We start from the raw sequence: 115,343 nt of genomic DNA on the forward strand, positions 1-115,343 counted from the left end.
TGGTCCGATAAGCAGGAGCACCCTCCCCTGCAGTTCTTTGTCAATCACCCGATGAAGTCGATCAAGGAAAAAGTGGTAGACCTGGTGCATGTAGAACACCTGCCTAGTGAGAATTGGGAGAAAAAATACAATATTGAACTGCCCAGGATGGAGGATCTGTATGAGAATGATGTACGCAGTTCATTCGCCTACTTCAAATTGAAACTGCTGAAACGTTACCTGCAGGAGAACCTGGATCAGCTGAAAAGCTGTGCCGATCCTGCCGAGGCGGAGAAACTGGTGCGTACCAATATACTCCTGAAACAGCAGGAAAAGGAGCTGATGAATATTGTGATTGTTCGATAGACGATCATATCAGCACACTATCATTATTCTGCTCTGGATAGCACCATCTCCCTTTGGCAAAACAATAAGAGTGTGCTATTTAATTATAAATTTTCGCTTATTCATTACAAGAGTGCGCACATATCGGATTGTGAATAGTAAGTTTGTACTCTAAAAAAGCTATTTACATGCCTAAATTGCGCAATCTTCTTTTCTATACCCTTACGATTGTACTATTTTCTGTATTAATATATTTCATCATTAATCAGGGTCATGCCCTGGAGCAGAAAGAGCTGAACAAAATCTCGGGCAGTTCCGATACCCTGGGTCAGATATGGGATACCACTAAGCATAATCTTACCCATCCTTTAGCGACATTACTCTTACAGATTATTACCATTATCCTGGCAGCCCGCTTCTTCGGGATGCTGTTCAAAAAGATGAACCAGCCATCTGTGATTGGTGAGATTATCGCCGGTGTTATGTTAGGCCCCTCCTTCCTGGGGCATTACTTTCCCGGCATGTTTGAAGTGATCTTCCCAGCCAGTTCATTGGGTAACCTGCAGTTTCTGAGTCAGATCGGACTTATCCTGTTTATGTTCGTGATCGGTATGGAACTGGATCTGAATGTAATTAAATCCAAGGCCAAAGATGCTATTGTGATCAGCCATGCCAGCATTATATTCCCCTTTTTCCTCGGCATGCTGCTGGCCTTATTTCTCTATAACGAATTTGCCCCGCAGGGTATCGGCTTCGTGTCCTTTGCTTTATTTGCCGGTATCTCTATGAGTATTACCGCCTTTCCCGTACTGGCAAGGATTGTACAGGAACGGGGATTGTCCAAGACACGGTTGGGCACCATAGCCATTACCTGTGCAGCGGCCGATGATATTACCGCCTGGTGTATACTGGCTGCCGTAATTGCTATTGTAAAAGCCGGATCGGCCATGAGTGCCCTGGCCACCATTTTTGCAGCACTACTGTATGTGATATTGATGCTGAAAGTGGTACAGCCTTTGCTGGCCCGTATCGGCAAGAAATATGCACATAAAGAAGCCCTGAGCAGACCGGTGGTCGCTATATTCTTCATTACCCTGCTCATCTCTTCTTACACTACAGAGGTGATTGGTATCCATGCATTGTTCGGTGCTTTTATGGCGGGGGTGATCATGCCTTCCAACATCAGCTTCCGCAATGTATTTATTGAAAAGGTAGAGGATGTATCGGTAGTGATCCTGCTGCCCCTGTTTTTTGTATTTACCGGTCTCAGAACAGAGATCGGGTTGCTGAACGATGTCCCTTTATGGGGTATCTGCGGCCTCATCATTCTGGTGGCTGTAGTGGGCAAATTTGTAGGTAGTGCATTGGCGGCCAGATTTGTGGGCCAGTCCTGGAAAGACAGTCTGTCTATAGGGGCACTCATGAATACCCGTGGCCTCATGGAGCTGATCGTGCTCAATATCGGTTATGATCTGGGTGTATTATCTAAAGAGATTTTTGCCATGCTGGTCCTCATGGCACTGGCTACTACCTTTATGACCGGACCGGCACTGGACCTGATCAATAAAATATGGCGCCGCAGTCCGGGCGAACAAACGGAGCATTCCAACAACGGCAGATATAAAGTACTGGTTTCCTTTAACCACAGTGATACCGGAAGGGCTTTACTGCGACTGGCCAATGCCTTTACCCGCAAATCTTCTGGCAATAGTGTGGTGACCTGTATGCACCTCTCCCCTAGCAATGACATTAATGCCTATAACCAGGCAGAGTATGAGAAGGAGGTATTTATGCCCATATATGATGCTTCGGATTCGCTGGCCATGAAGGTCAAAACGGTGTTCAAACCAGTACAGAATATAGAAGAAGAAATTATTAAAACCGCCAATTCGGGCACCCATGACCTGCTGCTATTAGGCACCGGCACCTCTATTTTTGACGGCACTTTGCTGGGCCGCATTCTGGGAGTTACCTCTCAGATCATTAATCCAGAGCGCCTGTACAATACCCTGACCGGCAAGGAAAAGCTGTTCGGACAGGCGGTACTGGGCGAGCGTATGAAGACCCTGGTACGCAGTTGCAACATTCCGGTAGGTATCCTCATCAACCGGGAGGAGACGGTGAGTACAGAAAGAATACTGATTCCTTTCTTTTCGATCAGCGATAGCTTCCTGCTCATCTATGCGCAGAAACTGATCCAGAATAATAAATCTGTTGTGGTGATTGTAGATATACTGGGTACCATAGCCCAGAATCCGGAGCTGAAAGAATCGATCCGGATGATAGAGCAGGTGGCTCCGAATCATATTGCACTCTACGGGGGGCAGACGGTTACCGAGGAGCAACGTAATCATAATGATATGATGATGATCTCTATCGAGAGCCTTAAACGTGCCGTGACAACGCACAGCACATGGCTATCTTCCCTGCCCTCTATTTTAGTAATGAAACCGTAATCATATTTGTTAAGGCTTAAAAATGATGATGCATCCCGGCCGTTCGGTCAGGGCTAGCACACGCTAGGGTGCCTGCTCCATTCATGAGATTGGCTAAGGTGTTCCATTCCAAGTTGAATGCAAGGATCCAAAAGCTAGATTGGCCTGATCATCAGTACAATAGGTGCTATAACAACCTAAATCGATCTACTCTTTTGTCTGATCTTTGGGCAGAAAACCTGCTTCAACGCGCAATAAAGGTCAATATCATTTAGCTTTTTAATTGCCTGATGCACCTGTTTTCTGAATGCGCGCAGCTTTTATACAAATGAGATTAAGCAAAAAGCTGGAAGCCCGGAGCTTTTTGTTGCTCGCGCGCAGCTATTGTATACCCTCGATTATCCTTTGTGGTGGCTTCATGCAGCTTTTGTCCGGGTGGAATTAAGCTTTTTTATGAATTCATTGAGGTTTCGGGTACCCGGGGGTACCTCAGAGGTGGGGTGTAAGGCACGCTTCGGGAGCGCGCGCCAGCCAATGCAAGCAGCAAATATTTTTTACTGTTCGATTAACGTCTCTTCCACTACCGGAGCAACCGGTACACGGGCGTATTTGCGGGCATAAGCCATAGCAATCATCAATCCGATAAAAGTCATCCCGAAACCAACCAGTGCCGGATAGTTATAAGGCAGACCAAACTCCAGCGGAATGCCTCCCAGGAAAGCGCCCAGTGCATTGGCTACATTAAAGGCAGCCTGCATAAAGGCCGCGGCCATCATTTCGGCATGGGGTGCTGCACGCATCATCATAATATTGACCGGAGAGGCAATAGACATAGATAATCCACCACAGATAAAGGTCAGTGCCAGAGACACGGGCTGACTGGCAGAAAAGAAGAATACGCCAACCAGCGCAATCATCATGGAGCAAAGTAAGACGATACTCACCTTTGCAGCGCCCATGCGGTCGGTCAGGTAACCGCCAGCCAGGTTGCCGACTACCATGCCGCCGCCGGCCAGTGTCATGATATAAGCCATATTGTTTTTAGACACTCCGGCTATATCGGTCATAAGCGGGGTAATATAACTCAACCAGCTGAACAGTCCTCCGAAACCGATGGCGGTGATGAGCAGTACATACCAGCTTTGTTTGTTTTTCAGGAATTTAAGTTCGTCACGGAAGTGGGCACCGTCTTTGTGCTCCATCACCGGCAACCAGAGGTACAGAGATAATAAAGCCAGCAAACCGATCAGGGCTACGATGGCAAAGTACCAGCGCCAGTGATAGGTATGTCCGATATAGGTAACCAGGGGCACCATAGCAAGATTGGCCACCGTAAGTCCGGTGAACATGAGGGCAATATACCGGGCTTCCTTCCCTGCCCCTCCCAGCCTGGAGGCGACAACGGTACCCACTCCGAAGAAGGCACCATGTGGCAGACCGGACAGGAAACGCACAAAAAGCATGGACCAGTAGCCGGGCATGAGCGCAGATAATGCATTAAATATCGTAAAAAGGATCATGAGGGCAATAAGTACTTTCCTGGGCGGGAACTTTACGGCGTAACCGATGAGTAAGGGCGCCCCTATTACTACGCCTAAGGCATAGGCCGAGATGAGGTGTCCTGTTTCGGGAATGCTCACCTGTAATGATTTTGCCATATCCGGCAGTAAACCCATAATGGTAAATTCTGTAGTGCCGATGCCTAAACCACCGATGGCCAGTGGCAATATTCGCTTATCTATCATTGATCCGTTGTTTCTTGAGGGAGTGGTGAGGGAAGCGCAAATTTCCTTAAAACAACCGGGTTCTGCTATTGAATTTATTTATACAGGATTTCTGAATTATTTTTTCACAAAATATTAAGATACAGATAGTTGTAACAAATAAATTCTATTACATTTGTCTGCACTTAAAAACACTCTTTTATTTATGCGCAAAACTGTACTTCGTTCCTTTATCTTACAATCATCGCGTTATTTCAAAACCTTTTTACTAGCTGCGGTCACCCTGGGCACTATAAACAGCTATGCTGGTACACCTGTATCCGGCACTACTAACTTCAACAGTTTATACACCAATGCCTTTGTAGACCTTACGGGTATTCATCCGGCAGGCAGCACAGGTTTATCGGCATTAAATGTTGCAGGATACGATTTTACGGTATTTTCCAGCAATAATGCTTCCGATGCCGGTATAGGTATTGAACCATATACGGGACAGACGGCAATAGTGTATGGCTATACACAAAGTGGCGGTACTGTCATTACTGCTTTAGAAGTCAAATCGAACGGATTACCTCTTTTTGACCTGAACACTATTGATATATCTATTGACGGCGCCCCTTCTAATGGTATTGCTAGTGTTACCCTTACCGGTTATCGTAATAATGTTGCCGTTAGTGGAGCGACCATGACCACTTCTTTATCTACAGCCAGCAATGGAGATCCTTTGACCACCTATAATGTATCCAGCAATAATGCGTTCAAGGGAATAGACAAAATCAGAATCACGGCTACGGGTATCACCGTGGGTGCCATAGGGGTGGATAATATCAATGCGACCAACTTCGCAGCTCCGCTTCCACTGGTTATGACTTCTTTCTCCGGCCGTCAGGTAGGCACCCAGGTACAGTTAGACTGGCTTACGACTGATGAGTCTGGTATGAAAATATTCAACGTACAACGTTCTGTAGATGGCAAACGCTTCAGTACAATCGGTAGCTTACCGGCTGGCAAAGCGGGCGCGCACCAGTTTATGGATGAGGCCATTAATGGTAAGATCTATTATCGTCTCGAAACCATTGGTGATGATAACAGTACAATATATTCTAAAGTGATCTCTGTACAGGTACAAACCGGAGCGCAGATCAGCATTGCTCCTAACCCGGTACTGAATAAGGCTACGGTATACAGCCTGCCTCAGGGTACAGTACACTACCAGCTGGTTGATGCTGCAGGTCGTTGTGTGCTGCAGGGCCATAAAATGGTGAGCGCTGCGGGACAGCTCTCTCTTGACCTGAGCGGACAAGCTAGTGGTAGCTATCATCTGCTGATCAGTGGTGATGCTGTAGCTCCGCAATCATTGAACCTGGTGAAACCATAGTTATATATATTAGCTCAAATACGAATAGGCCGGATTTATTAGGCCATTTTTGAGCGATCTATTCTATACTGAGTACTTCGTCATATCGACCGAAGCATCAGCCTAGTGGAGATATCTCCTGATCGCTTGAGAAATAGAGGAGATTTCTCGACGCCGCTACGCTGTGCTCGAAATGACGGGAATAAAAAGCTACGCTAGTACACGGTCTGAAATGCGTACAACATTGTCGCTTTGAGCTTTCCTCTCCTGCTTCGTCATATCGACCGGAGTGCAAAGAAGCGGAGATATCTCATTTTAGTTTACATATAATAAGGCCGGATACGTGGTATCCGGCCTTATTATATGTAAACTAAAGATCAATTGAAAGAAATTATCTCCATAATAAACCCTCAGCATAATAGATGCTGAGGGTTTATTGTATGTTTAATTTTGAAAAAATTGTCTACTTCAATTTATCCAGCAGGTAGAGATAAGGCTTGTGGAGGTGGTGTATAAATATCTGGCTCTGATCGGTATTGGGGAATTTTTCGAAATACGCCGCATCCGGATATAACACGATAAGATTGCCGGTACGCACATAGTGATTGCTGTGATAGTATGCTGGCTGCTTGTACTCTTTCAGGGTTTTGGTAACTATACCTCCGGCCTTTTTGCCCAGGAAGCGTTCATAGATGCGCTGTGACCTACGGGTCGGACGGTCAAGCTTGCCGAACATATACCCCATAACGGTACGCTGTAGAAATGGTTGCTTGCGTATGATCTTGCGGGCGTTCTTAAAAGGATTGATGGTATTAAAGTCGTTCAGCGCTTGTATAGACATAGGTGTTTCCGGCACCCAGTCAGCAGCATTGACCACATTATAAGCCCATCCCATTTGTGTATGTGCTTCGTAATCATAGGCAAAATAAAGGTTACCTGGCTTAGGCCCCGCACTGCAATAAGTTTTGATGCGTAAGTCCTTAGGCAATTTACCATTATCCTGCAGGCGGTACAGGTAGGCATTCAGCAGATAGGCTATGGCACCACCTTGACTATGCCCAATGATGATCACATTTTTGATACCGGCTTTGTATACCGAATCGAGTTTAGGCATAATATCGCGGCTCAGGTAGCCGGTACTCAGGAGCCAGCCTACATGAACTGCAGCTTTAGGATCGGCAGAAAGGTCATAATCGAACCTGAAGGAATTATCGAGCTGCAGGCTACCTTTTGCAGGAACCATAGCAGCATAAAAGTTGTTCAACCAGCTTTCTGATTTCTCTGTGGTGCCCCGCAGACTGATCACGGCCTGGTCGCCAGTATTGCTGATCCAGAAATCCCAAAGATTTTCCAAACCCATTGTACCAGATCGGTATAGCATCTTATAATCGGGATCGGGAAAGTCCTTGTAGTAATCCGGACTACCGGCTCCGGTACGGGCAGAGATGTACATCATCTGGCGGTACTCATCGCGGTCAAAACCGGGTTTTAAAGATTGGGCGCTAAGGGTTTGTGTGCACCATGTACACAGCATCAGCAGGAGAAAGGTAAGAGATCTGTTCATTACACAGGTATTTAGAGGAGTTAAATACGATTGCCAGCTCTACCCTTCCTTCACCATACCAATACACACTAAAAACTGACAAACAGTAATTTATTAGCTTTATATAAAGTCATTCTAATTAAAAATCATATTCCGATTCGATACGTTCCTTTAGTCTGGAAACCAGCTCGTATGTAGCGGGGCAACGGTGTACATTCTGTATAAATGTCTCGTTATAATCATCAAACGGGCGCTTGTCATGATGCGGAAACTCTGCACAGTCGATCGGGCGCACTGCATATATACTGCACTTGTTATCTACCAGGAAGACGCAGGGAAATACTTTATTGATGGTACTGCCGGTTTCTTCTTCTACCTCCAGGTATTGCTCGAAGAAGGCCTCAGGTGTTATACCCAGGTGCGCCGCAATGCGGGCAGTGTCCTCTTCTGTAAAGATCGGGGTCATGGTCTTGCAGCAATTGGCACAGGCCATACAGTCTGTATGTGCCCACATCTTACGATCTTCTTCCTCCACGATCTCGCTGAGATCGGGAGGAACAATTTCGTCAAACTTCTGCAGGAAGGCTGTAAGCTTCTTACGGTCTTTCTCCGCAGCTTTAAGTATTTTCGCTACATCCATTGAGGATCAATTAATAGTAAGAAGAATTCAGGTTTATATTTTGCTTCTCAGCCGCTTCGATACGGGCATAATCAGACAGGATAATCGGCTTGCCCGGCTTCACGCATACATTGTGTTCAAAGTGTACGGAAGGCTTGTTATCGCGGGTTACGATCGTCCAGCCATCTTCCAGTGTTTCTACGTGGCGGGTGCCCAGGTTGATCATCGGTTCGATAGCCAGTACCATATTCTCGACCAGGCGCTTACCGCTGCCTCTGCGGCCATAGTTAGGCACCTGAGGATCTTCGTGCATCTGACGACCCACACCGTGACCTACCAGTTCTCTTACCACTCCGTAACCATGTTTGCCATGTGTATGATTTTCAATAGCAAAAGCGATATCACCGGTTCTGTTGTTTACCACTGCCTGGTTGATACCCAGGAACAGGGATTCTTTGGTAATACGCACCAGGTCCAGCACTTCTTTAGGCACCTCACCCATAATAAAGGTATAGGCATGATCTCCATGAAAACCGTTCTTATAGAAACCACAGTCGATAGAAACGATATCACCTTCTTTCAGTTCATATTTGCCTGGAAAACCATGTACTACCTGCTCATTTACAGAAATACACAGGGAGTAAGGGTAACCATGATACCCTTTAAAGGATGGCTTGCCGCCATTATCTTTAATGAATTCAAAAGCAAATTCGTCGATAGATAATGTAGTCATACCTGGCTTTAAGATCTTGGCTACCTCTGTAAGTGTATTGCTTACCATAAGACAGCTTTCTCTTTGAATTTCAACTTCTTCGTTAGTTTTATATAAACTCATTTATAGTTCTTTTTATGCTTCAATTAAAATGTTTCCGGTCATCTCTTCCGGAATAGGAATACCCATGTATTGCAGTATGGTAGGAGCAATATCGCCCAGCTTACCGTTCTGCAGGCTACCCTTGTAGTCATTTGAAATAAGGAACAGGGGCACCGGGTTTAAGGTATGAGCCGTATTCGGCGAACCGTCTTCGTTCACCAGGTAATCAGAATTGCCGTGATCTGCCGTCAGGAATACTGCATAGCCATTTTCCAGGGCTTTAGGTACGATTTCCGACACACACTGATCTACGGTTTCTGCGGCCTTAATAGCGGCTTCCCATACTCCGGTATGGCCAACCATATCGGCATTGGCAAAGTTAAGGCAAATGAAATCAGCACTTTGTACCTCAATTTCCGGGATAATGGCGTCTTTTAACTCATAAGCGCTCATTTCCGGCTTCAGGTCATAGGTAGGCACATCTTTAGGCGAAGCCTTCATAATGCGCGACTCTCCGTCAAACGGCACCTCACGCCCTCCGGAGAAGAAGAATGTTACATGCGGATATTTTTCAGTTTCAGCTATTCTAATTTGCTTTTTACCAGTATTTTGCAATACTTCACCTAATGTATTTTTGAGATCGTCTTTGTAAAAGATTACCGATACATTTCTAAACGTAGCATCGTACTCGGTAGCCGTAACCAGGTGCAGATTAAGCGGATGCATATTATACTCCTGGTATGCCTGCTGGGTCAGTACCTCTACAATCTCGCGGCAACGGTCGGTACGGAAATTGAAACAGATCACGATATCGTCATCCTGTATCATCCCTATTGGTTGCTCCTGCTCATCCCACTGTACCAGCGGCATCATAAACTCATCAGTCACCTGCTCTTCATAGGCAGATGTTATACTGCGCACAAAATCATTGGTCGGCGTACCGGCTCCTTTAGTCAACAAGTCATAAGCCTTTGATATTCTTTCCCAACGCTTATCTCTGTCCATGGCATAATAACGACCGATTACGGTTGCAATACGACCACGGGTACCGGTCAGGGCATTGTCCAGTTCCTGAATAAATCCGGCTCCGCTTTTAGGATCGGTATCGCGGCCATCGGTAAATGCATGTACGTAATACTGAGGCACTCCCGCATCCTCTGCATAGCTGCATAAAGCCTTCAGGTGATCGATATGTGAATGCACCCCTCCGTTGCTCACCAGTCCGACAAAGTGTACTTTAGTTCCTTTCACCTTAGCCAGATCAAATGCAGCAACCAGTACCGGGTTCTGGCGCAGGCTACCATCTTTAATGGCCACATTGACCCGTTGTAACTCTTGGTAAACAATGCGTCCGGCACCCAGGTTCAGGTGTCCGACCTCAGAGTTCCCCATCTGTCCATTAGGCAAGCCTACCACTTCGCCGCAGGTAATGATTTCACTATTGGGATATTGATGATATAAATTATCTGTGTAAGGTGTGTGGGCAGCACGGATGGCATCGGAAGCCGGCACCAGTCCTTTTCCCCATCCATCCATAATGATCAGCATGGCTTTTTTACTCATAGAATGCAAAGTTATCATTATGCTGCTAATATTAAAAATATGTAGTCACTTTTATATGATTTTACCGGGCGTGGTATCAACCTGGTCTATATAAATAACAATGCGACCCATAAAGGCCGCAATGTATCGTTGTTGTATTGAAAGGAATTAAGATTCAGTTTTTTTATCTTTAATGCCACAGCCGATGGCCACCGTCTTGGTCGTTTCTACCGGCTTACCGGCCAGCAGTGCATCGACAGCAGCTTCTGCATAGCGGTGTTTCACCTGATCGGCATGCTCGTAGTTATCATCAATGGCACCGATATATTTTACGATGTTCTGGTTATTTTCTTTCTGCAGGATAAATACATGCGGTGTTTTATTGGCTCCGAATGCAGGGTATACCGTCTGTCCTTCATCGATGAGGTACGGGAACGTATATCCTTTGGCCTTAGCCAGCTTCTGCATCTCTTCATAGCTGTCTTTAGGCTCAATTGCAGGATCATTAGGACTGATGGCAATAACCGGGTAGCCTTTATCTGCATAGCGCTTGTTCAGGTCTATAATACGTTGCTCGTAAGCCTTTGCATAAGGACAGTGATTACAGGTAAAGATTACAATGAACCCTTTGGCATCTTTGTAATCAGCCAGGGCCACCTGCTTACCGTCAACATTCTTCAGGGAGAAGTCAGCTGCTGCATCACCTATAGCATAACCTTTTGCCGCAGGGGCTGCAGGTGTCGAAGGAGTGGTATCTTTTGCAACGGTAGCGGCTTCTGCCGTTGTAGCATCAGAATTACCGGCACAGGATGCCATTGATAATACAGCAGCACCGCAAAGGAGCATCAGTTTATTCATGTATTTATGTTTTGAGGGGTTAATGTACATATGATTGCAGCAATTGGGTCAGGCCCTTTTCATCCAGTGAACCTTCATGAAATGCTCTTTTCTCTCCTTTCTCATACACAAAAGTTGCCGGAATGGCACCGGACCAGGTAGCCTCAAATTTAGGAATCCATTCATTCATGCGGGTATTATCATCCAGCAGGTAATGCTGTGCATTGATATTTCTTTCTTTCAGGAAGGGCACTACTTTATCCTGCAGTATATCGGACTGATCAAGCGATACCATAATCAGGCGGAAAGGTTTATGCTCTTTAGCCATACGGTCGCTGAACGATTTAAAATGCGGCAGCTCCTTAACGCAAGGACCACACCAGGTAGCCCAGAAGTTGACTACATATACTGTATCATTGTCCTGTTGCAGCCGACTTTGTAATTGTTCATATTTGATCACGGTTACCTCAGGGTTTTCTGCGGCGGGCAATGGCTTTGCCGGTGCCTCAGATTCCGAAGGCCCCTTTTGAGGGTTTTCAGAGTCATTTACACTATTACAGGAGGCTGCTATAAAAATGCTGCACAATGCAGCCCAGCCTAAAACAGATTTTTTCATGAATAACTTGATTTAATCCTTCTTTAAAAGTATTACAATATCGGCAGAACCTTAAATCTGCCCCTGTTTTATAACATAACTTTACAAATACATAGTTTGTACATATCCCTCAGTATATGGTTACAGGCTTTTCGTAATATCATCAACGACCAGTTTTTCATATTGCGGAGCACCCCCAACTGCCCTACAACAGTAAGACAGCAAGTGTAATGAGCCTCATCTCAGATTGGTATTTAAGTAAGCTAAAATTATATACTGAGTATCCGCTTAAAGGAAATAAAGTTTAGCATTATGATTTAAGTATCCTATATATCTTTTGCTACCTTTTGCCTTGATGCAAAAGGTACCGCCAAAAAATCAAGGCTGTATAAATCCCTGGCTAAAAATCAATGTGTCGGTCGGTCGCAAACCAGACTCACTTCGTTCAGACAGTGGTTTCCGACTTTATCGACCGAGCCAATGATTTTATTAACGCCGGATTTATAAGGCCATTCTAAGCGATCTGTATTTGTACAGATCGCTTATTGTTTTCATCACAGCGATAGCTATTTTGGAGTGGAGCTGCGATCGTTGAGCAGCGAACGGATCACACGTTAAGCTCAGACGATCAATGCACGCAACGGTACAAAATGGCGGTGCCCCGCAATCGCCTTGATGAAAACAAAGGCATTTTTGGTCCTTTTGTTGCCAGACAAAAGGACGAAGAAAATAGTGACTACATACGGATAGTCAGTAATTATATTATGTTTTTAATTACCGAATCAGACCGGATTATTTAATATCTCCACCCATACCCTATTCTTAAAAATTATAAAAACATTTTGCGCAACCAAACAATTGCACTTATATTTGCAAATGAACGGTTGCATATAAAAAACCAGGACATGATATGAGAAGAGATGTATTTCAGGCAATTGCCGACCCGACCCGAAGAGCCATTATAGCATTGATTGCTTTACAGGCAATGACTCCCAATGCAATTGCGGAACATTTTCATACTTCGAGACAAGCTGTCTCCAAGCACATTAAAATACTGACGGAATGTGAACTGCTCACGCAGCAGCAATCCGGAAGAGAGATTTACTATCACTTTAATCCTCATAAAATGAAAGAAGTAGCCGACTTTGTTGAGCCGTACCGCAAGATGTGGGAAAGCCGCTTCGATCAGCTAGACCAATTATTAAACCAATTAACCTAAAGTACTATGCAAAACATTCAAATCAAAAAAGATCTGGCCGCAAAAACCATCCAGATCACGAGAGACTTCAATGCGCCACTGAACAAAGTATGGCGTGCATTTACCGAAAAGGAATTGCTGGACCAATGGTGGGGACCGCAACCCTGGAAAGCCGAGACCAAGCATATGGACTTCACTGAAGGGGGCTACTGGCTGTATGCCATGGTAGGACCTAATGACGAAAAACACTGGTCCCGTGCCGATTTCGTGACCATAGATCCGATGAAAAGCTTCAAAGGCAAAGATGGTTTCTGTGACGAAAACGGAACAATGAATCCGGAAATGCCACTTACGGACTGGACTAATGTATTTACAGAAACTGCAGAAGGTACGAGAGTGACCAATACACTGCAATTCCAGGACGTAAAAGACCTGCAAACGCTGGTGGATATGGGCTTCGAACAAGGCTACAGCATGGGCCTGAACCAGCTGGAAGCATTGCTGGACAGTCTGTAAGCACAAATTCCCTAAAAACAAATAAACCCGGCGCCATACGCCGGGTTTATTTTATATCAATACCTTATTAATTACAGGATTGTTTCTTTTACTGCTTTCAGGATGTCCAGTGTTTCTTCCTCACTGCTGCCTTCTGCATAGATACGCAGCAATGGCTCTGTACCGGATGCACGCAGCATTACCCAACCACCATTCTCCAGGTGGTATTTCACGCCGTCGATCTTCTCTACATGCGTAGCGGCATATTTGCCAAAACCACTATTGTACACATCATTACCAGCATTGTTGATGATGGTTTCTTTCAGTTCATTAGGCAGGGTCAGATCATCTCTCTGGTATACAAATGGTCCTACCACATCATACACTTCCTGTATCAGCTCTTTCAGCGATTTGCCGGTAGCCACCATAAACTCCAGTAATACCAGTCCGTCGTAGATACCATCTCTTTCCGGGATATGGCCTTTTACTGCAATACCACCACTCTCTTCACCGCCAACAAGCACATCTTCTGTTACGATTTTTTCACTGATGTATTTAAAGCCGATCGGGGTCACCTCTACTTCCAGACCATACTGCTCGCACATGCGCTTAACACGGTCAGTCACAGAGAAGGCGATAATTACCTTACCGGTCATCTTTTTATACTTAGCCAGGTAGTGTACCAGTAACAACAGGATATGATGTGCATCTACAAAGTTTCCGTCTTCGTCATACAGACCAATGCGATCTGCATCACCATCTGTAACCAGGCCCAGCTTCAGCTCCGATGTGTTTTTCATCATCGCCGCCAGTTCTTTGGTATTTTTATATAATGGCTCCGGAGCCGTTCCGTTAAATGTAGGATTATGCTCACAGTGCAGTAATACAGCAGATGGCATCAGTTTTCTGACTACGTTCTGTCCGGCACCATACATTGCATCATAAGCCAGTTTGAATGCCGAATTGTTCAGCTGTGCAAAGTCAAATTTGGTGTGCAGGTAATCCAGGTACATTTGCTCCAGGTCTATGAACTCCAGCAAGCCTTTCTGCTCATAGTGCTCCATACTCTCTTCCGGAACAGTGTACTGATCCGGGATCAGGGCCTCAACCTCGGCGATATCGCCAGGATTGGTCGGTCCGCCATGAGCACCTTTTAATTTATACCCGTTATAGGCAGGCGGGTTATGAGATGCAGTGATTACAACACCCTGGTCTGCTTTCTTGGCCAATACGCCATAGGAAACCATAGGGGTACTTACAAACCCTTTGGCAGCATATACCTTAATCCCATTGTCGCAGAGTACGCGGGTAACGGTATCTACAAACAATGCTCCCCCGAAACGGCAATCGTGTCCGATAACAACAGATGGCTTTTGGGTTTTGGTATATAACCAGTCAGCCAGACCCTTAGAGACTCTGGCAACATTCTGTACGGTAAAATCTTTTGCGATAATGGCACGCCATCCATCGGTACCGAATTTAATTTTTTCCATTATGGAGTATAATATTTTTGGAGTATAATAATAGGTTATGCTTTGTCGGGAAATAATACGTCCTGCATGGTGAATACCCCCTGACGGCCTTTCAGAAATTCTGCAGCCAGTACAGAGCCCAGGGCAAATCCATCGCGGGTATGTGCCGTATGCTTGATCTCGATATCGTCAATCTCGGAGTGGTAGGTCACTACATGGGTACCCGGCACTTCCGGCTCACGATAAGCTTTGATCGCCAGTTCTGCAGGATTGTTTTCTCTTTCTTTAGCCCATGTATCTTTACGGGACAGTTGCTGTATGATCTGCTCTGCGATGGTAATGGCTGTACCGCTTGGTGCGTCCAGCTTTTGCAGATGATGGGTTTCTTCTACCAGTACATTATAGGCATCCTGCTTGTCCATCAGTTGCGCCAGGTATTTATTTACTGCAAAGAAAATGTTTACCCCCAGGCTAAAGTTCGATGATTGGATCATGGCGGTATTATATTCCGCACACAAGGTTTCTGCCTTCGGCACATCTTCATTCCATCCGGTGGTACCGCAAACAACCGGTACACCTGCCTTCAGGCATTTGGATACATTCTCCAGCGCAGCTTCCGGCTGGGTAAATTCAATGGCTACATCAGCTTGTTTGATTGCTTCTGCAGTAAAGGTTTCACTATTTTCTCTTCCTATTTTCAGGACAATTTCATGGCCACGGCTCAGGGCAATCCTTTCAATGGTTTTTCCCATTTTACCGTATCCAATCAATGCAATTTTCATATGGTTACTTTATTAAAAATTTAGGCCAGAACAGTTTTTGAATGCCTGGGGAGTAATGTATAAAATCGGGGGTATGCATCAGCTCCAGGCCGCCATACACAAAATGTGAACGGAATTTTTCCAGTTTTATATCCTGAAAATTCCATTCCTTGTGATGCACACTGTATTCGTACAGGTTATTCTGTTTTTCGTAGAAGTATCTGAAGCGGTTAGACAACCAGGACTCCAGGGCAGATTCTTTGATCTCTGCACCCAGCTTATATTTCAATCCGAGTTTGAATCCGGTCAGGTCATTTTTGGCAAAGAATTTATGCTCTTCATCATTACGTTCTCTCACGATCTCCGTCTCGCCCGGTTTCAGCTTGAACAGTCTTTTGTACAGGTTTTTTGTAAATGATTTTTCAAGCTCCTGGTTAAAGATGTACAGGCCCGGCTTTCCGTTATGGATCACATAAGTCTGCATGATTACCTGGTCGAAACTAAAGCCTTGTTTGATGACGGTAAAGAAGCGGTTCATGAAATTTTCTACACTGGCCACACAAATAGTCACCCAGGCACCACCCTCAAAAGTATCGATAGACAGCTCTTTAGGCAAAATACGCTTTACTGTACTGGCATCAACTTTCCAATGCAGCATCAGCACATCACTCCATTCACTCAGTACAATCCAGTCCTGATTAGGCATTGGGAAAGGACGATGTGCAGTAGATTTTAAAATTTCTTCAGGTTTAAATACTTCCATTACGCTTGGTCGAACAATAATTCACGGTTTTCGGGTACGAAACTATCTAACGAAAAGGTTCTTCGCAAAATAACATAAAAACTTTAACAATCCCTTTAGGGCTTCATACCTACGTGCAGCAAGTTAACAAATAATCTCATTGCGCCAACATTTCCCGCTGGTAATTGGCGAAAAAAGGCCAGGCCGGTATATACGAACCATCCTTTACCATATGGTGCATACAGGATCGCACTGTTGAGCGGCTGCTCGCCAGGGTCTTGCATAGATAATACAGGCACATAAGCCTTATCCCATTTAGAAGGGTAATAGATACCGCGCTCCTGCACCCAGTTATCGAAATCTTTGCTGGTGATTACATTGGGATATTGCAGCAGCGGATCGGCAGGGTTAATAAAGGTAACAGTCGCTTTCTCATCCGTAATACGGTCACGGGACAGGCTCAGTGGCAAAGGACTGAATTCGGGCAATTCCAGTCCCATGCTGGTATTGTACTGCATCACTACCCTGCCGCCCTGGGCTACATACTGCCAGAGACCAGGCATGTAGCGCGCCAGGTCTTTACGCACATTGGCGACCCTTACGCCGCAAACGATCACATCATACTTGGCCAGACCGGCAGGATGACTCAGATCAGCATCGCTCAGCATACTCACCTCAAACCCGCTCAGGGAGAGGGCTTCAGCAACCTTATCTCCGGCACCGGCTATATAACCGATCTTCTGTACTTTCGGAGCAACCCAGTTTTTCTGCACCAGCACCGATTGCGCCGGTTCAAAATACTGTAAGGCAGGAATGTGTTCATACTGTATCAGGTGCAGCGTTTTGTCATATTGCTGATTACCGGACTCCAGTACATATCTTAGTACCGGACCTTGCTTCAGTGCTGCTGCCGGAATGGTAATATCGATAACAGAACGGCTGTCTTTAGCCAAAGCAGACAATGCTTTGCGGGCCACGATATCTTTATCCTGATATACCAGTAATGTGGCCTGATCTATTGGCTGGCGTACTGTAATGCGTACCGAGGTCTGCAGATCTTTTTGCGGTTCGGCCACCAGCATAGGTTGCAGTGGTTCAATGTCCGCCACAGGCATTACCCGTACCGGCTCTATTACATCGCCGCGGGTCGGGTTCAGCTGTTTGTATGAAATCGGCACCGGAAGCGTAAATGCCTCTGCACCTATATTGATCTGTAAGGACAATACAAAGTCCGGTATATTCAAGGCTTCGTTTTTATACGGAGCCGGATAGATGTATTTATGTTCTTTCTGCTCCTGCTGCATCCAGAAAGGCTCTGTAAGCGGTACCTGCGCGGTAACCGGGAAGGCGAATGACAAGGTACGTACACTGTCATTACCGATAGCTGTAGCAGCCGGTATGCAATTGTTCCGATCTCTGTAGTATACAGCAGCAAGTTGCACACCATTCATACGGGAAGTAATGTTGAGCGTAACCGGCAGGCTATCCCCATTACTCACGGTTGGCTTTGCCGCTAGGGCCTCGGCTTGTATACCCGCACAGTGCAGGATAATTCGGTCCAGTTCTTCCAGTTTAGTTTTGCTCCAGAAGGCATTTTTAATATTCAGTGCCACGATCTGCTTGCGGATCTTCACTAAGGCTTCCACACTTTTTTCGGGATGGGTAAAATCAAAACGATTGACAACCGCAGCAATCTGCTTTCCGATCTGCGGCGCACCTACTCTATTCCATGAAGTGTCTACCCCATCGTAAAGCGACTTGCTCATGGGTGCACCACCCAGTACTTCAAAATTTTCATTGGCAATACCATAGGTCTGCGGAGTGCCCGCTCCCTGGCTCTTATGCTCTGAGCGGCTGCGTCCGGCCAGTTCTCCGTAACTCTCGCCCAGTAAAGGATCATACTGGTTGATCGGCAGCAGGAATTGCCCTTCGCGAATCGTATTGCTGGTCCCAAATTTGAATGCATTAAACAATAATCGTTTGGGCTTCCAGATATTGGGATCAGTACTGGCCTGCAGTTCTTCAAAAGCCAGTTTAGCCGCTATTGCAGAAGCAGTATGTTGTCCGTGCCCGCCCTCGCCTGTTGTAGGAAAGCGACAGATCAGCACATCGGGACGATACTGTTGTATCGCTTGTTTTACAGAATTCACCACTTCTGTCTTGTTCCAGAAAGAGAAGGTCTCATCCGGCGACTTGCTGAAACCGAAATCGACAAACTGGGTAAAGAGCTGACCGGCTCCGTCCAGTTGGCGGGCCCGCATCATTTCATTGGTACGGATCAGTCCCAGTGCAGCACCCTGTTCATTGCCCAGTATATTCTGTCCTCCGTCTCCACGGGTAAGTGACAGATAAATGGTATTGATATGATCGTGGTGTACCAGGTAGGTGATCAGCCGGGTATTCTCATCATCCGGATGCGCTGCGATGTACATTACGGTACCCAGTCGCTGTAACTGTTGCAGTTCCTGGAAGATAGCCGATGAGGGCTGCGGGCGAAACTGCTGCGCGGTAGCATACCGGCTGCATAATATCGAAAGTAGTAGTAATAAACGTTTCATGTCTAATAAACAATGCAGATGCTATTGCAGCAAAGCCTTTTTCTTACGGGCCAGCTCAGTACCATCACTGCTTGTATTCAGTTTTATATAATTATCCAGATTTTTATCCAGCTCTTTTAATAATTGATTGATGCCCTCTTTATTCGCACCTTCGTTCAGGTTTTGAATCTTACGGAGGAATGCCAGTCCGCGGGTATAGGTCTCCAGATCTCTGCTCTGTAACAGATAGGTGCCAAAATGGGTGATGAGTGTACTGCGCACCCCATCATAATTGTGTACGATCTTTTCCTGCAGGTAAGGATAATCTTCCGATCTACCCTCCTTCGCCAGCACCATGTAGGATACATAGAGTAGCTGATCTCTCGGATCACTTGCTTTCAGGCTTACCGCATGATCATAGGCCAGCTTATGATTCTGGGCATATAGTGCCATCAGGGCGCTGCCAGCTACAATATAAGAAGGACTAGCTATGGCCTGTTCGTACATGGCTGTATACTTTGTATCATATACCTTGGTCAGCAGATAAAAAGCCGCTGCCCTTACTTTATTAGAAGGATCATTTTCTGCCAGTGCAGCTACCATTGCTGTAAAAGCAGCAGCATCTGCTTTAGTACTGAGGTCTATATCCTTTAATGCATATAAACGCACTTGTGATATGGTATCTGCTAATGCATCTTTTAAAATTGTATTTCTTTGGGTTGCATCCGGATTATTGTTCAGAAAATCGGTCAGGGCATTGCGTTTGCTTATATAGCTGGGCGATTTTTGCAGGATCGTTATGACATCAGTGGCGGAAGGTTTTAGCACCTTGATCTCACCCGGTAACCAGTGCATAGCATCCGGTACAAATACCGGTGCTTTACCATTTACATACGAATAGGTAAATACCTGCTCTCTTTCAGTTACCATCCAGTCAATGGTCTTGGTACCCATGTCGCTGATCAGCTGTGCTTTTAAGGGCATGTGGTATAACCCAATGCTGTCGCTCTGCTTCTGCTTAACCACAACGTTCATCTGCTGTGCAACATTATCATACAGGTATTGGAGTTCCAGTTTAGGATGCCCGGCACGGAAATACCATTCATCAAAAAACCATTTCCAGTCCTTACCACTTACCTTTTCAAAAGCCAGTCGCAGATCGGTAGCCTCAGCAGTACTTAATTTATGTTGTGTCAGGTACTCTTTCAGTCCGGCAAAGAAAGCCTCATCGCCCAACAGGTTACGCAGGTAATGCAGGGTACGGCCGCCTTTGTTGTACGATACGCGATCAAACATTTCTCCGGCCGACTGGTAATGATAGCGCACAAGTGAAGGATCATTTTTAGCAGCCTGTGACAGATAGCGATTCATGGCATTCTGCCATATCTCTTCGGCACGGTTAGGTCCGTATTTATACTCCGTCCACAGGTATTCGCTGTAGTCGGCAAAAGATTCATTTACGGTCAGCTGTCCCCAGGATTCGCAGGTCACATAATCTCCAAACCATTGGTGAAACAGCTCATGCGCTACGATGAAATCGTTTGGTGCATCGGCCAGCTCACGGTCATTCTTCAGGTTAAAGGAACCGAATAGACTGGCGGTTACATTTTCCATCGCACCGGATACATAGTTGTATCCCACCACCTGGCTGTACTTATCCCAGGGATAAGGCACACCCAGCTTGTCCGAAAAGAATTGCATCATTTCCGGGGTATGGTTAAATATATTGCGGGCATAAGGCCCATAGGCCTTAGGCACATAATAGGCCACCTCTTTACCTTTCCAGGTATCTTTCTGTACTGCAAAATCGCCTACGGCCATCATAGCCAGGTATGGCGCAAAAGGTATATCCTGCACCCAGCGATCGGCACGCATACCATTGGCCTCTTTTATAGATGTTTTCAACAGACCATTACTCAAGGTGACCAGTGTATCGGGCACATGCATGGTCAGGTCCAAAGTGGTTTTAAAGTTTGGACTATCGAAAGTCGGGAACCATTTGCTATTGGCCTGGGTCTCGCCCTGGGTCCAGATCTGCATTGGTTTTTGCGGCTCTTCCAGTCGGGTATTGATAAAGAATAGTCCTTTATCGCTGCGAATCGCATCGGTACCACCCTCTTTTACCGTATAAGGACGGGCCGTATATTTAATATGAATATTCAGTAAGTCTTCTTTTTTTACCGTTTGCTTCAGCTTAATATGCAGGCGTTCATTATCGTAATGATAGGAATCGAGTAAGGAAACCGGCATGGTTTCTACCGCATCGATCTGCATACCCACCGCATCCAGAACAATGGAGTCGGAATTATAGAAATAAGGATGCATCTGCAACACAGCATGTCCGCTGGCCGTACGTTGTGCAAAGTCAAAGGTCAGGTCCAGTTTGGTATGCTTCAACTCCCATTCTTTGGTACGACTGGGCTGATACGGCGGCGGTGTTACCGCTTTAGCCGTTTTCTGCGGTGCTGCGACTGTCGCGGGTTTGTTTTTAGATACCGCGCAGGAGGCGGAACATATAAGGATACCCGATAGACAAATAAAGGGCTTTAATAATGTATAATTTGCCAATGAAAACATTTTAGAAACAAACAAAAATATACTTTTGTATGCTAAAACCAATACAAAATGTTGCTCCGGCATAAAGCCCTTTTTCGGACTTGTTTATTACTGCTGCTCTACAGCTTATTTGCTGCCGCCTGTACACGACATGAGCGACAGGTGCGCCGCGGCATGTATTACTGGAAGACCAATGTGACCTTATCTCAGGAGGAGCAAGCGTTCCTGAAGCAATACCATTGTGAGGAGTTGTATGTCCGTTTTTTTGATGTAGATCTGGACCCGAATACCGGCCGTATTGTACCGGTTGCTCCCGCCCGGATTGACCTTACAGACTCTGCGCTGAACATTGTACCCGTTGTTTTCATTACCCCTGCGGCTATTGCACAGCTGGAGCAAAATACTATTGCGGTACTGGCACAAAACATTACGGGTTTACTGCAACGAAAATGTACAGAAGCAGGTATCGTTCCCAAAGAGATACAGATCGACTGTGACTGGACGGCTAGTACTAAAGAGGCGTACTTCAATTTACTGCATCACCTGAAACGGGAAGCCTTTTTTACAGGAAAGCAGTTAAGTGTAACCATCAGACTGCACCAGGTCAAGTATATTGTCAAAAGCGGCATACCTCCGGCAGACAAGGGTTTACTGATGTGCTACAACATGGGTAAACTCCGGAATATAAAAGAAGAGAACTCGATCCTGAATGTTGCAACGGCACAACAATACCTCGATAACCTGGAACACTACCCGCTGCCGCTTGATGTGGCCCTGCCCGTTTTCCACTGGAGTGTATTATTTGAAAAGGAACAGTACAAAGGCATACTCCGGGATATAGACTTAGACCGCCTGCAAGACAGGCAACTGTTTCAACCACAGACGTCTCATACCTTTACCGTGGTGAAAGATACTTTCTGGAACGGGTTCGAACTAAAAAAAGGACAATGGATCAGATATGAAAACAGTCCGGCAGAAGACGTGCAAAAACTTGCTACTTTTGTAGCCGAACATATACCTAATGATTCTTTAAAGGTATTACTATACCACCTCGATCAGCAAAACCTCAAAAATTATACTCCTGATGAACTGGAAAAAATATTTACTCGCTTTTAGCAGCATTGCCGCACTGGTGGCCTCAGAGCAGATCATTCATGCCTGTGCAGACTTCGACAACTACGATACCTACCCTTCTTTTTTTGGAAATAAGGGAACACAGACACCGGCATATACACCTTTCTTTTATGTGTCTGCTGATCTGTACTACAATGATTATAATGATGAACATAATCCCGGCCCGGAGCAGGTCAACAAGATGCTGCTGTTGCAGGAGTGGCAGGAGTATACCCGGAAGGAAAGCTCTGTAAAAGATATTGAGACCATCCTGTACAATACCAGTATTGATGCGATACAGGCACTGGACCGCAAAGTTCCGGATTCGCTTGCTGCCAATACTTTTGCACAATGGCTCAACAAGGCAAAGAACAAACCGGCACTGCAATACCTGAATTATGCCAAAACCTGCGAGATCAATGCAACGGCAATCATCTCTGACTGGGATACTACCAGAGCGAAGCCTGTGGCCAGTAATATGATGCTGATGGAAGAAGGCATAGGCCTGAGGAAAAAGACGAAAGACGACTTCCTGAAGATGAAATACAACTTCCAGATCCTGCGTATGGCTTTTTATGATCAGCAATATGATAAAGTATTGTCTTTATACGAAGAACTGCTGGGCAGCAGCGCGGACAATAGCGTAGCCTATGCGCGTTGTATCGGTTTTAAAGCCGGTGCTTATTATAAGAAAAAGGAAAAAGCCAAAGCCGGATATTATTACAGTAAAATGTTTGCCAGCAGTGATGCTTATAAGAGCGAAGCTATGGTCTCTTATGAGTGGAGCCGCAGTACTTATGATCCGGACAAAGGTGAAAGAACAGAAGACTTCACCGATGCGATATATAAGTTATGCCAGAATGATAAAGAACGCGCTGTCGTTACGGTTATGAATGCCCTGCGTAATGTGGGTGATGCACTACAGGACATCGAAAAGGCCTATCAGCTCGACCCTACAGTGGCCGGACTGGATGTGTTGCTGAACCGCGAAATCAATAAGGTGGAAGAAAACTACTTTTCTTCTATTGTATATAGTCAGAACAAACTGCCAAATACGTCTTACTGGTATTATGATATCCGCAATTATAATTACAATTACGGCGAGCAAACCCAGGCACAAAAAGACTCGGTTACCCGTACTTATACCACCTACCTTTCTTCCCTGAACCGATTTGCGGAAAAGATGGTGGCTGATAGAAAGAACGGCACTCCTGCATTCTGGCACCTTTCTTCTGCCTACATCTCTTATATGATGCAGGATAAAGCGAAGATGAATGCGGCTCTGGCAGCGGCTAAAGCCTCTGGCATGCAGCCCCGCGAGCAAGGATTGTATAATGTGATCGAAATCCTGGCTGTGCTCAAAAATGCACAGAGCCTGACACCTGCTGTTGAAGCGCAATTATTGCCTAAGCTACAGGCACTGAATACGCTGGCGATCAAAGATCATGATGCGGATAAAACATTCCGCAATATGATGCAGCACCTGATTGCAGGCCAATACCTGCAACAAAAAGATACGATCAAAGCGGTGTATGCAATGGCACATGCCAGCAGTTATGACAGTGCACGCAATACCTTCTATACCGATGAGAGCTTTAAAGACATACAAGGCAGCGTGCTGGATGCAATGTCTATACCTCAGCTGAACAATGTACAGGCTTTCGCGGCCAACACGCAGAAATCGGCCTTTGATCAGTGGCTGGTCAAAGGGACTTATTACACTCCGGAAAACCTCAAAGAACTGGAAGGTACCAAGTACATCCGCGAATATAAATTCAAAGAGGCCGCTAAAATATTCGCACAGATCAACCCGAGTAAAAAATTCCCGAGTCCGTTCATGCCGCAGATCAATGATATTGTCGAGGCAGATGAAACAGAGATTAATAAGGGGTATAATAAACTGAGCTTTAGCAAGCGCATGGCGGAACTACAGGAAATTATTGCCAAAAATCCGAATGATGCAGGTGCGCTATACGGTTATGCAGTAGCCTTGTACAATATTTCTTATTACGGTAAGTCCTCTAATATGGTGGATTATACCCGAGACTATACCAATGAAATGGCTTACTACATAACGGACTACTGGAAACAGCTCAGCCGGCCATTCCAGGAGTATTACGGGGTCTATACCGCAGAGCAGTATTTCAATAAGGCGGCGGCTGTGGCTACCGATCCTGAAGTAAAGGCCAAAGCGATATGGGGTGCAGCTAAATGTTGGCAGAAAAGATGTCCGATAGTGCCTGAGAACCGCTATGGCGATGATAACGGTTACTTCCAGAATGCATTGAAGAATCCTCATTTCCAGAAACTGCAAAGCGGCTATAACCAAACCAAATACATGCAAACCGTATATAATACCTGCGATTATTACGGATCATACATCCGCAGAAACAGATAAACAGACATGCGCTTTAAATATTTTATTGTCTTTACAATTGTAGTGATCGGACACCTGGTTGCTGGCATCTATTTCAATCATTATTCTGCCTGGTGGATTGCACTGGCACTATTGGTATTCCTGGGTATTACGGTACTGGCCTGTATAAAAATACAGTGGAACTTTTTTATCACTTCTGTAAACCGTGTACCCCTGACCATACAGCAGTTCAGCTCGGGCATTAAACCGGTAGCCCTTACTTTTGATGATGGTCCGCATGAATGTACCCCAGCGATACTGGATATCCTGAAGCAGGAGCAGGTACCGGCTACCTTCTTCGTAATCGGAAAAAATATCGCGGGTAAGGAAGCATTACTGCAGCGCATGGCTTCGGAAGGTCACCTGATCGGCAATCATTCCTTCAGCCATAGTGTGCATTTTGACTGGCAATCTACCCGGCAGATGAAGGCCGATATACAGCAGTGCAGCGATGCCATAACTGCTGTAACGGGAACAGCACCAACTATCTTTCGTCCTCCATTTGGTGTTACCAATCCTAATCTGGCACGGGCTATACAGGGCCTGAACCTGGTGAGTGTGGGCTGGACTATACGCAGCATGGATACGGTAGCTAAAGATGCTGATGCACTACTGCAAAAAATACTGAAACAGGTCAAGAGCAACAGTACTGTATTATTGCATGATCGTTGTCCGATTACGGTACAGATATTGCCGGAACTGATCCGCAACCTCAAGGAACGGGGATATACGTTCACCTTCCCGGTACGTATGGAGTCTGTTGCTGTACTATAGGTTATTTCCAGGAGCAAACATCCGAAAGTATCTTACCCTCAGGTTATCGAAGGGTATTATTAAAGCATTCAGAAATTCCTCACCTTAAATACTTTAGTATTGAGTATGAGACCATAAGAAATAATTGATATTTCCCTTATAAAAAAGACTGCCTACTAATATCTTAATTATAACTATTTCAAAACCATACAAAAGTTAGTTTAAGTACATTTTTTAAATTAACGAGCACTAATATATTTGTCCTATTGTAAATCACTAAAACAATAGTACAATGAAAAAAAACTTATTAATTGCAACAGTAATCTCAGTAGGATTAACATCAACTACTTTCTTAGCTTGCACCAAAGAGTCAGGAAATGACAAGAATCCACTTATTAAAAATGATTATTCGACCGCACAAAGGATGGTCAATAATGGTATAAGCGTAGAAAATGGAATCATGATTTTCTCAAAAATTGAAGATGTAAAAACCCAAATTGATGAGTTGGCCAATTTATCAGGAGAAGAACTGGATGCCTATAATAAGGCGCAATCAGATTTCACGAGTTTATATCGACAATATCAAATTATGGATGAGGCAGCAGACAAGGACCTCGCTATATCTGCCGACAGTGCTATTGCAACAAAACAAATAACTGATATACCGGATGATTTGTTGGCAAGCATAGTAAATAAAGATGGAATTGTAGTAGTTGGAGACTCTGTGTATCAGTTCCTTGCAGACCAGTACAGAACTACTGCTAAAACCAACTTAAATGATGATGGTTCTGTTGACTGGAGCAATGGAATACATGTGTATGCAATGAATTCTAACTATGGTGATCAAAACTGGGCTTCATTTAATCCAGAATCTAGGTTTTTATATGAAGACAACAATAACAACACATGGCCTAAATCTAATAACAAACGTGTAAGGGCCCTTCACACAACATGGTGCTCATACTATGGTTTTTATTCCAGTATAGGAGCTAAGGTAAAAATGGAAAGACATGGTACATTTGGCTGGATTAATATACCTCATGATGTGGCTACATTTAATGACTTACATGCCTATTTCCGCTCATGGGAATTCACATATTATGTTCCTTACACCCGTAGTTATATTAATCATACTACATATAACCAGAATGTACATCAGAAAACACTATATTATTTCTGGGGAGTTCCGATGGCTATTAGTGGTCCTATACAACATAAGGTAAATGAGTTTGTCTCTAAAGTTACCATTACATTTAAGGGTGCTACTAAGGCCGATACCTGGATACATTAATTTAAATAAAACTACTCATTAATTGAAATCGGAGGCAGCATTAAAAATGCTGCCTCCGATTTCAAATCTTTAAAAAAATGCGCACAATATCAATTTTCGCTTTCCTTGCGCTGTCATTTACTGCAACGGCAAAAGATCAGAAACCAGAAAAAGCTCACCTACCCAAAAAAAGAGTAGAATTTGGATTGAAGTTTGACGTGACTAAAAGGCACAGCAATGAATACTTCAATAATGATACAACAAATTATGGTCATTTTGTACCAGATCCAGCATACGCCTTCAAGGATAACTTTCAGGCAATTAATTTTAATCTGAAGTATTATTATCCTAAATACTTTATTGTTTTATATGAATTCAGGTGGAGAATAGATGGCTTTAAGGGTTTAATAAATATACCAGATTCCAGAGGTTTAAGTCATTATGGATTATTAGGGTATAGATCAACTATTGCAAATCTTGATTTGAATATTAGTCTTATGAGACGATTTAAGTTAAAGTCATTTGAATTTAGACCTAAGGCAGGATTTCATCTATTCTGTCCAAATCTGATTTCGAATTCAGGTGTAGATTCCAACATTTATCAGAACTTCGGAGAGACTGAGTATAATATTAATTACCAGGGATCAATTTTAAAGTTTGGTTATAATATAGGATCAGAATTATGTTATAAATTGTCCCGTACTATTCATTTTAATCTTACAGCAACATATTACAGTCCATTTAATAATACTTATGGTTGGCATCGTGGGGAGCGGGTAGCAGGCTCACAATATCCATGGCATAAATGGAGAATAAAGAATGATGGATTTTATATAGGTTTAGGAGTAAGTATTGATCTAAGGAAAAATGAACGTAATTATTAAATAATCAGTGGCTAACATGGCCATTCTGGTGGGTCTCGCGTTGGACGCAATTTATGGATCTGGTATAGGCGCTATTGTAGGACTTGCAACAATAAAATGATGAAAAAATATCTACCCTATATAATTTTCTTTATTGTGTTTTTTCTTTTATTTAAACTGATAAATAAAATCCCGCAAATTCATACCACAATAAGTAATATCACAATTTTAATTATAGATGCACTCATCGTTGGTATCATGTACCTGAAAGATAAATTGATAAAAAGACATAAAAATTAAAATTATTACGGCCCCGGAATTCCGGGGCCGTAATAATTTTATAAACGATGGCTTATACTTAGTAAGTATAAGTACCGAATTCTCCTTCGATGATCAGTTCATTTTTAGGAGCGGCTTCTACTCTACCGCTGATCTGTGCATCGATTTTGAAATCCTGCGCAATCTGGATCAGTTCGTTGGCAGTAGCCTCATCTGTAAAGATCTCCAGGCGCTGACCCATGTTGAACACCTGGTACATTTCTCTCCAGTCTGTACCGGCTGCTTTCTGAATCATACGGAAGATCGGCGGTGCGGAGATCAGGTTATTCTTCACTACGCGCAGGCCCTGTGGCATGTAGTGCATACATTTAGTTTGTCCGCCACCGCTGCAGTGAATGATACCATTGATTTTATCAAAGTGTTTATCCAATATTTTCAGCAGTAAAGGAGCATATGTCCTGGTTGGAGATAAGATCATCTTTCCCGCATCCAGAGGCGTTTCTGTCTTATCGGTCAGGTGGTAGATCCCGTTATATAATACCTCTTTAGGCAGGTTAGGGTCTACACTTTCCGGGTATTTGGTTGCATAGTCATGGTGTAATAATTCATGACGGGCACTGGTCAGTCCGTTAGAACCGATACCACTGTTATATTCTGTTTCATAGATCGCCTGTCCGAAAGACGCAAAAGATACGATCACATTACCCGGTACGATATTATCCGTAGTAATGATCTTACGGCGAGGCATACGGCAAGCCATAGTACCATCTACGATGATGGTGCGCACAACGTCTCCTACATCAGCAGTCTCACCACCCATAAAGTGTACGTCGATACCGTATTCGCCCAGGGTATTAAAGAAAGACTGGCTTCCGTTAATTACTTCAGCGATTACCTCGCCCGGTACCAGGTGCTTGTTTCTGCCAATCGTAGAAGAGTAAGTATAAGGACCTACAGCACCTACACACAGCATATCATCCGTATTCATCACAATAGAATCGATCGCGATTCCCTTCCACACACTCAGGTCTCCGGTTTCTTTCCAGTACATATAAGCCAGGATAGATTTGGTACCGGCTCCATCTGCATGCATGATATTGCAAAATTCAGGATCATTACCCCAGAAATCAGGGTAAATTTTACAGAATGCTTTTGGGAATAAACCTTTGTCCAGGTCAGCTACGGCTTTGTGCACCTCTTCTTTCTGGGCAGAAACGCCGCGCAGGGCATAACGATCTTGTGGATTCATATTTGACTATCGAATAATGTGCAAAGGTAATTGATTTCTCGCAATGTTACTACTGCCTAAAGGCTTGTAACTCATTTTAAATATTCCTATATTTGCCCGTCAAAAATTAATAGTCTCTTATTAATGCTGTTTAACTCCTTTGCCTTTGCTATCTTCCTGCCTATAGTCTTTATACTATACTGGTTTGTGTTCAATAAGAAACTAAGGACGCAGAATATCCTGTTGTTGGTTGCCAGTTATTTTTTCTATGCCTGCTGGGACTGGCGCTTCCTCTTCCTGCTCCTGTTCTCTACCGCACTGGATTATTTTTCCGGCCTGAAGATCGAAAAGGCAGCAAGACCTGCTACCCGAAAATTCTGGTTATGGCTGAGCATCGGCATCAACCTGGGCTTCCTGGGTATTTTTAAATACTACAATTTCTTTGCGGAGAACATGTCGGCCCTTTTGAGCCAGTTCGGGTTGAAAAGCCATCCGGCACTGATACAGGTAATCCTGCCGGTAGGTATCTCATTTTACACCTTCCATGGCCTGTCATACATCATTGATATATACCAGCGCCGCATTGATGCGGAAAAAAGTTTTGTAGACTACAGTGTTTTTGTAAGCTTTTTCCCCTTGCTTGTAGCTGGCCCGATTGAGCGCGCAACGCACCTCCTACCCCAGATTAAACGTAAACGCAGCTTTGATTACGCTACTGCAGTAGACGGCTGCCGTCAGATTTTATGGGGTTTGTTCAAAAAAGTAGTGATTGCCGATAACTGTGCCGAACTGGCGAATGAAATGTTCAACTACCCGGGAGCACATAATGGCTCGGCCTTGTGGTTGGGTGCCCTGTTTTTCACCTTCCAGATCTATGGTGACTTTTCCGGCTATTCGGACATTGCTTTAGGTACAGCCAAGCTGTTTGGTATAGACCTGCTGCGTAATTTTGCCTATCCGTATTTCTCCCGCGATATAGCAGAATTCTGGCGCAGATGGCACATTTCTCTTTCCTCCTGGTTCCGGGACTATGTGTACATCCCTCTTGGAGGCAGCAAGGTACCGGCATGGAAGCGTATCCGCAATACCTTTATCATTTTCCTACTCAGTGGTTTCTGGCATGGTGCCCAATGGACTTTTATAGCCTGGGGAGCCATCAATGCCATCTATTTTCTGCCTTTACTGCTGACTAAACGTAATCGCAGTAATATAGAAATTGTAGCGGCAGACAAGGCGCTGCCCAGCCTGAGAGAGCTATGGTCTATAGGCATTACCTTTATCCTTACCATGATTGCCTGGGTTTTCTTCCGGGCCGAAAGTATTGGTAGTGCATTGAAGTACCTGAAAGGAATGTTCTCTTCAACGGTATTTCAGAAACCGGACATTGATGGTATGGGCAGAGCCTGGATTGCTCTGGGACTGATTGCGATTATGTTCCTGATCGAATGGCAGGGCCGCAGAGATCCCTTTCCGCTCCGTAATATCAGACAGCGGTCTTATGCATTCCAGTATGCTGTGTATATCCTTTTTATCCTGGCGATATTCCTCTGGGCCGGAACACCGCAACAATTTATTTATTTCCAATTCTAAGAAATGAAGAAGTTTCTCCGCAACATATTATGGTTACTCCTTCCGCTGGCCCTGCTGGCCTGGCCTGCAGACCGATGGCTTAGTAGCCGGTTGAAGCACTCCTTTGGGATGGCGCAGGGAGAATTCTCGGTATGGGAGGATATCTATTCTGCCAAAATGCAGAATGAAGTAGCGGTGTACGGCTCATCCCGCGCCTGGTGCCATTATGACCCGGAAATACTGAAAGACAGCCTGAATGCGGAGACCTATAATCTGGGTATGGACGGTTATGGCTTCTATATGCAGCATATGCGTCACCTGGAATACTTCAGATACAATAAGCATCCGAAATATATAATCCTGAATCTGGACCTTTTTACTTTTGAAATGCCCAAAGGATTGTATAATGCCACACAGTTTATACCATATATGAGCCACAGTGAAAACATGCAGTCTTATATGTGGCCGCTGCAAGGGTTTACCCACTTCGATTACTACGTGCCTTTATTGCGTTATTATGGCCGCAAATCAGAATGTATAAGCCTGATCAGCGATGCAGTGCAGGGCAAACAATCCTTACCAATGCGGCATAAAGGTTATCATGCCCATGCCAGTGAATGGAATGAAGATTTTAAGAACGCGGCAAAGCTGATGGAAAAATACAGCATCGTTATTGATAGTCCTGTTGTGCAGCTGATGGATCGTTTTCTTACAGATTGTGCGCGCGAAAAAATACAAGTGATTATGGTCTACAGTCCGGAAAATATTGCGATCCGTGGCTTCTTGCGCAACAAACAGCAGCTGGTAGATCTGTATCGCGAGATTGCTCAGCGGCATCATCTTGTATTCCTGGACTATTCTGACGATCCGCTCTGCTATGACCGAAGTAATTTTTACAATGCGTCTCACTTAAATGCAAGAGGATCGCGCCTCTTTTCACAAAAACTGGGCCATTATCTGAAAACGAATGGTTTTATACCTAAAAATATGGCCGTTACACCTTAAGTTATCCCGTTTGCGCTGTATCTTTGCTGCCAATTATGTACGGTTTACTCAAATATTTTTTATTCAAGAAAGATCCTGAATACATTCACTATTGGGCCATGCGCATGCTGCACAGGGCATCCAATATGCCTTTTGTACGCGGTTTCTTTAAGAAAGAATGCACTACCGATCCGCGCCTGGAAAGGGAGTTGTGGGGTATTAAGTTTAAAAACCCTGTAGGCCTTGCCGCGGGTTTTGACAAGGATGCCAAATTCATCGACGACCTGTCTATCCTCGGCTTCGGCTTTATTGAAGTAGGTACAGTAACGCCATTACCGCAACCGGGTAATGATAAACCAAGACTGTTTCGCCTGCCGGCTGATGAGGCCCTGATTAACCGCATGGGTTTCAATAATGACGGTGTCGTGGCTGCTGCGGAACGTTTGCGCAAGCGCAAATCGGATATTGTGATCGGTGGTAATATCGGTAAAAATAAGGTAACCCCTAACGAGCAGGCCGATGATGACTATGAAAAATGTTTCCGTGCCCTGTACGATGTGGTTGACTACTTCACGGTAAATGTGAGCAGTCCGAACACGCCTAACCTGCGCGAATTGCAGGAAAAGGAACCGCTGCAGAAATTGCTGACCCGCCTGCAGATCATCAATTCTCAGCTGGGCAAAGAGAAGCCAATCTTATTAAAAATAGCACCAGACCTGACTTTAGAGCAATTAGACGATATCGTAGACATCGTTGAAACCACTAAAATTCACGGTATCGTGGCGACCAATACTACTATTGAGCGCAGCGGCCTGATTTCTTCCAAAGAGGAGATTGAGGCTATTGGCGCCGGAGGCCTGAGCGGCAAACCGGTTAAAGATAAATCGACTGATGTGATTCGTTACATTCACCAGAAGAGCAAAGGTACAATTCCTATCATGGCGGTAGGTGGTATTGCTACTGCTGCCGATGCCCAGGAGAAACTGGATGCCGGTGCCAGCCTGGTACAGGTCTATACCGGATTTATCTATGAAGGTCCGCTGATCGTTAAAAAAATCTGCGCCGGACTAAACTAATACTATTATCTTTTTCAATCATTACCCATATGACTCATAAACTCGTTACGCTGGATGATTTTACTATCAATCAGACGCGTCAGTTCCCTAAAGCTACCGGACAGCTCTCTTCTATCTTAAGAGACATCTCTCTGGCTTGTAAAATCATTAATAAACAAGTAAACAAGGCTGGCCTGGTAGATATCATTGGTCAGTTTGGTGCAACCAATGTACAGGGTGAAGAGCAAATGAAGCTGGATGTATATGCAGACGAAGCCCTGATCAATGTTTTAAAGCGCAGTGAACACTGTGCCGGTATTGCTTCTGAAGAGAATGACGATTTTGTTGCTTTTGAAGATGAGTTCTCTGTTAATTCAAAATATGTAGTATTATTTGATCCGCTGGATGGTTCTTCCAATATTGATGTGAACGCGCCTATTGGTACGATCTTCTCTATCTATAAAAGAGTAAGTGAATTAGGCAAACCAGTTACTGCTGACGACTTTTTACAGGATGGCACTAAGCTGATGGCTGCCGGTTATGTGATCTACGGAAGCAGCACGATGCTGGTATATGCTACCCGTCTGGGAGTTAACGGATTCACCCTGGAGCCTTCAATCGGTGAGTTCTGTTTATCTCATCCAGATATGCAGATGAAAGAAGATGGTAATATTTATTCCCTGAACCAGGGCAATACCATCAAATTCGAAGAAGCTACCTGTCAATTCCTGCAGTATTGTATGGAGGAGCATAAAGAAGAAAAACGCCCTTACTCTCACCGCTATATCGGTTCTATGGTAGCAGATCTGCACCGTACACTAATCAAAGGTGGTATCTTCCTTTACCCTGCGGATAAGAAGAACAAAAACGGTAAACTGAGACTGCAATACGAATGTAACCCGATGTCCTTCATCGTGGAAGCTGCAGGTGGTATGTCTTCTACCGGTACGCAACGTGTGCTGGAGGTACAGCCTACAGAACTGCACCAGCGTGTGCCGATCTATATCGGTTCTAAAAACATGGTAAAAAAAGCGATCTCTTTTATCGAAGAGCAGGCTTAAGTCATAAAGTATAAACTGAGTATCCGCTTAAAGGAAATAAAGTTTAGCATTATGATTTAAGTATCCTATATATCTTTTGCTACCTTTTGCCTTGAAGCAAAAGGTACCGCCAAAAAATCAAGGCTGTATAAATCCCTGGCTAAAAATCAATGTGTCGGCCGGTCGCAAACCAGAACGCTGCGCTCAGACAGTGGTTTACGAATTATCGACCGAGCCAATGATTTTACTAACGCCGGATTTATAAGGCCTTTCTAAGCGATCTGTACTTGTACGGATCGCTTAATGTTTTCATCACAGCGATAGCCATTTTGGAGTGGAGATGCGATCGTTGAGCGCCGAACGCATCACACGTTAAGCTCAAACGATCAATGCACGCAACGGTACAAAATGGCGGTGCTTTGCAATCGCCTTGATGAAAACAAAGGCATTTTTGGTCCTTTTGTTGCCGGACAAAAGGACGAATAAAATAGTTACCTAAATGCGGATAGTCAGTAAGTATCAATAATAAAATAAGGCGCGGTATGTATACCGCGCCTTATTTTATTATTGATGCAATCTAATTATATTATTTCAGGATATCATGTCCCAGTTTGTCTCTTTTGGTTTGCAGGTAACGCTCGTTATGAGGGTTAGGCACAATCTCCAGAGGCACTACATCCACGATCTCAATACCGTAACCCAGCAGGCCGGCACGTTTTCTGGGATTGTTGCTCATCAGGCGCAGTTTAGAGATATTCAGGTGGCGCAGGATCTGTGCCCCTACTCCATAATCTCTTTCGTCCATTTTGAAACCCAGGGCCAAATTAGCTTCTACAGTATCTTTACCTTCTTCCTGTAATTTGTATGCTTTCAGTTTATTGATCAGGCCTATACCTCTTCCCTCCTGGTTCATATAGAGTACACAACCCCTGCCTTCCTGCTCTACCATTTCCATGGCTTTCTGTAATTGCTCTCCGCAATCGCAGCGTAAAGAGTGCAGGATATCGCCGGTAAAACAAGAACTATGTACGCGGGTCAGTACCGCTTCGCCATCGTTCCACTCACCTTTGATCAGTGCCAGATGCTGCTCACCTGTATTTTTCTGGCGGAAAGCAACCAGTTTGAAATCGCCGTATTTAGTAGGCATATCTACCCGTACTTCTTCCTCGATCAGGCTTTCTTTTTCCAGTCGGTAAGAGATGAGGTCTTTAATAGAGATAATTTTCAGATCAAATTGTTTGGCGATCTCCAGCAGCTCCGGTAAGCGGGCCATGGTACCATCATCATTCATGATCTCTACCAGCACACCAGCAGGCTCCATTCCTGCCAGTCTGGCCAGGTCTACGGTTGCCTCGGTATGACCGGTACGGCGCAGTACACCACCCTGTTTAGCTCTTAATGGGAAAATATGTCCTGGTCTGCCCAGATCCTGAGGTTTGGTATTAGGGTCGATCAACGCCTGTACCGTTTTTGCACGGTCATGGGCAGAAATACCGGTAGTACATCCCTGACCGATCAGGTCTACCGATACGGTAAACGGGGTCTGGTGCAGTACGGTATTATCTTCTACCATCAGGTTCAGGTTCAGTGCATTTGCGCGCTCTTCTGTAATCGGTGCACAAATAAGGCCACGGCCGTATTTGGACATAAAATTGATGATTTCAGGGGTAACATTAGCCGCAGCAGTTACGAAATCACCTTCATTCTCTCTGTCTTCGTCGTCAACAACAATTATGAGCTTACCTTTTCTTATATCTTCTAATGCTTCTTCTATGGTATGTAGCATAAAATAAAATGTTTGGAATTGAATCCTGCAAAATTAAGGTATATTCTTTGTATCTACATCTTTAGGATAAAGTATTGCAATATTCTAACAAATATTAAAGCCCGGTTAATACCGGGCTTTAGACACTGAAAATATTAGTTTTTATTATTGTTGCGGAGCACCTTGCTGTTGTTGCATCATTTGCTGCTGCATCATCTGCTGCATTTGTTGTCTGAATGGTTCAGACTCCTGCAGTCTTTTGGTCAGGGCTTCTACCTGGCTGTTCCATTTTTTAGCCATACCATCCTGCTTGGCCTGTTGTGCCATACCGATCAGGTTATGTACTACTTCAATGTTTCTGAATGCATTACCGGTAACAACTACTTGTTTAGATTCCGGCAGATCGAGGTAATAGTTACTGAAATCTGTAGCAAATTTAATCAGTTTGTTAGCCACGGCTTCTGCTTTCTGAGGAGCATCTGCTGCAAAATAAGCTTGTGTAAACATCATAGCTGTCTGCTCAAAGTAATTGATTTCTGTAGGGAAAGATGCTTCTGAAATCTGCTCCAGAGATTTATCCAGTACTTTTACCGCATCTGCTTTTCTTCCGGAAATAGCCAATTGAATCGCTAAAGAAGCAGCATCGTTTCTGTAACCCCAGAATGTACGTCTGTTCGGCTCATCATAGTACACTTTATTGGTATTAGCCTTACCGAAGCTATATTGCTTGGTGAAGATATCTAAGCTTCTGTCCAGGTTATCTACCGGTACAAAACCATTCACTGTAGATACAACATTACTTGGTACAAATTTCATCAGTACACCTTCTTTACGCAGGTATTTCTCCAGGCCAGTCACCGAACCGGTACCGATCACACCATTACATACATACAGGGAACGTTTCCAGCCTTCTTTCGCAATACCGGCAATAATGTTCATCATAGACAGGTCAGAACGTACCAGCATATTGCCTTTCACATTCATGACAATAGAATCCGGGATGTTGACATTGCTGTCTTTTGCAGAAACCAGACCACTGGACAATACTGCACTTTTATTTACCGGGATATAAATACTGCGTACAGGCAGGAAGCTCTTACCGCTGCTGTTCATTTTGGCACTGTTCGGATCCATCATGAACTGCATTACTTCATTGAAGTTAATTGTTCTGCCGGTAATACGAGGATCTTCCAGGATAGAGTATACATTCTCATTACCTAATCCTGCTACATAATCTTTATTCCAGATTACAGGTATTGCAGCTGCATCGTTCACTTTATTAAACATCTGCAGGTTCTGCCAGTCTGTACCCAACAGGTTGTAGTTGAAGATACGTACATCGGTACGGAAACCTTCTACTTCCTGAATATACCATAAAGGATAGGTTTCATTATCACCATTAGTGATAAGGATTGCATTTTTATCACAGGTAGCCAGCATATTACGTGCATGGTCTAAGGCCAGTGTTTTGTTGCTGCGGTCATGATCGTCCCACTCTTGTGCAGCCATTAATACAGGTACACACAGTAAGCCAATCACTGTAGCCAGTACGGCAGATGCGCTTTGATTTTTCACGGCCTTACCTAACCATTCTCTCAGCATCAGTACACCGAAACCAATCCAGATGGCAAATGCATAAGCTGCAATGTACTGGTAGTCACGCTCACGCGGCTGAAGCGGTGTATTGTTGATGTATAACTGTACCGCAATACCGGTAAAGAAGAACAGGGATAACACTACATAAGCATCCAGTTTGTTCTTTCTGAACTGGTATACCATACCAATAATACCTAGGATAAACGGCAGGAAATACATGGTATTGTGCGCTTTATTATTTTTATAAGCATCAGGCATTTTGCTGAAATCGCCTCTGCCCATTGCTTTGTCGATACCATTGATGCCGGAGATCCAGTTACCATTCTGAGGCTCGTTACCCTCACCCTGGTAATCATTCTGACGACCGGTATAGTTCCACATAAAGTATCTCCAGAACATGTGATTGACCTGGTAACCCATGAAGAAGCGGAAGTTATCTCCGCTGGTAGGCTCTTCTCCATCAGAAAGTCCTAACCAGTTCTGATAGAAACGAACGTGGCTTTCCTGGTTTGAACTCCAGATACGCGGGAAGAAGTGCTTGTTTTCATAAACATAATCAACGTTCTCTCCCACTACCGCATAATGATCTTTACCATCTTCCTGAACCGGCAGGTAAATATCATCAGTTGCTTTAATATCAGTTATTTTATCGCTATAATACTGTCCTGTCAGGAATGGTTGTGTACCATATTGTGTACGTTGCAGATACGGGATCAGGGACATTACATTATCCGGATTAGTCATATTGATTGACACACCGGCATTGGCGCGGATGATCGTAGGCACATAACAGGTATAACCGATAGTCATAAATACCAGTGATAATGCAGACAGGTGCAACAGGTATTTATTGTTTTTACGGGCAAACCAGATTATTGCAGCCATGATCAGACCGAACAATACCAGGAAGAAGATAGCTCCTGAATTGAACGGCATATGTAAGGAGTTTACAAACAGTAACTCAAACTTGGATGCAAAGATCGGCAGGTACTGAATGACACCATATTGTACCAGCAGTAATACTACACCACCGATAAAATAAGCAACCAGACCGCCTACCAAAGTAGCCTTGTAACGTTTGAAATAATAGATCAGGGCAATGGTAGGAATGGCCAGTAAGCTCAACAGATGCACCCCTATCGACAGACCGATCAGGTATGAGATCAGGATCAGCCAGCGATCGGCATATACGTCATTGCTTTCTTCCCATTTCAAAATAGCCCAGAATACGAGTGCTGTAAAGAAAGATGATGTTGCATATACCTCACCTTCTACAGCGGAGAACCAGAAAGTATCGGAGAAAGTGTATGCCAGGGCACCAACAACACCGGCACCCATTACTGCCAGCAGGTTGCCCTGAGCCAGCTCTTCATCATTTTTGAAGAACACGCGTTTAGCGAAGTGAGTAATAGACCAGAACAAAAACAGAATGGTAAAGGCACTGGCAAATGCACTTAGGGCATTTACAAACATAGCAACCTGCTGAGGCGCGGGTGCAAATATGGCAAAGATTCTACCCAATAGCATGAACAGTGGTGCACCCGGAGAGTGACCAACCTGCAGCTTATAGGCACATGAAATAAACTCGCCGCAATCCCAGAAGCTCACGGTAGGCTCCATCGTTATCAGATAAACGATCAGCGCTATGGCAAAAACCGACCAGCCTGTAATGTTATTGATTTTCTTAAAACTCATGCTAAAAACATTGTATGTGTGCGCAAATATAAAGTATTGATATGAATATAAGAACACCCAAATGCAAGAAAAAAGACTGTTTTTACAAATAACATTACCATTTAGGCATTTATATTCTTAGATCTTGAGAGCGTTTTTAATAAAGGGGTGTATCTTCTTATAAACTCATTCTAAATTTATAATACAAACGAAGCCCGGATCGATTGATCCGGGCTTCGTTTGTATTATAAAGAGCGTAAATTATTTAGATTTTTTAGGCTCAGTGAATTTTTTGAAGTTCATTGGCTTCATGTTCGGCATCATGTCTTTACCTTCAGCTTTAATGCTCAGGCTATCACCGCTCATGTGCAGTACTTTGAATTTCATGGTATCCTTAGGCAGGTTAGCACCGTTAGCCATGTTAGGATTCATGTATAATAAGATTTGTTTGTTTTTTGCATCTTCTTTCCAGCCGGTAGAAGTATCTACTTGTGCCAGGTTATCAGTTGCATACATTTTCACGATACCGTTCTTTTGGAAATCATAAACGATAGCACGTGTTTTTTCCAGTTCATCCTGTTTTTTCTTGCTTTCCATGATAGAAGCGCGCGCTTTTACTTTAAAGCTATCCAGGCTGTTGGTTTTTAATATATCGATGGTTTCAGCAGGAATCTGTTGTAATTCTTCCGGCTTCATTTTAGCCATTTGCTCTTTCATCATCTCAAATTCAGGAGGAAATGCTGTCAGCGTATCAATGTTTTTCAGCTGAGCCTGATACATTGAATCTTGTGCCTGATAATCAGGAACGATTTGCCATTTCTGAGCCAGTTGTCCTGAACCGCCATTTTTACAAGCAGCCATTGTAAGCATACCTAAAGCACTTAATACTAAAATTGATTTACGCATTTGATTGTGTTTTATTAGAATAATTGTGTTTATTTAAAGATTTAGATTTTGTTTTTATATCTCACATAATAAATCGAGTCTACTATCCTTCCCTGTGTACGGGTCAGCAGCAGGCTGTCTTTTGAAGTGGGCACAATATACAAATTTGTGCTGTCACTAAAGCCGATATCTGCAAAATGCTTCATTCGGGGCACTAAAATAAGACTTAAATTATTATCTTCCACCTGATACTTGTACACAGTATCCGTTTTTTGCTGCTTCAGGTTAGTCGACAACATGTATCCGTCGCGGGTAAATTCCCAGACATAAGACTTAGCCGGTTGCATGGCCAGATCAAATTCAGTCTTAAATTCCTTAATCTCCAGCTCCTTGATTGAATCAAGGTCAGAGACACCATATTTATTTACTAAAAAATCCGGGGCGGAAGTCAGTTTTTTTACTTCTGCCACATTCTCCTGGTATATGCGCTCGATCAATGCAATCTTTTTCGGCGGCAGGGTCATCAACCACTTCCCTTCCACAGCATTTTTCTTTTTGCCACAGGCCACCAATACCAACGCAATACTTAAAGTAACCGGTATGATCTTTTTCATAATAATTTGGCAAATGTAACAATATTTTGAAATACTATAATATTTTCTTAAAATATTGCAGTCCGTTTACTTATGCCAGTTCGATCACCGTAATTTCCGGAAGGATACCCAACCTGCCCTGATAGCCCAGGAAGCCAAAACCGCGATTTACATACAGATGCTGCTGTCCGTCGCTATACAATCCAGCCCACTGCTTATACATATATTGTACCGGGCTCCATTTCATCCAGGGCAATTCTATTCCGAACTGCATACCATGGGTGTGTCCGCTCAGGGTAAGATCAATATCCGGATAGGTATCCCTGATCTGTGCATCCCAGTGAGAGGGATCATGACTCATCAGTATCTTCAGCGGAAGCGCTTGTTCGCCCAGTCCTTCATATGCCTTCTGCAGCTTCCCGTGTTTAGGGAAGCGGGCTTTGGCACTCCAGTTTTCTACGCCCAGCAGAGCAAATGATGCCCCACCCTTTTCCAGGATCACATGCTCATTCATCAGCAATTGCCAGCCCATCTGTTTATGATAGCCCTTCAGGGTTTCCAGGTTCTGTATTTTGGCTGCAGGGTTTTCCCATTGTACATAATCTCCATAATCGTGATTGCCCAAGGTGGAGAACACACCAAGCGGTGCTTTCAAACGGCTGAATACATCCATATAAGGTTCCAGTTCCGAAGCACGGTCATTTACAATATCGCCGGTAAATAAGATCAGGTCTGGCTGCTGTTCCATGATCTGCGCCACACCGTGCGCTACAGCTTCTTTATTATCAAAGCTACCGGAATGTATATCCGAAATCTGAACGATCTTCAGGCCCTTCAACGCATCGGGAAGCCCTTTGATAGCCAGTCTTAGTTTTTTAATATTATAACGATAACGATTGGTCGTACCCCATACAAATCCACCCAGCATTAATCCGCCCAGCAGCAATGCCGTTCGGGACAGGAATACCGATCGCGATATAGTATTTTCAGAAGAGGGTGATGCGACTGTTATTGAAGCGCCGATGAGGCTGGTCAGCCAGCTGAATAACCGGAACACGTCGCCCAGGAGCATCAGTGAGGAAATAATCACTTTGGCAATGAAAATACCCATTACACTGGCTATAATCAGCGCTTTAATATTCTGCGGGTACAAACCACTGATATTACGGACCAGCAGGAAGCCGATCCATCCGAATACTGCAATGATAATATATATAACAAGGATACTTACTCTCCATTTCGGCTGTAATGCACGCGTAGCCATACTTACTGCTGTATAACTGTAGTACTCCATCGCCAGTAAGATCAGCCCGAAAAACGCCAGGCTCCATTTTGACTGAAACATGCTGCAAATGTATACGAAATGGAGGGTCTGTGAAACTATCAGTGCTTATTATTTAACATATTATTCAGCAAAATAAATTGTAATATTGTGTCCTTCTAAATTCAATTCACAATTATCTAAATAATGAAAAAGATCTCTTTTGCTATAGCAATGGGTTTGCTGGTTGCCACATCTTCTTTTGCACAAGAATTTAAAATGCCGGCTCCTAGCCCGAGCGCCACCATTTCTCAGGATTTCTCTACTTCCAAAATCGACATTTCTTACAGCCGCCCTTCAATGAAAGGCAGAAAGATCTTCGGTGATATCGTTCCTTTCGGACAAGAATGGAGAACAGGTGCTAATGGTGCTACCAAAATTACGTTTGGTGAAGAAGTATTCATTGCAGGCCAGCCATTGAAAGCAGGTACTTACTCCCTGTACACTATTCCGGGAAGAGAGAACTGGGAAGTAATCTTCAATAACAGTACCGAAAACTGGGGCTTATCCGGTTATGACAAAAGCAAAAATGTACTGTCTGTAAAAGTAGGTTCACTGCAAACCAATGAAGCTACAGAAACATTCTCTATCTCTGTAGAGAACATTACTAAAAACAGCTGCGATATCGTATTGAACTGGGAAAACACCCGTGTTACTATTCCTGTAAAAGCAGATAACGAAGGCCGTATTGAAGATTATGTAAAAACATCTTTAAAAAGCGAAAACCCTCCTTACATGGTAGCAGCAAGATACTACCTGGAGCAAGGCAGAAACCTGGACGAAGCACTGGTTTATGCTGATAAAGCATTACAGGCTAATCCAAAAGGATTCTACATCCACTGGATGAAAGCGCAGATCCTGAGCAAACAAGGCAGAAAGAAAGAAGCTATCGCCGAAGCTAAAAAAGCAGCAGATGGCGCTAAGGGTTCTCCTTACGAAGCAGAATATGCCAACAACTACAAAGAGATCAGCAAATAAGTTAAAGATCATCTTATAAATAAAACACCCCGGAAATTATTTCCGGGGTGTTTTATTTATAAAAATCGCTCCATTACTCAAGAGGGACTTAATTCTATTTTACTTGGTTGCAATATTCAGATATCTCAATTCTTTGCCGGTTACCGGGTCTATTATCGATACGGTACTGATCCCTTTAATATCACTCTGACGCAGTACGATTCTCTTGGTATCTTTTGTCTGACCATCAACGGTTACACCATCACGCACCGTAGTACGGATCGCATCGTTTCCGGCTTCCAGCGTTTCAAAATTCATAAAGCGATTGCCCGGTGCCGGTTGTACCAATATCACGCCTCCCGCGGCTTCCTGGCCATATAATTTCACCGCTTCTGCACCTTTTACAATGCGTACACCCTGCAGGATATCTTTATAACGGTTAAAGGTTTCGTAATCTGTTTTGAGATCATTGATCAGTACTAAAGGGTTTTTCAGCTCAGACAATTCCTGCGCACTTACCGATGTTGCCGGCTTTACCTTAGCTGTTTGCTGTGCGGACACTCCGTTTACGCCTGCAACTGCAATAGCACAAAGAGCAATGAATTTAGTAGTTATATTCATGATGGTATTGTTTATGTTTATAAAAGCGATGTAACAAATATATCCAATTATTTGCTTATATGCAAGAATACGGTGCAAAAAACCGGTTTCTGTGCTTTTACACAAAAACCGGCCTGTATTTCTGTACGATTTAAGTACAGATCCTCAATACTTTTCTATTTATTTGGCAAAAAACTTACGAACATTATCTTCCGTTTCCAGGCCCACCATTTCACCCACTTTTTTACCGTTTACATATTTTACTACGTATGGTATACCCTGGATATTCATAAATCGTGACAACTCTTCAGACAGGTCAACATCAATTTTCTGTACTTTCACTTTACCGGCAAATTCATGTTCCATTTTCTCCAGAATAGGTGATAAACGTTTACATGGTCCGCACCAGGTAGCACTGAAATCAATAACCAGCACAGGGTTGTCTTTGATCATTTGTTCAAACTGCGCTACGGTAACCGCATCGCCGGCAGCACTGGAAGCGACTGCTTTTTTGGCCACTGCAACGGTCGGCTCATTAGACACAGGCAGGTTCTGATTATTCCAGGCCATCATACCACCCTCAAGGTCGTATACTTTATAACCCAGGGCTTTCAGTTTTGCAGCAGCATCAGCACTGCGTCCACCACCTTTGCAATATACCATTACCGGCTTTTCCTTATCCAGACCGGCCAGGTTCTTTTCAAAGTCAGGACCATCAACATTATTGTTGATCGCACCGGCAATGTGCCCGCCGGCATATTCTTCCGGAGAGCGTACATCTAATAATTGCGCTGTACCTTCTTCTTTAATCTTAGTTTCAAATGCTGTTGCCTTTAATTTTTCGACAGATGCATTACCTCCGCCCTGACAGGCTGTAAGAGACATCAGGGAGAATGCACCGGCCAGAACACTGTATTGTAACCAATTCATGCGTATCAGATTTTTAAGGATCAAAATTACTGAAATAAATATTAGTTAATTGTGAAAGAAAAGAAAAGCCCGACAACATAAGTTTATACCTTTATATCTCAATTCTAAAAAACCGTTCTGGTCATGATCACATCCGTTAACCCTTACACGGGCAAAGTCATCCGAAAATACAAAGAAGATACTGCAAAAGCAGTAACACAAAAACTGGCCAAAGCCAAAAACGCGCAAACCTCCTGGGAGCAGCTCGGCGTCAGTAAGCGCGCAGCTTATCTCCAGAAACTGGGCCAGTACATCAGCAAACACAAACAGGCCATGGGACAAATGGCTACAGAAGAAATGGGCAAACCCATAAGCCAGAGTATTGCAGAGCTGGAAAAATGTGCCTTAACCCTGCAGTTTTACGCAGATAAAGGAGCCGAATTTTTACAACCGGAAATAGTGCAAACTGAAGCCAGTGAAAGCTTTGTACATTTTGAGGCCTTAGGCACTGTACTTGCGATTATGCCCTGGAACTTCCCTTACTGGCAGGTGTACCGCGCTATGGGACCAATCCTGATCAGTGGCAATACCATGCTGCTGAAACATGCCTCAAATGTAATGGGCTGTGCTACTGCAATCAAAGAAGCGATTGATGCCTGCGGTTTTCCGGAAGGGGTATTTGACATCCTGCAGATTACCGGAGCCAATACCGAAGCAGTGATTGCAGACCCGCGCATACATGCAGTTACCTTTACCGGCAGTACTGCTGCGGGCAAGAAAGTAGCCGCAGCAGCTGCACTGAACCTGAAAAAACAGGTACTGGAGCTGGGGGGCAGTGATGCTTATGTAATCCTGAAAGATGCTGATATAGACCTGGCCGTAAAAGCATGTGCCACTTCAAGACTGAACAATACGGGCCAGAGCTGTATCGCGGCCAAACGTATGATCGTCGATAAAAAAGTAGCCGCAGCGTTTACCTCCAAACTGGTGCTGGCACTGGAAGCCAGGCCGTACGGAGATCCTTCTCTTCCCGAAACCACTGTTGGTACAATGGCCAGAGCCGATCTGCGTGATGAGCTGCATGACCAGGTAAGCCGCAGTGTAGCGCAGGGCGCGGTGATTCTTTGCGGAGGATATATACCCAGCGGTAAGGCCGCCTTCTACCCGCCAACAGTATTGTCAGGCGTTAAAAAAGGGATGCCCGCTTATGAAGAGGAATTATTCGGCCCGGTAGCTACGATTATTGTTGCAGAAGATGAGGCCGATGCCATAAACATTGCCAATGATACTATTTATGGATTGGGTGGTGCCATCTTCTCCAAAAACATCAAAAAAGCAACTAAACTGGCTACGGAAGCGATTAAATCAGGATCTGTATTTGTGAATGATTTTGTCCGTTCCGATGCCCGCCTGCCTTTCGGGGGCATTAAGCAAAGCGGTTACGGCCGCGAGCTGAGTCATTACGGCATGAGAGAGTTTGTCAATATCAAAACGATTTATGTAAAGTAATCGTACCCAATACAACATAACATAAGGGCGGCAAATATGCCGCCCTTATGTTATGATTAAGCAATTTTCCAATGGAATGATGTATTTTGCCCCAACATTTCATCTCAATATATATTCACTGTTATGAAGATCATCGATCTGTCCAAACCTATACAATATAATGCCAGTGACCCCTGGTTTATGAAGGTAAAGATCAAGCGTAAACCACATCATAAATCACGCCTGCTGATCCGCTTACTGGGTTTACCTTTAAAATTATTTCCAAAACAGTTCTCGGGCTGGGCCGATGATACGATACAGAAGATGGGCGTACACGCCACTACACATATCGATGCGCCCTGGCATTATGCTCCAACCTGCGCGGGCCAGCCTGCCAAGACCATTGACCAGGTGCCGCTGGACTGGTGTTACGGACCGGGACTGGTTATTGACATGAAGCATAAAGCAGACTTTGATCCGATTACCATTGCTGATATTGAATCATTCCTGAACCGGGAACAATTGTCTGTGCAGCCAGGAATGATCGTACTGATCAAAACCGGCAGAGATCAGTTCAATGGCACGAAGGATTTTCATAAAAAAGGAACAGGGATGAGTGCAGAGGCTACCCGCTGGCTGATTGAAAAAGGTATTAAAGTGATGGGCATAGATCAGTGGGGCTGGGACTTACCACTGCCCTATCTGATACAAAAAGCAAAAGAGACCGGCAATGCGGAATTGTTCTGGGAGGCACACCTGGTGGGCCGCGATCTGGAATACTGCCATATGGAGCAATTGGTCAATCTTGATGCGCTACCCTATTCCGGCTTTGACATTGCGGTATTCCCGCTGAAGATTGTTGGTGCATCTGCTGCTCCGGCAAGAGTTGTAGCCATGATGCACGAAAAAACTACTATATAACATAATTTTCTAATTGCAATGCTATGAGATTCCTGATTGTTATCGGCCTGCTGATCATTTCTAACATTATTATGACTTTTGCCTGGTACTGGCACCTCAAGTCTGGAAACACTCATTTCCCGATCTGGAAACTGATCCTCATCAGCTGGAGCATCGCTTTGTTTGAGTACACCTTCGCAGTGCCGGCCAATCATTTCGGGGCGGCCTGGAATATCAAACCGTTTCAGCTCAAAATCATACAGGAAGTGATTACCCTGCTGGTATTTACCGTTTTCGCCATCACGTATCTGAAACAGGACTTCAGCTGGAATTATGTATACAGTTTCCTCTTCATTCTGGGTGCGGTGTACTTTGCATTCAAAAAATAACTATAATTTAAGGATTATATAATTAATCCCTATCTTTGGAACAATCAAAAATTCAACACATTAGCATGAACTTCTTTAAGCAAGTTTCTACGGCTGCCCTGATTGTCGTAGGAAGTTTTCAGTTCTCTTTTGCACAGGACGCAAAGTACCAGTGGAAAGAAGCCAATGAAGGCGGTTATACCTACAAGTATGTAACCAATGATCCTTCCGGTGCACGGTTTTACACCTTAAAAAACGGCCTGACCGTTATCTTAAGCCCTAACAATAAAAAGCCGCGTATCCAGACGTACATTGCTACCAAAGCCGGTAGTAAAACCGATCCATCGGATCATACCGGACTGGCTCACTACCTGGAGCACATGCTGTTTAAGGGTACTGACAAATTCGGTTCACTGGACTGGGCTAAAGAAAAACCTTTACTGGATCAGATCGACAAACTGTATGCACAATATAACAGCACTACAGATGAGGCTAAACGCAAAGAAATCTACAAAGAGATCGACCGCGTATCTGGTGAAGCATCTAAATATGCAATTCCTAACGAGTATGACAAAATGATGGGCGCAATGGGTGCTGAAGGTACCAATGCCTTCACCTCTTTTGAGCAAACCGTTTATGTAGAAGATATTCCGAGCAATGCGATAGACAAATACCTGGCTGTTCAGGCAGAGCGTTTCCGCAATCCTATCCTGCGCCTGTTCCATACCGAACTGGAGGCAGTATACGAAGAGAAAAACCGTGGCCTGGATGAAGATAGCCGTAAGGCATTTGAAGCCATGTTCGCAGCACTGTTCCCGAACAATAACTATGGTAAGCAAACGACCATCGGTACTATTGAGCACCTGAAAAATCCTTCCCTGAGCGCGATCAGAGAGTATTTCACGACATATTATGTGCCAAATAACATGGGTATCATCATGTCGGGCGATTTTGATCCGAATGTAGCGATCCAGAAGATCGACAAAGCTTTCAGTTACATGAAAGCTAAAGATGTACCTCCTTATGTATACGGTAAAGAGCAGGAGATCACTGCCCCTATCGTAAAAGATGTACTGGGACCTAAACCGGAGAATATCATGATCGGTTTCCGTTTCCCTGGTGCGGCTACCAAGGATGCACGAATGCTGGAACTGGTAGGTAATATCCTGACCAATGGTTCTGCCGGTCTGATCGATCTGGACCTGGTTAAATCTCAGAAATTACTGAGTGCATATGCATTCCCTTATATCCTGAAAGATTATTCTATGCTGATCCTGCAGGGTAATCCTACACAAGGCCAATCTCTGGATGAGGTAAGATCATTATTACTGAAAGAACTGGCTAAACTGAGAGACGGTGACTTCTCTGAAGACCTGATTCAGTCTATCGTAAATAACGAAAAGAAAAACGATATCCAGCAAAACGAGGACTACAGCTCCCGTGCCAACAACCTGATGGATAACTTCACTTCCGAACTGGACTGGAGCACTACTATCAGCTACCCTGATATGATCAGCAAGATCACAAAACAGGACATCATGGATTTCGCGAAGAAATACCTGAATGAGAACAACTATGTTGTGATCTACAAGAAAAAAGGCGAAGATAAAAACGTAGTGAAAGTGGATAAACCACCGATCACTCCGGTAACCCTGAACAAGGATGTATCTCCGTTTGTAAAATCAGTAAATGCACTGCCGGAAACGCCAATCAAACCTTTATGGGTTAATTACAGTACCGACATCAGCAAAGGAACCCTGGGTTCTGCAGAAGTACTGACTGTACAGAACAAAGACAACAGCCTGTTCCGTATGTATTACCACTACGATATGGGTAAATGGAACAATAAACTGTTACCAATCGCTGCAGGCTACCTGGAATACCTGGGTACAAAAGATAAAAACAGCGAAGAGTTCAGCAAACAGTTCTACAAACTGGCTTCTTCTTTCAACGTATCTGCGGGTAATGAAGAAACCTATATTACTTTAGAAGGTCTGAATGAGAACTTCGAAGCATCTGTAGCTTTACTGGAAGACTTACTGAAAAACTGTATAGTTGATGAAGAAGCGCTGACTGCTTATAAAGCCCAGCTGAAAAAATCAAGAACAAACGCCAAAGAGAACAAAGCTGCGATCATGGCGGGCTTACGCTCTTATGCACAATACGGCGCGCAGAATCCGTTCAACAATGTATTGTCTGAAGCAGAGCTGGATAAATTAACTGCTAAAGAACTGGTGGATATCCTGCACCAGATGGTTAATTATAAACACCGTGTAATGTATTACGGACCAAAAACCGTAGCACAGCTGCAAACCAGCCTGAAGCCATTACATACTGTTCCTGCTACGTTCACTACAATGCCGGCAGCAGCTACCTTCAAAGCGGTAAGCACTACAGCTAACCAGGTACTGTTTGCGAACTATGATATGAAACAGGCGGAGATCTTCTGGTTCAGAAACTCAGAGCCATATAATGTATCTAAAGTACCTACAGTATCTCTGTTCAACAACTACTTCGGTGGTGGTATGGGTAGTGTGGTATTCCAAACCATCCGTGAGTCTAAAGCACTGGCCTACTCTACTTATGCATACTTCGGTCTGCCTTCTAAAAAGGAGAACAGAAGCATTGTTGGTGCTTATGTAGGTACACAGGCAGATAAAACCAAAGAAGCGGTTGCGGGTATGAACGAGCTGCTGAATGTATTACCTGAATCTCAAAACGCACTGGAGAATGCCAAACTGAGCCTGTCTAAATCTTTAGCAAGCGAGCGCATTACACAGGACGGTATCCTGTTCAGCTACCTGGCTGCTAAAAAACTGGGTAATAGCACAGATATCCGTAAGAATGTTTATGAGCAGGCACCTAAGCTGACCTTTGCTGATATGAAGAAATTCCACAGTACTGAAATGAGCCAGAAACCATATGTATACTGCGTTGTAGGTAATGAAAAGAACCTGAACCAGGAAGAATTGTCTAAATACGGAACATTCAAAAAACTGACCCTGGAAGAAATCTTCGGATACTAATCCATATCAGTCAATACATAAAAATTAAAAGGGAGCCGATTGGCTCCCTTTTAATTTTTATGATTAGCAGGTAATCAATATTCAACTCTTACTGGCACTTTCGCGTGTACCTGCTTAAACTACATTACTGCACGCTTAACCATACCACTTTAGTATTGGTACGCGCATCTTTCTTTCTCGGTTGTGTCACCACAACAGTCATCAGCTTCTGTGCGGCATTATAATCCGAACCATTGAACAGACCCAGGCTTTGTGCTCTTCTACTATCGCCGGGAAATACCTGCTGGCGTGCTGGCATGCCGGAAGGGCCACTCAGATCAAACATAAACGCCTCTGAGTCATCAATATTCTGAATTGTAGTTACCTTACGCTTTTTATCTACTTTCTTCTGATTTCTTTCTACATCATTGAATAATACATAACCATTAGTACCGGTAGGAACATAGGCAAATGATTTGAACTGAAAACCTTGTCTGAGTAATACCCCACTCTGCTGATCTTTGGCACGATACATATATTTTGGAATATAAGTACCCAGGTGGTGGCTTTTAGGAATGTAATAAGCGTTTAGTTCCTTGCCTTCATTATCATAATGCTGTACACCAACATCACTTATAAAGCATTCTGTACGTTTTTTCACACCATAATTCACACCGGTTCCGCCCCCGGCGCGGCCGCTGAAACTCACTGGACCACCTCCGGAACTGGAGACATACGTAACAATCCTCTGCTCTTCAAAAAGAATAGAAAAGCTACCATCTTCATTTACAGACAGGCTCTGCGGCATAGCGATAAAAGCATTATTGGTTTTATAGTGCTTTGTAGCCAGTTCCTGTATCTTCTTGGTTGTAATCATACGAGAACTGATCTTCCAGTCCTTATCCACTATGCTTAACTGAGAGCGGAATTGCAGCATTTTCTTCTTCTGTCCTGCGCTCTCGAGCGTAAGAAGATATATATCACCCGTATGCTGGTTATATCGCGTCAGTGCAGCTTTAATTTTACTCGGTCTGCCGTTATTATAATTAATTTTTTGCAGGTTAAAGGCATTCGCACCCGGCTTCAGACTGCCCATCAACAGCACACCCGACATATCACCACCAGATATTTTCGTATTTCTGCCCGTAACTGATACTACAACTTCTTTCGAACCAATAGTAGCCATATCCAGGAACGTAAGATACTTATACCCGTTCTTCGGCGACTGGTAATATGCCCTCGCAATCTCTTTATTACTGTTATTATAATGAATCACCTGGATACGTTTATTGCGGTCAGACTCAAATGTATTGTACAATGCTGTAGCATAGCAGCCCGTTGCTTCATCAAGATTCATATAAAATTCCGGCAGCGGTACGCCTCCGAAAGCCATAGCATAACCATCCCAGAAACTTACCCTTTTCAGAGTAGAAATGATCTCATCTTGTTTAACAGTACCGGTAGCAGGGTCCAGTACCAGGCGGTGTAGGCTAGGCACACGATGATGAACAGAAGAGTAAATTGCCGTAATGTATCCGTCGGCAGATTCAAATATACCCATAATCTTGCCGCCCTTCATTTTGTAGGGTGTTTTAGGATCTATCTTCTTCTCAAATTTCAATTTGTGTTCCGAATCATACATCTTCCAGTCAATATCATTTTTGGTATTGAAATGCAATAATGCGGTCTCCTTGTTTTTCATGCTCAGAACCTTAAGATGGCCGGATTGATACTCGGGGAATGCTTCCGACTCCGCTACCACATTCATCTGGGCAGCTACTTTCGGCACCTGTACGCACAGAAATGCGGCTAACAGTAAAGTTATTTTCTTCATACTTCGCTTTTGTAAAAAAATGTTAAAACGGAGGCGAAAGTAGATGATTATCTCTAAAAAGTGAAATGTCTTGGCAAAGATTTGTAAAAATCCGTATTAATACTATACGCTATGCCTGTGCTGCCAGAAACCAATTGTCCTTAATGGATTCAACCAGACTTTCACCCGCTGCATAAAGGTCTGCGGCATCGCTTTGGTGATGCGTCTTTTGAATGAAGGTCTGTATGCGAGTAATTGCTGCTGCTCCGCTTCACTTAACACACCCGAACCGTATTTCAGTTTCAGGTATAACTGTACAAATGAAGCATAACCTACCTGATAGCGCTGATCAATATCCTGCGCGAACTGCCACAGGGTACGACCTCCCTGAAATTGCCGATTCTGATACCAGTAGAACTGCATATAGCGATCATCCCAGTAAGCCTTTTCCGGTACGGTCTTACTCCATTTCCGGCGCAGGTTCAGGTACACAGTGTACCATAATGGAAGGAATACAAATGCCAGTCCCAGCAAGAGTATTATGCCCGTAATCAGCAACAGTATCTGCTGGCGGGTCCAGGAATTGTCTGTGGCATCCACGCCAGTGGTCTGTACCGTATTATCTTCCTGTTTGGTTTTCAGGCGCAATTCATCTGCCGGAATCTGCACCGGCAGCGCAGCTACCAATTGTGCCATATCTCCCGAAACGGTAACCGGCTTTAATGCTTCTGCATAGGAAATAGCCGTAGCGCTGTCATTCACCTTAACCGACGTAATATCCACCGTTGCACTATCCTTACGGATCCTGGCATGACTGATATCTATGGTCAGTACAACAGGATTCTGCTGCTGGTAAGGCTTATCTTTAAAGACAACATTCCTCGTCTTCAGTTGTACGGTTTTCTTATTTGGATCTACCTGTATAATCTGCCCGTCTGCCGCCAGCAAAGCATTGCCCTGCGGGTTTGGCGGGGTACCATCTGGTTGCGGACTTTCACGTGCATCATCATTACCAATCGTGGTATCAAAATCAAGCCAGCCATAACCGGGGAAGTATACCTGCACCCAGGCATGCGCCTGATCAGAATAATACCAGTACCAGCCCTTATTGTTATTACCACTGCGGTCTACCGTCATAAAGCCTACCGTAATACGGGAGGGAATGCCCAGCGCACGCAGCATAAACAGCGTGGCTCCGGCATAGTAAGCACAGTACCCTTTCCTGTTTTCAAACAGGAAGTAGTTCAGCTTGCTTGCGCTCGGGATATCGGGTATACCCGGATTGTCGGAGTATTGAAATAAGGGCTTTCCGTTCTCATCCTTCGAAAGGAAATAATCACGGATAGCAATAATCTTATCAATCGCCGTTGTTTTACCGGCTGTGATTTTACGGGCCAGCGCCGCTATAGGTTCATATTTAGTATTGGTCGGAAACTGTGTATAGTACTGCATCACCGGCAAGGGCACAGCACTGTAATCTGTAACCTGGCGCAGCAGGTCGAAGCGCATGTTCTGAAACTGTTGCAACTGCGGATTATCCGGTGCATTATAGACAAAGTAGGCTGAATTCAGTTCAGACACATAACTCTTGGCACGGTAAGCAGAGCTGTATTCCTGCTGGTTATCAGGATCAATACCTATAGGCTGCACAAAAAAGGAAACACTGGGTGCTACAAATTCAGAAGGGGACAACTGTGTTTTATACACCTCTATCTCCACCACCTTCTTCTGCTTTTCCAGCAGTGCATCTGCCAGTACGGTAGAATCGGTTTTGGTAAAATAAAGAGGGATACTGCCCGGATTGGGCAGGAACAGGTCATTTCTCGGAATCTTTTTATCCCGTTCAAAGGTCTCCGTTTCATTATCGAAACGGGAATAATAAAACGCTGTAAGGTATAGCGGATTGGGCACATCATCCGTACCCGGGAAGAAGTTTTTGATATGCGCTACAAATAACAATTGCTTGCCCCGGCTCTGATTGCCGGACAACTGATTGCGGTCTTTCATACTAACACTACCATCCTTATTACGCTGTAACATAGAATTGGCCCCGGCCTTACCGCCCGCACTCACCTCCTCTACCGCTTTGCGCAGATCATCTTCAAAATACCAGATAATACCCGTCAGCAATGCAGCACTCAGCACAAGAAACAAGCCCAGCCTGCGTAATAGGTGGCCCCAATACGGTTGCGACAGATCTTTATGATTATATATCACCTGCACTGCATAAATAATATAAATTGTATAGAGCAGTACCGGCACAAAAGCCAGCAAAAGGCTGCGTACACTCAGATCGGCCTGTCGTACGATCATCAATACACTCACCAGGAAGAAAATACCTGCTGCAATCAGTGGGAAATATCGCTTTTTGGAGAAGCCCCAGCCCAATAACCAGCCAAAGGAAAACAGCAGAGAGAAGATCATGAACTGTACCGTAACGAAGAACATATCTACGCTACCGAATACAGTATGATCCATGGCTATATAAATAAAATACAGGAACAGGAGCAACACGATAAAAGTGGATACAAACCGGAAACGAAAACTATAAAACAGTACTGCAACCAGGATACCCATCTCCAGGAAAAGGGTATGTTGCAGGTATTGCTGCTCCATCAGTACCGCATAAAACTGCGCTGCATTCCATAAAATGAAATAGCAGACCAGCATCGTCGGTAGTACGAGAAACAATGTTTTCGCCAGCGTGTCTTTTATATGCCTCTTGTCCGTTACGCTCATCTAAGCATGCATTTGTTCAAATTCTTTGAGTACTGCCAGCAGTTGTTCTGTATCCTGCAGGCTGATCGCATTATAGATCGAAATACGCAAACCACCAATGTTGCGGTGTCCGCCGATGCCCAGTATACCCCGCTCTGCGGCAAAGGCGACCAATGCATCCGTCAGCTCCTCCCTGCGCAGGCGGCAGCATACATTCATGCGACTGCGGCTGTCCGGTGCTGCTACAGTGTAGTACAGACTGCTCTGGTCAATGTAATGGTACAACAGTTGCGATTTAGCAATACTTTCCTGCTCTATAGCATCCATACCTTTTGCGGCCATCCAGCCCAGGTATAGCGAGGAGACATAAATAGAGAATACCGGTGCGGTATTGACCAGCGAATTCTTTTCAGCCATAGCCTTATAACTCAGTATTTCCGGCAATTCCCTTACGGTCTGTTGTATAAAATCTTTACGGGCGATCACCAGTGTGGTACCGGATGGTCCGATATTTTTCTGTGCCACAGCATAGATCATGGCAAAGCGGCTGTAATCCAGTTTGCGGCTGAACAGTTCCGAACTGAAGTCCGCAATGACCGGTACATCCGTATCGGGAAAGGTGAATGATTGTGTACCATAGATGGTATTATTGGCCGTAAGATGCAGGTAAGCCGCATCCTCCGGGATATTCCATGCCGTAGGCACCTGTTTGTAATCATCCTCGCGGGAACTGGCGGAGATATGCACTTTTCCGTAACGACCTGCATTACTCATCGCATCTGCAGCCCATCTGCCGGAATCGATATACGCAGCAGTAGCACCATCCGGGAGAAAATTCATCGGAATCATTTCAAACTGTAATCTGCCACCACCCTGAAACCACATAACAGCATACTCCTCCCCGCTCAGCCCCAGCAATTGCAATACATGCTTACGGGCATCGTCCAGTATATCCTTAAAGTGAGGCCCACGGTGCGGTAAGCTGAGGATGGACATGCCGGAATCTTTATATTCCAGTATAGAACGGGAAGCGGTTTCGAGCACCTCCCAGGGTAGTGCGGCAGGACCCGCATTGAAATTGAGCTTCATTGATTTTCTAGGCTTTTACCAATGCTCAAATATCGCATTTAATTAGCACAAAAGCCTTATCAGTACAAAGGAATTACCATTTTTCAAACAGATATAATCCCATGCAGGTATAAATTATTCAGCCGATACAAGGCAATACGCGTTGCGAGTAATATCTTTGCGCCATGCATTACGTATCGGTAGACAATTTAAGCAAAACATATGCAGACAAACCCTTATTTGAAAATATCAGTTTTCATATCAATGAGGGGGACAAAATAGCCCTGGTAGCCCTCAATGGCGCAGGCAAATCAACCCTGCTCAAGATCCTCTGCGGACAGGAAATTCCGGATGAAGGAACAGTATGGGTACATAAAGATGTAAAAGTGGTGTTGCTGGATCAGGATCCATATCTGAATGATGCCCGCACCATCCTGGAAAATATATTCAGCTATGACCACCCTATTGTGAATGCGCTGAAGCGTTATGAACAACTGACGGAAAGCGATGCCACACCTGATGAGGCAGAACTCGCTGCTGCTATACAGGAGATGGACAACCTCAATGCATGGCACTACGACAGCACGGTAAAGCAGATCTTAGGCAAGTTGAATATCCATAACCTGGACCAACAGGTAAGTAAACTGTCCGGCGGTCAGAAAAAACGTATCGCCCTGGCCAAAGTGCTGATCGATATGGATTTTGAGCACAGGCATACCCTGCTCATCATGGATGAACCGACCAACCACCTGGATGTAGGCATGATTGAATGGCTGGAACACTACCTGAGCCAGGATAAACTGACCCTGCTGCTGGTAACCCACGATCGTTACTTCCTGGACAATATCTGTACCGATATATTAGAAATAGACCAGACCAGAATATTCCATACCAAAGGCAATTACGAACGCTTCCTGGAGCAAAAGGCAATGCGTTCCGAAATAGAGCAAGCCAGCATAGACAAGGCACGCAACCGTTACCGCAAAGAACTGGAATGGATGCGCAAGCAACCTAAGGCGCGTACGACCAAGTCTAAAGCACGTGAAGATGCCTTCTATGACTGGAAAGCCCGTGCGCAGAAGAAAATACAGGAAGCACAGCTGGAACTGCAGGTCAAAATGACCCGTCTCGGCGGAAAGATACTGGAGATAAAAAAACTGTATAAATCTTTCGGAGAGAAAGTAATCCTGAAAGGCTTTGACTATACCTTCAAAAAAGGAGAACGTGTAGGCGTTGTGGGTGTAAACGGTGCCGGTAAATCTACCTTTATCAATATGCTGTTGGGCAAAGAACCGGCAGACAGTGGTAAGATCAACATCGGTGATACCATTGTATTCGGTGATTTCTCACAAGAAGGACTGGTGATCAAAGAAGATGTACGCGTCATTGAATTTGTAAAAAACATTGCAGAGTATTTCCCACTGGCAGATGGCACAAAAGTAAGCGCAGCCCAGTTCCTGGAGCGCTTCCTCTTTACCCCGCAGAAACAGTTTACCTTCATTTCCAAACTGAGCGGTGGGGAGAAAAAGCGATTACAACTGCTGTCTATCCTCTTCCGGAATCCGAACTTCCTGGTATTGGATGAACCGACCAATGACCTTGATCTTCCTACGCTGGACATTCTTGAAGATTTCCTGGCAGAATATCCTGGCTGTATCATTATCGTATCGCATGACCGTTACTTTATGGATAAGCTGGTCGATCACCTGTTTGTATTCGAAGGTAATGGCGAGATCCGCGACTTCCCGGGCAACTATTCGCAGTACCGCGAGATCGCCCGTGAAGAGCAGAAAGGGCAGTCTATGTCAGAACAGCCCCCTGTAATAGTAGAAGAAGTTACCGAAACCGTAACTCAGGCCAAACCTGCTGCACCGGCAAAGCTTTCGTTTAAAGAAAAAAGAGAACTGGATGAATTGAATAAAGCCATACCCGCACTGGAGGCCGAAAAAGCAAAACTCGAAGAAGCGATGAGCCATACGGGTATTGACTTCCAGGATTTGCAGAAAATGGGCGACCGTATTTCGGCCATTATACAGGAACTGGATGAAAAAGAAATGCGCTGGCTGGAATTGAGCGAACGTTAAATTTGAGTGCAGGCAAACCGCCTGCTTAAACATAAGACATGAAAAAAGTATATTTTTATACAAGAAAACATGCACCATATGAATCATAACTATACCCGTCTTTTTGATTGTATTGCACCGGACCGCATAGGTGATAAAGAAGTTTTACTGGCCGGAAAAAAGAATAAACAATACCAACCCCTGTCAGGGCTACAGGTGATTGACTCGGTGCATGCACTGGCCAATGGCCTGATCCGTTTAGGATTGCAGCAATTAGAGGGTACAGAAGCCCGCGAAAAGGTGGGTATTATCAGCAACAGCCGCCCGGAATGGATCATTACCGATCTTGCCGTTCAGAAAATCGGCGGCATACTGGTACCACTGTATCCCAATACTAACCTGGACGAGATCATATATATATTTAATGAGGCCGAGGTAAAGTACTGTTTTGTACATGATAAAAACATGTACAAAAAGTTGCTTAGTGTCAGGGAGCAGATACCTGGTCTGCAATATATTTACACCTACGCAGAGATAGAAGATGCCCCGCACTGGAGCGTACTACATCAGACACCCGATGCCGCGGAGCTGGCCGAAATTCAACGCAGAAGTGATGCCATTGCGGAAGAAGAGGTGACCACCATCATTTACACATCCGGTACCACAGGCAAGCCAAAAGGTGTTATGCTGACACATAAAAATATTGTCAGTAATGTAAAGAACACCGAAGAGGCGATTAATGGCATAGGCATTGAGGATAAAAAAAGCCTGAGCTTCCTGCCCCTGAACCATATTTTTGAAAAGACCGTTACCTATATTTACCTGTTCAACCGCTATTCGGTATACTATGCCGAGAGTATGGAGACCATTGCCGAAAACCTCAAAGAGGTACAGCCGGCACTGTTTGTAACCGTTCCCCGCCTGCTGGAAAAGGTGTATGAAAAGATCATGAATACCGGTAGTGCCCTGACGGGTATCAAACGCAAATTATTCTTCTGGGCTGTAGAGCTGGGTGATCAATATGATACCCGCAACCGCTCTGCATGGTACAACTTTCAGTTATCCATTGCCAACAAACTGATCTTTGATAAATGGCGTGCGGCACTGGGCGGTAAAGTAAAAGCCATCGTAGTCGGAGGGGCAGCCTGTCCGCCGAAACTGGCCCGTTTATTTTCTGCTGCACAGATTCCGATTATGGAAGGTTATGGCCTTACAGAGAGTTCACCGGTCATTGCGGTAAACCGCTATGAAGAAGAAAATCGCATGTTCCGCACCGTAGGTCCGGCCATTACCGATATCGAAATCCGTATTGCAGAAGACGGAGAGATCCTGTGTAAAGGGGACAATGTAATGCATGGCTATTATAAAAACCCGGAAGAGACCGCCAATGTAATCGTAGACGGGTGGCTGCATACCGGCGATATAGGCACCATGATCGAAGGCCGTTTCCTGAAGATCACCGATCGTAAAAAAGAACTGTTCAAGAATAGTGGTGGCAAGTATATTGCCCCGCAACCGATCGAAAATAAACTGAAAGAAAGCCGTTTTATTGAACAGGTAATGGCCGTAGGTGCCAATGAGAAATATGTCGGCGCATTAATCGTTCCTAATTTTGAACACCTGCAGAAATGGATGTTGCTGAATGGCATGAACTTTACCACCAATGCTGCGGCAGTCAAAGAAGAGGCGGTGCTGAAACATTACAAGGCAATCCTTGAGAAGTATAACAAGGAATTCAGTGCCATCGAACAGGTGAAAAAGTTTTCACTGCTGGAAAAAGAATGGACGGTAGAAGAAGGCACGATGACGCCGAAACTGAGCCTGAAACGCAAGGTTATCGTAGAGAAGTACAAAGAGCAGATCGACGATATTTACAGAAGATAAACATGCGGAAGTGTTGCCTGGGCAACACTTCTTTTATATAACCGCAGCAGTACAGCTGCATTAAAAACTGATTTTATGGCTACTGCACTCATTACCGGCGCCTCCAATGGCATAGGACTGGAACTGGCACGCATCTTTGCCCATGTGGGTATAAACCTGGTACTGGTTGCCCGTAGTACCGGCAAATTAAAAGCCCTTGAAAGCGAATTGCTGCAACAGTATCCTTCATTAAAAATATTGGTACTGACCAAAGACCTATCCCTGCCCGATGCTGCACAGGATGTATACCAGGAGCTGCATACCCAGAACATTCAGATCGATTATCTGGTGAATAATGCCGGCTTCGGAGACTTCGGATTTTTTACGGAAACAGACTGGGGCAAAGAGGCGCAGATGATCGACCTGAACATCAAAGCCCTGACACAGTTTTCTAAACTGTTCATCAAAGATATGCAGCAGCGCGGCAAAGGCAAAGTGCTGAATGTGGCCTCCACTGCGGCTTTTCAGCCGGGACCACTGATGGCCGTATACTTTGCGACCAAAGCATATGTGCTGCATTTGTCGGAAGCATTGCATAATGAGCTAAAAGGAACAGGTGTAACGGTAACCGCCTTATGTCCAGGGCCAACAGAAAGTGGCTTTGTTGATATTGCCGGAATGGGTAAAAGCAAGCTGGTCAAAGGCCGTAAGCTGCCTACCTCTGCTGTAGTTGCAGACTATGGGTTTAAGGCTATGATGCGCGGAAAGGCCGTTGCCATACATGGCGGTTTAAATAAAGCCATGGTATTTGCCCAACGCTTTACCCCACGCAGCTGGACCACGGCCATTGTTAGAAAAATACAGGGTTAATATAAGATCAATCATACCTAAAATGCAATTCATCAGAAGATCTGCACTGCTTTTCATACTCTTTTTGTTGCTCACCGGGCAAGCATTTGCATGTCTGAACGAGAGCTTAGTTAAACGTTTAAAGAATGACTTCCCTTTATATATCAACGATATTGAAGATATAGTTCCGGGGCATAGATTATTTAATGTGCTGCATTATAACAATGGTGTACAGCAGTTAAAACGATTGTATGCGGTAAATAAAGATCCCGACGTCCTTTCTGATATAGGCCTGCTGCTTATCCTGGAGCGGCGTTATGATCAGGCAATTGATCTGTACCGGAATATGGAGCAGCAATATCCGGGAAGATATGCCACGGCATCCAATATAGGTACTGCATTCGAATTAACCGGACAGAATGATAGTGCCCTGAAATGGATCAGCAGAGCCGTAGCGATAAATCCCAAATCCCACGATAGCTCAGAATGGCTGCATGTCAATATTCTGAAAGCGAAGTTAAAGGAGCCTTCTGTCATTAACAGTAACTTTCTGCTGGGTATAGATTTTGGAAAAGACAGCATGCCGCGTGCAACCCGCTTAGAAGATCCTGATACCCTGGGTAGAATATACGAAGCACTGTATTACCAGTTAAATGAACGGATAACGTTCATCAAAGGGAAAGACCCGATTGTGGCCCGGCTGCTCTTCGATATGGCCAATATTTTCCTTTATGAGAATGAGACATGGGAGGCATCAGTGTTATATCAACGTGCAAAAGAATATGGCTACAACAGCCCTTTGCTGGAGGCAAGGATGGACTATTGCAGCAAAAGACCCGATAAGGATGCGGACCTACAGCAACAGAACATTTCCAATTTCGAAATTGTCCTGCTCTCTATACTTACCGGAATAGTATTAATTCCTATTGTCTTACTTTTACGAATGAAACACTAATACATGGCTTATGTCTACCGGGCACAATGATATTATTTACCGCGAGATCCCGGCCCCACCGGAACTGAGCGACTTTGTTGACAGCATCTGGATGCTGCATAATGATACCGCAGAGCCCAAGGATGTGGTCATCCTGCCTGACGGACGCATAGATTTATTTCTTTCCCGCTCGGCGACAGAACCCTTTACAATGCGCTTAATGGGCATGAGTACGGAACCGGACCAGACAAGCATTTCTCCGCATACGCTGATGTATGCCATCAGCTTCAGGCCATTGGCTACGGAGTATGTGTTACAACAAACCGTTTCCGCAATTGTGGACTCCGCCATGGAATTGCCTGCAGGCTTCTGGGGTTTTACAGAAACAGACCTGGACGATTTTGAGGCATTTACCGTTATGGCACTTCAAAAAGTGAAAGAGCATATCGAAGCAGCAATAGATGAGCGCAAACAAAGTTTATTCCATCTAATCCATGCTGCTGCAGGAGAAGTCAGTATACAGGCCCTGTCAGACCAGGTATTCTGGAGCAGCAGGCAGATCAATCGCTATTTCACGGAGCAATATGGCTTGTCTTTAAAGACCTATTGCAGCATCCTGCGTTTCCGGGCTTCCTTTGAGCAGATCAAAGTAGGCGAATTATACCCCGATGCCCAATTCGCAGACCAGTCTCACTTCATTAAAGCAGTTAAGAAGCTGGCCGGAGTAACGCCCAAAATGTTGCAGCAAAATAAAAACGACCGATTTATACAATTTTCGACCCTGCCGCCAAAGTAGTTTTGCATTGTAAAAAATAAATACAATGCTGGTAAAAGATAAAAAAATTGCTGTTGTCGGCGGTGGTCCCGGAGGCCTTACTCTGGCGCGCTTACTGCAAATGAAAGGGGCACAGTTAAAAGTTTATGAAAGAGATGCCCACAAAGAGGTACGTGTACAGGGTGCCACACTGGACCTGCACGAGACATCCGGGCTGGAAGCCTTACGCAGAGCAGGGCTTACCGAAGCGTTCTATAAACATTACCGTCCCGAAGCAGGTAAATTACGCATTATCGATACTGCAGGTTATATTCACCATGACGAACATGATGGGACAGATTCCTTTGCAGAGGACCGTCCGGAAATAGACCGCGGACCATTACGCAATATTCTTATGGATTCCCTCCTTCCCGACACGATTGTCTGGGACAGTCAGTTCACTTCCATGCAGGAAGAAGGACAGGGTTGGTTACTGAATTTTAAAAACGGACATTCGGCTTATGCTGACCTTGTGATCGCTGCAGATGGCGCCAACTCCCGCATTCGTCCATATATAACAGACATACAACCCGTATACTCGGGCATTACGATCGTAGAGGGCACTATATATCACGCAGCCACCAATGCGCCGGATATCAATGCGCTGGTGCAAGGCGGAAAAGTATTTGCGCTGTCCGGCAACCAGTCGCTCATCCTGAGTGCAAAAGGAGACGGCAGCCTTTCATTTTATACCGGAACCGCTGAAACAGAAGACTGGCTGGAGACTTGTGGCATAGACTTCACGAACAAGCACCAGGTACATCGCTGGTTCATCAAACGGTTCTGTGACTGGAGTCCTTTCTGGCATGAATTATTTGCCAACGATGAAGTGTTTTTCATTCCCAGACCGCAATACCATTTTCCCTCCGATCAGCAGTGGATACCTAAATCAAATGTAACTATGCTCGGCGATGCCGCACACCGTATGCCACCCTATGCCGGCGAAGGCGTAAATATGGCGATGCAGGATGCTTATGAACTGGCCGAATGCCTTACCGGAAGCCAATGTACAAATATGCAGTCCGCCATAACTACATATGAAACACAGATGCGCCGGAGAGCTGCTGAAGTTACAGAGCAGACCTTATACAATACCCAAATGTTGCACAGCGAAGGGGCATTAAACAATATCCTGAAGATCATGCAGGGCGCCTGAAAATAGATTATTTTTGAACCGGTATCATTACCTTATACCGGTTCATATGTCTGAAATACTCATTACACATATCCGCAAATTCACCCGCCTGTCTGATGAAGAGGTACCTGCATTACTGGCCTTTTTCAAAGAAATTGAGGTCAGAAAAAAGGAAAACCTGCTTAAGGAGGGACAAATCTGTCGCTATAATTATTTTGTAACAGAGGGCTGCCTGCGTATGTTCTTTGTTGATGAAAAAGGCGTGGAAAAGACCGTACAATTTGGTCTTGAGCACTGGTGGATCGCGGATTACTTTTCCTTTCAGCGGCATCAACCTTCGGCATTCTGTATACAGGCCGTAGAACGTTCGGTCCTGTATGCAATAGATCTTCAGGCACAGGAGCAATTGCTGGAGCAGTTTCCGCAAATGGAACGGTATTTCCGTATGGTACACCAGACAGCACATGCTGCTTCGCAAATGAGGCTGAAATTCCTGTACGGGTACTCCAGGGAGGCGCTCTATCGCCAGTTCAGCAGCAGCTTCCCGGAATTTGTGCAGCGCATTCCACAATATTTACTGGCGTCTTACCTGGGCATTACCCCGGAATACTTGAGTGAATTAAGGGCAAAAAACATTTCTTAAACCAGTTTAATTTTTTTCTGCGCCAGGCTTCGGACTTTTGCTTTATCATATTAATCATTACAAAAAATAATAAACGATGAACAAAAGAGTTAATGTTGCTGCTTTACAACCTGCCGCTTACAAAGCGATGTTTGCCCTGGAACAGGCACTGGCCTCCGGAAGCATCAGCCCGATACACAAAGAACTGATCAAGATCAGGGCTTCACAGATCAATGGTTGTGCATTCTGCCTGGATATGCACACCAAAGATGCCCTGAAATATGGTGAAACACCTCAGCGCATTTTCTTACTGAATGCCTGGAAAGAAACGGATCTCTTCAGCGAAGAAGAAAAAGTGATCTTGGCTATTACAGAAGAAATCACTTTGATCAGCCATCATGGTCTTACCGAAGAGACATATGCTAAGGCCAGCAGCATGTTTGATGAACAATACATATCACAACTGATCATGGCGGTGGTTACGATCAATGCCTGGAACCGTATCGCCATCAGTACCCTGGCGCAGGTTCCGAAAGACTAAAAATATAATACCGTTAAAAAACAAGGGGATGATAATAATATCATCCCCTTGTTGCGTTCTAAAATTTGGTAATTTAGCCACATGACGGTACAAACTGTCAATTGATACAGCATGAACAAACTACTATTGATCGGTCTTCTATGTCTATCCCAGTTACAGGGTTACGGACAGAAGCAGGCTGCAAAGCAAACCAGCAAATCCAGTCCTTTTGTAATTGGCACTACGGAGACCATGACCTCTGCCGTACTTGGAGAGAACCGGGTCCTCAATATTTACCTTCCCGAAGGATATGATCCTAAGGCTGCAACCCGCTACCCGGTGATCTACCTGCTGGATGGCTCGGCCGATGAAGACTTTATTCATGTAGCCGGACTGGTACAGTATTGCAGTTTTGAATGGATCAAATGGCTACCAAAATCTATTGTAGTCGGCATTGCCAATATAGATCGTAAGCGGGACTTTACCTTTCCGAGCAATGTTCCGGAAGAACAGCAGAAATATCCTACTACCGGGCATTCAGATAAGTTTATTTCTTTTCTCTCCGAAGAACTGATTCCTTATATTGATGCTCATTATAAAACAGAACAGACCAAAACCATTATCGGTCAGTCATTGGGCGGCTTACTGGCTACAGAGATCCTGATGAAGCAACCGCAACTATTCAACCAGTATATCATTATCAGTCCCAGCCTGTGGTGGAACGAAGGTTCCATATTGTTGCAGCCCCCGACGCCTTTTCCGCAGGGGCAAAGTACCCGCCGCATCTATATTGGTGTAGGCAAGGAAGGCAGTACACCGGGTGCGCAGCCTGGTAATATGGAGGTGGATGCACATCTGCTGGCAGAAATCATGAGAGGAGCACATCCTGAAGCTTTGGTACATATGGATTACCTTCAGGAAGAAGACCATGCTACAGCAATGCATCAGGCACTGCTGAATGCATTTAAATGGCTGGGATCAAAACAACCTTAAACACACATTATGATGATCACGATAGCGCAAACGGAACAACTACAATCGGTACTTGACCGCTTAAAACCGCAACAGGGGCCTTTATTCGGCATCATGACTCCACAGGAAATGGTAGAGCATCTGCTTTTCTTCGTAGAGATCTCATCTGGGCTGCACCCACAGGTGCAATTCTTTTCTGATGAGCGTGCGCTGAAGAATAAGCAATACCTGATCTATTCAGAAAATGCACTTGCCCCGGGTGTTAAGATGCCTTTGATGAATGGCATGCCACAGGAACTGCAATGTAAAGATCTTGCGGAAGCTAATGCTGCATTGATTCAGGCAACCATTCAATTCAACCAGACGGCAGAAAGTCCGGATTATGTACACCCTGCCCTGGGACTGATGAGCCGTGCAGAATGGAAGATTTTTCATGATAAGCATTTCACGCACCACTTCAAACAATTCGGCCTGATCTGATATGAGCAAAACCTTACAGATACTGGCTATTATCGGTAGCGCACAAAGCAACTCTTCTAACGAGAGTATTGTTGCGGCACTGGCAGGTATGCTGCAGCCGCATAAGCTGACCATATTTCAAGATCTGAAAAGCCTGCCACACTTTGACCCGGAACAATCGGTACATAATCCTCCTGCTGAAGTGCAGCAATTAAGGGCACAGATAGAACAGGCAGATGGGATTATCATCTGTAGTCCGGAGTATATATTCAGTATTCCCTCCGGACTGAAAAACGTATTTGAATGGTGTGTGGCGACTACTGTTTTTGCTGATAAACCTACGGGCATCATCACGGCATCTGCCAGTGGACAAAAGGCGCATGAAGAGCTGCAACTGATCCTGAAGACACTGATGGCGCGGTTTACAGCCGACACTACCCTGCTGATAGCAGGAGTAAAAGGAAAGGTAAATGAGACCGGTGACATAACAGATGCTGCAACCAAAGATGCGCTGCAAACCTTGAGCAGGAAATTCCTGCACTTACTAACGTAAGCAATTTATTTTAACAGAATATTTTTTTGCGACCAGGGTCTGTATATAAAATAATACAGTATGTTTGCAACAATCATGTTGACCTCAATGCACATATCAGCTGCTACTTATTATTACTATTCTAATCGATATCGTTTGGAATAGCGGCTGCATATATATACCTCATATATTTTTCACAGACCCCGGTTCCTTACGAACCGGGGTTATTTTTTTTCATTTTTTTAAATATCTATTATGGAACGGAACAGACCATTGTCCCAGCAGTACGAACTGTACACCAGTGAAGACTTTGCCGTATGGCGCGCTTTATTTGAACGGCAAATGCACTTATTAAACCAGTACGGAAGCCATTATTATAAAGCGGCCTTAAATACAGTGGGCTTTGAGGCGGCTTCCATTCCGGACTTTAGCATAGTAAACAAGAAGCTGAAAGCTGCAACCGGCTGGCAGATCACTGTAGTACCGGGCCTGGTGCCTGCAGCAGCATTCTTTGCTTTGCTGGCCCGCCGCATATTTCCCGCCACCTGCTGGCTGCGCACTATGGCAGAACTGGATTATATCGAAGAGCCGGATATGTTTCATGATGTATTCGGACATATTCCTTTGTTGAGTCATCCTGCTTATGCCGATTTCATGCACGCCTTCGGGCAGCTAGGGTTGCGCTGGAATGATGATGAACGCAAGATGGAACTGCTGAGCCGCATTTACTGGTATACCATTGAATTTGGTCTGATCAGAGAAGACGGGCAGCCTAAGATATACGGTGCAGGAATATTATCTTCTCCCGGTGAGAGCCTGCGCAGCATGGCGCCAGATACCAAACGCAGCCCATTCCAGGTACCCGATATCCTGGATACTCCGTTCCGTACAGACGTGTTGCAGGAAGAGTACTTCGAGATTATGCACCTGGACCAGTTGACCGAGATCTTAGAGGAGGTAGCAGTTATCATGCGGCAGGATGCGAAACATTCCGTATTTTTATAATCAAATAAACAAGCAATTATGTATCAGGAATGGAAAGAGCGGGATGGTTATTTATATAAACAGTTTCGTTTCAGTGATTTCAGTCAGGCATTCGGGTTTATGACCCGGGTAGCTTTACTGGCCGAGCAGCATAATCATCATCCAAGATGGACCAATGAATGGGACACAGTAGAGATATGGCTGCGTACGCATGATGCCGGCGATGTAATATCAGAAAAAGATCATCAGCTCGCGAAGGCGATAGACCGCGTTTTAGAATAAGTATAACTGAGTATCCGCTTAAAGGAACCAAAGACAGAAATTCTGTCTTTGGTTCCTTTATAGTTATTTGCTACCTTTTGCCTTGATGCAAAAGGTACCGCCAAAAAATCAAGGCTGTATAAATCCCTGGCTAAAAATCAATGTGTCGGTCGGTCGCAAACCAGACTCGCTGCGCTCAGACAGTGGTTTGCAACTCTATCGACCGAGCCAATGATTTTATGAACGCCGGATTTATAAGGCCATTTTGAGCGATCTGTACGGTACGGATCGCTTATTGTTTTCATCACAGCGATAGCCATTTTGGAGTGGAGCTGCGATCGTTGAGCAGCGAACGCATCACACGTTAAGCTCAGACGATCAATGCACGCAACGGTACAAAATGGCGGTGCCCCGCAATCGCCTTGATGAAAACAAAGGCATTTTTGGTCCTTTTGTTGCCGGACAAAAGGACGAAGAAAAGAGTTGACTACATGGGATAGTCAGTTAAGTATAAAAAGAGCTGCTCAGGCTGCTCTTTTTATATTATATCCTTCTTGTTTTTACTTACTCCGGGGTAAGTAACCTCTTAAGGATTTTATAAACTTTCATTTCTTAACAAGAATTAATTTGTAATGCAATTTTGTTTCGGCAAATTTGTAATAACAAATAAAAATTATGTTTCACCAGACTTGCTGCCAATACTGCTGTTGTACAATGTGGGATCATCCTGCAAGCGGTATGGTTATGTAGTGCTCTGAAGTGTTCTATATAAGATGTTCCAATGCCCTTGCGTATCCCGCAGGGGCATTTTCTATTTTCTGACCTGATAAAATAAAAACAGTGGAAGTCATTTCAAGAAACAAAGCTATTTACCAGCGCAATTTCCTGGCCAACCGCATCTTTATGGACCGGCAACAAACGGCTTACTGGATCACCGAAATATTTGACTGGATGTTCACCACCCGGAAGGAGTTCCTGAGCTACAGCCAGTTTGAACAGAAAGAACTGGAGTTACACATCATATTAAGAGAACTGTTGTTGCAGGAACAATTTACGCCAGAAGAGGCTAGCAGGATCACAGAGGCTTTTTTTACCGATCTGCAGGATGTATATGCCCTACTGGCCGAAGACCTGAAAGTAGCGATCAGCTTCGATCCGGCTGCCACTTCTATGCATGAGATCCTGTTCAGCTATCCTGGCTTCTTTGCCATTGCAGTACACCGTATTTCTTATTATTTATGGCATCACCATGCACAGATCCTGGCCCGTGTATTTGCTGAAATCGCGCACAGCAAAACAGGTATCGACATACATCCGGCTGCGGTGATCGGAAAACGTTTTTTCATTGATCATGGTACAGGCATCGTGATCGGAGAAACCTGTATTATAGGCGAAGATGTAAAAATATACCAGGGGGTTACACTGGGTGCTTTAAGTGTGAGCCGGGACCTTGCACACCAAAAAAGACATCCGACGATAGAGGATCATGTGATCATCTATGCCAATGCTACAATACTGGGAGGGCATACCGTCATTGGTAAAAACAGTATTGTCGGGGGTAATGTATGGCTGACGTCTTCCCTGCCCCCGAACGCACAAATCTTCCATAAAAGCGAAACCATTATTAAAAGAAAGCCGGGCAATAAAACGGCTGTCGATTTTTCTATATAATCATCAAAAATAAAGACATTATGAAAGTACAATCCATCCTGGAGACTATTGGCAACACGCCGGTATTAAAACTCAACAAACTGTTCGGCACAGCACGTAATGTCTGGATCAAACTGGAGCGCAGTAATCCGGGCAACAGTATTAAAGATCGTATCGCATTAGCCATGATTGAAGCGGCCGAAAAGGACGGTAACCTACAGCCAAACAGTGTAATCATTGAACCCACCTCCGGCAATACAGGTATAGGACTCGCCCTGCTAGCGGCGGTAAAGGGTTATAAAGTAATCCTGGTCATGCCGGAATCGATGAGTATAGAGCGCCGCAAACTGATGGAAATTTATGGCGCTGCATTTGAATTAACGCCCAGAGAGAAAGGTATGAAAGGAGCTATAGAACGGGCACAGGAACTGGTAAATAGTACGCCAAATGCCTGGATGCCGCAACAGTTCAACAATCCTGCAAATGTAGCGGTACATAAAAACACTACGGCGCAGGAGATACTGACTGACTTCCCTGAAGGGTTGGATTACCTGATCACCGGTGTAGGTACCGGCGGCCATATTACCGGTGTCGCATCAGTATTAAAACAACACTTTCCACAGCTTAAGGTTATTGCTGTAGAACCTGTCCTGTCGCCGGTGCTGAGCGGAGGCAATCCCGGTCCGCATCCGATACAGGGAATCGGGGCTGGTTTTGTACCACAGATCTATGATCCCAAACTGATTGATGAAGTTATACAGGTAGATAAAGAGGAGGCATTTGAATATGCCCGCAAAATAGCCCGTACAGAAGGAGTGCTGGTCGGCATTTCGACCGGTGCCTCTCTGGCTGCCGTATCGCGCAAACTGGAAACCTTACCGGAAGGGGCAAGGGTGCTGACATTCAACTATGATACCGGGGAACGTTACCTATCGACAGAAGGGCTCTTCTAACGATAATTATGGGTGGTATAAGAGGGTAAACGCCGCGCCCCATAAGGCTGCGGCGTTCTTTTTTTAATTTTCTGAAAAATATGTTCCCATATTTTTTGGGAAACAATATTCTAGTATGTACATTTGCAACCCAATTAAGGAGCCCAGGTGGCGAAATTGGTAGACGCACCGTCTTCAGGTGGCGGCGCCGTAAGGTGTGATGGTTCGAATCCATTCCTGGGCACAAAAAGAGGTAATAAATCTTACGATTTATTACCTCTTTTCTTTTCTGTCAATTTACATTTTACTGCTGCTTTCTGCCCTTATACCACAAGACCTGCCGGCAAGTACCCCAACAAAAAATTTGCAGCAGCTTTGAACCGCATTATCCTGGCTGCTACTTGCACAAAAAAGATACTGATCCCTTAAAACATAAGGTGCTGATAGAACTTGATATACTTGACTGAATATAAAACTGTTTTGTAAGAAATAAGAAGCCTTACGCCGACAAATATGTCGAACGGTTTGTTTAACTTTCCTAAGAATTACAATTACTGCTAACCATAGTCCCCCGCGTTATGTCTGATAGTATTATTCTGGGTAAAGCAATGCCCGAACTGATCAGAGATGAGATGCTGAGTGCCTTACTCCAGCCCTCATTTCTGGCTCATCGCGATAAAGCAGCTTTTATATTTCAAGACCGTATACTAACCTATGCGGAACTGGACAACTGGAGCAATGCCATTGCACAGCAACTCATAGACTCCGGCGTGCAACCGGGAGATACTGTAGGGGTCTGGTATCCGCGTAGTCTGGAGCTGCCGGTCGCGATACTGGGCATTATCAAGGCCGGGGCCGCATACGTTCCCCTTGATCGCGAAATGCCCCAGGATCGTATCCGAAAGGTGTTTGGAGATATTGGTGTACGCACTTATTTTTCCGATACCGATGCCGGTATCCATTGTACGCCATTGACTATCGCAACCGAACCGCTTACTATAGTACCGGCACCGGAAATCATTGCCAGGCCGGACGATTGGGCTTACGTATTGTTTACGTCCGGCAGTACAGGTAATCCGAAAGGTATTCCCATCAATCATAGAAACATCTGTCATCTTATCCGTTCTGAGCAGCAGGTACTGCACATCACCGATGCAGATAAAGTGTACCAGGGATTTTCGGTCTCATTCGATATGTGGTGTGAAGAGGTCTGGATCAGCCTGTTTGCAGGTGCAACCATCTGGATTGCAGATGCCATAGCCGTAAAGGCAATCGATGAATTGAGCGAGGTGCTCAGGTCGCAGAACATTACTATACTGCATGCCGTACCCAGTATTCTGGCTATTATAGATGAAGTGCCTGCTATAAGACTCGTCAATTCAGGAGGAGAGGCCTGCACCCCACAGGTGCAACAGAAGTGGGCAAAACCTTACCGCAAATTCATCAACAGCTATGGGCCGACGGAAACAACGGTCACTTCCAATATGGCTTTTGTACAGGCAGGAGATGAACTGACGATAGGCACACCACTACCCAATTATAACCTGGCGGTTGTAGATGAGCACATGCGTATTGTTCCCCGCGGGGAGCGTGGTGAAATGATCATCTCGGGTCCGGGCGTAAGTATGGGCTACTTTAACCTCCCAGAATTTACTGCACAGAAATTTATTCCTAACCCTTTTAGTGAATTGCCCGGTAAGCACATTTATAAAACCGGAGATGCAGTAATGATCAGGGAAGATGGCTTCCTTGAATTCCAGGGCAGAATTGATGACCAGGTAAAACTGCGTGGCTATCGTATTGAACTGGGTGAGATTGAGAGCCGGATGAATGATATCAGTGGTATTGCCTCTGCAGCTGTTGCCATTAGACCGGACAGCAACCGGCAGGATCAACTGGTGGGCTATATCGTTATGGAAGAGGGCCATATCGCAGATGAAGACACTATCCGGAAAATACTTTCAGGCTTCCTGGCACCATATATGGTACCGGTTGCATTTGTTATATTGCCCGAAATGCCCCGGATGCCCAGTGGCAAGATTGACCGGAAGAAGTTGCCGCTTCCAGAAGCATTCATCCCAACTGAAGGTGATCAGCAAACAGTAGAAATTGATCCCAATAGCCCGGTAAAAGACCGCTTGCTACAGGTACTGAACATTATATTCCCTGGAAAGCATATTCATCTTTCCCAGGACTTCTTTACAGACCTGGGAGGCCATTCACTGCTTGCCGCAACTCTGGTATCCCATTTAAGACAAAAAGCATATCTGCAACAGGTATCGCTAAAAGACCTGTATACACATCGACCTCTTTCTGCCTTTGCAGAAAACATAGAAGAACAATCCGGATCGGCAGCTGCTGCCAGTCCGTTTCAAAGGGTCAGCCGCCTGCAATATATACTCTGCGGGATTGCCCAGACTTTTGCGCTGCTCCTGATTTACGGTCTGTTGGCAGTACAGATATTCTTTCCATACCTGAGTTACTATTATTTTAATGTAAGCGGTTACGGCCATATTACTGCCCTATTAAGCGCGATATTACTGTACCTGCTTATTCCGCCGGTATTTGCATTGCTGATCGTCGGCTCCAAATGGCTGTTTATAGGTAAGATCAGGGAAGGTGACTACCCTCTTTGGGGATGGTACTATTTCCGTTGGTGGTTATGGAAAGCGATGAAGCGCCTGTTACCTTCAGAATTTATTGTAGACACTCCCCTGTACCCAAGATACCTGCGTTTACTGGGCGTCAAAGTTGATGCCTCAGCGCAGCTGAGTTTACTGCCCATCGGTGCAGAAGATCTTGTAACCATAGAGGGTAATGTGAGTACCTCCTCCGGCTGCAGCATAGACAATGCAAGCGTAGAAAACGGGATCTTAAAACTACGGAAAGTACATATCAAGGCAAATGCGTACCTGGGATCTTCGGCTATCGTATGCGGAGACACTGTTATAGAAGCACATGGTGTGCTCCAGGACCTGAGCTGCCTGCCGGAAGGCCAGCACATAGGATATGGAGAGATATGGGACGGCAGCCCTGCGGTAAAAACACATACGGTTCCACCGGAAGAACTACCCGAACCGAATATGGTTTCGCGCAGCCTGCGTAACCGCTATAGCCTGTTTTACCTGGCCTCATTGTTTATTTTCCCCCTGGTAGTCATCATACCCCTGACACCGGTTTTGTATACATTGTATTACCTGGATGATCAGGCAGGAGATTACCAGTTTTACTATTTATGGCAGGTGCCGATCCTTGCTGCATTGTACCTCGTACTATTTATGCTCATCATTTCGGGTATATCCCGGTTATTGCAGTATAAAATGCAACCGGGAGTGTATTCCATTTATAGTTTTACTTATTACCGCAAATGGATGAAAGATCAGCTGATGAACCTTTCGCTGATTGTACTTCATCCACTTTATGCGACTGTTTACGTATCTAAATACTACCGTATGCTGGGCGCTAAGGTGGGCCGGAATGCAGAAATCTCTACAGCCAGCGACGTAAGTCATCATCTGCTGGAAATAGGAGAAGGGTCTTTTATTGCAGATGCTGTAATCCTCGGAGAACATGATGTCCGCAACCAGCAACTGATTTTACAGAAAACCGTCATTGGGCATAATAGTTTTGTAGGCAACAGTGGCCTTATACCACAGGGCTACTCGCTGGGCAGCGGCATGCTGATTGGTGTCTTGTCCAAAGCCCCGTCGGAAGAGCAATTACGGCAAAGTGCAGAGAAAGACTGGTTTGGTTCGCCTCCCATTGGTCTGCCTTCACGCCAGCAGAGTGTTGCATTTGACAGTAGCCTTACCTTTCATCCACCGCTTAAGTTGAAGCTGGCCAGAGGATTGGTAGAAGGTATCCGGATCATTCTCCCTCAAACGGTCATTACCACGTGCAGTGTACTGTTTGTTGCTTATGCACATGACCTGCTGTCTATGTCGCCGGGCCGGCTTATTATATCCATTCCGATATACTATTTACTATTTATGGGTGTGCCTGCCTTCTTGGTTACTGTGTTACTGAAATGGTTACTTGTTGGTAAGTATGAAGAGATGGCCATGCCTATGTATAGTCTGAAAGTATGGCTGAGTGAAGCGGTAACCAGCTTTTATGAAGCGCTGGCCGTAGTATTTTTCCTGGACCAGTTAAGAGGCACTCCCTGGCTTCCTGTTATGCTCCGTTTATTAGGCGTTAAAACCGGTAAGCACGTATGGATGAATACGACAGACATTACTGAGCATGATATGGTAACGATAGATGATGAAGCGATGCTGAATGAAGATTGTGGCCCGCAGACCCATCTTTTCGAAGATCGTATTATGAAGATCGGTTCTGTACATATCGGCCGTCAGTCTACAATCGGTACCCGCACTATTATCTTATATAACAGTATGATCGGCAACCATGTTACCATTTCCTCCTTATCTCTTGTGATGAAGGGAGAAACATTGCCGGATCAGACCGCATGGACAGGAAGCCCTGTACGGCCGGATCATGGTTGATTCAGCGCAGCAATAATTGCCTGATGTCCATTTTGTATTCTGGTTCCGTACTGGCCACCTGGACGACATAATCGGAATCTATATCAATCTGCTGCAGAAAAAAAGATTGACCGTTCCACAAAACCGGATCCTGCCTGGTATTTATATCTGCCAGGCAGACCTCCTGAATACCCGATCCTTCGGCCTTCAGTACAGCTTCTTTGCCAGTCCAGCAATGGTAGAACAGGCTTTCAGGGTCCTGGCTTTGCAGAAGGGCCTTCTGTTCTTCAGGATGCAAAAAGTCGTTATATACTGCGGGGTCAATACTTGCTTGCCTGTATTCCACATCAATCCCATTCTCCAGCCGGGGATCTGCACTCAGTACACAAATGCCTTTACTGTAGGCTGTACTGAAATATAAAGGGGGCGTATGCAGCTGAGGCTGGTGCTGTGGTGTTTTATAAAGTTGGGTTAGCACTGATTTATGCTCAGGATAAAAATGCTGTACAGCTGCCTCCAGCAATAGCTTTCCCGCAATCCGTACATAACGATCCTCTTCCTGCTGGTATGCATTAACGCGCTGCTGCAACAGTTCCGGAAATGTCTGCAGCCGTTGATCCAGTAATGTTAGATCACAATCTTTAAGAAACGTATACCAAATCATAATCTTCCAATAGCTGGTATCGAATATATACTTTTTTGCTTTAAGCATCCTTTAGTTTGTGCACAGATATTTTGCACTGTATTATTACACAATTGTAAAGGTTTAAGACATCAGATCTTTGAAAATGGACTTGTGAATATTTATAGCATATGAATATCCAAACTGCGTCAGAAGCAGGTCTGAATGAACAGATCGCCAGTATTAGAAAACCGCATAGTGCTTAAGCGCTATGCGGTTTTCTAATACATCTGAAGAACTAAAATTTATTTCTGAAGGATGATCTGTTTTGCAATTACCTGCTGATCCTGTGTACGAAGTTTCAAGAGATAGACTCCGGAAGGCAGGTCCTGAATAATTATCGGCTGGTGGGCTTCGAACCCGAGGTCTTTTATTTTACGCCCATTCAGCTGGAACAATTCCATACTGGCCAGGCGGTATTTTTGCTGGTCATATTCCAGCTGGAATATACCTGTTCCCGGATTAGGGTAAAGCCTGAAGGCATTAGCCAGTCCCGGTGTATATAAGGAAGTTGACGTATCAACAGACTTCTGGTATTCTACTGCCCCTATATCGATCGTATTATTAAATACCCTTGTATGGCCATTATAATCTGCACTGCCATAATCCGGCACTGCATTACTACCCTTGTTGATGCAGTTTGTAGAATTACTAGCCAATCCGAAATCTACATTAAGGGCATTATAAGTCGGGCCTGCGCCTAATATCGGCGAAGCCAGTTGTAAATTATGGTCATAGATATTTGTGCTGAGGCCCTGTACACCAGCAGGCATATTGGTATTAGGATAAAAGTCAATCAGGTTATTGGACAGGTTAAGGTTCAGGGCTGCAAACTTGAAATTATTATAGGCAGTATCAAAAGGATTATAGTTCTGCTTATTATTGAAAATAATGTTATTCGAGATTCTGAGCTTACAATAAGTTCCCCATCCATGTATGGCCGCACTTCCGGTATAGTCCTTTACGGTATTGTTTACAATCGTATTATTAACGATGGTGGCCTGGCAGTGCTGTGCCCATATACCACCTCCGCTGATGGAGGAATAGTTGTTGGCAATGATATTATTACGGACGATATGGTCGTTACGACCGGGTACATCACTATCCAGGTCCTGGCCTAAAAGCTGCAGTCCACCACCACCGTCATTAATCCCGCAAAAAACACCTTCAGCCAATGTCTGGTTGTTATTGCAAATCAAGTTTTGCTCAATCAGGGATGATTTGGACTGGAGGGCCACTGCCCCATTCAGATTGGTATTGTTATGATGTACGCGGTTGCGTTGAAAAATAACATTACCCCCATATGCACTATTGAAGATACCACCGCCATTGCTCTGGGTATTATTGTATAATTCATTATCCCTGAACAGCAGTACATTGTTGCTCATCATACCGGTGGAGGTATGGGAAAACAGGCCGATTCCTCCGCTGGACGTATTGTTATAAAATTTATTATTGAGTACATAAGCACTATCCTCATATAAGACATGCATCAGTGTTCCGGTACGGTTATCATGTACACTGCAATTGGTAAACCTTAGTTTGCTGGCACTTTGCGTTTGTCCGAAATTATAGAGGGAGATCAGGCGCTCCATCGCAATATTATGATAGAACTCGCATTGATTGATATACAGCAGCGGAATAGTCGAGGTAATAGCACTATTATTAATGCCTCGTTTAATATCCTTGAAAATGCAATATTCAAAGGTTGGGTTCCCGAAGTTCATACTGCCGGTATTTTCGAGGCCCAGCCCGCTCCATCCTCCCGCTGTGGTGGCCACATTAGACCATCCTGTGGTATCATTGGCCCGGAACACGATCTTCTGCTCCGGTGTTCCTTTTGCCGATATGGTTCCATAAACGTATAACTGGTAATTGCCCATAAACACAACCTGGACGCCCGGCTGAATGGTCAGGGTATTGCTTAAAGGGACAGCGATGTCATTATGGATATAATAGGGAGAACCTTCCAGGGTCCAAGTTCCAGAAACGTTAGGCGTATTGACCTGGGTCGCAGCAAAACTGCCCTGACAAATGGCCAGGAAGGAGGTAAGGTAGCATAGAATTTTTTTCATTTCACAAAGGCTTTTATTACAAGACAGGTGAAAAGGTGCACTTAGTTGGTTAAAGGCCCAGGTTTACGGTCAATCGTACTATTTACAAACGCTGATACGATCTGTTGGTCCACAGGTTATTTGGCTTGTGAAGGATTCTTCAATTAATACTGGCACCGGATAAAACCGTTACGGCAGGCTGATCGATTGAGCAGCCTGCCGTTTTTTTTAAAATTAGTTTTCACTTATCGCCTGCCAGAACTCAGCAGCATCGGCCGGTAAGGGAATGGTATCCGGGTCTTCGGGCACCGGGTTACAGCGTGCACTGATGTATTGTAACATATCGGCATCGGTGAAGTATAACTTAAACTCCATACGCAAACCGGCATCTGCAGCATAACATACACTACCCTCTGCGGTATCTGCATCAAGGTACAGCAACCCGGTCCGGATCGCAATTCTCTGTGCAAAATGTGCCCAGTCGGCCATCTGATGTGTTTATTTCTTTTGCAGTAATGCGATATAATAGTTGCGGTGAAAAGGGTCTCCCATTTTATTGATCACCTCTTCTTCTCTAGTATGTATAGCATCAATGGTAAAGTCGGTCTGAGCCACCAGGTGTGTAAAGCGGGCTATGTCGTACTTGGTAAATCCGTATTGTGTAAAAGGCAATTGGTCCATTGCAAGGGCATCTACAAATGTAATGCAGCAATACCCATCCGGCCTTATGACACGGTATATATCCTGTAATAAAGCAATGGGTTCGTTCCAGAAATAAAGGGTATTTACCGTAAGCATACGGTCAAAAGAATCGTCTTCAAACGGAATCTTATATCCATCGTAAAACAAGAACCGGCAACGCTCGCTGAGTCCTTCTTCTTCACTGTAGGCTATAGCTTCGGCCTGCATCAGCTCCGAACATTCCAGTCCGGTATACTGTGCATTAGGATCCATCTGCAACCATTCTTTCAGATGATGAGCATTGCCGTGACCCAGCTCCAGCAGGGCATCTCCCGGTTTGGAAGACAGTACTGCGATGCTTTCCCGTATCATGCCCAGGTTGGACTGATACATATTATCGGCCACTTCCTTACCGGTTGCTCCGGAAGGTTGCCGTAACTGTGCCGCCAGGGCTTCCATCGAGCATTCCTGTTCGGGCATATAGGGTGTTTCCATAGATCAATAATGTTTGCTCAGCGGCAGCAGCTCTTCGTAAATAATTTTCGGAACAGCCACCGTAATGGATTAACTACATATTTCATCACCGGATTCATTGCACACAAAGTTAAACAGTTTCTATTTTAAAACCAGCCATTTGTATGAGGTTGATGATATCTTCTTTACTCAGCTCTGTTTCAACGGTCAGGATTTTATCCGGATTATCCGTATCCACCGTCCAGGAATGAATGTCTTTTTCTGCGTCCAGCCTGGGTTGTACTTTAGCGACACAACCACCGCAATTAATATTTGTCTTGAATTTTAAGGTCTGTTCCATATGTTTTTTGTTTAATGATAAATATACTGGTTTAAATATTGAGGATACACTATGCCTTTTTCCATTTCAGGCGCAAGCTGTTGCTCACTACACTTACACTGCTGAGCGCCATTGCTGCTCCGGCGATCATGGGATTGAGCAGGAAGCCGTTTATGGGATATAATATGCCGGCCGCAAGCGGAATACCGATTACATTATAAATAAAGGCCCAGAACAGATTCTGGCGAATGGTACGTACCGTATCTCGTGACAGGCGGATGGCATAAGGTATCTTATTCAGGTCTGCACTGATAATGGTCATCTTCGCTACATCCATGGCAATATCAGAACCCTTGCCCATAGCGATGCTTACATCTGCCTGCGCCAGTGCTGCACTGTCATTGATCCCATCGCCCACCATGGCCACTACATGTCCTTGTGCCTGCAGTGCACGTACATAGGCGGCTTTCTCTTCCGGTAATACACCTGCCTTGACGGTTTCAATACCGACTTTATCGGCAATAGCCCTGGCAGCTGCGGGTTGGTCTCCGGTAAGCATATGCACGCTGATACCCATGTCTGTAAAAGCCTTCACGGCTGTGGCAGAAGAGGGCTTTACCTGGTCTGCTATAGCCAGGATAGCCAGTGCCTGCTGCTCATCGGCAAACCAGATGAGGGTATACGATTGGGCCGACCAGCGATCTGCCAGTGATTGCAATTCGGGATTTATAGCAATATGATGTTCTTGCAGCAAAGTCTGGTTGCCGGTATAATAGGTTTTCCCTGCCCATTCGGCCTGTATGCCTTTCCCGGTAATACTGTTCACATGCATATCCAGTATGCGGTGTTCTTTTGTCTCCAGGAAGCGTACTACAGCTGCTGCCAGCGGGTGTTCAGATTGTCGTTCTATGCTATACAGCACGGAATGGTATAATTCATTACTTTCTAATCCCTGAGATTGCACTACTGCTGGTTTCCCTTCTGTAATGGTACCAGTCTTATCCAGAATAATGGTATCTACTTTATGGGTCAGTTCCAGGCTCTCTGCATCTTTGATCAGGATACCCTGTTCGGCGCCTTTGCCTACGCCCACCATAATGGCCGTTGGTGTAGCCAGGCCCAGCGCACAGGGACAGGCAATGACCAGCACGGTTACGAAGGCGAGCATACCATGAGTAAACCCTTCGGCCCCACCCCAGATCCACCATATCGCCAGGGCCAGTGTGGCAATAAGCATCACTACCGGTACAAATATGGCGGCAATACGATCGACCAGTTTCTGTACCGGGGCTTTACTGCCCTGGGCTATTTGTACCATTTTAATGATCTGGGACAACATGGTGTCTGCGCCTACCTGATCGGCCCGGAAACGGAAGCTTCCTTTCTGGTTCAGGGTACCCGCAAAAACGGCATCATTCACGGCTTTAGCCACAGCTACCGGTTCTCCGCTCAACATGCTCTCATCTACATAAGATGCACCCTGGATCAGTGTTCCGTCTACAGCTATCTGCTCACCGGGACGCACCACGATGATGTCTCCTTTCTGTATCAATTCTATGCTGACTTCTGTTGTACTATCATCATCATTCAGGCGCATAACGGTTTTGGGTTGCAGCCCCATCAGCTTTTTAAGGGCTTGCGAAGTATTGCTTTTGGCGCGGGATTCCAACAGCTTGCCCAGCAGGATGAAGGCAATGACTACCGCAACCGATTCAAAATAGACGTGCGCATGAAGCCCCCTGCTATGCCAGTAGCCGGGAAATAAGGTATTAAATATGCTGAAAATATAGGCCACTCCCGTGCTTAATGCCACCAGGGTATCCATATTGGCGGTACGATTGCGGGCTTGCTTCCAGGCATTTACAAAAAAGTCTTTACCGAACCAGAGGATAACCGGTGTCGTTAATGCCCACATGATATAATTGGCATAAGGCATATCCATCCAAACCATACCGATCAGCATAACTGGTGCGGAAAGGATAAGGGAACCGATGGCTCTTTGGCGCAGGGAGCGGTATTTCTCCATATGCATCTGTGCCAGGAGGTCCTGTTCTTCTTTGCGCTCTTCGACCAGCAGATCGAAGCCGGTTTGCTGTAATGCTTGTTTGAGTTGTTGCCCGTCGGTAATATTGGGCAGGAAGCTAACCGATAAAGTTTCTGTTGCAAAATTCACAGAAGCGGATACGACTCCGGGAGCATGCTCCAGTACGCTGGTCACACTGGCTGCGCAGGAAGCGCAACTCATATTCAGCACGGGATATTGTTTGCGTACGAGTGGTACACCATAGCCCAGTTCTTCTATTTTTTTAATGGCTTTAGGAAGGTCTTCCTGTAATTGGGAGGAGGAGATCAGCACCCGCTGATTATTAAGCTCTACGGTATGCTGCTGCAGGCTGCCTATTGATTGCAATCCTTTATCGACAATCATGGCGCAGTGCTCACTTTCGACCCCTTCAAGGGGTATATATATGCTATCAGTAGTATCTTTAGACATGATCGAACTTGTATTGGTTTTATTCCACAAAGTTCGACCATATCCAAAGCATGGTTGTTACATTATTTTGTAACTGTTTTATAAGATTCGGGCATCAGCCTATTTTACGGTAATTTTTTTACGCACTATACCTCTGTCGGTATCCAGTATCAGGATATATATTCCCGGAGCAATGCCCTCCAGGTTCAGGGATTGCTGCGCATTCCACTGTCTGTAGGTCATTTTACCACTGATATCGCTTAAGGCAATACGGGAAATTTTTACGGATGGGTCATACTTCAGGAACAGCTGAGTGGTAGCTGGAACAGGATATACTTTCAATCCGATCTGCTCTGCCAGCTCATTGATGCTGTTAGGTGGTACGGTTACGGTAATTGTTTGTGTTGCCGTATCGGCCTGATCGCAGAAAGAAGCGATAAGGGTAACGGTATAGGAACCGGAAGCAGTATAGGTATGAGATGGTGTCGGGCTGATCGAGCTTTGTCCGTCACCGAAACTCCAGTTGTACTGATCGGCATGCTGAGATGCATTGGTAAAGTCTACCACGTTATTGGTGATGCTGCTTGTAAAATCTGCCGTAACTACCGGCAGGAATCGGTTCCAGTGATCAAGACTATCATAAGCGGTAGCTTCAGCGATTGTTTTAATAAGCGCAGTAGTGCCCGGATTCAGACCGGCAGTATAGGTGCTTTCCAGGGGGCTTTTTTCAAATAAAACGGAGTAGAACGCACATGCTGCAACGAAAGTACCTGCCATAGACGGATGGCTTTCATCGGTATCATATAACTCTATACCGGGAGCGGATGTGCGTACACGGTGCCACACCATAGCCACTGGTGCAATAGCACTGCTGTTGAACTCAGCCATTTTGGAATAGCGCAGTTGCAGTAAGCTATCCATACCATCATAGGTACATACCGGCGGAAAAAATGCGCAGTTAGACGCATCACCGTTTTTGCGGCCCCAGGTTACATAGAATATTGTTTTGGCACATGGGTTATTTTCATGAATGATGCTGTCCAGTGCATGTGCATATGGGTACACATCAGATGCGACCTGCGCATCCGGGAAGCTTGGCAGCTGACTTTGTTCCTGCAATACGACATAATCCCAGTTGCCCTGCTGTATTTTGCTCAGGGTTGTGGTATTGGTGGTATGCTGCTGGAAGGTGTAGCCACCGGGTGCAGACATATCATAAATAAGGGTATCGTGTGTACCATCTGCCAGTTGGGCTATCTGCGAGGGAAGGTTATTCACTGCGGTATAACTGTTACCGATAAACAGCACGCGTAAGGTTTTGGCCTGTACGACCAGACCGGAACATAAAAATGCGGCAATTAAGGAGATTTGTTTCATGGACAAATTGATTGGGTTAATATAGCTGAAATAGATAACAAATATACCCTATTTAACGCAGATTTCCCAGCTGCGGCTGTGCTACCCTACTTTGTCCAGAGGTTTGCGCCTGTTGCCCTGCAAGGATTTGAAGTGACTGGGTGTCATGCCGGTTACCTTCTTAAACTGGCTGCTCAGGTATGCTACGCTGGAATAATTTAACTGCCAGGCGATTTCACTCAGACTCAGCTCATCATAGATCAGCAGCTCTTTCACTTTCTCTATTTTCTGGGCAATCAGGTATTTTTCGATAGTAATGCCCTCCACTTCGGAGAAAAGATTACTGATGCCGGCATAGTCCTGATGCAGTTCTGCGGACAGGTAATCAGAAAGATTGGTCTGTAAGGCTGCTCCGTTATGATGTACCAGGTCGATGATCAGGTTCTTCACCTTTTCAATAACCCTGCTTTTCTTATCATCAATCAGTTCAAAACCCAGCTGCTCCAGTTCCTCTTTCAGTTTGTGTTTTTTATCTTCCAGCGGTTCTTCTATGGTAACTTCTCCCAGTTCCATATGGCTTACACTGAGTCCCAGCGAAGCCATAACATTGCCTACAACCATTTTGCAGCGGTTACAGACCATGTTCTTAATATATAATTTCGTCATAAATCTAAAAAGCAGAAAATCAGCCCTAAAATTAGAACTGATTTCCTGCATTGTGGTCATAAGACCGTTAAAATACCTTAAAGGCTTATTTTTCCAGTACGCTTACCGGGCGGAACATACGGCCCCAGCGCATTCCTTTCTTATTATATACATTACCATCGCCATTACCATAGCTGAGCCATACAAATGAGGCTTTGCCTACGATATGATCTTCCGGAACAAAACCCCAGAAACGGGAGTCGGCAGATCCGTGGCGGTTATCACCCATCATCCAGTAGTAATCCATCTTAAAGGTATAAGAGGTGATCGGCTTACTGGCTATGAAGAACTGGTTATCCTTCTCTTCGAAAGTCGGGTTCTCTTCGTATACACGGATAATTCTTCTGTACAGGGCGATATTAGCCGGAGTCAGCTGTACGGTTGTCCCTTTGGCCGGGATGATAAAGCTTCCGTAATTGTCCTGGTTCCATTTGAAATTGGCTGTATCAAACGGGAACGTCCACATATCTACAGGACCGGGATTGCCAGCAGCCAGCATCGAGTATGGTTTTACACTGGTTACACCATTTACCTGTTTTACTTTTTCTGATGCGGCATATTCCATATCATAAACGGCTTCATGGTTAGGCGTATATCCTTTGAACACGATATAGTTTTCTTCCATAAAATCGGCAGATAACTGTGCGGTACCGGTAACCATGTAATCCATTTTCTGATGCGGATGGAATTCGCCTGGTTTATCATTTACGTATAAAATACCTTCTTTAATCTCGATCTTGTCTCCCGGAATACCTACACATCTTTTGATGTAGTTTTCCTTTTTATCGACCGGGCGGGTAATGATGGTACGGCTGTTCCATACCTGGTCTCTGCCCAGAACCCGTACATACTGGTAATAATCCTGTGCAGGATCTTCCAGTACCACAGTATCGTTATTAGGGAAGTTAAATACTACGATATCGTTACGTTTTACCTTACCAAAGCCAGGCAGACGGTGATACTTCCAGTGTACTGATTCAGAATAAGATTTGCCTCCGAAGATTGGCATAGTATTGTGTACCAGAGGTATAGAAAGCGGTGTGTTAGGCAAACGGGCACCATAGGCCATTTTGCTTACAAACAGGTAATCATTCACCTTAAGGGTACCTTCCATAGAGCCGGTAGGAATCGTATAGGCTTCGAAGAAGAACATACGGATAATGGTAGCGGCGATGATGGCAAACAGACCGGCATCAAGCCATTCGCGCCATACAGGCTTTTTAGGCTTATTCGGATCTCTATTTTTTTTCCAGAAAGCTAGTTTCATATTGAGTTTAACGATGGGATTAGGATTTTATTTTATTATAGCAGTTAATTTATTTATTTCGGCGCGATCCATCCTGTTGGGTTTACATTGGATATAGATCCGTTGTCACCCACTTTCCATACTTCAAAGTGTACCACATTATCGCCTTCATCATTTTTACCGGCGAAGCCTACCGTCTGGCGTGTGGTCAGTTTAGTACCAACACTCACAGTAGCACTCGACAGTTTACTGTATACCGTGTAATACTGTCCATGACTGACGAGGACGGTAATACCCATACCTGGTACGGAGAAGATCTTGGTCACCACACCAGAGAAGACCACCTTCACCGGAGCACTTGCGCTGGTACCAATATCGATACCGGAGTTGCTGAGGGTAACGCTCTTCTCGATCGGATGCTGGTAGTTACCATATGGCGCCACGATCAGTCCGCGATCTACCGGCCATGGCAGTCCGCCTTTGTTTGCTGCAAAGTTATTGGAAAGGGCCTGTATATCCGGGGTCAGCAGGTTCTTATAAGAAGTGCTTTCCGGGTTGGTGCGCACGGTAGTTGGTGCCGATCCTGAAGACGATGACGGAGTGGTCGTCGCTTTGTTGATCGTTACTACTGTTCCGCCTGATTTGTATTGGGTAGCCTGGTCTGTTGCCTGCTGGCGTTGTTTATCCAGGTCTTCTGCAATCTTCTTCTGGCGCACCAGTTCTTTCTGGCGCTCTTCTTCTTTCCTGCGGTCAATTTCTTTATTACGTTCTTCATTGCGTTTGCGCTGCTCCTCACGGGCTTTGGCATCGGCAATGCGTTTTTCTTCAGCAGCAGCCTCTTCCCTGCGCTTACGGGCGTCTTCAATATCTTTCAGGCGCTGACGCTCTGCATCTTCGGCAGCCTTCTTACGGGCAAGCTCAGCCTGTCTGGCCAGCTCTGATGCTTTACGCTGTTCTTCTTCGGCTGCTTTCAGTCGGTTGGCCTCATTCATGCGCTGAATATCTTCTGCTCTGCGGCGATTTTCTTCAGCAGCTTTGGCTCTGGCTTCTGCAAGTGCTTTCTGACGAGCCTCTTCCATAGCCTGGCGACGGGCTTCCTCGATTTCTTTCTGGATCTGTATCTTAATGGCAGTCTCCAGCTGGGCGGCGGCTTTTTTATTTTTCGCGATCTGAGATGACAGGTCACTTACCTGCCCTTTCAGTACCTGTGCTACTTTCTGCGTTTCATTGGCATCGGCCTCAATGGCGGCTTTATGCACCTGCTCTGCAGAGAGCAACTCACTGCGTTCTGCTTTTTTATTATTCAGGTATCCGACTTTCTGCTTTAGGGTGCCTTGTATCTCCCTGATCTTATTAGCCTGAATGGTACGGTACTGGCGGTATTTTTTCATATACTCCATACGGCGCATCATATCATTGAATGTATTTGCCGAAAAGACAAACAGCATCATGTTCTGAGACTCCTGGTGTTTGTATGCATACCTTACCGAACGGGCATAATCGGCCTGAAATTTGGCCAGTTGTGCATTCAGTACTTTAATATCCGTATTGGTTGTGCTAATGTCAGTAGAAATATTATTCAACTCCAGGCTGATGTTGTTGATCAGTTGCTGGCGCAGCTCCAGTTTATGGTTCAGGGCACGGAGTTCTGTGAGGGTCACATTCTGGCTTTCCTTGGCTTCGTTCAGCAATGCCTGTGCATTCCTGATCTCCTGGAGAATCGCCTCACGTCTTGACTGCAGGTCGGTTTTGGACACATTCTTCTGCGCCCATACCGGGGCACTTAATAATGTGATGAATATTAGGGTTCCTGCTATCTTATTCCGCATCAAAAATCTGGGTATATTTTTATGTGTAAGTGGCAAAAATAGGTTTTTCAAGTGATTAAAGCTACGGATAAAGTGTAAAATTGAAAAGTAAAAAGTTAAATAATACACTGACAAACAGACAGAAAAAAAGGCGAATGAAAATCATCCGCCTTACAATAATATCTGTATCAGTATTTTATCTGCTTTACTTTTTGCCTACCCAAACGACAAACTTCTCTTCAAAGCCCTCGCCCGGAAAAATATCTTCCATATCCCATAATGACGGGCGCACATCACTCTCCACGATCTCCTGGTTCAGGTCTCCGCCTTTCAGGCAGATCAGTCCATTGGCCAGGTCGGTAGACTTGTTCTTTTTAATAATAGGCTTGGCCCAGGACCAAAGATCTTTAAGGGGGGCCACAGCACGGGATACCGCAAAGTCAAAATCTTTCTGCGGAATATTTTCAATACGGGATTGCACGGCGGTTACATTTTTCAGCCCGATTTCTTCCGCGATGCCTTGTACTACTTTTATCTTTTTACCGATAGAATCTACCAGCAGAAATTCTACCTCAGGATAAAATATAGCCAGGGGAATACCCGGAAAACCGCCACCGGTACCTATATCGACAATACGCATACCCGGATTGAAATGACATACGGTAGGGATCGCCAGCGAGTGTAATACGTGTTTGGTATATAACTGATCGATATCCTTACGGGAAATTACATTGATCTTCTCGTTCCATTCTTTGTACAGTCCTTCCAGTGCGGCAAACTGTGCGATCTGCGCTGCTGAAAAATCATCGAAATATTTCTGAACTACTTCCATTGTTGTTTGTTTTTAAAAAATATATAAGGCGCCAGTATAATATTATACCCTACCCACATCAGGTCACCGAACAGGCTGAATGCCTTTTGGCCTCTTTCATCCAGTGCACGGCACCATTTCCGGTTCAGCATAATGTATACGCCCATCCGGAGCAGCAGCAAAATTAATACAATGATTTGAATTTTCTGATTTCCGGTCAGTAATAAAGCTGCGGCAGACACCCAGAACAGCAGCCCGGAGAAGGCATAAACAGCCAATCCGCGCTTTACCCTTTCGGAATAATACTTACCGGAAGACACATGGCGCGTCTTCTGTTTCCACCAGTCAGCCCAGGTCTCCTTTACTGCCGAGATCGTTTTTGCTTCAGGATGATCCGCAATCACTGCTTGCTGGCTGAGGGCGAGGTATGATACGATCAGGTCATCATCGCCAGAGGCAGTACGGCGGAACAGTGCTGCAAAATCCTCGTCCTGATCCAGCGCCTGCAATACAGGTGCCCGTTCATACATCAGGTTTCGGCCTACGCCCATATAAGGGTATCCTGCACGTGCCCAGGAGGTATATTGCATAAATGTATGCACCGTCTCCCAGCGAATAAAGGTATTCAGCAAGCCCGGTTTTTGCTCATAAGCACCATAGCCTAATACAAAATATGACTGCTGCGGTGTTTGCAGCTTCGCACCCTGATAGGCCGCTGCCATATGATGCAGCCAGTCCTTACCAGCAGGCATACAGTCCGCATCGGTCAGCAACACCAGGCCATAGGTACATTGCTTCAATCCCTGCCATAACGCGTATTTCTTACCCGGAAAGGTCTTTTCTGTTGACGGATCTATGGTCAGCACGCGAAGAGCCGGAAATTCTTTTTGTAATGATGCTAATACAGCCGCACTTTCATCTGTTGAGCCATCATTGACCACCAGCACTTCCCATTGTCCGGCATAGGACTGATCGAGCACATGAGGCAAAAAACGACGAAAATGCTCAGCTTCATTTTTGCCGCAGATGAGGATACTGACACCCGGTAATGCATCTGCAGAAAGCGGTGCGTGTACTGCAGGACGGTAACGATACCACCAGGCAAACAAGATTTGTATCAGCAAACTAAACAGGAAAAGGTACAGCATAGGATTATAAGCTTTGTCTGATATAATCCAGCACCTGCTGCGTTTCATCCGGTGCAAACCAGCTGTAGCCCTTATCCTTACGGAACCAGGTCAGCTGCCTTTTGGCATAATTGCGGGAATGTTGCTTCACTTTTTCTACAGCAGCGGTGAGTGCTGATGATGATAAAGGCCAGGTGTCCTGCTCGTAGAACTCCTGGTAGCCTACTGTTTGCAGGTTTTTCAGCTGACGGTAGGGATATAGTGTTTCGATTTCGTCCATCAGACCCTGCTCCATCATCATATCTACCCTGCGATTGATGCGATGATATAGTACTTCCCTGGGCAGGTCCAGGGCAATTTTGATGATATTAAATGGTCTTTGTTTCACCTTATTACTGCGATAGTGCAGAATAGAAGTGCCGGTGCTTTCGATAAAGGCCAGTGCACGGATCAGCCGGCTGTGGTTCTGCTGTTCGGCCTGTGCATAAAATGCGGGATCTTGCTCCTGCATTCTTTGCTGCAGCCATTCGAGTCCTTTTGTTTCAAATTCGGCCTGAATCGCTTTTTCTATACTACGGTCTACAGAGGGCATTTCATCTATGCCTTCACAAAGCGCTTTGATGTACAAGCCGGTTCCGCCACAGACTACAGCCACATCCTGCTGTGCAAAGATTTCGGCACAATAGCCCAGCGCCAGTTGTTCGTACATACCGGCATTCACCTCTTCTTGTATAGAATGGCTATTGATAAAATAATGCGGTACCGCGGACAGCTCTTCCTGAGCCGGCTTTGCGGTACCGATTGACATTTCTTTATAACATTGCCGGGAATCGGCAGAGATTACAGCAGTATGATATTGCTGCGCTACAGCAATGCTGAGTGCAGTCTTGCCCACAGCGGTAGGCCCAGCGATAACGATCAGTGTTTTCCGAGCCTGCGTCATGTTGCTACAAATTAAAATTGATCTCCTTCCTCGCCATATTCCTCACCATAGCTTTCTTCTTCTGAGTCTTTTTCTTCATCCTCTCCTTCATCACCATAGCCCTCATCCATTTCTTCCTTACCCAGATCGTACTTTTCTTCCATTTCTACCATGCGGTTTTCGGACAGGGATTTAGCGCCGGTAAGCATAGGTGCAATACCTTCTTTATAGAAACAGTGCGGGTAATCGATTTTCGGATTTTCATCCTTATCAATACCGATCAACTCTACAAAGAATGACCAGTTTTTGGCAGGGTCATATTCGTAGATAAATTTCTTATCCGGATTATCGATCAGTGCCGATACCGGTGTTTTTAACATGGATAATGCAGGGGCATCCTTTTTATTCACCAGCACCTCAGAAGAAATAGCTCTTCCTTTTACGTGCTTCTCATTACTCTCATAAAATACGCCACTGGCCGTTTTCTTCTCGAACTCAAAGGCTTTCAGTATGGCTTCATGGAATTGCAGGAAGGACTGTCCATTGGTCAGTGCAATGCTGCGGTTGATGTTATCATCATCATCCCAGGATACTTTAAATTTAAAAACAGGCATATATGCAGTTAAACTAGATTAATATAATTGTAAACGACAAAGATAATAAAAATCGCTTTTGTGGCTTAATAGCGGTGGTTGCTGATATTTTCCAACACCCCTTCCGGATAATTGACGGCCTCCAGGTATAATCCGTTTCCGGTGACACTGAAGTCGGCAAGGGTGCAGTTCTTCGCTTCTATAATCGAACGGAAGCTTGTTACCGGGTCTGGCTTTTTATTGGCTTTGATTTGTGTACCGACCAGTGCCCGAACCATACCCCTCAGGAAGCGATTGGCTTCTACAACATAATGCACTTCATCACCCACCTCTTCCCAATAAGATTGCATAATGGTACATTTAAAGGTAAAGGTTTGTGTATTGCGCTTGGAGAAGGTTTCAAAATCAATATAATCTTTCAGCACAGTTGCGGTCTGATTCAGCAGATCCAGATCAAGGGGATAAGGATGGAACAGCGCCCTGCCCTGCCTGAACGGATCTTTATATTTATAAATCTTGTACCGGTAACGGCGGCTGATGGCGGCAAAACGTGCATTCAACTCCGGGTCTATAGCCCTGTACAGGTTTACGATCGCAATCTTGGGCGGCAATACGGCATTCATTTTATACACCAGTTCCGGATGCAGCGGTGGCTCAAAATCGAAATGATAGAAATTGCCCAGCGCATGCACACCTTCATCGGTGCGGCTGGCACCGAACGTCTCTACCGGTACGCGCAGTATGGTACTCAGCGCATTATTAATCGCAAACTGCACCGTTGGCAGCTCGCCCTGCAACTGAGAACCGTGAAAGGCAATACCGTCATAACTGACTTCAAGAAAATAGCGCATGCTTAGTTCACTGCTGGCTTTAAGGTTGCTTTTTCCTTTTTCAATTGCATGTCTACCCAGAATGTTCCGAATGGAATGAAGGATAAAATGAAGTAAACAATCACTTTCTTCATACCCCAGCCATAGTTAGACTTGCATTGAAACAGCAAAATAACGTACAAAACAAATAATACACCATGAGCCATGCCCACGTTCTTAACCAGCATTGCACCGGTTTCTGCATCACCGAAGAAGCCACGCTTCATCAGGGAAGCTGCTATCAGGATCAGAAAAGATAAACCTTCCAGGATGGCTACCCAGCCAAAATAGCTCAATAGTTTTTTATTGTTCATAGCTCATTATTTTGAGCCGCAAAGATAGTATTCAATTCCCGTATTCGACCGCTTTAGTGGTAAAGCAAGTGAAAACTTTTATCTTTGTCCGCGAGAACAACATAAACATTAAATGATAGGGATATTAGGGAATGGAAGCTGGGCAACTGCCCTGGCTAAATTATTGACGGAAAACCATCACCGGATCGCCTGGTGGATGCGCAGTGAAGCCGCTGTAGCTCACCTGGAAGAAAAGGGACATAATGAACTGTATTTGTCTTCCGTATTGTTTGAGCCGGAACAGATCAAACCCACGACCGACCTTAATTTCATGCTCACCCATTGTAATGTGCTGGTCATGTGTATCCCTTCTGCATTTATGTTTGATGTGCTGCGCCGCATGCCCAAAGACAGCCTTAAGGGTAAAAAAATCATTTCGGCCATCAAAGGTATTTTACCCGAACAGCATCAGTTGTTGCAGGAATATCTGGCCGCTCATTTCGAAATTGAACTGAAAGATTATTTTGCCATTACCGGACCTTGTCATGCCGAGGAAGTCGCACAGGAGCGCCTTTCGTATCTTACTTTTTCCGGCATACACACAGATGACTGCCAGTATATCGCGGCCTTGTTCGAAACTACTTATCTGCGCACAACTACCAATAATGATCTCTGGGGCAGCCAGTATGCCGCAGTGCTGAAGAATATCTATGCCGTTGGTGCGGGTATTGCTCACGGACTGGGTTACGGAGACAATTTCCTGAGTGTGTATATCACCAGTTGCTATCGTGAGATGCATCGCTTCCTGTCACAGCATTTCCTGCAGATGAATGAGCAGGACACTACACCCGACTTTCATACCAGTGCATACCTGGGCGATCTGCTGGTAACCTGCTACTCCCCGCACAGCCGCAACCGTACCTTCGGTGCCCTGCTGGGTAAAGGCTACTCCGTTGCTGCTGCAAAAGCGGAAATGAATATGGTGGCTGAGGGGTATTTTGCCTCTCTGGGCATGAAAACAATCATTGACCAGACGCGCATTGATATGCCTATCATGCAGTATATCTATGATATGCTCTGGCAGCAGAAATCCTGCAATGGCACCTTTAAGAAAATAGAGCTGCTGCTCTGCTAATGTGCAGCTTGCACGGGCATGCTTTTAGAGAAAACACGGATAGTCATTATAAAAGGAAAGGGTCGCTGCATATGTATATGCAGCGACCCTTTCCTTTTATAATCAACCAAACGTCTACGAATCGGAGCGTTTAGCCAGTTTACTGTGTTTCTTGCCATAAACGAAGTATACGACCAGACCGATCGCCAGCCATACGGCTAATCGCTCCCAGCTCTCTTTAGGCAGACCAGCCATTAAGGCCAGACAAACCAGCACACCCAGAATAGGTAATACCGGAACGAATGGTGTTTTGAAGCCACGAGGAGCATCAGGATTGGTTTTACGCATTACAATTACCCCGATACATACCAGTACGAAGGCAAATAAGGTACCGATACTCACCATATGACCCAGATCAGAAACCGGGATAAAGCCTGCGAAAATGCTCACGAAGATCATGAAGATTATATTAGTCTTCCACGGTGTTCTGTTCTTTTTATGTAAATCGCTGAACATTTTAGGCAGCAGACCATCCACACTCATGCTGTAGAATACACGGCTCTGTCCCATCAGCATCACCAGCATTACAGAAGTATACCCTGCAATAATGGCCATAGTCAGGAAGGAGTTGAGGAAGGTATAACCCGTATGTGCAAAGGCTGTAGTTACCGGGCTTGCATCGCCTTTAAATTTAAGGTAATGCTCCAGCCCCGTCAGTACATAAGAGAATAATACGTACAATATAGTACAGACGATAAGCGAGCCTATAATACCGATAGGCATGCCCTTCTGTGGATTTTTAGCTTCCTGTGCAGCAGTACTTACTGCATCGAAACCAATAAAGGCAAAGAATACCACACCGGCTCCACGCAGGATACCGCTGATACCATAATGACCAAAATCATCGCTGGAGAAGAAATCCCAGAAACTGATCTCACCGGATTTCAATTTTACCTCTCCCAGGTTGGCAGGGATAAACGGAGTATGGTTAGCAGTGCTGATATAACCCCATCCTAAAGCGATGAAGATCAATACTACAGTCACTTTCAGGACTACCAGTACATTATTCAGCAAAGCTGATTCTTTGGTTCCGCGAATCAGTAAAAGAGATAGTAAACATACAATAATAATGGCCGGCAGGTTGACCACACCACCCATATTAATGCCATTCAATTCATCCCAGGGGCCGTGCAAGAGTGCATTGGGCAGATCTATCCCGACCGAATGGAGAAATTTATTGACATACTGAGACCAGCTCACCGCAACGGTGGCCGCACCCAGGGCATATTCCAGTACAAGATCCCATCCGATGATCCAGGCTACTAACTCGCCCATAGTCGCATAAGAATAGGTATAAGCACTTCCCGCAACAGGAATCATTGAGGCAAACTCGGCATAACAAAGCCCTGCAAATCCGCAACCGATAGCTGCCGCAATGAAGGAATATACTACTGCCGGACCAGCATTATCTGCTGCGGCAATCCCTGTCAGGGAGAACAAACCGGCGCCGATAATCGCACCGATACCCAGCGCAACCAGTGCTCCGGCTCCAAGGGTCTTCTTCAGGCCCTTCTCTGAATCATTAGCCTCTGCAACTAACTGACTCAATTGTTTTTTGGTAAAAATACCCATAAGCGTTTAGCGTTTTAAAAAATACAACCCCCAAACCTAGCTGTTTTTTTTGAAAGTGACAACACTTCCCGTTTCTAAATACCCTAATTTTGCATCAATGACTGTGCATTTCTACAAATACCAGGGCGCAGGAAATGACTTTGTGATCCTGGATAACCGCAAACAATCCTATTCTTTAAGTACGGAGCAGATTAATTTTCTCTGCAATCGCCGCTTCGGCATCGGCGCAGACGGCCTTATGTTGCTGGAAGCAGCAGAAGGCTACGATTTCCGTATGGTATATTATAATGCTGATGGCCATGAGAGTACGATGTGTGGCAATGGAGGCCGTTGTATTGCCGCCTTTGCACAGCACATTGGCGTTGCTGGCGCAGACCAGTCCTTTATCGCTATTGACGGACCGCACAAAGCTATCATTAAAGAAGGCGGTATCGTATCTCTGCAAATGCAGGATATTGACGATATTGAATTTAGCGATAATGTTGCCATCATGAATACAGGCTCGCCACACTATGTATCATTCGATAATGATATTGATAGCCTAGATATCTTTACCGAAGGACGTAATATCCGCAACGGAGAACGTTTTCAGCCCAAAGGTATTAATGTCAACTTTGTGGAGCGCACTGCCGAAGGCTTGCGCATCCGTACCTATGAGCGTGGTGTGGAAGACGAAACCCTGGCCTGTGGTACTGGTGTAACCGCAGCTGCCATTGCTTCTGTAGGAGATGCGACCGGTCATTTTGAAATTCCAGTGGCTGCACGCGGGGGTGATCTTTCTGTACAGTTTGACAAATCCGGTGCACAGGAAGTGCATAATGTATGGCTTACCGGACCCGCACAAGCGGTTTTCGAGGGACAGATCTCTATTTAATTTTCATTTCAACTATCAACGAATTTATATACATGAATTACTGGCTTGTAAAATCAGAACCTTTTAAATATAGCTGGGAGAAATTTGTAGCCGATGGCGAGACCTTCTGGGATGGCGTGCGCAACTACCAGGCGCGTAATAATATGAAGGCTATGAAGAAAGGCGATAAAGTATTATTCTACCACAGTAATGAGGGCATGGCCGTTGTGGGCAATGCTACTGTAGCCAAAGAAGCATACCAGGACCCTACTACCGAAGACGAACGATGGGTAGTGGTAAACCTGAAAGCAGGTAAGCCATTTAAAAATCCGGTAACCCTTAAAGAGATGAAAGAGCAACCGGGTCTGCAGAATATGTCGCTCATTCGCCAGGGCCGCCTTTCCGTTTGTGACCTGACACCAGAGGAGTACGATATCATTACGAATTTAGGGAAGTAAGCTGCAAAACCAGAAAAGCCACATGAACGAAACCACAACATACTACCACGGCACTAAAGCCGATCTGCAAGCCGGTGATCTGATCGTTGCCGGGTATAACTCCAATTACGGCAGCCAGCGTCAGGCTAAATATGTTTACTTTACCGCAACTTTAGATGCGGCAACCTGGGGTGCTGAACTGGCACAGGGCGATGGTGCGGGTAAAATCTATATCGTGGAGCCTACCGGTGCTTTTGAAGATGATCCGAACCTGACGGATAAGAAATTTCCGGGCAATCCAACCCGATCCTACCGTACCAAAGATGGCCTGAGGGTTATTGGCGAACTAAAGGACTGGACCGGCCATAGCGCAGAACAGTTACAGCAGATGCGCGACAACCTTCAAAAACTTAAGGATCAGGGTATAGAGGCGATAGAAGAGTAAAGCGCTAATGTGTGTTAATCATATACTTAAATAGGAATCTTTAAACAGAGTTCTACTGTTTGAAGATTCCTATTTTTTCACTACTTTTCCACATAAAATACTATTGATTACCAGAGCGATTTAACTCCCCTAATTAGATCGGTATGATACAAAATATAAAGCTATATTTAACTATAACCTCAAAACAAAAGCTTACATGTCAACAAAAAAATATTTAATTGATACACTAAAGGCAACCGAAAAAAGTGAATTTGATAATATAGTAAAAACATATCTAAGTGAAATATATAGCTATAAAAGAATTGTAAACACAGATGGTGTCAATGATGGAGGAATTGATATAAAAGTTTTTGATGTTCATGGAGCAAAAAACCAATACCAGCTTACTGTACAAAAAAGTGAAACAACAGCAGAAAAGCATGCATTTGAAAAAAAACTTTTTGACGATGTAGCAAAAGCTCAAAACAACTATAAAGAGAATGGCTACTCCAATGTGCTGTTTTTTTTCCACTCTTATCCACTTACTAACAAAACGATTAATGAATATAAAGCAAAAGCATTGCGAGACTATGGAATATCATTAACTATAATAGATGCAAAACAAATTGCTGAAGAAGCAGAAGAATACTTGCAATTATTAAATGAAATTGTTGCAACTAATAATATTAGAGATATTTTAAAAGAAGAAAATCTCTTTCCAAAAGATGACAAAAATTTGGTTTTTGATTTACTAAGCTTCGGTAAAGCATCTGATGTAAGGTTACAAATAATCGAAGCATATATTCTAAGGCAAGTCCATCTAAAAAAAGAATTAACGAAAGAAGAAATAATAGAGATCTGTGAACAACAATTTAAAAGCCAAGAAAATAAAGTTTTCTATGACAAGTTACTTTCAAGATTATATAGTGAAAAAAAGATCATCTCCTATGATGGCAAGTATATATTAACAGAAAGTGAATCAAAAAAAATTTCTGGTTTAATAGGTCAAAATGAAATTGAAGAGACCGCTTTTATAAACTTACTTTTAGAAATATTAAAAAAATATAAGCAAGAAGATAATATTGAAGAATATCTTTCTGAGCTCAAAAAAGTTTATATCACAAATTTTAATTCTGATATTTCTGAAATTATTTCAGAAGGTGGTAAAGATTTGTCTTCAATATCTAGAGATTTTTTGCAATTTTTAACTTCGAAAGGATTTCTAGAAGGAGAAACTAAAGAGATAGCAAAGGAGTTATTTATTGTTTGTAAGCAAAATGCTTATTTACAAAAATTTTGTGCTGCAAAAGTATTCAGTGAAACGACACGGATTAAAAATATTGAAAGATATATTAATACGCAAAAAAGGGTATTTGTAGATACTCAAATAATTCTATATGCCTTATGCTATTTTTATAATCCCAAATCAGAGTTTTCAAATTATTTTTACACAACTATAAAGTCTTTATTAAACTTTGTTGATAAGAATAAAATAAAATTATTCCTTCCAAGTAACTATTTATGGGAGGCTCAATCTCATTTAAGAGAAGCATTAAACTTAGTTCCATTTACCAATCTTCCTAACTTTGAAAAATTAGGAAGATCAAGAAATGTTTTTTACAATTTCTTTTTATCAGAGCGAAAGCTATATGATTCGGATTTGACATACAAAGATTTTTTTAAAACTTTTGGGTTTAAAGAAAATGACAAATACACAAAACATAATCTATTAATTGAAAAATACATTTCCAAACTTGGGATTGAAGTAATTAAAATTGAGAACCAATTTTATGACATTGAGGAGTCTAAACGAATCATACAAACAATTCTCTACAATGACAATAAATTTAAAAGTAAGTTTGGCTTAAATAATGATGCTATTATATTAGAATATCTTACTGATGGAGATGTCGATGTACATCCTCTGCAACCTTTACTTTTATCTTGGGATAAAGTTTTGTTTAAATCTCAGAAAGAATATTTCAAGAAAAATCCGACCTCTGAAAGGTGGTTCCTTTTAACTCCAGGACGGTTTATTGATCAATATTCATTGCTACAATTCTCCATTGACTCTGAGACTGTGACAAATGAAATTTTAGCATTCTTATCTAATGACCTAATACAAGGTACACATTCCTTATTAGATTCAATTACCCACATTTTAAATCCAACGGAAGAGGTAGGATTACAATATACAAATCGACTCTCCGAAATAAGAGACAATGAGATACATCGACTCAAAGAACAATCTATATCACTGCCTGAAGATATAGAAGGAGAAGCAGTAATTGATGATTTAATGTATAACCTAACGTCACATTATAGGGAAGACAAGGACAATTTTGAAGATTTTAAGAACGTTTTTAAAAATATTGAATTATTAGATGAAGTAACACAAATAATCAAAAGAGCAATAGAGGATATATATACCACCAATAAATTTAGTGATGATATTATTGTTAGTTTTGAGAAGTTGATTGATAAAGTTTCAAAACCATAAATAATAACATTAATAACACACTATGAGAAAGGAAAGAACAAACATTAAACAAATAATGACAATGAAATTGCCTCCTCTCAATTTCCAGGCCTTATAAAAAAATAACAAACTTGTAATATATAAACTATTCAGTGTTTGGGGGACTTATGCTTTCATGACAATTCTCCACCGAAATGTATACAAATCACCTGCTGATCTTTACAGACAGCAGGTTTTTCTTGTTCAAAAGCATTGAAAACCGCTTCTTATCATACATCAATGTTTCTGCCCTAGCCGGGATCGTACTTTTGTGTTGTAAAACAAATCAATCACAAACAATATGGACAGAAAGGATTTCATCAGAAAAGGATTACTCGGTACAGGCATTTTTATGACCACCGGTAGTTTTGCCCACATCCTCAAAAATGATATTGATGAACTCAGGGAGCTGGAACCTATGGGCTTTAACCACCTCCCCAGTCCGGAAACGATAAAAACAGATCATATGATAATACACAAAGCAAACACCCGCGGACAGGCCAATCACGGTTGGCTTAATTCTTATCACAGCTTCAGCTTCGCCGGCTATTATAACCCTGACCGTATGCACTTCGGTGCCCTGCGTGTCTTAAATGATGATACCATCAGTGGTGGCAGCGGCTTCGGTACGCACCCCCATGACAATATGGAGATCATCTCTATACCACTGGAGGGCGACCTGGAACATAAAGACAGTATGGGTACGGTATCGACCATCCGTCACGGAGACATCCAGGTGATGAGTGCCGGTAGCGGTGTGCAGCACAGCGAGTACAATCCTAATGCAGATCGTCAGACCAAATTCTTACAGATCTGGTTGTTCCCCAACAAACGCAATGTTACACCCCGTTACGATCAGGTGAGCCTTAACGTGGCAGACCGTCGCAATAAATTGCAGCAGGTCATCTCCCCTAACCCGGACGATGCCGGAGTGTGGATCCACCAGGATGCCTGGTTCTATCTGGGTGATTTTAACAAAGGGGTACAGACTACCTACGATATCAAAAAGAAAGAAAATGGTGTCTATGCCTTTATCCTGAAAGGTGATTTCACCATCAACGGACAGGAACTCAACGAAAGGGATGGTTTAGGTGTATGGGATGTGCAACAGCTCAATATCACTGCAAATTCTGAAGATGCTTCTATTTTATTGATGGAAGTACCGATGACCTTGACCCAGGCATAATTAAGTATATATAAATCTCTAAAAATCAACATCAATAGTCCCGGCCATACAGCCGGGACTATTGATGTTTAAAACAAGGCCTGATACAGCCTGGTACAATATTTGTACGGACAATCAATATTTTGAGCATTTTAAATTTTCTTAACATATCTTTATACCCTGAAAAAAGACTAAAACAAGAACGAAATGGCTAAATATATTGCATTATTCTCCTTACTACTCAGCCTAAGCCTAAGCTCCTGTGATAATGGTAATAATAACCAGGTCATTACGAAGCCAGAGCCAATGGTAATCGATGAGATCGTAAACTGCACTGCTGTCAATAAAAAGGGCGAAAAACTGGAAATGTCCTTTAACAATACTAAAAACATAGCCCAGGTCGAATGGCAGGGCGAAAAAATAGAACTGGCTCAGCAACCCACAGCATCCGGTATCCGCTATGCCAATGAGCATTATGAGCTGATGGGTAAAGGAGAACTGGTCAATCTGATTAAAGATGGCAAAGTAATCTTTGAATCCGTAAAAGCGCATATATATGGTGAAAAGAAGCTGTTAGTAGCTGCGGAAACCAAAAATTGCAGTGCAGGCGTACTTCAGAAAGAGTGCCTGCAGGTTAAATACGATGCGAATGAAAAGAACTGGGAGCTGTTTTATGAGCCCATTGAAGGTTTCAAGCATGAAAACGGCTATGAGTATGAATTGCTGGTACTGGATGAACGTGTAGATAACCCGGCTGCCGATGGTTCATCTATTCGCTATAAACTCATCAAAGAACTTTCCCGCCGGAAAAAATAACACACGTTTATAAGGCATAATATAGTCCTGAACGGCAAAGACAGGCCGTTTGAGGCTATATTTTCGCATTTGAATTAAAAAAATTAACTTTGCTGTCTTAATTTTTATACACCCGATGTTTGATAATCTTAGTGAACGGTTAGACTCCGCCTTTAAGCAGCTTAAAGGTGAAGGCAGAATCTCCGAAATAAACGTTGCTACAACGATCAAAGAAATTCGTCGCGCGCTGGTAGATGCCGACGTAAACTATAAAATTGCAAAAGAATTTACCGATAAAGTAAAGGATAAAGCCCTGGGCGACAAGGTACTTACAGCCGTGTCTCCTGGTCAGTTAATGGTTAAGATCGTGAAAGACGAACTGGCCGAACTGATGGGCGGTGAAGCGGTTGAGCTAGACCTTTCGGCTCGTCCGACCGTAATCCTGATTGCCGGTCTGCAAGGTTCCGGTAAAACGACCTTCTCTGGTAAACTGGCAAACTTCCTGAGCACCAAAAAGAACAAAAAACCTTTACTGGTAGCAGCGGATATTTATCGCCCTGCGGCGATCAACCAGCTGCATGTACTGGGAGAGCAGATCAATGTACCGGTGTACAGCGATCCTGAAAATAAAGATGCCGTAAGTATTGCACTGGCTGCTATTGCTAAAGCAAAACAAGATGGCAACCAGGTTGTGATCATCGATACTGCCGGCCGTCTGGCCGTAGATGAGGTGATGATGACCGAGGTGGCTAACATCAAAAATGCGGTAAACCCATCTGAAATCCTGTTCGTAGTGGATTCTATGACGGGTCAGGATGCGGTAAATACTGCAAAAGCCTTCAACGAACGCCTGGACTTTACAGGTGTTGTACTGACCAAACTGGACGGTGATACCCGCGGTGGTGCTGCCCTGTCGATCAAATACACGGTAGATAAGCCGATCAAGTTTGTGAGCATGGGCGAGAAGCTGGATACCCTGGATGTTTTCTATCCTGAGCGTATGGCACAGCGTATCCTGGGTATGGGTGATATCATCTCCCTGGTAGAAAAAGCGCAGGACCAGTTTGACGAAGAGCAGGCTAAAAAAATTGAAAAGAAAATCCGTGCGAATAAATTCGACTTTGACGACTTTAAAGCGCAACTGATGCAGATCAAGAAAATGGGTAGCATTAAAGACCTGCTGGCCATGATTCCTGGTGTGGGTAAAGCGATCAAGGATATTGATATCAGCGACGATGCATTTAAAGGTATCGAAGCAATGATCGACTCTATGACACCTGCTGAAAGAGCTAATCCGGATATCATCACTCCATCAAGAAGAGCCCGCATCGCAAAAGGTGCCGGTAAAGAGATTGCAGAGATGAATGCCTTTATGAAACAATTTGACCAGATGCGCCAGATGATGAAGCAGATGAACAAATTTAAAGGTATGCCGGGTATGGGTGGTATGAATCCGTTCGGTGGCGGCGGTGGCATGAGCATGCCTCCTGGTGGTATGCCGAACCTTTTCGGAAAGAAATAAAATTATAAGCATTGAATAGAAATCAAAAGTCAAATTGTATCCCTGAACAGTTTTGACTTTTGATTTTTTAATTGAAGAATTATTTATGTCAAAACAAATTACAGATCTGAAGATCGGATTACTGGGCGGCGGCCAGCTGGGCCGTATGCTGATGCAGGAAGCGGTAAACTGGAACCTGCAGTTTTCTATCCTGGAACCGTCTAAAGATGCCCCCTGTGCACACCTGGTGCCTGATTTCGTAGTAGGTGATTTTAAAGATTACGATACCGTATACCAGTTCGGTAAGGATAAAGATATCGTGACGATTGAATTTGAAGATGTAAACAGCGATGCCCTGGCACAGCTGGAACAGGAGGGTGTAAAAGTATTTCCGCAGCCTGCTATACTGAAAATCATCCAGGACAAAGGTTTGCAGAAGCAGTTTTACCAGAACAATAATATCCCTACCGCGCCTTTCGCGCTGGTGAGCAATAAAGCCGAGATCGAGGCTTGCGGTATTAAACCACCGTTCTTCCAGAAATTACGTACCTCCGGCTATGACGGATATGGTGTGCGTAAGATCGCTACAGAAGCCGATATGGAACAATGTTTCGATCAGCCATCTGTCATCGAAGCGATGGCCGATATGGAGATGGAATTGTCTGTAATCGTATCGCGCAACAGCAAAGGCGAAACAGCAGCCTTCCCTGTAGTGGAAATGGAATTTAACCCGGAAAGCAATATGGTGCAGTACCTGTTTGCACCGGCGCAGATCGATGCTACACTGGCCGAAAAAGCTACCGCAATGGCCCTGGACGTGATCAATAAACTGAACATGGTGGGTATCCTGGCTGTAGAAATGTTCTATACCAGATCGGGTGAAGTGTGGGTGAATGAAGTAGCCCCAAGACCACATAACAGTGGTCACCACACTATTGAAGCAAACCTGAGTTCTCAGTACGAACAGCACTTACGGGCTATCCTGAACCTGAAACCGGGTAATACTGAAGCGCTGCATTTTGGTGCCATGGTAAACCTGGTGGGCGAGAAAGGATATGAAGGTACACCGGTATATGAGGGTATCGAAGAGATCCTGGCAACCAAAGGCGCATTCGTACACCTGTATGGCAAATCCAAAACAAAATCGTTCCGTAAAATGGGACACATCACTATAGTAGGTGATAATGCAGCGGAAGTAAAAGAGAAAGCCGGCACCATTTTAGACACAATTAAAGTAAAAGCATAATCATATACAATATGACACCAAGAGTAGGTATTATTATGGGCAGCAAAAGCGACCTGCCTGTTATGCAGGAAGCTGCAGCCTTTTTAGAAGAAATGGAAATTCCGTTTGAGATTACCGTAGTTTCTGCACACCGTACACCGGAGCGCATGTTTGACTACGCTAAGCATGCAGCGGGACGCGGTGTACAGGCAATCATTGCCGGTGCAGGTGGTGCAGCACACCTTCCGGGTATGGTGGCTTCTATGACTACCCTTCCGGTTATCGGTGTACCGGTGAAGTCCAGCAATTCTATCGATGGCTGGGATTCTATCCTGTCTATCCTGCAGATGCCAAGTGGCATTCCAGTAGCGACAGTAGCCCTGAACGGTGCGAAGAATGCTGGTATACTGGCGGCTAAAATACTGGGTGCGGCTGATGCGACTATCTCGAAGCAATTACAGGCGTTCCAGGACGGACTTACTGAAAAAGTAATGGAAACGGTTAAGGATTTTGAGGCCTTACCATTTAAGTTCCAGGTAAAATAAACTGAGTATTCGCTTAAAGGAAACAAAAACTTATATTATTCCTTTGATTTTATTTTGTATTTATGGCTACCTTTTGCCTTGATGCAAAAGGTACCGCCAAAAAATCAAGGCTGTATAAATCCCTGGCTAAAAATCAATGTGTCGGTCGGTCGCAAACCAGACTCAGTTCGTTCAAACAGTGGTTTGCAACTCTATCGACCGAGCCAATGATTTTATTAACGCCGGACTTATAAGGCCATTTGGAGCGATCTGTACTGTACGGATCGCTTATTGTTTTCATCACAGCGATAGCCATTTTGGAGTGGAGCTGCGATCGTTGAGCACCGAACGCATCACACGTTAAGCTCAGACGATCAATGCACGCAACGGTGCAAAATGGCGGTGCAACGCAATCGCCTTGATGAAAACAAAGGCACTTTTGGTCCTTTTGTTGCCGGACAAAAGGACGAATAAAATAGTTGCCTACATGCGGATAGTCAGTTAAAATAAAATTAAAATGGCGCATGTTTCACATGCGCCATTTTAATATATACTATTTGCAGTCTCTATTGCAATGTAAATATTTCTTCGTATTTCATGTAGCCTGTCCTGCTGATGGTATACATCGGGCTGCCATTCTGATCCAAAATCAGGCCAACCTTTTCATTATCTTTAATAGGAAAATTGATCTTATAGCTCCTTCCGTCTTTTAATTGGATACCATAGGTCTCTACAGAATTACTAATACTGACCTGGTTTTGGGTATAGGAAAATGAAGTGACCTTTCCGGTCGAGTCCTTAACCGTAAAGTCTTTAGCCTCAAAAACCAGCTCAAACTTCTGCCCAGAGGCATCGGTTGCTTTCCAGGCACCTCTGTACGCATCTGAGCCGCTGCAACCTGCAAGCAGGAACATCAAAGCAGCGATCAATAGCAGGATTATATTTTTCATATTTCCAGTGTGTTTTGATGTTAATAATGGATGATATCGTAAGGATCAGGTTAAGGTAACAATGCTTCCCCGCTCCGGGTCCTTGATCACCTGTACATAGCGTGGTATACGCTCCTGCAACTCTTCTACATGGGATATAACCCCCACCACCCTATGCTCGCGGTATAATTGCTCCAGTGTCTGGAACACAATGTCAATAGCATCTTTATCCAATGTACCGAATCCTTCATCAATAAAGAAGAAGTTCTTCTCAAATTTATTCAGGCTCTGTATACTGTCTGCCAGCGCCAATGCCAGGCATAAAGAAGCCTGGAAAGCCTGTCCGCCGGAAAGCGTTTTGGCACTGCGGGTTTTACCGCCGTTCAGGTAATCCATCACCTCAAACCCCCGCTCCGGATCATAGATCAGGCTTAACTGGTTCCGGGTCAGTCTGTGAAAACGCTCATTAGCCACACTGCACAGATTCTGCAGGTACATTTCAGAAATATACTCCACAAATCCATTGGCCTGGAATAAACCGGTCATGGTTTTCAGGTTCAGCGCCCTTGCCTGCAAAGCTGTATCCTGCTGCTCGTAATGTAGTTTTTCTTCCAGTTTCAGTGTCCATTGCTGTACCTCGTTTTCCAGCAGCAGCAATCCATCAGTCTGCTCTTTAAGCAAAGTCTGCAACTGATTGCGTTTCTCCGCCACACGTTCGTACTCCTGCTCATCCAATACCTGTGTACCCAGTTGCTCTTTGCGACTGGCCAATTGTACTTCAGCGGTGTGCAGGGCTCTGAAAAACTGTTCTGTATCGGCCCGTTCCTGTGGTATATTATCGGAACGCAATAATGCTGATACTGCCTGTTCATCTGCAAATCCCTGTTCCAGCAATGCCTTTTCCAGCATATCATTCACTTGTTGCAGCTGTGCAGTCCATTCGCTTACCTGCAGTCTGATCTGCTCCAGACGCGCACTATGGCTGGCCCGTTGTTCTCTTAACTGCTGACTCTTCTCCGTTTCGGCGACATAACGCTGCTCAGTAGTAATGATCAGTTCCTTATATTCCGTTTCAAGAGCCTTCAATTCCGCAACTGATTGTGCTGACCAGTTTACGCTATCTTCAGGTATCTGCTGCTCCAGTACATCCATGCGGCCTTTCAGCTGCTGAGCCTGTATCTGGAACTGCGTTACCGCCTGCTGATACTTTTGCAATTGCTCATTCAACCCCAGTTCTGATTGACGCAGCTGGCTTACATCTGCTTCCCGTGCAGTAATCAGCTGCTCAGCCTCACGTATCGTCTGCTGGTACTGTTGTAAAGTATTACGATCCTCAGGGATAAATAAGCCCTCCCAGTTAAAAGCCAGTCGATGTGCCTTTACCTGGTTCAGGATCTGTTGCCATGTTTCGTTTTCTGCATGCAGTTGTAGCCTGTAGTCTTTTAATACTTCCAGGCGGCGATTAGCCTCAGCACGATGCTCCCGCCATTGCAGCAGGCTTTGTTCGTATTGTTGTTTTTGTATGCTGATGTCTTCTATAGACACTGTATGCTCTGATTCATGTATCTCGGGCTGGTGCGTGGTCGAGCCACATAAGGGACAGGGTTCGCCGTTGGTCAATTCCTTGCGGTAACGCTGTAATTCAGACTGGACTTGTATTTGTCTCCACTGCTCTGTACAATGATCAAGAGCCAGCTGCCCGTCTGTTATTTTACCATCGAGGAAAGAGACACTATCCTCCGGCGCAATATTCCATTGTACAAAATATTGCTCCTGCTCCTGTACCTGTTGCTGTAACTTTTCGGTTTGTGCCTGTTTATGTCGTTGTTCATTATCAAGTTGCTCCTGCCGGCTAAACCATGCGGATGCCTGCAAGAGAATATCAGTGTCAGGCTTTTGCGCTTTAAGTGTAGCCAGTTCTTGTTCTGCATCCTGCACCTGCAATTGCAATGCACTTTTCTGGGCTGTTACCTGTTCTACATGTGCCGTACCTTTTTGCACCCGATCCTGTAGTACTTCATATTCTTGTACTACTGTACGATAATCTATGATATGCTGTATCGCAGCGGCTTTCCGCTTCCATTCATCCAGCTGTGCATAGTCTTTGGCAACAGCTTCCAGCACTTCTTGCTGCTTGCTCCAGTCCTGTTCTGCCTGCTGCAACTGATCCTGTACCTGTTGCATTGTATTCTGTGCCTCTGTATAGTTTTTCTGGTATACTTGTTTTTGTTCCAGTACAGATTTAAAATGCAATACGGCTTTATCATATTGCCTGATGTGCGCTGCGCGCTGCTCATATGTATCTTTCTGAGCTTGTAAAGTTATCAGCTGCTGCTGTACCTGCTGCAATTGTTCCTGCGCCTCTTTAATGCGCTGTAATTGCTCAAACTGCTGCTGTACGGTTTCAGCCTCCTGACGGGCAGATTGTACCTGCTGCTGCCATTCCAACAGTTTCGTTTCTTTCTCTGCTAAGGCCTCCCGGCTATATATTGCATACTGACTCAGCACACCCGCATTATGATGCAGGGCCTCATTATTCTTAACCGTAAGCTGTCGTGTAGGCTCTGCAAAATCGTACTGATAGAGGTTAAAGATCTCCTTCAGCATTTTCACCCGGTCTCCTTTGGTGAGCTCCAGGAACTCTTTAAATTTACCCTGCGGGATAATGACTGTACGTTTAAAATTATCGTATTTCAATCCCAGCACCAGCTCTGCATTGGCACTTTCCAGTGGTATCCACTCCCCGTTCTCCCATTTGCAGGCCGTACGCTCGATGGTAGAAGTAGCAGCATAATCTTTTTTACGGCGCTTCCAGGTAGCAGAGAAGCGATACTTTTCTTCCTTTGTGGTGGAAAATTCAAAGTCTATCAGGGCCTTTTCTGATTTCAGGTTAAGCATATTATAGGCTCGGCGGTCGCCGGAATCGAGCCGTTCTGTAGCCCCGTACAAAACAAAGCTGATGGCCTCCAGTATACTGGACTTACCGGAACCTACCGCACCGAAAATGCCGAACAGGCCAGCTTCGGTAAGGCTGGCAAAGTCTATAACCTGTGGTTCCTGGTAGGAGTAAAATCCTTGTATCGTCAGTTTTAATGGTAACATGTAGCTTATTTCTGCTGTAGTATTTCGTTAAAGAGGTTCAGTATATCTTCATTGGGTTCCTGCTTATGCTTTGACCGGAAATAGTCGGCAAACAGGCTGCGGATATCCTGCTCCATATCGATCTGTCTTATTTCTTTATCTTTTACGGTATCTATATCCACCTGGGGTATCACCTGTATGATCCCGTCATGTGCCTGCTGGATGCGGCGCAACTCCTCTGCCTGTAAGAACGTATCGCTTTTAATGGTCAGCTCTACCAGGCTGTATGGATTTTCCTGCAGCCATTCAATAGCGGCATCAGCCCCCGTAAAGCTTTTGCGGTATAGCTTACGGCCACTGTTCAGCGGCACCTGCTGCACGGAAGCTGCTGCTCCCGGTTCTATATCTACCAGGCATACATATTTCTGCTGCCCAGCCTCACTGAAACTGTAAGACAACGGACTACTGGAATATATGGCGGCGGAGCGGTGCCCTTTGGCTTGTTGATACCGGTGCAGATGCCCCAGTGCAGTGTATTGTATGGCTTCGGGTATGATGTCGGTATAAACCAGATCTGCATTCCCGATCTTAATAGGCTTCTCTCCTTCCGGCTCTTCCGGAATTTCGGCACCTCGTTCTACCATAAACAGGTGGGCCATCAATATGTTCACGCCCGTTTCATCCATATACTGATCTGCAATCTCCTGCCAGCGGCTTTGCAGCACCTGGTTCAGCGCAGTCTCTTTATCTTCTATTCCGAGGAATTGTTTCAGGCGCACCTCATTGGCATAAGGAGAAAGCAGGAGCCGCAGCGGCACTGCTGTTCCCGGCAGTTTTACTTCTATAAATCCCGCATCTGATCTGACTATTGACAAGCCGGAAGATAATGCCACAGGGCGGATAACGGCATTGGGATAACCCATAAAAAATATACCGCTTGCCCGTGCCAATGCATCGGGCGCATCAATCTTATCCGGACTATCATGGTTTCCGGCAATGGCCACTACCAGTCTGCGTCCATCATCAGACAAGCGCTTCACGGTACTGTAAAACAGTTCCAGGGCTTCTGTAGGCGGATTGGCACTATCAAATATATCTCCTGCGATCAGCACGGCATCTACTTCGTTTGCTTCCACAATATCCACGATCTCTTCCAGCACCTGCACCTGTTCTTCGATGCGGCTGAAGGTACCCAGTTTCTTTCCTAAATGCCAGTCTGCTGTATGTAATAATCGCATATAATTAATCCGGTTTGACTGAGTGCCTCTAATGCACACCAGCATTGCATATTAAACAAAAACTTAACGAACATGCGTGTAACTTCGCTGTTCTGTACTGATCTTATTTCCATGCAATTTACAATGAAATTTTTGCCTGTAGTGATCTTATTCCTCTGTCTGGGAAGGAATGCTTCTGCCCAGGTAAGTTATAAAGATTTACCCATCAGCTGGAGTGATTTTACCCCGACCGATCAGATCCGGGTGAATGCTCATGGCACTGCTGCCATCAGTGTACATACTGAATATTCCTGGGAGAGTTCCGTTAAAAATAACAAGGTAGCGTATATCGATTTCAAGTCGAAGCTTACCGTTAACCGAAAAGAGAGCTTTGTACTACGCAGCTTTATGCGCACAGCTAATGCGGAGCGAAAGGCACGCCTGCTGCGGCATGAACAGGGCCATTACCTGATCGGCCTGATCAAGCACCTATGGCTGGAACAGGCGATTACTGAATACCGTTTTACCCGCAATTATAAGGAGGAGATCAGGAAGATCTGTAAACAGGTTGAAGATCGTGCGGCAAAGCTGAACAGTGATTATGACCGTGAAACCGAGCACTCCCTGATTGAAGATAAGCAACTGGCCTGGGAGAAAAGGTTGCTGGATACATTTAATGAACTGAATGATAATAAGGCAAAATTGCCCTTACAGTTTGATCTAAAACTAATGGTTAATTTATAGAAATTAAGTATGCTCTTTTAAGAATCAGGTATAGCTCCACTTATAATTATTGGTACCTTTTGCCTTGATGCAAAAGGTACCGCCAAAAAATCAAGGCTGTATAAATCCCTGGCTAAAAATCAATGTGTCGGTCGGTCGCAAACCAGACTCGCTGCGCTCAGACAGTGGTTTGCAACTTTATCGACCGAGCCAATGATTTTCTTAACGCCGGATTTATAAGGCCGTCCTTAGCGATCTGTTCTGTACGGATCAATTACCGTTCATCATAACAATAGCCATTAGGTTACCACATCGGGAATCCTTGCAACAGAACGTTTCGTACCTTGAGGTACTCGAAGGGTAATGATCAAAGCACACAATTGATCATTTATATATAAAAGGCTACCCGGCAGCAAAGCTGCCGGGTAGCCTTTTATATATAAGTATGACTATCCTAAACGATTATGTATACGATCTGCAATCTTTTCGGCCCAGAGACGATACATGGCTGCACTGTAGTGCAGCTTATCATCTACCAGGTAAGTAGCCTCATCTCCGGCATGCTGGTCGGTCAGTTCTGTAATATCTACAAATATAATACCGTGCGCATCGGCGATGGCCTGCTTACGCTCATTATATGCCTTGATCTCAGCAGTTACTTTTGCCGCATCGGAGCCTTTCTCAATGGCAAATGAGGTATGCCCCCAATCCGGGATGGATACTACAAAAACTTTTTCTTTATTGCCTTTGGCAAAAGCAATAGCCTGTTCCAGTAAGCCGGTAAATTCTGCGGCGTAATTATCCAGGTCGCGGCCACGGTACTGGTTATTCACGCCAATCAGTAAGGTTACCATATCAAAGGTATCCTGCAAATCCCGTTCAGCAATACCAGCCCGCAGTTCATCGGTCGTCCAGCCGGTTACGGCAATAATCTCCGGTGCACTGACTTCGACCTGATAACGGTCTTTTAATACCTGTACTAACTGATTAGGAAAGTTTTCGGTAGCCCCTACGCCTTCTCCTATTGTATATGAATCTCCTAAAGCTAAGTATGTTTGCATTCCGTAAATATACTATGGTTTCTGTTTTTTTTCCTGTCTTTGCTTCAATAATTCGCTGCGCTTAGGCTCTCTGACATTGATAAAATCATAAGGGCAATGCAGACAGCCATTACCACAACAGCGCCCTCTTTTGAGGTGGTATGCTGCGGTAAGCACTATTAATCCGTTTTCATTGAAGTAAAAGTCTGTTCCTTCCTGTAACATATGAGGACTGATCTATTCTTCTGTTTCCTGGTGTGCAAACATCTGTTTCAGTACAGCGTCTTTCTCCAGTGGCAGTTCTTTATTGATCTTAAATTTCAGATAATGAATGCGGTTACTACCTGCGATATCCAGTCCTTCGTAGTGCGTTTTGATGCTCAATTCCGGAGATACCGCACCTTTTGCATAAATGTTATCATCATCTACCAGCACTTCCAGCTCATACAGGTCTATAACCGCTTTGGTAAAGTTGTACAGATCCGGGCTGTCGGTTTTCAGGTTGATGGTGGCATCAGGGGTAATGATCTGCTGGTACAGTCTCAGGAAACGAGGATATGTCAGGCGCTTTTTCATACGAGCACCTTTCAGCTGCGGATCGGGAAAGGTAATCCAGATCTCGCTTACTTCGCCAGGCGTAAAGTAATCGGTAATTTTATCAATATGCGAACGCACAAAGCCTACATTGTGCAGGCCATTTTCCAGTGCTGTTTTAGCACCTCTCCAGATGCGGTTGCCTTTAATATCGATACCGATGAAATTGCGCTCCGGGTACAAGCGACCCAGTCCTACGGCATATTCTCCTTTACCACAGGCCAGCTCTAAGGTAATCGGGTTATCATTTTTAAAAAATGTATTCCATTTTCCCTGCATATCCTGCGGGAATTCTAAAACGTTTTCGAATGTCTTGATCTCGTTAAAACGTACTAATTTTTTTTGTCCCATATAAGAATAAAGTCTGCTGTATTATTTCACCAATGTACCCTGGTAACTGATGGGGTTACGATATACACTGGATATATAAACAGTTGCATTTCCATTGTCAAATACACTTACCGTAATACGATTGATGTCACTCCTGTCCAGGGGTTTGATCTGTATTTCGTACGGTTTGTTGCGTTTCGATGGTCTGCTTACCTGGTAGGTATATTTTGATGAACTGAATTTGATACCGATATCTGTCGTACCATAGAGCGAGGTATAAGATCGCCCGAAATACGGCAGGGATACGATAAGAGAATCGGGAGTTACCTGTAGTGTATAATTGCCTTCTCCGATCCGGTAAAGATCTCTTGCATTCGGGAACATGTTCATCACCGCCATGTTGACATCTTCCATAGGCCTTGCTGTCTCTGCTTTAAAGGTAAAGTGCTGGTTTGAAACAGCCGTTTCTATGACACCTCTCGGAGGCCTTGGTGGTGACAGTGCCATCAATCCGAAACTGCAGAAAACGAGACAAGCGATTATATATTTCATGATGCTGTATTTTGTCTTAAACAAATATACCGAAAATAAAACACATGGCATTTTTACCGAATATCAAACGCCTTTCGGTTTGGAAAGGCGTTTGAGGAAAAGTATATTATAAACCGGGTAAGCCCGTGTTATGATTAATATCTGTAATGCTCTGGTTTGTAAGGACCTTCTTTAGACAGACCCAGGTAAGAAGCCTGTGCATCAGTCAGGATATCCAGTTCTACACCGATTTTAGACAGGTGCAGACGTGCAACTTTCTCATCCAGGTGTTTAGGCAGAACGTATACTTTGTTTTCGTATGCTGCGGTGTTAGTCCACAGTTCGAGTTGAGCTAAAGTTTGGTTAGTGAAAGAGTTACTCATTACAAATGAAGGGTGACCGGTAGCACAACCCAGGTTTACCAGGCGGCCTTCTGCCAGTACGATAACTTCTTTACCATCGATATTGTACAGGTCTACCTGTGGTTTGATGGTATCTTTAGTCTGACCATAGTTATTGTTCAACCATTCCATATCGATTTCGATATCGAAGTGACCAATGTTACACACGATCGCTTTATCTTTCATGGCACGGAATTCTTTCTCGGTAACGATGTCACGACAACCTGTAGTGGTTACAATGATATCGGCTTCTTTAACCGCTTTTTCCATTCTTGCAACTTCAAAACCGTCCATAGCAGCCTGTAAAGCACAGATCGGATCGATCTCTGTAACGATTACACGGGCACCTGCACCTCTCAGCGATTCTGCAGAACCTTTACCCACGTCACCGTAACCAGCTACCAGCGCTACTTTACCAGCCATCATAATATCGGTAGCACGACGAATCGCATCTACCAGAGATTCTTTACAACCGTATTTGTTATCAAATTTAGATTTGGTCACAGAGTCGTTTACATTGATTGCAGGCATTGGTAAAGTACCATTAGCCATACGCTCATATAAACGGTGTACACCAGTAGTGGTCTCTTCAGACAGACCTTTGATACCGGCAACCAGCTCAGGATATTTATCCAGAACGATGTTCGTCAGGTCACCACCGTCATCCAGGATCATATTCAGCGGACGATCTTCGCTACCGAAGAATAATGTCTGCTCAATACACCAGTCAGCCTCTTCCAGGGTCTCTCCTTTCCAGGCAAATACCGGAACGCCTGTAGCCGCGATAGCTGCAGCAGCGTGGTCCTGAGTAGAGAAGATATTACAAGAGCTCCAGCGTACTTCCGCACCTAAAGCAGTCAATGTTTCAATCAGTACAGCAGTCTGGATCGTCATGTGCAGACAACCAGCGATACGTGCGCCTTTCAGCGGCTGGCTCGCACCGTACTCTGCTCTCAGGCTCATCAGACCCGGCATTTCAGCTTCTGCCAGTTTAATTTCTTTTCTACCCCATTCAGCCAGTGAAATATCGGCTACTTTGTATGGTAATGCAAAATCGATATGTGCTTTAGATGCAACACTCATAATATAGTAATTAAAGTTTTTCGTAAAAATTTCAGGCAAAAATAAACATTATACGTTAATTCACACAATAAATAGTGTTAAGGATAATATTTGTACCTTTGCAGGCCGAATAAAATCAAAAATGAAAAGCAAAACGCTTAAACAAAATAAAGTTAACATCATTACACTGGGTTGTTCTAAAAACCTGGTGGATAGTGAAGTATTGAGCGGACAACTCAAAGCAAATGAGATTGCCGTAGTGCATGAGAATGAACGCCTGGACCATAACATCGTTGTGGTAAACACCTGCGGTTTTATCGACAAGGCCAAAGAAGAGTCTGTAAACACCATCCTTGAGCAGGTAGCCCTGAAGGAAGAGGGCAAACTGGACAAGGTACTGGTAACCGGATGCTTAAGTGAGCGTTACCGTCAGGATCTGGCTAAGGAGATACCGGAGGTAGATGCCTGGTTCGGCACCCTAGAGCTGCCTTTTATCCTGAAGGAGCTGGAAGCAGATTTTAAAAAGGAATTACTGGGCGAACGTCTGCTGAGTACCCCTAAACATTATGCATACCTTAAGATATCTGAAGGTTGTAACCGTACCTGTTCTTTCTGTGCGATCCCTCTAATGCGTGGCGGCCACGTATCCAAACCCGTTGAGGAGATCCTTACAGAGGCCAGACATCTGGTGAAGAATGGTGTAAAAGAGATTATGCTTATTGCCCAGGAACTGACCTATTATGGTCTGGACCTGTATAAAAAACGTGCACTGGCCGACCTGCTGGAACAACTGGCTCAGGTAGAAGGCCTGGAATGGATACGCCTGCACTATGCTTACCCTACCAAATTCCCGATGGATGTGCTGGAGGTAATCAGAAAATACGATAATATTTGTAACTACCTGGATATTCCCCTGCAACACTGCAGTGATAATATGCTGAAGGCTATGAAACGCCAGATTACCAAAAAAGAAATGGTGGAACTGATACAGGATATCCGTGCTGCGGTGCCTGGTATTGCCATCCGTACAACGATGATCACCGGATTCCCGGGAGAAACGCTGGAAGATGTGGAAGAAATGAAGGCTTTCCTGGAAGAAATGCAGTTTGAGCGCGTAGGTATATTTACGTACTCACATGAGGAGAATACTACCGCTTATGAGCTGGAAGATACCCTGAGCAGTGAAGAGAAGGAAAGAAGGGCACAGGATATCATGGAGGTGCAGCAGGAGATCTCCTACACCAAAAACCAGGAATATGTGGGTAAAGAGTTCCGCGTGCTGATCGATAAAATCGAGGCAGGCAGATACATTGCCCGTACAGAATTTGACAGTGTGGAGGTAGATAATGAAGTAATCATTAATACGGAAGAAGACCTGCCGGTTGGTGACTTTGTAACTGTACGCATTACCAAGGCGTATGATTACGATCTGGAAGCCGAACTGGTATAATAACCTGAACAATTTATGAACTGGATACCGCTTACTGAAATGAGCCAGCTCGATGCTATTGACCTGGCATCAGAGGATCAGCTGCAGATTATATTCAAGCACAGTACCCGCTGCAATATCAGCGCAGATACTTACGATGAGCTGGAGACAGCCGATACAGAGGCTTATTACCTCGACCTGCTCCGCTACCGCGACATCTCTGATGAGATCGCGCATCGTTATGGTGTATTGCATAAATCGCCGCAGGTACTGGTAATTTCCAAAGGAGTTTGTATATTTAACGAATCTCATTGGAGGATCAGGGCTTCAGTATTGCAGGCCCATTTACAAAACGCTTAATCATGTCTCAATCCGATACAAACCTTGGCAAATTCTTACTGAAGGCATTCTTCCAGGGATTGGTCATTCTGGGACCGATCAGTGTAACCGTTGCCGTGATCTGGTATATTTTTACCAGTGTAGACAGCCTTATACCCAGCCTGTCACAGGAGTTTCCGGGGCTGGTGTTTATACTGATCCTGACGGTCAC

The 115,343-nt window shown here is 44.6% G+C and carries 97 protein-coding genes and 1 tRNA gene (2 of these 98 only partly in view); 50 read left to right on the forward strand and 48 right to left on the reverse strand.

Annotated features, from left to right (window positions below; translation table 11 throughout):
* A protein-coding gene (gene dnaG, locus EMP01_RS11575) for a DNA primase (RefSeq protein ID WP_129021684.1) crosses the window boundary here: on the forward strand, nucleotides 1–345 show its 3' end. Its footprint begins 1,587 nt before the window's first position; 345 of the gene's 1,932 nt are visible here — the last part of the coding sequence; the start codon falls outside the window, past its left edge; it ends in the stop codon at nucleotides 343–345.
* 167 nt (nucleotides 346–512) lie between these two features.
* Nucleotides 513–2,780 carry a cation:proton antiporter domain-containing protein gene (locus tag EMP01_RS11580; RefSeq protein ID WP_129021685.1) on the forward strand — a complete coding sequence of 756 codons (2,268 nt, stop codon included), beginning with the start codon at nucleotides 513–515 and terminating at the stop codon, nucleotides 2,778–2,780.
* A gap of 533 nt (nucleotides 2,781–3,313) precedes the next feature.
* Here EMP01_RS11580 and EMP01_RS11585 read toward each other — a convergent pair.
* Nucleotides 3,314–4,504 (reverse strand): MFS transporter, encoded by a 1,191-nt coding sequence (locus tag EMP01_RS11585; RefSeq protein ID WP_237559530.1) that lies wholly within the window; start codon nucleotides 4,502–4,504, stop codon nucleotides 3,314–3,316.
* 184 nt (nucleotides 4,505–4,688) lie between these two features.
* Between EMP01_RS11585 and EMP01_RS11590 the strand changes: the two genes are divergently transcribed.
* Nucleotides 4,689–5,861 carry a hypothetical protein gene (locus EMP01_RS11590; protein ID WP_129021686.1) on the forward strand — a complete coding sequence of 391 codons (1,173 nt, stop codon included), beginning with the start codon at nucleotides 4,689–4,691 and terminating at the stop codon, nucleotides 5,859–5,861.
* Between the two features lie 442 nt (nucleotides 5,862–6,303).
* On the opposite strand, the gene EMP01_RS11595 is transcribed toward EMP01_RS11590, so the two are convergent.
* The 6 genes from EMP01_RS11595 to EMP01_RS11620 form a co-directional block, all read right to left on the reverse strand.
* The gene (locus EMP01_RS11595) at nucleotides 6,304–7,404 is read right to left on the reverse strand and encodes a lipase family protein (protein ID WP_129021687.1); all 1,101 of its coding nucleotides are present in this window, start codon (nucleotides 7,402–7,404) and stop codon (nucleotides 6,304–6,306) included.
* A gap of 118 nt (nucleotides 7,405–7,522) precedes the next feature.
* Nucleotides 7,523–8,023: a YkgJ family cysteine cluster protein gene (locus EMP01_RS11600; protein ID WP_129021688.1), complete on the reverse strand. Its 501-nt coding sequence runs from the start codon at nucleotides 8,021–8,023 to the stop codon at nucleotides 7,523–7,525.
* 10 nt (nucleotides 8,024–8,033) lie between these two features.
* The gene (gene map / locus EMP01_RS11605) at nucleotides 8,034–8,837 is read right to left on the reverse strand and encodes a type I methionyl aminopeptidase (protein ID WP_129021689.1); all 804 of its coding nucleotides are present in this window, start codon (nucleotides 8,835–8,837) and stop codon (nucleotides 8,034–8,036) included.
* A 12-nt stretch (nucleotides 8,838–8,849) separates the two neighbouring features.
* A complete protein-coding gene (gene gpmI, locus EMP01_RS11610) occupies nucleotides 8,850–10,379 on the reverse strand; it encodes a 2,3-bisphosphoglycerate-independent phosphoglycerate mutase (RefSeq protein WP_129021690.1) in 1,530 nt (509 codons plus the stop codon).
* A gap of 147 nt (nucleotides 10,380–10,526) precedes the next feature.
* Nucleotides 10,527–11,216, reverse strand: a complete 690-nt coding sequence (locus EMP01_RS11615; protein ID WP_129021691.1) for a thioredoxin family protein — start codon at nucleotides 11,214–11,216, stop codon at nucleotides 10,527–10,529.
* Between the two features lie 19 nt (nucleotides 11,217–11,235).
* Nucleotides 11,236–11,811, reverse strand: a complete 576-nt coding sequence (locus EMP01_RS11620; protein ID WP_129021692.1) for a TlpA family protein disulfide reductase — start codon at nucleotides 11,809–11,811, stop codon at nucleotides 11,236–11,238.
* Between the two features lie 889 nt (nucleotides 11,812–12,700).
* On the opposite strand from EMP01_RS11620, the gene EMP01_RS11625 reads away from it, so the two are divergent.
* Nucleotides 12,701–13,009, forward strand: coding sequence for an ArsR/SmtB family transcription factor (locus EMP01_RS11625; protein ID WP_129021693.1), 309 nt, complete (start codon nucleotides 12,701–12,703; stop codon nucleotides 13,007–13,009).
* Nucleotides 13,010–13,015: 6 nt separating this feature from the next.
* Complete coding sequence (locus tag EMP01_RS11630; RefSeq protein ID WP_129021694.1) at nucleotides 13,016–13,504, forward strand: SRPBCC family protein; 489 nt, start codon at nucleotides 13,016–13,018, stop codon at nucleotides 13,502–13,504.
* Nucleotides 13,505–13,575: 71 nt separating this feature from the next.
* Here EMP01_RS11630 and EMP01_RS11635 read toward each other — a convergent pair whose 3' ends face one another.
* The 5 genes from EMP01_RS11635 to EMP01_RS11655 form a co-directional block, all read right to left on the reverse strand.
* Nucleotides 13,576–14,976: a phosphoglucomutase/phosphomannomutase family protein gene (locus EMP01_RS11635; RefSeq protein WP_129021695.1), complete on the reverse strand. Its 1,401-nt coding sequence runs from the start codon at nucleotides 14,974–14,976 to the stop codon at nucleotides 13,576–13,578.
* 35 nt (nucleotides 14,977–15,011) lie between these two features.
* The gene (gene dapB, locus EMP01_RS11640; RefSeq protein ID WP_129021696.1) at nucleotides 15,012–15,737 is read right to left on the reverse strand and encodes a 4-hydroxy-tetrahydrodipicolinate reductase; all 726 of its coding nucleotides are present in this window, start codon (nucleotides 15,735–15,737) and stop codon (nucleotides 15,012–15,014) included.
* 4 nt (nucleotides 15,738–15,741) lie between these two features.
* Nucleotides 15,742–16,479 carry a DUF2071 domain-containing protein gene (locus EMP01_RS11645; RefSeq protein WP_129021697.1) on the reverse strand — a complete coding sequence of 246 codons (738 nt, stop codon included), beginning with the start codon at nucleotides 16,477–16,479 and terminating at the stop codon, nucleotides 15,742–15,744.
* A gap of 95 nt (nucleotides 16,480–16,574) precedes the next feature.
* A complete protein-coding gene (locus EMP01_RS11650) occupies nucleotides 16,575–19,016 on the reverse strand; it encodes a PIG-L family deacetylase (RefSeq protein ID WP_129021698.1) in 2,442 nt (813 codons plus the stop codon).
* A gap of 21 nt (nucleotides 19,017–19,037) precedes the next feature.
* Entirely contained in the window at nucleotides 19,038–21,563 is a 2,526-nt protein-coding gene (locus EMP01_RS11655; RefSeq protein WP_161971324.1) for a M1 family metallopeptidase, read from the reverse strand.
* 57 nt (nucleotides 21,564–21,620) lie between these two features.
* On the opposite strand from EMP01_RS11655, the gene EMP01_RS11660 reads away from it, so the two are divergent.
* The 5 genes from EMP01_RS11660 to EMP01_RS11680 all read left to right on the forward strand — a co-directional run bounded on the left by EMP01_RS11660 (nucleotide 21,621) and on the right by EMP01_RS11680 (nucleotide 27,987).
* Nucleotides 21,621–22,667, forward strand: coding sequence for a hypothetical protein (locus EMP01_RS11660; RefSeq protein WP_129021700.1), 1,047 nt, complete (start codon nucleotides 21,621–21,623; stop codon nucleotides 22,665–22,667).
* Nucleotides 22,636–25,062, forward strand: a complete 2,427-nt coding sequence (locus EMP01_RS11665) for a hypothetical protein (protein ID WP_129021701.1) — start codon at nucleotides 22,636–22,638, stop codon at nucleotides 25,060–25,062. Before EMP01_RS11660 ends, EMP01_RS11665 begins: the two co-directional genes overlap by 32 nt.
* A gap of 6 nt (nucleotides 25,063–25,068) precedes the next feature.
* On the forward strand, nucleotides 25,069–25,854 hold the full coding sequence (locus tag EMP01_RS11670; RefSeq protein WP_129021702.1) for a polysaccharide deacetylase family protein: 786 nt from the start codon (nucleotides 25,069–25,071) through the stop codon (nucleotides 25,852–25,854).
* 271 nt (nucleotides 25,855–26,125) lie between these two features.
* Complete coding sequence (locus EMP01_RS11675; RefSeq protein WP_129021703.1) at nucleotides 26,126–27,124, forward strand: hypothetical protein; 999 nt, start codon at nucleotides 26,126–26,128, stop codon at nucleotides 27,122–27,124.
* A gap of 77 nt (nucleotides 27,125–27,201) precedes the next feature.
* Complete coding sequence (locus EMP01_RS11680) at nucleotides 27,202–27,987, forward strand: hypothetical protein (RefSeq protein ID WP_129021704.1); 786 nt, start codon at nucleotides 27,202–27,204, stop codon at nucleotides 27,985–27,987.
* Between the two features lie 337 nt (nucleotides 27,988–28,324).
* On the opposite strand, the gene EMP01_RS11685 is transcribed toward EMP01_RS11680, so the two are convergent.
* Nucleotides 28,325–29,494: an AIR synthase-related protein gene (locus tag EMP01_RS11685; RefSeq protein ID WP_129021705.1), complete on the reverse strand. Its 1,170-nt coding sequence runs from the start codon at nucleotides 29,492–29,494 to the stop codon at nucleotides 28,325–28,327.
* Nucleotides 29,495–29,617: 123 nt separating this feature from the next.
* Here EMP01_RS11685 and EMP01_RS11690 point away from each other — a divergent pair, with 123 nt between their 5' ends.
* From EMP01_RS11690 to fbp, 4 genes are read left to right on the forward strand one after another with little or no spacing between them, the layout of a single operon-like run.
* Nucleotides 29,618–31,063 (forward strand): MBOAT family O-acyltransferase, encoded by a 1,446-nt coding sequence (locus tag EMP01_RS11690; protein ID WP_129021706.1) that lies wholly within the window; start codon nucleotides 29,618–29,620, stop codon nucleotides 31,061–31,063.
* Between the two features lie 3 nt (nucleotides 31,064–31,066).
* Complete coding sequence (locus EMP01_RS11695) at nucleotides 31,067–32,047, forward strand: SGNH/GDSL hydrolase family protein (RefSeq protein WP_129021707.1); 981 nt, start codon at nucleotides 31,067–31,069, stop codon at nucleotides 32,045–32,047.
* A 35-nt stretch (nucleotides 32,048–32,082) separates the two neighbouring features.
* Nucleotides 32,083–33,102, forward strand: coding sequence for a quinone-dependent dihydroorotate dehydrogenase (locus EMP01_RS11700; RefSeq protein ID WP_129021708.1), 1,020 nt, complete (start codon nucleotides 32,083–32,085; stop codon nucleotides 33,100–33,102).
* A gap of 29 nt (nucleotides 33,103–33,131) precedes the next feature.
* Nucleotides 33,132–34,142: a class 1 fructose-bisphosphatase gene (gene fbp, locus EMP01_RS11705; RefSeq protein ID WP_129021709.1), complete on the forward strand. Its 1,011-nt coding sequence runs from the start codon at nucleotides 33,132–33,134 to the stop codon at nucleotides 34,140–34,142.
* Between the two features lie 565 nt (nucleotides 34,143–34,707).
* Here fbp and EMP01_RS11710 read toward each other — a convergent pair.
* The 5 genes from EMP01_RS11710 to EMP01_RS11730 form a co-directional block, all read right to left on the reverse strand.
* Nucleotides 34,708–35,907 carry a bifunctional 3,4-dihydroxy-2-butanone-4-phosphate synthase/GTP cyclohydrolase II gene (locus tag EMP01_RS11710; protein ID WP_129021710.1) on the reverse strand — a complete coding sequence of 400 codons (1,200 nt, stop codon included), beginning with the start codon at nucleotides 35,905–35,907 and terminating at the stop codon, nucleotides 34,708–34,710.
* Nucleotides 35,908–36,051: 144 nt separating this feature from the next.
* Nucleotides 36,052–39,177 (reverse strand): glycosyltransferase family 117 protein, encoded by a 3,126-nt coding sequence (locus tag EMP01_RS11715; protein WP_129021711.1) that lies wholly within the window; start codon nucleotides 39,175–39,177, stop codon nucleotides 36,052–36,054.
* 240 nt (nucleotides 39,178–39,417) lie between these two features.
* Nucleotides 39,418–40,062 carry a hypothetical protein gene (locus EMP01_RS11720; RefSeq protein WP_129021712.1) on the reverse strand — a complete coding sequence of 215 codons (645 nt, stop codon included), beginning with the start codon at nucleotides 40,060–40,062 and terminating at the stop codon, nucleotides 39,418–39,420.
* A 41-nt stretch (nucleotides 40,063–40,103) separates the two neighbouring features.
* On the reverse strand, nucleotides 40,104–40,655 hold the full coding sequence (locus EMP01_RS11725; protein ID WP_129021713.1) for a hypothetical protein: 552 nt from the start codon (nucleotides 40,653–40,655) through the stop codon (nucleotides 40,104–40,106).
* Nucleotides 40,656–40,725: 70 nt separating this feature from the next.
* Nucleotides 40,726–41,979, reverse strand: a complete 1,254-nt coding sequence (locus EMP01_RS11730) for a metallophosphoesterase (RefSeq protein WP_237559531.1) — start codon at nucleotides 41,977–41,979, stop codon at nucleotides 40,726–40,728.
* 123 nt (nucleotides 41,980–42,102) lie between these two features.
* Between EMP01_RS11730 and EMP01_RS11735 the strand changes: the two genes are divergently transcribed.
* Nucleotides 42,103–42,933: a DUF2911 domain-containing protein gene (locus EMP01_RS11735; protein ID WP_129021714.1), complete on the forward strand. Its 831-nt coding sequence runs from the start codon at nucleotides 42,103–42,105 to the stop codon at nucleotides 42,931–42,933.
* Nucleotides 42,934–43,032: 99 nt separating this feature from the next.
* Here the strand turns inward: EMP01_RS11735 and EMP01_RS11740 are convergent, their stop codons facing one another.
* Together EMP01_RS11740 and EMP01_RS11745 are read right to left on the reverse strand one after the other, a co-directional pair.
* On the reverse strand, nucleotides 43,033–43,533 hold the full coding sequence (locus tag EMP01_RS11740; protein ID WP_129021715.1) for a TonB-dependent receptor plug domain-containing protein: 501 nt from the start codon (nucleotides 43,531–43,533) through the stop codon (nucleotides 43,033–43,035).
* Nucleotides 43,534–43,692: 159 nt separating this feature from the next.
* Nucleotides 43,693–44,442 (reverse strand): rhodanese-like domain-containing protein, encoded by a 750-nt coding sequence (locus EMP01_RS11745; RefSeq protein ID WP_129021716.1) that lies wholly within the window; start codon nucleotides 44,440–44,442, stop codon nucleotides 43,693–43,695.
* 123 nt (nucleotides 44,443–44,565) lie between these two features.
* Between EMP01_RS11745 and EMP01_RS11750 the strand changes: the two genes are divergently transcribed.
* The 4 genes from EMP01_RS11750 (at nucleotide 44,566) to EMP01_RS11765 (ending at nucleotide 50,203) form a co-directional block, all read left to right on the forward strand.
* A complete protein-coding gene (locus EMP01_RS11750; protein ID WP_129021717.1) occupies nucleotides 44,566–45,930 on the forward strand; it encodes an NAD-dependent succinate-semialdehyde dehydrogenase in 1,365 nt (454 codons plus the stop codon).
* A 123-nt stretch (nucleotides 45,931–46,053) separates the two neighbouring features.
* Nucleotides 46,054–46,830 carry a cyclase family protein gene (locus EMP01_RS11755; RefSeq protein WP_129021718.1) on the forward strand — a complete coding sequence of 259 codons (777 nt, stop codon included), beginning with the start codon at nucleotides 46,054–46,056 and terminating at the stop codon, nucleotides 46,828–46,830.
* Between the two features lie 23 nt (nucleotides 46,831–46,853).
* Nucleotides 46,854–47,198, forward strand: coding sequence for a DMT family protein (locus EMP01_RS11760; RefSeq protein ID WP_129021719.1), 345 nt, complete (start codon nucleotides 46,854–46,856; stop codon nucleotides 47,196–47,198).
* 65 nt (nucleotides 47,199–47,263) lie between these two features.
* A complete protein-coding gene (locus tag EMP01_RS11765) occupies nucleotides 47,264–50,203 on the forward strand; it encodes a M16 family metallopeptidase (protein ID WP_129021720.1) in 2,940 nt (979 codons plus the stop codon).
* A 124-nt stretch (nucleotides 50,204–50,327) separates the two neighbouring features.
* Here the strand turns inward: EMP01_RS11765 and EMP01_RS11770 are convergent, their stop codons facing one another.
* The 3 genes from EMP01_RS11770 to serC all read right to left on the reverse strand — a co-directional run bounded on the left by EMP01_RS11770 (nucleotide 50,328) and on the right by serC (nucleotide 55,802).
* Nucleotides 50,328–52,016 carry a hypothetical protein gene (locus tag EMP01_RS11770; protein ID WP_129021721.1) on the reverse strand — a complete coding sequence of 563 codons (1,689 nt, stop codon included), beginning with the start codon at nucleotides 52,014–52,016 and terminating at the stop codon, nucleotides 50,328–50,330.
* 102 nt (nucleotides 52,017–52,118) lie between these two features.
* A complete protein-coding gene (locus EMP01_RS11775; protein ID WP_129021722.1) occupies nucleotides 52,119–54,734 on the reverse strand; it encodes a transglutaminase domain-containing protein in 2,616 nt (871 codons plus the stop codon).
* Complete coding sequence (serC, locus tag EMP01_RS11780; RefSeq protein ID WP_129021723.1) at nucleotides 54,735–55,802, reverse strand: 3-phosphoserine/phosphohydroxythreonine transaminase; 1,068 nt, start codon at nucleotides 55,800–55,802, stop codon at nucleotides 54,735–54,737.
* Nucleotides 55,803–55,966: 164 nt separating this feature from the next.
* Here serC and EMP01_RS11785 point away from each other — a divergent pair, with 164 nt between their 5' ends.
* The 17 genes from EMP01_RS11785 to EMP01_RS11865 all read left to right on the forward strand — a co-directional run bounded on the left by EMP01_RS11785 (nucleotide 55,967) and on the right by EMP01_RS11865 (nucleotide 74,876).
* Nucleotides 55,967–57,865 carry an ABC-F family ATP-binding cassette domain-containing protein gene (locus tag EMP01_RS11785; protein WP_129021724.1) on the forward strand — a complete coding sequence of 633 codons (1,899 nt, stop codon included), beginning with the start codon at nucleotides 55,967–55,969 and terminating at the stop codon, nucleotides 57,863–57,865.
* A 78-nt stretch (nucleotides 57,866–57,943) separates the two neighbouring features.
* Nucleotides 57,944–59,728 carry an AMP-dependent synthetase/ligase gene (locus EMP01_RS11790; protein ID WP_129021725.1) on the forward strand — a complete coding sequence of 595 codons (1,785 nt, stop codon included), beginning with the start codon at nucleotides 57,944–57,946 and terminating at the stop codon, nucleotides 59,726–59,728.
* Between the two features lie 75 nt (nucleotides 59,729–59,803).
* On the forward strand, nucleotides 59,804–60,577 hold the full coding sequence (locus tag EMP01_RS11795; RefSeq protein ID WP_129021726.1) for an SDR family NAD(P)-dependent oxidoreductase: 774 nt from the start codon (nucleotides 59,804–59,806) through the stop codon (nucleotides 60,575–60,577).
* A gap of 22 nt (nucleotides 60,578–60,599) precedes the next feature.
* Entirely contained in the window at nucleotides 60,600–61,511 is a 912-nt protein-coding gene (locus tag EMP01_RS11800; protein WP_129021727.1) for a tetratricopeptide repeat protein, read from the forward strand.
* 10 nt (nucleotides 61,512–61,521) lie between these two features.
* Entirely contained in the window at nucleotides 61,522–62,286 is a 765-nt protein-coding gene (locus EMP01_RS11805; protein ID WP_129021728.1) for a helix-turn-helix domain-containing protein, read from the forward strand.
* A 25-nt stretch (nucleotides 62,287–62,311) separates the two neighbouring features.
* A complete protein-coding gene (locus EMP01_RS11810; protein ID WP_129021729.1) occupies nucleotides 62,312–63,460 on the forward strand; it encodes an FAD-dependent oxidoreductase in 1,149 nt (382 codons plus the stop codon).
* Between the two features lie 46 nt (nucleotides 63,461–63,506).
* On the forward strand, nucleotides 63,507–64,082 hold the full coding sequence (locus EMP01_RS11815) for a Crp/Fnr family transcriptional regulator (protein WP_129021730.1): 576 nt from the start codon (nucleotides 63,507–63,509) through the stop codon (nucleotides 64,080–64,082).
* A 76-nt stretch (nucleotides 64,083–64,158) separates the two neighbouring features.
* Nucleotides 64,159–64,602 carry a carboxymuconolactone decarboxylase family protein gene (locus EMP01_RS11820; RefSeq protein ID WP_129021731.1) on the forward strand — a complete coding sequence of 148 codons (444 nt, stop codon included), beginning with the start codon at nucleotides 64,159–64,161 and terminating at the stop codon, nucleotides 64,600–64,602.
* 111 nt (nucleotides 64,603–64,713) lie between these two features.
* A complete protein-coding gene (locus EMP01_RS11825) occupies nucleotides 64,714–65,574 on the forward strand; it encodes an alpha/beta hydrolase (RefSeq protein WP_129021732.1) in 861 nt (286 codons plus the stop codon).
* Nucleotides 65,575–65,583: 9 nt separating this feature from the next.
* On the forward strand, nucleotides 65,584–66,033 hold the full coding sequence (locus EMP01_RS11830; RefSeq protein WP_129021733.1) for a DUF1569 domain-containing protein: 450 nt from the start codon (nucleotides 65,584–65,586) through the stop codon (nucleotides 66,031–66,033).
* 1 nt (nucleotide 66,034) lies between these two features.
* Nucleotides 66,035–66,565: an NADPH-dependent FMN reductase gene (locus tag EMP01_RS11835; protein WP_129021734.1), complete on the forward strand. Its 531-nt coding sequence runs from the start codon at nucleotides 66,035–66,037 to the stop codon at nucleotides 66,563–66,565.
* 234 nt (nucleotides 66,566–66,799) lie between these two features.
* Complete coding sequence (locus EMP01_RS11840) at nucleotides 66,800–67,549, forward strand: phenylalanine 4-monooxygenase (protein WP_129021735.1); 750 nt, start codon at nucleotides 66,800–66,802, stop codon at nucleotides 67,547–67,549.
* 18 nt (nucleotides 67,550–67,567) lie between these two features.
* Nucleotides 67,568–67,810, forward strand: coding sequence for a 4a-hydroxytetrahydrobiopterin dehydratase (locus EMP01_RS11845; RefSeq protein WP_129021736.1), 243 nt, complete (start codon nucleotides 67,568–67,570; stop codon nucleotides 67,808–67,810).
* A gap of 819 nt (nucleotides 67,811–68,629) precedes the next feature.
* Nucleotides 68,630–69,460, forward strand: coding sequence for a serine O-acetyltransferase EpsC (epsC, locus tag EMP01_RS11850; protein WP_237559532.1), 831 nt, complete (start codon nucleotides 68,630–68,632; stop codon nucleotides 69,458–69,460).
* A 20-nt stretch (nucleotides 69,461–69,480) separates the two neighbouring features.
* Entirely contained in the window at nucleotides 69,481–70,392 is a 912-nt protein-coding gene (gene cysK, locus EMP01_RS11855; protein ID WP_129021737.1) for a cysteine synthase A, read from the forward strand.
* Between the two features lie 141 nt (nucleotides 70,393–70,533).
* A tRNA-Leu gene (locus tag EMP01_RS11860) sits at nucleotides 70,534–70,615 on the forward strand.
* 334 nt (nucleotides 70,616–70,949) lie between these two features.
* Complete coding sequence (locus EMP01_RS11865; RefSeq protein WP_129021738.1) at nucleotides 70,950–74,876, forward strand: Pls/PosA family non-ribosomal peptide synthetase; 3,927 nt, start codon at nucleotides 70,950–70,952, stop codon at nucleotides 74,874–74,876.
* Between the two features lies 1 nt (nucleotide 74,877).
* On the opposite strand, the gene EMP01_RS11870 is transcribed toward EMP01_RS11865, so the two are convergent.
* The 16 genes from EMP01_RS11870 to EMP01_RS11945 all read right to left on the reverse strand — a co-directional run bounded on the left by EMP01_RS11870 (nucleotide 74,878) and on the right by EMP01_RS11945 (nucleotide 91,289).
* Nucleotides 74,878–75,519, reverse strand: a complete 642-nt coding sequence (locus EMP01_RS11870; protein WP_161971325.1) for a 4'-phosphopantetheinyl transferase family protein — start codon at nucleotides 75,517–75,519, stop codon at nucleotides 74,878–74,880.
* Between the two features lie 263 nt (nucleotides 75,520–75,782).
* On the reverse strand, nucleotides 75,783–77,612 hold the full coding sequence (locus tag EMP01_RS11875) for a T9SS type A sorting domain-containing protein (protein ID WP_129021740.1): 1,830 nt from the start codon (nucleotides 77,610–77,612) through the stop codon (nucleotides 75,783–75,785).
* Between the two features lie 213 nt (nucleotides 77,613–77,825).
* Entirely contained in the window at nucleotides 77,826–78,080 is a 255-nt protein-coding gene (locus EMP01_RS11880) for a hypothetical protein (RefSeq protein ID WP_129021741.1), read from the reverse strand.
* Nucleotides 78,081–78,089: 9 nt separating this feature from the next.
* Nucleotides 78,090–78,767 (reverse strand): class I SAM-dependent methyltransferase, encoded by a 678-nt coding sequence (locus tag EMP01_RS11885; RefSeq protein WP_129021742.1) that lies wholly within the window; start codon nucleotides 78,765–78,767, stop codon nucleotides 78,090–78,092.
* 109 nt (nucleotides 78,768–78,876) lie between these two features.
* A complete protein-coding gene (locus tag EMP01_RS11890; RefSeq protein ID WP_129021743.1) occupies nucleotides 78,877–79,086 on the reverse strand; it encodes a heavy-metal-associated domain-containing protein in 210 nt (69 codons plus the stop codon).
* 49 nt (nucleotides 79,087–79,135) lie between these two features.
* Nucleotides 79,136–81,559, reverse strand: coding sequence for a heavy metal translocating P-type ATPase (locus EMP01_RS11895; RefSeq protein ID WP_129021744.1), 2,424 nt, complete (start codon nucleotides 81,557–81,559; stop codon nucleotides 79,136–79,138).
* 99 nt (nucleotides 81,560–81,658) lie between these two features.
* Complete coding sequence (locus tag EMP01_RS11900) at nucleotides 81,659–82,915, reverse strand: PKD domain-containing protein (protein WP_129021745.1); 1,257 nt, start codon at nucleotides 82,913–82,915, stop codon at nucleotides 81,659–81,661.
* Between the two features lie 81 nt (nucleotides 82,916–82,996).
* Nucleotides 82,997–83,560 (reverse strand): helix-turn-helix domain-containing protein, encoded by a 564-nt coding sequence (locus tag EMP01_RS11905; RefSeq protein ID WP_129021746.1) that lies wholly within the window; start codon nucleotides 83,558–83,560, stop codon nucleotides 82,997–82,999.
* A gap of 85 nt (nucleotides 83,561–83,645) precedes the next feature.
* On the reverse strand, nucleotides 83,646–84,866 hold the full coding sequence (gene lepB, locus EMP01_RS11910) for a signal peptidase I (RefSeq protein ID WP_129021747.1): 1,221 nt from the start codon (nucleotides 84,864–84,866) through the stop codon (nucleotides 83,646–83,648).
* Between the two features lie 53 nt (nucleotides 84,867–84,919).
* A complete protein-coding gene (locus tag EMP01_RS11915; RefSeq protein WP_237559533.1) occupies nucleotides 84,920–86,674 on the reverse strand; it encodes a murein hydrolase activator EnvC family protein in 1,755 nt (584 codons plus the stop codon).
* Nucleotides 86,675–86,858: 184 nt separating this feature from the next.
* Nucleotides 86,859–87,485: a 16S rRNA (guanine(527)-N(7))-methyltransferase RsmG gene (rsmG, locus tag EMP01_RS11920; protein ID WP_129021749.1), complete on the reverse strand. Its 627-nt coding sequence runs from the start codon at nucleotides 87,483–87,485 to the stop codon at nucleotides 86,859–86,861.
* The gene (locus EMP01_RS11925; RefSeq protein ID WP_161971326.1) at nucleotides 87,476–88,612 is read right to left on the reverse strand and encodes a glycosyltransferase; all 1,137 of its coding nucleotides are present in this window, start codon (nucleotides 88,610–88,612) and stop codon (nucleotides 87,476–87,478) included. Before EMP01_RS11925 ends, rsmG begins: the two co-directional genes overlap by 10 nt.
* Before the next feature lie 4 nt (nucleotides 88,613–88,616).
* Nucleotides 88,617–89,534, reverse strand: a complete 918-nt coding sequence (gene miaA, locus EMP01_RS11930) for a tRNA (adenosine(37)-N6)-dimethylallyltransferase MiaA (RefSeq protein ID WP_129021751.1) — start codon at nucleotides 89,532–89,534, stop codon at nucleotides 88,617–88,619.
* Between the two features lie 11 nt (nucleotides 89,535–89,545).
* Nucleotides 89,546–90,127: an IS1096 element passenger TnpR family protein gene (locus tag EMP01_RS11935; RefSeq protein ID WP_129021752.1), complete on the reverse strand. Its 582-nt coding sequence runs from the start codon at nucleotides 90,125–90,127 to the stop codon at nucleotides 89,546–89,548.
* 65 nt (nucleotides 90,128–90,192) lie between these two features.
* Entirely contained in the window at nucleotides 90,193–90,957 is a 765-nt protein-coding gene (locus EMP01_RS11940) for a tRNA pseudouridine synthase A (RefSeq protein ID WP_129021753.1), read from the reverse strand.
* Nucleotides 90,958–90,959: 2 nt separating this feature from the next.
* A complete protein-coding gene (locus tag EMP01_RS11945) occupies nucleotides 90,960–91,289 on the reverse strand; it encodes a DUF3817 domain-containing protein (RefSeq protein ID WP_129021754.1) in 330 nt (109 codons plus the stop codon).
* Between the two features lie 112 nt (nucleotides 91,290–91,401).
* On the opposite strand from EMP01_RS11945, the gene EMP01_RS11950 reads away from it, so the two are divergent.
* On the forward strand, nucleotides 91,402–92,403 hold the full coding sequence (locus EMP01_RS11950; protein WP_129021755.1) for an NAD(P)H-dependent glycerol-3-phosphate dehydrogenase: 1,002 nt from the start codon (nucleotides 91,402–91,404) through the stop codon (nucleotides 92,401–92,403).
* A gap of 114 nt (nucleotides 92,404–92,517) precedes the next feature.
* Here the strand turns inward: EMP01_RS11950 and EMP01_RS11955 are convergent, their stop codons facing one another.
* Nucleotides 92,518–94,014, reverse strand: coding sequence for an amino acid permease (locus EMP01_RS11955; protein WP_202616059.1), 1,497 nt, complete (start codon nucleotides 94,012–94,014; stop codon nucleotides 92,518–92,520).
* Between the two features lie 97 nt (nucleotides 94,015–94,111).
* Between EMP01_RS11955 and dapF the strand changes: the two genes are divergently transcribed.
* From dapF to purE, 9 genes are all read left to right on the forward strand, one after another.
* The gene (gene dapF, locus EMP01_RS11960; RefSeq protein ID WP_129021756.1) at nucleotides 94,112–94,888 is read left to right on the forward strand and encodes a diaminopimelate epimerase; all 777 of its coding nucleotides are present in this window, start codon (nucleotides 94,112–94,114) and stop codon (nucleotides 94,886–94,888) included.
* A gap of 32 nt (nucleotides 94,889–94,920) precedes the next feature.
* Nucleotides 94,921–95,325, forward strand: a complete 405-nt coding sequence (locus EMP01_RS11965) for an EVE domain-containing protein (protein WP_129021757.1) — start codon at nucleotides 94,921–94,923, stop codon at nucleotides 95,323–95,325.
* A gap of 22 nt (nucleotides 95,326–95,347) precedes the next feature.
* A complete protein-coding gene (gene arr, locus EMP01_RS11970; protein WP_129021758.1) occupies nucleotides 95,348–95,749 on the forward strand; it encodes an NAD(+)--rifampin ADP-ribosyltransferase in 402 nt (133 codons plus the stop codon).
* A 196-nt stretch (nucleotides 95,750–95,945) separates the two neighbouring features.
* Nucleotides 95,946–98,228 carry a hypothetical protein gene (locus tag EMP01_RS11975; protein WP_129021759.1) on the forward strand — a complete coding sequence of 761 codons (2,283 nt, stop codon included), beginning with the start codon at nucleotides 95,946–95,948 and terminating at the stop codon, nucleotides 98,226–98,228.
* A gap of 319 nt (nucleotides 98,229–98,547) precedes the next feature.
* Nucleotides 98,548–99,432, forward strand: coding sequence for a pirin family protein (locus tag EMP01_RS11980; protein ID WP_129021760.1), 885 nt, complete (start codon nucleotides 98,548–98,550; stop codon nucleotides 99,430–99,432).
* Between the two features lie 186 nt (nucleotides 99,433–99,618).
* Entirely contained in the window at nucleotides 99,619–100,227 is a 609-nt protein-coding gene (locus EMP01_RS11985) for a DUF4377 domain-containing protein (protein ID WP_129021761.1), read from the forward strand.
* Nucleotides 100,228–100,342: 115 nt separating this feature from the next.
* Nucleotides 100,343–101,728 (forward strand): signal recognition particle protein, encoded by a 1,386-nt coding sequence (ffh, locus tag EMP01_RS11990; protein WP_129021762.1) that lies wholly within the window; start codon nucleotides 100,343–100,345, stop codon nucleotides 101,726–101,728.
* 85 nt (nucleotides 101,729–101,813) lie between these two features.
* Nucleotides 101,814–102,953: a 5-(carboxyamino)imidazole ribonucleotide synthase gene (locus EMP01_RS11995; protein WP_129021763.1), complete on the forward strand. Its 1,140-nt coding sequence runs from the start codon at nucleotides 101,814–101,816 to the stop codon at nucleotides 102,951–102,953.
* A gap of 11 nt (nucleotides 102,954–102,964) precedes the next feature.
* Nucleotides 102,965–103,477 (forward strand): 5-(carboxyamino)imidazole ribonucleotide mutase, encoded by a 513-nt coding sequence (purE, locus tag EMP01_RS12000; RefSeq protein ID WP_129021764.1) that lies wholly within the window; start codon nucleotides 102,965–102,967, stop codon nucleotides 103,475–103,477.
* 545 nt (nucleotides 103,478–104,022) lie between these two features.
* Here the strand turns inward: purE and EMP01_RS12005 are convergent.
* Genes EMP01_RS12005 through EMP01_RS12015 form a run of 3 tightly spaced genes read right to left on the reverse strand, consistent with a single transcriptional unit; the run spans nucleotide 104,023 to nucleotide 108,704 of the window.
* Nucleotides 104,023–104,406, reverse strand: a complete 384-nt coding sequence (locus EMP01_RS12005) for a putative periplasmic lipoprotein (protein ID WP_129021765.1) — start codon at nucleotides 104,404–104,406, stop codon at nucleotides 104,023–104,025.
* Nucleotides 104,407–104,451: 45 nt separating this feature from the next.
* On the reverse strand, nucleotides 104,452–107,487 hold the full coding sequence (locus EMP01_RS12010; protein WP_129021766.1) for an AAA family ATPase: 3,036 nt from the start codon (nucleotides 107,485–107,487) through the stop codon (nucleotides 104,452–104,454).
* A gap of 5 nt (nucleotides 107,488–107,492) precedes the next feature.
* Nucleotides 107,493–108,704, reverse strand: coding sequence for a metallophosphoesterase family protein (locus tag EMP01_RS12015; RefSeq protein WP_129021767.1), 1,212 nt, complete (start codon nucleotides 108,702–108,704; stop codon nucleotides 107,493–107,495).
* Between the two features lie 72 nt (nucleotides 108,705–108,776).
* Between EMP01_RS12015 and EMP01_RS12020 the strand changes: the two genes are divergently transcribed.
* Nucleotides 108,777–109,427: a DUF922 domain-containing protein gene (locus tag EMP01_RS12020; protein WP_129021768.1), complete on the forward strand. Its 651-nt coding sequence runs from the start codon at nucleotides 108,777–108,779 to the stop codon at nucleotides 109,425–109,427.
* Nucleotides 109,428–109,855: 428 nt separating this feature from the next.
* Here the strand turns inward: EMP01_RS12020 and EMP01_RS12025 are convergent, their stop codons facing one another.
* The 5 genes from EMP01_RS12025 to ahcY form a co-directional block, all read right to left on the reverse strand.
* On the reverse strand, nucleotides 109,856–110,467 hold the full coding sequence (locus tag EMP01_RS12025; RefSeq protein WP_129021769.1) for an SGNH/GDSL hydrolase family protein: 612 nt from the start codon (nucleotides 110,465–110,467) through the stop codon (nucleotides 109,856–109,858).
* Between the two features lie 12 nt (nucleotides 110,468–110,479).
* Nucleotides 110,480–110,671, reverse strand: coding sequence for a DUF5522 domain-containing protein (locus EMP01_RS12030; RefSeq protein WP_129021770.1), 192 nt, complete (start codon nucleotides 110,669–110,671; stop codon nucleotides 110,480–110,482).
* 12 nt (nucleotides 110,672–110,683) lie between these two features.
* On the reverse strand, nucleotides 110,684–111,391 hold the full coding sequence (gene trmB / locus EMP01_RS12035; protein ID WP_129021771.1) for a tRNA (guanosine(46)-N7)-methyltransferase TrmB: 708 nt from the start codon (nucleotides 111,389–111,391) through the stop codon (nucleotides 110,684–110,686).
* 21 nt (nucleotides 111,392–111,412) lie between these two features.
* Nucleotides 111,413–111,922 (reverse strand): DUF4251 domain-containing protein, encoded by a 510-nt coding sequence (locus EMP01_RS12040; RefSeq protein WP_161971327.1) that lies wholly within the window; start codon nucleotides 111,920–111,922, stop codon nucleotides 111,413–111,415.
* A gap of 134 nt (nucleotides 111,923–112,056) precedes the next feature.
* Nucleotides 112,057–113,385, reverse strand: coding sequence for an adenosylhomocysteinase (gene ahcY / locus EMP01_RS12045; protein WP_129021773.1), 1,329 nt, complete (start codon nucleotides 113,383–113,385; stop codon nucleotides 112,057–112,059).
* A gap of 121 nt (nucleotides 113,386–113,506) precedes the next feature.
* Between ahcY and rimO the strand changes: the two genes are divergently transcribed.
* The 3 genes in view from rimO to EMP01_RS12060 are tightly spaced (at most 15 nt apart) and all read left to right on the forward strand, a layout consistent with a single transcriptional unit that may run on beyond the window.
* A complete protein-coding gene (gene rimO / locus EMP01_RS12050; RefSeq protein WP_129021774.1) occupies nucleotides 113,507–114,814 on the forward strand; it encodes a 30S ribosomal protein S12 methylthiotransferase RimO in 1,308 nt (435 codons plus the stop codon).
* Nucleotides 114,815–114,829: 15 nt separating this feature from the next.
* The gene (gene ytxJ, locus EMP01_RS12055) at nucleotides 114,830–115,153 is read left to right on the forward strand and encodes a bacillithiol system redox-active protein YtxJ (protein ID WP_129021775.1); all 324 of its coding nucleotides are present in this window, start codon (nucleotides 114,830–114,832) and stop codon (nucleotides 115,151–115,153) included.
* A 2-nt stretch (nucleotides 115,154–115,155) separates the two neighbouring features.
* On the forward strand, nucleotides 115,156–115,343 hold the beginning of the coding sequence (locus tag EMP01_RS12060; protein WP_129021776.1) for a DUF502 domain-containing protein. It continues 451 nt past the right edge of the window; the window shows 188 of its 639 coding nt (coding positions 1–188); it begins with the start codon at nucleotides 115,156–115,158; its stop codon lies beyond the right edge, outside the window.

Source organism: Edaphocola flava (assembly GCF_004118155.1).
In the GTDB taxonomy this organism is placed as follows: Bacteria; Bacteroidota; Bacteroidia; order Chitinophagales; family Chitinophagaceae; genus Edaphocola; species Edaphocola flava.

What these genes read in the sequence shown, in the direction of transcription:
- EMP01_RS11840 (WP_129021735.1), top strand. Translation starts at nt 66,800, where the DNA reads ATGGAACGGAACAGACCATTGTCCCAGCAGTACGAACTGTACACCAGT.
- map (WP_129021689.1), bottom strand. Translation starts at nt 8,837, where the DNA reads ATGAGTTTATATAAAACTAACGAAGAAGTTGAAATTCAAAGAGAAAGC.
- miaA (WP_129021751.1), bottom strand. Translation starts at nt 89,534, where the DNA reads ATGACGCAGGCTCGGAAAACACTGATCGTTATCGCTGGGCCTACCGCT.
- purE (WP_129021764.1), top strand. Translation starts at nt 102,965, where the DNA reads ATGACACCAAGAGTAGGTATTATTATGGGCAGCAAAAGCGACCTGCCT.
- EMP01_RS11800 (WP_129021727.1), top strand. Translation starts at nt 60,600, where the DNA reads ATGCAATTCATCAGAAGATCTGCACTGCTTTTCATACTCTTTTTGTTG.
- EMP01_RS11590 (WP_129021686.1), top strand. Translation starts at nt 4,689, where the DNA reads ATGCGCAAAACTGTACTTCGTTCCTTTATCTTACAATCATCGCGTTAT.
- EMP01_RS11870 (WP_161971325.1), bottom strand. Translation starts at nt 75,519, where the DNA reads ATGATTTGGTATACGTTTCTTAAAGATTGTGATCTAACATTACTGGAT.
- rsmG (WP_129021749.1), bottom strand. Translation starts at nt 87,485, where the DNA reads ATGGAAGTAGTTCAGAAATATTTCGATGATTTTTCAGCAGCGCAGATC.
- EMP01_RS11580 (WP_129021685.1), top strand. Translation starts at nt 513, where the DNA reads ATGCCTAAATTGCGCAATCTTCTTTTCTATACCCTTACGATTGTACTA.
- EMP01_RS11785 (WP_129021724.1), top strand. Translation starts at nt 55,967, where the DNA reads ATGCATTACGTATCGGTAGACAATTTAAGCAAAACATATGCAGACAAA.
- EMP01_RS11835 (WP_129021734.1), top strand. Translation starts at nt 66,035, where the DNA reads ATGAGCAAAACCTTACAGATACTGGCTATTATCGGTAGCGCACAAAGC.
- EMP01_RS11710 (WP_129021710.1), bottom strand. Translation starts at nt 35,907, where the DNA reads ATGCTACATACCATAGAAGAAGCATTAGAAGATATAAGAAAAGGTAAG.
- ytxJ (WP_129021775.1), top strand. Translation starts at nt 114,830, where the DNA reads ATGAACTGGATACCGCTTACTGAAATGAGCCAGCTCGATGCTATTGAC.
- rimO (WP_129021774.1), top strand. Translation starts at nt 113,507, where the DNA reads ATGAAAAGCAAAACGCTTAAACAAAATAAAGTTAACATCATTACACTG.
- EMP01_RS11680 (WP_129021704.1), top strand. Translation starts at nt 27,202, where the DNA reads ATGCGCACAATATCAATTTTCGCTTTCCTTGCGCTGTCATTTACTGCA.
- EMP01_RS11615 (WP_129021691.1), bottom strand. Translation starts at nt 11,216, where the DNA reads ATGAATAAACTGATGCTCCTTTGCGGTGCTGCTGTATTATCAATGGCA.
- EMP01_RS12020 (WP_129021768.1), top strand. Translation starts at nt 108,777, where the DNA reads ATGCGTGTAACTTCGCTGTTCTGTACTGATCTTATTTCCATGCAATTT.
- EMP01_RS11670 (WP_129021702.1), top strand. Translation starts at nt 25,069, where the DNA reads ATGCGCTTTAAATATTTTATTGTCTTTACAATTGTAGTGATCGGACAC.
- EMP01_RS11735 (WP_129021714.1), top strand. Translation starts at nt 42,103, where the DNA reads ATGAAAAAGATCTCTTTTGCTATAGCAATGGGTTTGCTGGTTGCCACA.
- EMP01_RS11635 (WP_129021695.1), bottom strand. Translation starts at nt 14,976, where the DNA reads ATGGAAAAAATTAAATTCGGTACCGATGGATGGCGTGCCATTATCGCA.
- EMP01_RS11880 (WP_129021741.1), bottom strand. Translation starts at nt 78,080, where the DNA reads ATGGCCGACTGGGCACATTTTGCACAGAGAATTGCGATCCGGACCGGG.
- EMP01_RS12015 (WP_129021767.1), bottom strand. Translation starts at nt 108,704, where the DNA reads ATGCGATTATTACATACAGCAGACTGGCATTTAGGAAAGAAACTGGGT.
- EMP01_RS11585 (WP_237559530.1), bottom strand. Translation starts at nt 4,504, where the DNA reads ATGATAGATAAGCGAATATTGCCACTGGCCATCGGTGGTTTAGGCATC.
- EMP01_RS11750 (WP_129021717.1), top strand. Translation starts at nt 44,566, where the DNA reads ATGATCACATCCGTTAACCCTTACACGGGCAAAGTCATCCGAAAATAC.
- EMP01_RS11675 (WP_129021703.1), top strand. Translation starts at nt 26,126, where the DNA reads ATGAAAAAAAACTTATTAATTGCAACAGTAATCTCAGTAGGATTAACA.
- EMP01_RS11825 (WP_129021732.1), top strand. Translation starts at nt 64,714, where the DNA reads ATGAACAAACTACTATTGATCGGTCTTCTATGTCTATCCCAGTTACAG.
- EMP01_RS11775 (WP_129021722.1), bottom strand. Translation starts at nt 54,734, where the DNA reads ATGAGCGTAACGGACAAGAGGCATATAAAAGACACGCTGGCGAAAACA.
- EMP01_RS11865 (WP_129021738.1), top strand. Translation starts at nt 70,950, where the DNA reads ATGTCTGATAGTATTATTCTGGGTAAAGCAATGCCCGAACTGATCAGA.
- EMP01_RS11725 (WP_129021713.1), bottom strand. Translation starts at nt 40,655, where the DNA reads ATGAAAAAGATCATACCGGTTACTTTAAGTATTGCGTTGGTATTGGTG.
- EMP01_RS11650 (WP_129021698.1), bottom strand. Translation starts at nt 19,016, where the DNA reads ATGAAACGTTTATTACTACTACTTTCGATATTATGCAGCCGGTATGCT.
- EMP01_RS11900 (WP_129021745.1), bottom strand. Translation starts at nt 82,915, where the DNA reads ATGAAACAAATCTCCTTAATTGCCGCATTTTTATGTTCCGGTCTGGTC.
- EMP01_RS11915 (WP_237559533.1), bottom strand. Translation starts at nt 86,674, where the DNA reads ATGCGGAATAAGATAGCAGGAACCCTAATATTCATCACATTATTAAGT.
- EMP01_RS11695 (WP_129021707.1), top strand. Translation starts at nt 31,067, where the DNA reads ATGAAGAAGTTTCTCCGCAACATATTATGGTTACTCCTTCCGCTGGCC.
- ahcY (WP_129021773.1), bottom strand. Translation starts at nt 113,385, where the DNA reads ATGAGTGTTGCATCTAAAGCACATATCGATTTTGCATTACCATACAAA.
- EMP01_RS11905 (WP_129021746.1), bottom strand. Translation starts at nt 83,560, where the DNA reads ATGACGAAATTATATATTAAGAACATGGTCTGTAACCGCTGCAAAATG.
- EMP01_RS11760 (WP_129021719.1), top strand. Translation starts at nt 46,854, where the DNA reads ATGAGATTCCTGATTGTTATCGGCCTGCTGATCATTTCTAACATTATT.
- ffh (WP_129021762.1), top strand. Translation starts at nt 100,343, where the DNA reads ATGTTTGATAATCTTAGTGAACGGTTAGACTCCGCCTTTAAGCAGCTT.
- dapF (WP_129021756.1), top strand. Translation starts at nt 94,112, where the DNA reads ATGACTGTGCATTTCTACAAATACCAGGGCGCAGGAAATGACTTTGTG.
- EMP01_RS11765 (WP_129021720.1), top strand. Translation starts at nt 47,264, where the DNA reads ATGAACTTCTTTAAGCAAGTTTCTACGGCTGCCCTGATTGTCGTAGGA.
- EMP01_RS11975 (WP_129021759.1), top strand. Translation starts at nt 95,946, where the DNA reads ATGTCAACAAAAAAATATTTAATTGATACACTAAAGGCAACCGAAAAA.
- EMP01_RS11980 (WP_129021760.1), top strand. Translation starts at nt 98,548, where the DNA reads ATGGACAGAAAGGATTTCATCAGAAAAGGATTACTCGGTACAGGCATT.
- EMP01_RS11770 (WP_129021721.1), bottom strand. Translation starts at nt 52,016, where the DNA reads ATGAAGAAAATAACTTTACTGTTAGCCGCATTTCTGTGCGTACAGGTG.
- trmB (WP_129021771.1), bottom strand. Translation starts at nt 111,391, where the DNA reads ATGGGACAAAAAAAATTAGTACGTTTTAACGAGATCAAGACATTCGAA.
- EMP01_RS11925 (WP_161971326.1), bottom strand. Translation starts at nt 88,612, where the DNA reads ATGCTGTACCTTTTCCTGTTTAGTTTGCTGATACAAATCTTGTTTGCC.
- lepB (WP_129021747.1), bottom strand. Translation starts at nt 84,866, where the DNA reads ATGAAACTAGCTTTCTGGAAAAAAAATAGAGATCCGAATAAGCCTAAA.
- EMP01_RS11625 (WP_129021693.1), top strand. Translation starts at nt 12,701, where the DNA reads ATGAGAAGAGATGTATTTCAGGCAATTGCCGACCCGACCCGAAGAGCC.
- EMP01_RS11820 (WP_129021731.1), top strand. Translation starts at nt 64,159, where the DNA reads ATGAACAAAAGAGTTAATGTTGCTGCTTTACAACCTGCCGCTTACAAA.
- gpmI (WP_129021690.1), bottom strand. Translation starts at nt 10,379, where the DNA reads ATGAGTAAAAAAGCCATGCTGATCATTATGGATGGATGGGGAAAAGGA.
- EMP01_RS12005 (WP_129021765.1), bottom strand. Translation starts at nt 104,406, where the DNA reads ATGAAAAATATAATCCTGCTATTGATCGCTGCTTTGATGTTCCTGCTT.
- EMP01_RS11745 (WP_129021716.1), bottom strand. Translation starts at nt 44,442, where the DNA reads ATGAATTGGTTACAATACAGTGTTCTGGCCGGTGCATTCTCCCTGATG.
- EMP01_RS11965 (WP_129021757.1), top strand. Translation starts at nt 94,921, where the DNA reads ATGAATTACTGGCTTGTAAAATCAGAACCTTTTAAATATAGCTGGGAG.
- EMP01_RS11620 (WP_129021692.1), bottom strand. Translation starts at nt 11,811, where the DNA reads ATGAAAAAATCTGTTTTAGGCTGGGCTGCATTGTGCAGCATTTTTATA.
- EMP01_RS11940 (WP_129021753.1), bottom strand. Translation starts at nt 90,957, where the DNA reads ATGCGCTATTTTCTTGAAGTCAGTTATGACGGTATTGCCTTTCACGGT.
- EMP01_RS11935 (WP_129021752.1), bottom strand. Translation starts at nt 90,127, where the DNA reads ATGCCTGTTTTTAAATTTAAAGTATCCTGGGATGATGATGATAACATC.
- EMP01_RS11795 (WP_129021726.1), top strand. Translation starts at nt 59,804, where the DNA reads ATGGCTACTGCACTCATTACCGGCGCCTCCAATGGCATAGGACTGGAA.
- EMP01_RS11790 (WP_129021725.1), top strand. Translation starts at nt 57,944, where the DNA reads ATGAATCATAACTATACCCGTCTTTTTGATTGTATTGCACCGGACCGC.
- EMP01_RS11730 (WP_237559531.1), bottom strand. Translation starts at nt 41,979, where the DNA reads ATGTTTCAGTCAAAATGGAGCCTGGCGTTTTTCGGGCTGATCTTACTG.
- EMP01_RS11740 (WP_129021715.1), bottom strand. Translation starts at nt 43,533, where the DNA reads ATGAATATAACTACTAAATTCATTGCTCTTTGTGCTATTGCAGTTGCA.
- EMP01_RS11645 (WP_129021697.1), bottom strand. Translation starts at nt 16,479, where the DNA reads ATGGAAGTATTTAAACCTGAAGAAATTTTAAAATCTACTGCACATCGT.
- EMP01_RS11895 (WP_129021744.1), bottom strand. Translation starts at nt 81,559, where the DNA reads ATGTCTAAAGATACTACTGATAGCATATATATACCCCTTGAAGGGGTC.
- dapB (WP_129021696.1), bottom strand. Translation starts at nt 15,737, where the DNA reads ATGAAAATTGCATTGATTGGATACGGTAAAATGGGAAAAACCATTGAA.
- EMP01_RS12010 (WP_129021766.1), bottom strand. Translation starts at nt 107,487, where the DNA reads ATGTTACCATTAAAACTGACGATACAAGGATTTTACTCCTACCAGGAA.
- EMP01_RS11885 (WP_129021742.1), bottom strand. Translation starts at nt 78,767, where the DNA reads ATGGAAACACCCTATATGCCCGAACAGGAATGCTCGATGGAAGCCCTG.
- EMP01_RS11685 (WP_129021705.1), bottom strand. Translation starts at nt 29,494, where the DNA reads ATGAATCCACAAGATCGTTATGCCCTGCGCGGCGTTTCTGCCCAGAAA.
- EMP01_RS11995 (WP_129021763.1), top strand. Translation starts at nt 101,814, where the DNA reads ATGTCAAAACAAATTACAGATCTGAAGATCGGATTACTGGGCGGCGGC.
- EMP01_RS11875 (WP_129021740.1), bottom strand. Translation starts at nt 77,612, where the DNA reads ATGAAAAAAATTCTATGCTACCTTACCTCCTTCCTGGCCATTTGTCAG.
- EMP01_RS11630 (WP_129021694.1), top strand. Translation starts at nt 13,016, where the DNA reads ATGCAAAACATTCAAATCAAAAAAGATCTGGCCGCAAAAACCATCCAG.
- EMP01_RS11890 (WP_129021743.1), bottom strand. Translation starts at nt 79,086, where the DNA reads ATGGAACAGACCTTAAAATTCAAGACAAATATTAATTGCGGTGGTTGT.
- EMP01_RS11815 (WP_129021730.1), top strand. Translation starts at nt 63,507, where the DNA reads ATGTCTGAAATACTCATTACACATATCCGCAAATTCACCCGCCTGTCT.
- EMP01_RS11715 (WP_129021711.1), bottom strand. Translation starts at nt 39,177, where the DNA reads ATGAGTTTTAAGAAAATCAATAACATTACAGGCTGGTCGGTTTTTGCC.
- cysK (WP_129021737.1), top strand. Translation starts at nt 69,481, where the DNA reads ATGAAAGTACAATCCATCCTGGAGACTATTGGCAACACGCCGGTATTA.
- EMP01_RS11755 (WP_129021718.1), top strand. Translation starts at nt 46,054, where the DNA reads ATGAAGATCATCGATCTGTCCAAACCTATACAATATAATGCCAGTGAC.
- EMP01_RS11660 (WP_129021700.1), top strand. Translation starts at nt 21,621, where the DNA reads ATGTTGCTCCGGCATAAAGCCCTTTTTCGGACTTGTTTATTACTGCTG.
- EMP01_RS11690 (WP_129021706.1), top strand. Translation starts at nt 29,618, where the DNA reads ATGCTGTTTAACTCCTTTGCCTTTGCTATCTTCCTGCCTATAGTCTTT.
- EMP01_RS11600 (WP_129021688.1), bottom strand. Translation starts at nt 8,023, where the DNA reads ATGGATGTAGCGAAAATACTTAAAGCTGCGGAGAAAGACCGTAAGAAG.
- EMP01_RS12040 (WP_161971327.1), bottom strand. Translation starts at nt 111,922, where the DNA reads ATGAAATATATAATCGCTTGTCTCGTTTTCTGCAGTTTCGGATTGATG.
- fbp (WP_129021709.1), top strand. Translation starts at nt 33,132, where the DNA reads ATGACTCATAAACTCGTTACGCTGGATGATTTTACTATCAATCAGACG.
- EMP01_RS11720 (WP_129021712.1), bottom strand. Translation starts at nt 40,062, where the DNA reads ATGCGTAAATCAATTTTAGTATTAAGTGCTTTAGGTATGCTTACAATG.
- EMP01_RS11700 (WP_129021708.1), top strand. Translation starts at nt 32,083, where the DNA reads ATGTACGGTTTACTCAAATATTTTTTATTCAAGAAAGATCCTGAATAC.
- serC (WP_129021723.1), bottom strand. Translation starts at nt 55,802, where the DNA reads ATGAAGCTCAATTTCAATGCGGGTCCTGCCGCACTACCCTGGGAGGTG.
- EMP01_RS11810 (WP_129021729.1), top strand. Translation starts at nt 62,312, where the DNA reads ATGCTGGTAAAAGATAAAAAAATTGCTGTTGTCGGCGGTGGTCCCGGA.
- EMP01_RS11955 (WP_202616059.1), bottom strand. Translation starts at nt 94,014, where the DNA reads ATGGGTATTTTTACCAAAAAACAATTGAGTCAGTTAGTTGCAGAGGCT.
- EMP01_RS11950 (WP_129021755.1), top strand. Translation starts at nt 91,402, where the DNA reads ATGATAGGGATATTAGGGAATGGAAGCTGGGCAACTGCCCTGGCTAAA.
- EMP01_RS11830 (WP_129021733.1), top strand. Translation starts at nt 65,584, where the DNA reads ATGATGATCACGATAGCGCAAACGGAACAACTACAATCGGTACTTGAC.
- EMP01_RS11945 (WP_129021754.1), bottom strand. Translation starts at nt 91,289, where the DNA reads ATGAACAATAAAAAACTATTGAGCTATTTTGGCTGGGTAGCCATCCTG.
- EMP01_RS11595 (WP_129021687.1), bottom strand. Translation starts at nt 7,404, where the DNA reads ATGAACAGATCTCTTACCTTTCTCCTGCTGATGCTGTGTACATGGTGC.
- EMP01_RS11845 (WP_129021736.1), top strand. Translation starts at nt 67,568, where the DNA reads ATGTATCAGGAATGGAAAGAGCGGGATGGTTATTTATATAAACAGTTT.
- arr (WP_129021758.1), top strand. Translation starts at nt 95,348, where the DNA reads ATGAACGAAACCACAACATACTACCACGGCACTAAAGCCGATCTGCAA.
- EMP01_RS11665 (WP_129021701.1), top strand. Translation starts at nt 22,636, where the DNA reads ATGAACTGGAAAAAATATTTACTCGCTTTTAGCAGCATTGCCGCACTG.
- EMP01_RS11805 (WP_129021728.1), top strand. Translation starts at nt 61,522, where the DNA reads ATGTCTACCGGGCACAATGATATTATTTACCGCGAGATCCCGGCCCCA.
- EMP01_RS12025 (WP_129021769.1), bottom strand. Translation starts at nt 110,467, where the DNA reads ATGCAAACATACTTAGCTTTAGGAGATTCATATACAATAGGAGAAGGC.
- EMP01_RS12030 (WP_129021770.1), bottom strand. Translation starts at nt 110,671, where the DNA reads ATGTTACAGGAAGGAACAGACTTTTACTTCAATGAAAACGGATTAATA.
- EMP01_RS11985 (WP_129021761.1), top strand. Translation starts at nt 99,619, where the DNA reads ATGGCTAAATATATTGCATTATTCTCCTTACTACTCAGCCTAAGCCTA.